88 protein-coding genes, 1 tRNA gene and 2 pseudogenes are annotated in these 89,927 nt (G+C 38.6%); 32 read left to right on the top strand and 59 right to left on the bottom strand.

Going from position 1 to position 89,927, the window contains the following annotated elements:
* Positions 1-175: 175 nt before the first annotated feature.
* The 8 genes from bioF to dnaK all read right to left on the bottom strand — a co-directional run bounded on the left by bioF (position 176) and on the right by dnaK (position 9,743).
* Positions 176-1,348 carry an 8-amino-7-oxononanoate synthase gene (bioF, locus tag ACIR310F_RS0120880; RefSeq protein WP_028085515.1) on the bottom strand — a complete coding sequence of 391 codons (1,173 nt, stop codon included), beginning with the start codon at positions 1,346-1,348 and terminating at the stop codon, positions 176-178.
* 135 nt (positions 1,349-1,483) lie between these two features.
* Positions 1,484-1,888: a GNAT family N-acetyltransferase gene (locus tag ACIR310F_RS0120875; protein WP_028085514.1), complete on the bottom strand. Its 405-nt coding sequence runs from the start codon at positions 1,886-1,888 to the stop codon at positions 1,484-1,486.
* Between the two features lie 161 nt (positions 1,889-2,049).
* On the bottom strand, positions 2,050-2,457 hold the full coding sequence (locus ACIR310F_RS0120870; RefSeq protein ID WP_028085513.1) for a hypothetical protein: 408 nt from the start codon (positions 2,455-2,457) through the stop codon (positions 2,050-2,052).
* Between the two features lie 79 nt (positions 2,458-2,536).
* A complete protein-coding gene (gene secF / locus ACIR310F_RS0120865) occupies positions 2,537-3,505 on the bottom strand; it encodes a protein translocase subunit SecF (protein WP_028085512.1) in 969 nt (322 codons plus the stop codon).
* On the bottom strand, positions 3,502-4,914 hold the full coding sequence (gene secD, locus ACIR310F_RS0120860; RefSeq protein WP_028085511.1) for a protein translocase subunit SecD: 1,413 nt from the start codon (positions 4,912-4,914) through the stop codon (positions 3,502-3,504). The genes secF and secD overlap by 4 nt, the downstream gene beginning before the upstream one ends.
* Positions 4,915-5,183: 269 nt before the next feature.
* The gene (locus ACIR310F_RS0120855; protein ID WP_028085510.1) at positions 5,184-6,167 is read right to left on the bottom strand and encodes an alpha-ketoacid dehydrogenase subunit beta; all 984 of its coding nucleotides are present in this window, start codon (positions 6,165-6,167) and stop codon (positions 5,184-5,186) included.
* A 309-nt stretch (positions 6,168-6,476) separates the two neighbouring features.
* Positions 6,477-7,469, bottom strand: a complete 993-nt coding sequence (locus ACIR310F_RS0120850) for a DnaJ C-terminal domain-containing protein (RefSeq protein WP_028085509.1) — start codon at positions 7,467-7,469, stop codon at positions 6,477-6,479.
* A 228-nt stretch (positions 7,470-7,697) separates the two neighbouring features.
* Positions 7,698-9,743 carry a molecular chaperone DnaK gene (gene dnaK, locus ACIR310F_RS0120845; protein ID WP_028085508.1) on the bottom strand — a complete coding sequence of 682 codons (2,046 nt, stop codon included), beginning with the start codon at positions 9,741-9,743 and terminating at the stop codon, positions 7,698-7,700.
* Between the two features lie 279 nt (positions 9,744-10,022).
* Between dnaK and ACIR310F_RS0120840 the strand changes: the two genes are divergently transcribed.
* Positions 10,023-10,871 carry a M28 family peptidase gene (locus ACIR310F_RS0120840; protein ID WP_028085507.1) on the top strand — a complete coding sequence of 283 codons (849 nt, stop codon included), beginning with the start codon at positions 10,023-10,025 and terminating at the stop codon, positions 10,869-10,871.
* 255 nt (positions 10,872-11,126) lie between these two features.
* On the opposite strand, the gene ACIR310F_RS0120835 is transcribed toward ACIR310F_RS0120840, so the two are convergent.
* Complete coding sequence (locus ACIR310F_RS0120835; protein ID WP_028085506.1) at positions 11,127-12,008, bottom strand: SMEK domain-containing protein; 882 nt, start codon at positions 12,006-12,008, stop codon at positions 11,127-11,129.
* 393 nt (positions 12,009-12,401) lie between these two features.
* Between ACIR310F_RS0120835 and ACIR310F_RS0120830 the strand changes: the two genes are divergently transcribed.
* Complete coding sequence (locus ACIR310F_RS0120830; protein ID WP_028085505.1) at positions 12,402-12,836, top strand: DUF29 family protein; 435 nt, start codon at positions 12,402-12,404, stop codon at positions 12,834-12,836.
* 90 nt (positions 12,837-12,926) lie between these two features.
* Here the strand turns inward: ACIR310F_RS0120830 and ACIR310F_RS0120825 are convergent, their stop codons facing one another.
* The 8 genes from ACIR310F_RS0120825 to ACIR310F_RS0120790 all read right to left on the bottom strand — a co-directional run bounded on the left by ACIR310F_RS0120825 (position 12,927) and on the right by ACIR310F_RS0120790 (position 21,002).
* Positions 12,927-13,151, bottom strand: a complete 225-nt coding sequence (locus ACIR310F_RS0120825) for a type II toxin-antitoxin system HicA family toxin (protein WP_028085504.1) — start codon at positions 13,149-13,151, stop codon at positions 12,927-12,929.
* Between the two features lie 2 nt (positions 13,152-13,153).
* On the bottom strand, positions 13,154-13,360 hold the full coding sequence (locus ACIR310F_RS0120820) for a type II toxin-antitoxin system HicB family antitoxin (RefSeq protein WP_027403752.1): 207 nt from the start codon (positions 13,358-13,360) through the stop codon (positions 13,154-13,156).
* Positions 13,361-13,919: 559 nt separating this feature from the next.
* Positions 13,920-14,237 (bottom strand): thioredoxin, encoded by a 318-nt coding sequence (gene trxA / locus ACIR310F_RS0120815; protein WP_028085503.1) that lies wholly within the window; start codon positions 14,235-14,237, stop codon positions 13,920-13,922.
* A gap of 171 nt (positions 14,238-14,408) precedes the next feature.
* Positions 14,409-15,707 (bottom strand): dihydrolipoamide acetyltransferase family protein, encoded by a 1,299-nt coding sequence (locus tag ACIR310F_RS0120810; RefSeq protein ID WP_028085502.1) that lies wholly within the window; start codon positions 15,705-15,707, stop codon positions 14,409-14,411.
* A gap of 234 nt (positions 15,708-15,941) precedes the next feature.
* Positions 15,942-17,498: a cyanoexosortase A system-associated protein gene (locus ACIR310F_RS0120805; RefSeq protein ID WP_196803267.1), complete on the bottom strand. Its 1,557-nt coding sequence runs from the start codon at positions 17,496-17,498 to the stop codon at positions 15,942-15,944.
* Positions 17,499-17,508: 10 nt separating this feature from the next.
* Positions 17,509-18,279 carry an HpsJ-like protein, cyanoexosortase A-associated gene (gene hpsJ-A, locus ACIR310F_RS0120800; protein WP_028085500.1) on the bottom strand — a complete coding sequence of 257 codons (771 nt, stop codon included), beginning with the start codon at positions 18,277-18,279 and terminating at the stop codon, positions 17,509-17,511.
* 132 nt (positions 18,280-18,411) lie between these two features.
* Positions 18,412-18,861, bottom strand: a complete 450-nt coding sequence (locus ACIR310F_RS0120795; RefSeq protein WP_028085499.1) for a YlqD family protein — start codon at positions 18,859-18,861, stop codon at positions 18,412-18,414.
* 167 nt (positions 18,862-19,028) lie between these two features.
* Positions 19,029-21,002 (bottom strand): AMP-dependent synthetase/ligase, encoded by a 1,974-nt coding sequence (locus tag ACIR310F_RS0120790; protein ID WP_028085498.1) that lies wholly within the window; start codon positions 21,000-21,002, stop codon positions 19,029-19,031.
* A 226-nt stretch (positions 21,003-21,228) separates the two neighbouring features.
* Between ACIR310F_RS0120790 and ACIR310F_RS0120785 the strand changes: the two genes are divergently transcribed.
* On the top strand, positions 21,229-21,465 hold the full coding sequence (locus tag ACIR310F_RS0120785) for a hypothetical protein (protein ID WP_231387630.1): 237 nt from the start codon (positions 21,229-21,231) through the stop codon (positions 21,463-21,465).
* Between the two features lie 385 nt (positions 21,466-21,850).
* Here the strand turns inward: ACIR310F_RS0120785 and recQ are convergent, their stop codons facing one another.
* A complete protein-coding gene (gene recQ / locus ACIR310F_RS0120780; protein WP_028085496.1) occupies positions 21,851-24,040 on the bottom strand; it encodes a DNA helicase RecQ in 2,190 nt (729 codons plus the stop codon).
* 364 nt (positions 24,041-24,404) lie between these two features.
* Between recQ and ACIR310F_RS0120775 the strand changes: the two genes are divergently transcribed.
* The 5 genes from ACIR310F_RS0120775 (at position 24,405) to ACIR310F_RS0120755 (ending at position 28,256) form a co-directional block, all read left to right on the top strand.
* Positions 24,405-24,914: a DUF29 family protein gene (locus ACIR310F_RS0120775; protein ID WP_028085495.1), complete on the top strand. Its 510-nt coding sequence runs from the start codon at positions 24,405-24,407 to the stop codon at positions 24,912-24,914.
* Entirely contained in the window at positions 24,907-25,185 is a 279-nt protein-coding gene (locus tag ACIR310F_RS0120770) for a hypothetical protein (RefSeq protein WP_028085494.1), read from the top strand. Before ACIR310F_RS0120775 ends, ACIR310F_RS0120770 begins: the two co-directional genes overlap by 8 nt.
* Before the next feature lie 40 nt (positions 25,186-25,225).
* Entirely contained in the window at positions 25,226-27,178 is a 1,953-nt protein-coding gene (locus tag ACIR310F_RS25020) for an AAA family ATPase (RefSeq protein ID WP_081677634.1), read from the top strand.
* Positions 27,175-27,792 (top strand): HNH endonuclease, encoded by a 618-nt coding sequence (locus ACIR310F_RS23390; protein WP_051289793.1) that lies wholly within the window; start codon positions 27,175-27,177, stop codon positions 27,790-27,792. The genes ACIR310F_RS25020 and ACIR310F_RS23390 overlap by 4 nt, the downstream gene beginning before the upstream one ends.
* 179 nt (positions 27,793-27,971) lie before the next feature.
* Positions 27,972-28,256 (top strand): DUF427 domain-containing protein, encoded by a 285-nt coding sequence (locus ACIR310F_RS0120755; RefSeq protein ID WP_028085493.1) that lies wholly within the window; start codon positions 27,972-27,974, stop codon positions 28,254-28,256.
* Between the two features lie 152 nt (positions 28,257-28,408).
* Here the strand turns inward: ACIR310F_RS0120755 and ACIR310F_RS0120750 are convergent, their stop codons facing one another.
* Genes ACIR310F_RS0120750 through hisA form a run of 3 tightly spaced genes read right to left on the bottom strand, consistent with a single transcriptional unit; the run spans position 28,409 to position 29,848 of the window.
* Positions 28,409-28,840, bottom strand: a complete 432-nt coding sequence (locus tag ACIR310F_RS0120750) for a TOBE domain-containing protein (protein WP_028085492.1) — start codon at positions 28,838-28,840, stop codon at positions 28,409-28,411.
* A 47-nt stretch (positions 28,841-28,887) separates the two neighbouring features.
* A complete protein-coding gene (locus ACIR310F_RS25920; RefSeq protein ID WP_155963946.1) occupies positions 28,888-29,034 on the bottom strand; it encodes a hypothetical protein in 147 nt (48 codons plus the stop codon).
* Between the two features lie 40 nt (positions 29,035-29,074).
* A complete protein-coding gene (hisA, locus tag ACIR310F_RS0120745; RefSeq protein ID WP_028085491.1) occupies positions 29,075-29,848 on the bottom strand; it encodes a 1-(5-phosphoribosyl)-5-[(5-phosphoribosylamino)methylideneamino]imidazole-4-carboxamide isomerase in 774 nt (257 codons plus the stop codon).
* A 51-nt stretch (positions 29,849-29,899) separates the two neighbouring features.
* Between hisA and ACIR310F_RS27510 the strand changes: the two are divergent.
* A pseudogene (locus ACIR310F_RS27510) lies at positions 29,900-30,100 on the top strand (hypothetical protein); the annotation flags it as partial.
* A 77-nt stretch (positions 30,101-30,177) separates the two neighbouring features.
* On the opposite strand, the gene ACIR310F_RS0120740 reads toward ACIR310F_RS27510, so the two are convergent.
* Both ACIR310F_RS0120740 and ACIR310F_RS0120735 read right to left on the bottom strand, forming a co-directional pair.
* The gene (locus ACIR310F_RS0120740; protein ID WP_028085490.1) at positions 30,178-30,492 is read right to left on the bottom strand and encodes a DUF3593 domain-containing protein; all 315 of its coding nucleotides are present in this window, start codon (positions 30,490-30,492) and stop codon (positions 30,178-30,180) included.
* Positions 30,489-30,824: a DUF2499 domain-containing protein gene (locus ACIR310F_RS0120735; protein WP_028085489.1), complete on the bottom strand. Its 336-nt coding sequence runs from the start codon at positions 30,822-30,824 to the stop codon at positions 30,489-30,491. Before ACIR310F_RS0120735 ends, ACIR310F_RS0120740 begins: the two co-directional genes overlap by 4 nt.
* A gap of 131 nt (positions 30,825-30,955) precedes the next feature.
* Here ACIR310F_RS0120735 and csaB point away from each other — a divergent pair, with 131 nt between their 5' ends.
* The 4 genes from csaB (at position 30,956) to ACIR310F_RS0120715 (ending at position 33,777) form a co-directional block, all read left to right on the top strand.
* On the top strand, positions 30,956-32,002 hold the full coding sequence (gene csaB, locus ACIR310F_RS0120730; protein WP_028085488.1) for a polysaccharide pyruvyl transferase CsaB: 1,047 nt from the start codon (positions 30,956-30,958) through the stop codon (positions 32,000-32,002).
* A 45-nt stretch (positions 32,003-32,047) separates the two neighbouring features.
* Complete coding sequence (locus ACIR310F_RS0120725) at positions 32,048-32,500, top strand: hypothetical protein (protein WP_028085487.1); 453 nt, start codon at positions 32,048-32,050, stop codon at positions 32,498-32,500.
* A 5-nt stretch (positions 32,501-32,505) separates the two neighbouring features.
* The gene (locus ACIR310F_RS0120720) at positions 32,506-33,117 is read left to right on the top strand and encodes a PIN domain-containing protein (protein WP_028085486.1); all 612 of its coding nucleotides are present in this window, start codon (positions 32,506-32,508) and stop codon (positions 33,115-33,117) included.
* A gap of 81 nt (positions 33,118-33,198) precedes the next feature.
* On the top strand, positions 33,199-33,777 hold the full coding sequence (locus ACIR310F_RS0120715; RefSeq protein WP_028085485.1) for a Uma2 family endonuclease: 579 nt from the start codon (positions 33,199-33,201) through the stop codon (positions 33,775-33,777).
* A 125-nt stretch (positions 33,778-33,902) separates the two neighbouring features.
* Here the strand turns inward: ACIR310F_RS0120715 and ACIR310F_RS0120710 are convergent, their stop codons facing one another.
* The 8 genes and pseudogenes from ACIR310F_RS0120710 to purC all read right to left on the bottom strand — a co-directional run bounded on the left by ACIR310F_RS0120710 (position 33,903) and on the right by purC (position 42,465).
* Positions 33,903-35,150 (bottom strand): DNA cytosine methyltransferase, encoded by a 1,248-nt coding sequence (locus ACIR310F_RS0120710; protein WP_028085484.1) that lies wholly within the window; start codon positions 35,148-35,150, stop codon positions 33,903-33,905.
* Positions 35,150-35,575, bottom strand: a pseudogene (locus tag ACIR310F_RS23385) (DUF4351 domain-containing protein); the annotation flags it as partial. The gene ACIR310F_RS0120710 and the pseudogene ACIR310F_RS23385, both read right to left, overlap by 1 nt.
* A 49-nt stretch (positions 35,576-35,624) precedes the next feature.
* Positions 35,625-36,782 (bottom strand): lipid-A-disaccharide synthase, encoded by a 1,158-nt coding sequence (lpxB, locus tag ACIR310F_RS0120700; RefSeq protein ID WP_028085482.1) that lies wholly within the window; start codon positions 36,780-36,782, stop codon positions 35,625-35,627.
* A gap of 166 nt (positions 36,783-36,948) precedes the next feature.
* Positions 36,949-37,764 (bottom strand): acyl-ACP--UDP-N-acetylglucosamine O-acyltransferase, encoded by an 816-nt coding sequence (gene lpxA, locus ACIR310F_RS0120695; RefSeq protein WP_028085481.1) that lies wholly within the window; start codon positions 37,762-37,764, stop codon positions 36,949-36,951.
* A 193-nt stretch (positions 37,765-37,957) separates the two neighbouring features.
* Complete coding sequence (gene fabZ / locus ACIR310F_RS0120690; protein ID WP_028085480.1) at positions 37,958-38,446, bottom strand: 3-hydroxyacyl-ACP dehydratase FabZ; 489 nt, start codon at positions 38,444-38,446, stop codon at positions 37,958-37,960.
* Between the two features lie 53 nt (positions 38,447-38,499).
* Positions 38,500-39,348, bottom strand: coding sequence for a UDP-3-O-acyl-N-acetylglucosamine deacetylase (lpxC, locus tag ACIR310F_RS0120685; protein ID WP_028085479.1), 849 nt, complete (start codon positions 39,346-39,348; stop codon positions 38,500-38,502).
* Between the two features lie 90 nt (positions 39,349-39,438).
* Positions 39,439-41,679 (bottom strand): BamA/TamA family outer membrane protein, encoded by a 2,241-nt coding sequence (locus ACIR310F_RS0120680; protein WP_028085478.1) that lies wholly within the window; start codon positions 41,677-41,679, stop codon positions 39,439-39,441.
* A gap of 60 nt (positions 41,680-41,739) precedes the next feature.
* Entirely contained in the window at positions 41,740-42,465 is a 726-nt protein-coding gene (gene purC, locus ACIR310F_RS0120675; protein ID WP_028085477.1) for a phosphoribosylaminoimidazolesuccinocarboxamide synthase, read from the bottom strand.
* 698 nt (positions 42,466-43,163) lie between these two features.
* Between purC and ACIR310F_RS0120670 the strand changes: the two genes are divergently transcribed.
* Positions 43,164-43,436, top strand: coding sequence for a DUF7219 family protein (locus ACIR310F_RS0120670; protein WP_028085476.1), 273 nt, complete (start codon positions 43,164-43,166; stop codon positions 43,434-43,436).
* Between the two features lie 65 nt (positions 43,437-43,501).
* Here the strand turns inward: ACIR310F_RS0120670 and ACIR310F_RS0120665 are convergent, their stop codons facing one another.
* The 10 genes from ACIR310F_RS0120665 to ACIR310F_RS0120620 all read right to left on the bottom strand — a co-directional run bounded on the left by ACIR310F_RS0120665 (position 43,502) and on the right by ACIR310F_RS0120620 (position 55,473).
* Complete coding sequence (locus ACIR310F_RS0120665) at positions 43,502-44,635, bottom strand: glycosyltransferase family 4 protein (protein WP_028085475.1); 1,134 nt, start codon at positions 44,633-44,635, stop codon at positions 43,502-43,504.
* 140 nt (positions 44,636-44,775) lie between these two features.
* Positions 44,776-45,930, bottom strand: coding sequence for an NAD-dependent epimerase/dehydratase family protein (locus ACIR310F_RS0120660; protein ID WP_028085474.1), 1,155 nt, complete (start codon positions 45,928-45,930; stop codon positions 44,776-44,778).
* A 182-nt stretch (positions 45,931-46,112) separates the two neighbouring features.
* Positions 46,113-46,616, bottom strand: coding sequence for a hypothetical protein (locus tag ACIR310F_RS0120655; protein ID WP_035368651.1), 504 nt, complete (start codon positions 46,614-46,616; stop codon positions 46,113-46,115).
* A 238-nt stretch (positions 46,617-46,854) separates the two neighbouring features.
* Positions 46,855-47,049, bottom strand: coding sequence for a hypothetical protein (locus tag ACIR310F_RS23905; RefSeq protein WP_028085472.1), 195 nt, complete (start codon positions 47,047-47,049; stop codon positions 46,855-46,857).
* A gap of 294 nt (positions 47,050-47,343) precedes the next feature.
* Positions 47,344-47,787: a DUF29 domain-containing protein gene (locus ACIR310F_RS0120645; RefSeq protein ID WP_028085471.1), complete on the bottom strand. Its 444-nt coding sequence runs from the start codon at positions 47,785-47,787 to the stop codon at positions 47,344-47,346.
* Positions 47,788-47,830: 43 nt separating this feature from the next.
* Complete coding sequence (locus ACIR310F_RS0120640) at positions 47,831-48,163, bottom strand: element excision factor XisI family protein (protein WP_028085470.1); 333 nt, start codon at positions 48,161-48,163, stop codon at positions 47,831-47,833.
* Positions 48,148-48,567 carry a XisH family protein gene (locus ACIR310F_RS0120635; protein ID WP_028085469.1) on the bottom strand — a complete coding sequence of 140 codons (420 nt, stop codon included), beginning with the start codon at positions 48,565-48,567 and terminating at the stop codon, positions 48,148-48,150. Before ACIR310F_RS0120635 ends, ACIR310F_RS0120640 begins: the two co-directional genes overlap by 16 nt.
* Positions 48,567-51,029: a dynamin family protein gene (locus ACIR310F_RS23900; RefSeq protein ID WP_028085468.1), complete on the bottom strand. Its 2,463-nt coding sequence runs from the start codon at positions 51,027-51,029 to the stop codon at positions 48,567-48,569. The genes ACIR310F_RS0120635 and ACIR310F_RS23900 overlap by 1 nt, the downstream gene beginning before the upstream one ends.
* A gap of 23 nt (positions 51,030-51,052) precedes the next feature.
* Positions 51,053-51,514 (bottom strand): hypothetical protein, encoded by a 462-nt coding sequence (locus tag ACIR310F_RS0120625; protein WP_028085467.1) that lies wholly within the window; start codon positions 51,512-51,514, stop codon positions 51,053-51,055.
* Positions 51,515-51,807: 293 nt separating this feature from the next.
* Positions 51,808-55,473: a Calx-beta domain-containing protein gene (locus ACIR310F_RS0120620; protein ID WP_028085466.1), complete on the bottom strand. Its 3,666-nt coding sequence runs from the start codon at positions 55,471-55,473 to the stop codon at positions 51,808-51,810.
* A 343-nt stretch (positions 55,474-55,816) separates the two neighbouring features.
* On the opposite strand from ACIR310F_RS0120620, the gene ACIR310F_RS0120615 reads away from it, so the two are divergent.
* The 5 genes from ACIR310F_RS0120615 (at position 55,817) to ACIR310F_RS0120595 (ending at position 58,869) form a co-directional block, all read left to right on the top strand.
* Positions 55,817-56,164 carry a slr0373 family blue light stress response protein gene (locus tag ACIR310F_RS0120615; RefSeq protein ID WP_028085465.1) on the top strand — a complete coding sequence of 116 codons (348 nt, stop codon included), beginning with the start codon at positions 55,817-55,819 and terminating at the stop codon, positions 56,162-56,164.
* 93 nt (positions 56,165-56,257) lie between these two features.
* Entirely contained in the window at positions 56,258-57,769 is a 1,512-nt protein-coding gene (gene ycf46, locus ACIR310F_RS0120610) for a stress-responsive protein Ycf46 (protein ID WP_028085464.1), read from the top strand.
* 146 nt (positions 57,770-57,915) lie between these two features.
* Entirely contained in the window at positions 57,916-58,266 is a 351-nt protein-coding gene (locus ACIR310F_RS0120605; RefSeq protein ID WP_015081375.1) for a DUF1257 domain-containing protein, read from the top strand.
* Positions 58,267-58,402: 136 nt separating this feature from the next.
* A complete protein-coding gene (locus ACIR310F_RS0120600; RefSeq protein ID WP_028085463.1) occupies positions 58,403-58,642 on the top strand; it encodes a type II toxin-antitoxin system HicA family toxin in 240 nt (79 codons plus the stop codon).
* Positions 58,639-58,869, top strand: a complete 231-nt coding sequence (locus tag ACIR310F_RS0120595) for a type II toxin-antitoxin system HicB family antitoxin (protein WP_028085462.1) — start codon at positions 58,639-58,641, stop codon at positions 58,867-58,869. Before ACIR310F_RS0120600 ends, ACIR310F_RS0120595 begins: the two co-directional genes overlap by 4 nt.
* Before the next feature lie 15 nt (positions 58,870-58,884).
* On the opposite strand, the gene ACIR310F_RS23370 is transcribed toward ACIR310F_RS0120595, so the two are convergent.
* Both ACIR310F_RS23370 and ACIR310F_RS25910 read right to left on the bottom strand, forming a co-directional pair.
* Positions 58,885-59,073 (bottom strand): hypothetical protein, encoded by a 189-nt coding sequence (locus tag ACIR310F_RS23370; RefSeq protein ID WP_035368660.1) that lies wholly within the window; start codon positions 59,071-59,073, stop codon positions 58,885-58,887.
* A gap of 144 nt (positions 59,074-59,217) precedes the next feature.
* A complete protein-coding gene (locus ACIR310F_RS25910; RefSeq protein WP_155963942.1) occupies positions 59,218-59,535 on the bottom strand; it encodes a hypothetical protein in 318 nt (105 codons plus the stop codon).
* A 149-nt stretch (positions 59,536-59,684) separates the two neighbouring features.
* Here ACIR310F_RS25910 and ACIR310F_RS0120585 point away from each other — a divergent pair, with 149 nt between their 5' ends.
* Positions 59,685-60,290 carry a hypothetical protein gene (locus ACIR310F_RS0120585; protein ID WP_028085461.1) on the top strand — a complete coding sequence of 202 codons (606 nt, stop codon included), beginning with the start codon at positions 59,685-59,687 and terminating at the stop codon, positions 60,288-60,290.
* 151 nt (positions 60,291-60,441) lie between these two features.
* Here the strand turns inward: ACIR310F_RS0120585 and ACIR310F_RS0120580 are convergent, their stop codons facing one another.
* Positions 60,442-61,488, bottom strand: a complete 1,047-nt coding sequence (locus ACIR310F_RS0120580; RefSeq protein ID WP_028085460.1) for an ABC transporter permease — start codon at positions 61,486-61,488, stop codon at positions 60,442-60,444.
* A 29-nt stretch (positions 61,489-61,517) separates the two neighbouring features.
* Positions 61,518-62,036: an adenine phosphoribosyltransferase gene (locus tag ACIR310F_RS0120575; RefSeq protein WP_028085459.1), complete on the bottom strand. Its 519-nt coding sequence runs from the start codon at positions 62,034-62,036 to the stop codon at positions 61,518-61,520.
* Positions 62,037-62,249: 213 nt separating this feature from the next.
* On the opposite strand from ACIR310F_RS0120575, the gene ACIR310F_RS0120570 reads away from it, so the two are divergent.
* On the top strand, positions 62,250-62,885 hold the full coding sequence (locus ACIR310F_RS0120570) for a DUF3038 domain-containing protein (RefSeq protein ID WP_028085458.1): 636 nt from the start codon (positions 62,250-62,252) through the stop codon (positions 62,883-62,885).
* Positions 62,886-62,894: 9 nt separating this feature from the next.
* On the top strand, positions 62,895-64,379 hold the full coding sequence (locus ACIR310F_RS0120565; RefSeq protein WP_028085457.1) for a DUF4335 domain-containing protein: 1,485 nt from the start codon (positions 62,895-62,897) through the stop codon (positions 64,377-64,379).
* A 52-nt stretch (positions 64,380-64,431) separates the two neighbouring features.
* Here the strand turns inward: ACIR310F_RS0120565 and ACIR310F_RS0120560 are convergent, their stop codons facing one another.
* From ACIR310F_RS0120560 to ACIR310F_RS0120550, 3 genes are all read right to left on the bottom strand, one after another.
* Entirely contained in the window at positions 64,432-66,702 is a 2,271-nt protein-coding gene (locus ACIR310F_RS0120560; protein ID WP_028085456.1) for a transglycosylase domain-containing protein, read from the bottom strand.
* Positions 66,703-66,710: 8 nt separating this feature from the next.
* Positions 66,711-67,172 (bottom strand): signal peptidase II, encoded by a 462-nt coding sequence (lspA, locus tag ACIR310F_RS0120555; RefSeq protein ID WP_028085455.1) that lies wholly within the window; start codon positions 67,170-67,172, stop codon positions 66,711-66,713.
* A 152-nt stretch (positions 67,173-67,324) separates the two neighbouring features.
* Positions 67,325-67,912, bottom strand: coding sequence for a biotin transporter BioY (locus tag ACIR310F_RS0120550; RefSeq protein ID WP_028085454.1), 588 nt, complete (start codon positions 67,910-67,912; stop codon positions 67,325-67,327).
* A gap of 107 nt (positions 67,913-68,019) precedes the next feature.
* Here ACIR310F_RS0120550 and pstS point away from each other — a divergent pair, with 107 nt between their 5' ends.
* The 4 genes from pstS (at position 68,020) to pstB (ending at position 72,076) form a co-directional block, all read left to right on the top strand.
* Positions 68,020-69,159, top strand: coding sequence for a phosphate ABC transporter substrate-binding protein PstS (gene pstS / locus ACIR310F_RS0120545; protein ID WP_035368646.1), 1,140 nt, complete (start codon positions 68,020-68,022; stop codon positions 69,157-69,159).
* Between the two features lie 145 nt (positions 69,160-69,304).
* A complete protein-coding gene (gene pstC / locus ACIR310F_RS0120540; RefSeq protein ID WP_028085452.1) occupies positions 69,305-70,255 on the top strand; it encodes a phosphate ABC transporter permease subunit PstC in 951 nt (316 codons plus the stop codon).
* Between the two features lie 99 nt (positions 70,256-70,354).
* Positions 70,355-71,236 carry a phosphate ABC transporter permease PstA gene (gene pstA, locus ACIR310F_RS0120535; protein WP_028085451.1) on the top strand — a complete coding sequence of 294 codons (882 nt, stop codon included), beginning with the start codon at positions 70,355-70,357 and terminating at the stop codon, positions 71,234-71,236.
* 33 nt (positions 71,237-71,269) lie between these two features.
* Positions 71,270-72,076 carry a phosphate ABC transporter ATP-binding protein PstB gene (gene pstB / locus ACIR310F_RS0120530; RefSeq protein WP_028085450.1) on the top strand — a complete coding sequence of 269 codons (807 nt, stop codon included), beginning with the start codon at positions 71,270-71,272 and terminating at the stop codon, positions 72,074-72,076.
* Between the two features lie 84 nt (positions 72,077-72,160).
* Here the strand turns inward: pstB and ACIR310F_RS0120525 are convergent.
* The 9 genes from ACIR310F_RS0120525 to murC form a co-directional block, all read right to left on the bottom strand.
* Positions 72,161-72,232: transfer RNA gene (locus tag ACIR310F_RS0120525), tRNA-Lys, on the bottom strand.
* 513 nt (positions 72,233-72,745) lie between these two features.
* Positions 72,746-73,762, bottom strand: a complete 1,017-nt coding sequence (gene hpnH, locus ACIR310F_RS0120520; RefSeq protein ID WP_028085449.1) for an adenosyl-hopene transferase HpnH — start codon at positions 73,760-73,762, stop codon at positions 72,746-72,748.
* 89 nt (positions 73,763-73,851) lie between these two features.
* Positions 73,852-74,838, bottom strand: a complete 987-nt coding sequence (gene hpnA, locus ACIR310F_RS0120515; protein WP_028085448.1) for a hopanoid-associated sugar epimerase — start codon at positions 74,836-74,838, stop codon at positions 73,852-73,854.
* Between the two features lie 1,009 nt (positions 74,839-75,847).
* Positions 75,848-79,297 (bottom strand): class I SAM-dependent DNA methyltransferase, encoded by a 3,450-nt coding sequence (locus tag ACIR310F_RS27175; RefSeq protein ID WP_028085447.1) that lies wholly within the window; start codon positions 79,295-79,297, stop codon positions 75,848-75,850.
* A gap of 318 nt (positions 79,298-79,615) precedes the next feature.
* Positions 79,616-79,759 carry a hypothetical protein gene (locus ACIR310F_RS25905; RefSeq protein WP_155963940.1) on the bottom strand — a complete coding sequence of 48 codons (144 nt, stop codon included), beginning with the start codon at positions 79,757-79,759 and terminating at the stop codon, positions 79,616-79,618.
* Between the two features lie 20 nt (positions 79,760-79,779).
* Positions 79,780-80,253: a low molecular weight protein-tyrosine-phosphatase gene (locus ACIR310F_RS0120505; RefSeq protein ID WP_028085446.1), complete on the bottom strand. Its 474-nt coding sequence runs from the start codon at positions 80,251-80,253 to the stop codon at positions 79,780-79,782.
* 67 nt (positions 80,254-80,320) lie between these two features.
* Entirely contained in the window at positions 80,321-80,668 is a 348-nt protein-coding gene (locus ACIR310F_RS0120500) for a YbaB/EbfC family nucleoid-associated protein (RefSeq protein ID WP_028085445.1), read from the bottom strand.
* Between the two features lie 325 nt (positions 80,669-80,993).
* A complete protein-coding gene (gene murB / locus ACIR310F_RS0120490) occupies positions 80,994-81,992 on the bottom strand; it encodes a UDP-N-acetylmuramate dehydrogenase (RefSeq protein WP_028085444.1) in 999 nt (332 codons plus the stop codon).
* An 84-nt stretch (positions 81,993-82,076) separates the two neighbouring features.
* Positions 82,077-83,519: a UDP-N-acetylmuramate--L-alanine ligase gene (murC, locus tag ACIR310F_RS0120485; RefSeq protein WP_028085443.1), complete on the bottom strand. Its 1,443-nt coding sequence runs from the start codon at positions 83,517-83,519 to the stop codon at positions 82,077-82,079.
* Between the two features lie 545 nt (positions 83,520-84,064).
* On the opposite strand from murC, the gene ACIR310F_RS0120480 reads away from it, so the two are divergent.
* Complete coding sequence (locus tag ACIR310F_RS0120480) at positions 84,065-85,078, top strand: type I glyceraldehyde-3-phosphate dehydrogenase (protein ID WP_028085442.1); 1,014 nt, start codon at positions 84,065-84,067, stop codon at positions 85,076-85,078.
* On the opposite strand, the gene ACIR310F_RS25010 is transcribed toward ACIR310F_RS0120480, so the two are convergent.
* Both ACIR310F_RS25010 and thiL read right to left on the bottom strand, forming a co-directional pair.
* Positions 84,996-85,472 (bottom strand): hypothetical protein, encoded by a 477-nt coding sequence (locus ACIR310F_RS25010; protein ID WP_081677633.1) that lies wholly within the window; start codon positions 85,470-85,472, stop codon positions 84,996-84,998. The two genes, ACIR310F_RS0120480 and ACIR310F_RS25010, sit on opposite strands and share 83 nt — an antisense overlap.
* Positions 85,405-86,472 (bottom strand): thiamine-phosphate kinase, encoded by a 1,068-nt coding sequence (gene thiL / locus ACIR310F_RS0120470; RefSeq protein ID WP_028085441.1) that lies wholly within the window; start codon positions 86,470-86,472, stop codon positions 85,405-85,407. The genes ACIR310F_RS25010 and thiL overlap by 68 nt, the downstream gene beginning before the upstream one ends.
* Before the next feature lie 183 nt (positions 86,473-86,655).
* Between thiL and ACIR310F_RS0120465 the strand changes: the two genes are divergently transcribed.
* From ACIR310F_RS0120465 to vapC, 5 genes are all read left to right on the top strand, one after another.
* Positions 86,656-87,549, top strand: coding sequence for an aspartoacylase (locus ACIR310F_RS0120465; RefSeq protein ID WP_028085440.1), 894 nt, complete (start codon positions 86,656-86,658; stop codon positions 87,547-87,549).
* Between the two features lie 97 nt (positions 87,550-87,646).
* A complete protein-coding gene (locus ACIR310F_RS0120460; RefSeq protein WP_028085439.1) occupies positions 87,647-88,219 on the top strand; it encodes a Uma2 family endonuclease in 573 nt (190 codons plus the stop codon).
* A gap of 56 nt (positions 88,220-88,275) precedes the next feature.
* The gene (locus ACIR310F_RS0120455) at positions 88,276-88,911 is read left to right on the top strand and encodes a type I restriction endonuclease subunit R (RefSeq protein WP_028085438.1); all 636 of its coding nucleotides are present in this window, start codon (positions 88,276-88,278) and stop codon (positions 88,909-88,911) included.
* A gap of 160 nt (positions 88,912-89,071) precedes the next feature.
* Positions 89,072-89,344: a DUF2281 domain-containing protein gene (locus ACIR310F_RS0120450; protein ID WP_028085437.1), complete on the top strand. Its 273-nt coding sequence runs from the start codon at positions 89,072-89,074 to the stop codon at positions 89,342-89,344.
* On the top strand, positions 89,341-89,742 hold the full coding sequence (gene vapC, locus ACIR310F_RS0120445) for a type II toxin-antitoxin system tRNA(fMet)-specific endonuclease VapC (RefSeq protein ID WP_028085436.1): 402 nt from the start codon (positions 89,341-89,343) through the stop codon (positions 89,740-89,742). Before ACIR310F_RS0120450 ends, vapC begins: the two co-directional genes overlap by 4 nt.
* Positions 89,743-89,927 lie beyond the last annotated feature (185 nt).

Genomic DNA, 89,927 nt, shown 5'->3' with positions numbered 1-89,927 from the left:
TACAGCAGTTTCCGATATTATGAAGTACAGATATTAATAATAAAACTCTTGTGGTGCGGGCATCTTGCCTGCACAAAGTGTACCTCACTCAAAGCTACTTGCTGTATGTCGGTTTTTTTCCGTTCACCTACTTAGTTCAAAAAACGTAAGTTACTAGAAAAAGTCCTTTCAGGATCTAGAAATATTCAATAATTTTGATCACTTCCACCAATTTCTGAATATGTGCTAACTCATGGGTAGCCATCATAGATATTCTAATCCGACTTGTACTCACTGTGGGAGGACGAATGGCCGGGGCAAAAATTCCTGATGCTTGCATTAGCTTTCCTGCTGTTAATGCTGCGGCTGCATTGGGTAATTGAAAACATAATATCGCTGATTCCGTCGGTAATAATTTTAAGTTAGGTAAATTATCTTGAATTAATTGTTTTAAATAGTTGACATTTTGCCACAATTGCGATCGCCTTTGCGGTTCTTGTTGGACTATTTTCATGGCCGCTAAGGCTGCGGCTGTGTCTGCGGGGGAAAGGGCAGTGGTATAAATCCAACTAGGGGCGCGATTGCGTAAAAAGTCAATTAGGTCACTGCTACCGGCTACATATCCGCCCAAACTACCCAAAGCTTTACTTAATGTGCCAATTTGAATTAATTCTCTACCTGTACACCCGAAATGTTCCACACACCCAGCACCAGTTTTACCCATGACTCCCGTAGCATGAGCTTCATCTAACAATAGCATACAACTAAATTCTGTCGCTAAATCTAGCAGTTGGGGTAATTGACATAAATCACCATCCATGCTAAAAACGCTATCAGTAACTATTAAACAGCGTCGGTAATTTTTTCGATATTGCTGTAAATTTTGCAATAGTGCTGCCATCCCACTGTGCGGATATTCAATCACCGTTGCACCGCTGAGAATTGCCCCTTTTTTGAGGCTGGAATGGTTAAATTGATCAGCTAAAATCAAGTCTCTTTTACCGACTATAGCCGCAATTGTACCTAGATTTGCCAAATAACCGGAGCTAAATACTAATGCGTCTTGGGTTTGTTTGCTAGATGCTATTTCCCGTTCTAATTCTCTGTGTAATTCTCGATGCCCACTGAGTAATCTAGAACCTGTACTACCAGTGCCAAATTCTTGAATAGCATTAATAGCGGCTGTTTGTAAACGTTGATCACCTGCTAGTCCTAAGTAATCATTACTAGCAAAATTAATCACCTCTCGCCCAGATAATAACACTGTTGCACCGGGACGGCTGTGAATAGTTTCTACGGAACGATACCAGTCAGCCTGGTGAATAGTGGACAGAGATTCGTTTATCCAGGCATAAGGATGATTATTCATTATTTGAACTGCTTAATTTATGAAGATTCTGAGGACTTACACACAAGTTAGGGAATAATAAACCACAAAGGAGCAAAGGACAGGAAGACAAGAGAGTTTGAGACGTATTTTGTGTAGGTGATAATTGTCAAGATTTTATAAAACCATTGTCGTTGTTTTATTCACCTGAAAACCAATCTTTTCATAAAATTTTTGTTGGTGAGTAGTCATTAAGTATACACGCTCTACTTTTTGCATTCGAGGATGATTTAAAACTGTTTCTATTAACTTGCTACCTAGTCCATTACCTTGATAATCTGGATGAATGACAACATCCCAAATTGTAGCGCGATAGATGCCGTCAGAGGTTGCTCTAGCAAAGCCAATTAATAATTCTTTATCCCATACGGAAATAACAGGTTCACTGTTAGCAATAGCTATAGCCAAATCTTTTATATTTCGTCCTTTTGCCCAAAAAGCAGTAATATCAAACAATTGTTGAAGTTTACAAATATCAATATCACCAAGACTTTGACTAAATTGAATTTGAGAATATTTCATCTATGATCATCCAATTATCACAATATGTTCGCTTCTGTTATGGCATATTTTCCTGAAAATTACTAAGGCTGTATATGTATATGCAATATTTCAATTAAAAGTTAAAAAACTCCCTTTTATTACTATTACCTATTACCTATTACCCATTACCTATTACCTACTCATTTACAAACCCACTTCCATAGAGGATGTGTAGATCCTTGTTGACGAATGTGATAAACTTGCTTTTGTAAATGTTCCTGCTCTTTTAATGGTAATCCCCAAAGGATATTACGACTTTGCCAGACTAACACAGAAGTTGTCATAGCAATGCACAAGCTTAAACCAAGAGCAGACAAAGGGTGAAAAATCAGCGCGTATCGTAATCCTACCCAGGTAAAATATTGTTGCAATAAATAAATTTCTGTCCGTAAATCCCACAAACAAAAAGGCGCGATAGTTACCCATAAGAAGCCAGCAAATAACCATCTACCATATACTGTTAGCAGATGTAGTTTGTGTATTTGTTGAGCAAAATCAGGGTCTAAGGCTAATTGTTCCCCCTCAAATGGTACTTCAGGTTTATCCATAGCAATGGTATAACTTGTGTCTACAAAATCTCGTTAATCTCGTTCCCAGTCTCCGACTAGGAACAAGTGATCAATGAATTTAACTTTCTGGGGAACTGATAGGGGTTTGAACTGAGTAATTTTGACTACGTTCTCGCCACCAGATCAGCAGTGTACTAGCAATGAAAATACTAGAATAAGCTCCCATAATAAAGCCCACAATTAAAGCTAAAGAAAAATTATGCAGTGTTTCTCCACCAAAGAAGAAGATAGCAGTTAATGTCAGTAGAGTTGTTAAAGTAGTATTAATTGACCTACTTAAAGTTTGGTTAACAGCATCATCAACAACATCAGCAATTGGTTGTTCAGGATGAAGTTTAATCGTTTCTCGAATCCGGTCATAAATAACAACAGTATCATTAACAGAGAAACCCGTGATAGTCAACAAGGCCACGATAAACAGACTATCCACTTCAACGCCGAAAACCAAGCCTAAAATCGAGAAAACCCCAGTTGTAATCAAAATGTCGTGAAACAAGGCTACAATGGCAAATACAGCGTAATCCCATTGAAATCTGACAGCCATGTAGATAGTAATTCCTATAAAGGAAACTATTAAAGCCAAGACTCCAGAAGCAAATAACTCTTTTCCTAAAGTTGCACCAACGGAGTCATCTTGATTTTTTTGCGGGTCGAAAGTGCCAATTTTTTCACTGAGAGCATTTTGGAGATTGATACGCTGTTCGGCTGCGAGTGTTTTCGTGCGGATAGTGATACCATTTTCCTGGCCATTTTCCGAGATTAATTGGATACTACTATCACCAAGACCTTGAGATTTAGCCACCTCTCGCACAACATTGATATCTATGGGCTGATCACAATTACCAATTTTGCCACAATCTCGCACCAATTGCAACCTTGTACCGCCAATAAAGTCCAAACTAGGACGCAAAGGGGCTTTAATATTGGGATTTAAAGAAGATATCACCATGGAAATAATCCCACTGAGGATAATAACGCAGGAAATAGTCCACCATGTACCCCGTGCTTTGTTAATATTTAATCTCATTGTGCCACTCCTGTCTTATTTATTACTGGCACATTAGGAGCATAAAGTTTGGTGTTCCGCAAAGAGGGAATGGAAATAACTAAAAACATCAATGTGCGACTACAAGTAATTGCGGTAAACATACTTACCGCTACACCTAAAGCTAATGTGAGCGCGAAGCCTTTTACTAGTCCTGAACCCAACCAAAATAAAGCAGCACAAGCAATCCAGGTAGTAACATTACTATCTAAGATGCTAGAAAAAGCGCGGTAAAAACCGGATTCTACAGAACGATACAGAGATTTACCAGCTTGTAATTCTTCCCTAGTGCGTTCAAAAATCAAGACATTAGCATCAACAGCCATACCGATACTGAGAATAAAACCAGCAATTCCGGGTAAGGTGAGGGTGACACTCAGTAAACAGAAAGCAGCCCAAGTGAGTAGGGAGTAAATTAATAGTGATATATTGGCGATCATTCCTGGTAGTCTGTAGTACAATACCATAAATATTAATACTAAAGTTAGACCGCCAATACCAGCATAGATACTTCTTTGAATACTATCTTTTCCTAGAGTAGCGCCTACCGTTCTTCTTTCTGCAATTTCCACGGGAACGGGTAATGCACCACCGCGCAACTGTACCCCTAAATCATTCGCTTCTTGGGCTTGAAAACGACCTGTAATTACCGCAGAACCGCCTGTAATCCCAGTAGCAGCAAATTCTACTCCCACAGTAGGTGAACTAATCAGTTCATTATCCAGGAAAATACCGATACTGCGACCAGTTCCCGCCAGGTCTTTTGTCAGCCCTGCAAAGAGTTCACCACCTTTTTGATCAAAACGGATGGCCACGTCCCAATTATTGCCTTGAGTGGGCTGTCCATAGGCATCCTTGAGATATTTACCAGTGAGAGGTGGGTTGGTACTTTCAAACAATTCTGCTACTGCTTGATTATTTTGATCAAACTCTTGTTTATTGGTATTAATTGCAGCTTGATCTTTGGTCTTTTTCAACTCTTCCCGCTTGGTTTTTAGGTCGTTTTTTGTTACCTGTAAAGCTATAAGTTGGGCTTCTGTATTTGGTTTTTGGATACGGAACTCTAACTGTGCTGTACCACCTAATATTCGTTCTGCTTGTTCTGGGTCATTGACACCAGGTAATTGTACTAAAATTTTATCTGTACCCACAGTTTGAATTACAGGTTCAGAAACACCTAAACCATTAATTCGTCCTTCGACCACTTTTTTCACAGCTTCCAATTCCCTTTCGGTAATTTGGGGAATTTCCGCTGTTGGTTTCACCTGAATGGTAAGCTGAGAACCGCCCCGTAAATCTAATCCCAGGGGTACAGGAATTTTGACAATTACCGTAATGGCGGCAATTACCAAGACTATAATTAATGCTAATAGCGATCGCTGTTTTTGCATACAATGACTCACAACTGACAAAGGTTATAATAACGCTCTTTTTGTCGGTTGTGAGCAGAAGTTTGGGGTAGTCAGTGGTCAGTGGTCAGTGGTCAGTGGTCAGTGGTCGGTGGTCGGTGGTCAGTGGTTCATAAGTAATCAAACAACGAATAACAAACAACTAACAACGAACAACTGACAATGAACAACTGACAATGAACAACTGACAATGAACAACGAACAATGAACAACTGACAATGAACAACTGACAACGAACAACTGACAAATACCTAAACTCGCAAAGCGACCATTTTCTGGACTGCTTCGATGATTTGCTCTGGTTGAACAATTGTGAGGCGTTCCAGATTACCATTGTAAGGAGTGGGGATATCCTGGGAAGAAAGACGCAATACAGGAGCGTCTAATTCATCAAATAAGCGGTCATTAATAGAAGCGGTTAATTCCGCACCAATACCCCCAGTTCTCATACACTCCTCCACAACGATAACGCGGTGAGTTTTGCGAATTGATGCGCCAATAGTGTTAAAATCGAGAGGTTTAAGAGAAATTAAATCAATAACTTCTGGATCATAACCTTGTTTTTCCAAAGATTTCACAGCTTGTAAAACATGGTATCGCATCCGTGAATAAGTTAAAATTGTCACATCCTTACCTTTACGGACAACTTCAGCCTGGTCAAGGGGGAGGACATATTCGGTTTCTGGTAAATCTTCTTTTAAATTATAAAGTAAAACGTGTTCAAAAAATAAGACTGGGTTATCATCGCGGATAGCTGCTTTCAGTAAGCCTTTAGCATTGTAAGGGGTGGAACAAGCGACAATTTTTAAACCGGGAACAGCTTGGAAATAAGCTTCTAGACGTTGGGAATGTTCCGCACCTAATTGTCTACCCACACCTCCAGGACCACGAATGACCATAGGGATTTTAAAGTTACCACCGGAAGTATAGCGTAACATACCCGCATTATTAGAAATTTGGTTGAAGGCCAGGAGCAGAAAGCCCATGTTCATTCCTTCAATAATAGGACGTAACCCGGTCATAGCAGCCCCTACAGCTATTCCAGTAAAGCTATTTTCCGCAATAGGGGTATCTAAAACTCGCAAATCACCATACTTTTGGTGTAGATCTTTAGTAACTTTATAAGAACCACCGTAGTGTCCTACGTCCTCACCCAAAACGAATACTTTGGAGTCGCGGGACATTTCTTCGTCAATAGCTTCCCGCAGAGCGTTGAAAAATAGTGTTTCTGCCATTTAGACCTTTATTGCAATTTATCGTTATAGAATTTTATCGTGCCATTGTCCCAAATACCGTCAAGCCTAGCACTGTTGTTGACACTTGGGTTAATTCTTGATCATCAATTGTCAGCACCTAGTGGTAGAAAAATCATGATATCTGACTTAAACAATAATTGCACGCAAAAATAGCACTAGTGAAAATTAAATCTCCGTCCTTTCAAATCCTATCTATTGAAATGTTGGGTAACTTATGTCATTTTTATATGAAGCATTGATTTGTCTGCGGTTAATGATCCTGTGTGTTTTTTTGGCTTAATTTTTGGCTTAAATTAAATCAGCACGAGGTTTAAAAGTTTCTATTTCTCTTAATTTCTCATAAAGTTCCCGTTCTTGAGGACTAATATTTTTTGGGGTTACTATCTGAATTTCCACTAGTTGATCACCACGTTGACCATTTTCAACTGGGTAGCCTTTATTACCAAGACGAAATCTTTGTCCAGACCTGACACCAGGGGGAATAGTCATTTTCACTGGACCATCAAGGGTGGGTGCTTCAACTTGTCCGCCCAATGTTGCTTCACTGGGAGTTACAGGTACTTGACAGAAAATATTAGCACCTTCTAGCTTAAACAAAGGATGAGGATCAACGGTGATTTTTAAGTATAAATCACCACCACTAATTCCTTGATTGCGGAGGCGAATAGTTTGACCTGTCACCATGGCTGGGGGCATAGTCACTTCGAGCGATCGCCCATCTTCTAAGCGTATTCTTTCATTACCACCTTGATAAGCCTTCTCCAGAGGTAAGGTTAATCTAGCTTCAATATCTCGACGGTTAGCACGAGGGGGAGTATTAACCGTATATGCAACTTTAGTTCTAGGACTGCGAAAGGGGTCGCTAGTGGTGGTATTTTCCGAACTGCTTTTCGGTTCTTTGCGGTTGCTAACACCAATTACCTGATTCACAAAACTTTCAAAATCGCTAAATTGGCTGGGGTCTACATCTTGACTGGAACGGTCATTAGTGCGGTTATTCCAACCTTTAGACTTGGGAGTTTGTTTATTACCTGTAAAACCGTTTTGTTGCCAATAGCGGCTAAATTGATCATATTGCGATCGCCTGCTAGAATCGGAAAGGATTTCATAAGCCTCACCAATAGTTTTAAATTTTTCCTCTGCTTCCTTATTGCCAGGATTGAGGTCGGGGTGATATTGTCTAGCTAAACGACGATAAACCTTTTTAATTTCTTCACTGGAAGCATCTTTAGAAACTCCTAAAATCTCGTAATAATCCCGAAAATTTTGCAAATTTTGCATAATCTCTTATTTAAATGTTAGTTTAGTGGTCAGTTGTTAGTTTAGTTGTCAGTTGTCAGTGGTCAGTGGTCAGTTGTCAGTTGTCAGTTGTTAGTAGTTAGTTGTTAGTTGTCAGTGGTCAGTTGTCAGTTGTGCTTATACTTATTAATGACGCTACAAATATTGAAAATTAGATTTTAGATCAAAGATACTGAATCCAAAATCCAAAATCTAAAATCTAAAATTACCTTATAGCCAATCATCATCATCATCCCAATTATCCTGGTAGCTGGGGCGTTTAGTGCGGGTGGGACGTTCATAATTGGGAGAACGATTTTCTCTCCCATAATCTCTGTTAACACCTCGGTTAGATGAATTTCGTTCCCGATAATTATCTCTGTAAACATCTCGTTCCGGTTCTTTTTCACCAGCAAAGATGTCACGGATAGCGCCAAATAGATCATCATCTTCATCCTCAGCATAATACTGACGGACTTCTCTATTCAGTTCATAAAGAGCATCTTGTAAATCAGCATAAGCCTGATCAATACCACGATCTTCATCAGCTTGTAAACTTTCCCGTAAATTGCGACAAATATTATCAATGCGTTGACGACGGTTACGAGCGAATTGCATTCCCATTTCTAACGCTAGTTCGCGTAATTGCCGTTCTGCTTGTAATATTAAAGCTTCAGCCCGGGTACGTTTTTCAACTCGTTCTTTCCGTTGTCTATCAATATTGGCGTATTTTTGAGCATCCTGAATCATTCTGTTAACTTCGGACTCGCTTAAAGTAGAAGCGCCTTGAATGGTGATGCTTTGTTCCCTGCCCGTGGTACGATCTAAAGCTGTTACCTGTAAAATACCATTAGCATCAATATCAAAAGATACTTGAACTTGGGGAATACCTCTTGGTGCTGGGGGGATACCATAAAGTTTAAACCGTCCCAAAGACTTGTTATCTGTGGCCATGTCCCTTTCACCCTGAACCACGTTGATTTCTACGCTGTTTTGATTATTTTCGGAAGTAGAAAAGATGTCAGAACGACGCACTGGGATCGTTGTATTCCTTAGTATAAGTTTTTTCATCACACCGCCGATGGTTTCCAAACCCAAAGACAGCGGTGTAACATCTAATAGCAAAACATCCTTAGTTTCACCAGCGAGAATACTGCCCTGAATAGCCGCACCGACGGCGACAACTTCATCAGGATTCACGTTTTCGCTGGGTTCGATGCCAATTAAGTCTTGAACTAGCTGTTTTACCATAGGCATCCTAGTAGAACCACCGACCAAAACAACTTCCTCAATATCTACCGGAGAGAGTCCGGCATCCTTTAATGCCCGCTTTACTGGTGTTCTTAATCTACCTAACAAGTCTACACATAAACCTTCAAATTGCGATCGCGTCAAGCGGCTTTCTAGGTGTTTTGGACCATCCTCCGTGGCAGTAATAAAAGGTAAATTAATATCAGTGACGCTGACTGCGGAAAGTTCTATTTTAGCCTTTTCTGCGGCTTCCATTAGTCTTTGCAACGCTTGGCGATCGCGTCTTAGGTCTACCCCTTCTGCTTCTAAAAACTGTTCCGCCAACCAATCAACCACTTTTCTATCAAAATCATTACCACCGAGTTGAGTATCTCCACTAGTAGCCTTAACCTCAAATACGCCGTCCCCCACTTCCAGAATGGATACATCAAAAGTTCCCCCACCCAAGTCAAAAACGAGGATAGTTTCCATATCACCTCGATCTAATCCGTAAGCCAAAGATGCGGCTGTGGGTTCATTGAGAATGCGTAAAACATCTAAACCTGCAATTCTACCTGCGTCACGGGTAGCTTGACGCTGAGAATCATTAAAATAAGCCGGAACAGTAATCACAGCCCCGGTAACAGGTTCACCCAAATAACGACTAGCATCATCAGCTAATTTTTTCAACACCATGGCCGAAATTTCTTCCGGGGAAAATTCCTTATTCAGCCGAGGACAAGCAACTTTAATATTGCCAATTTCGTCTTTACGGATAGTGTAAGGAACACGCTTAGAATCCGGGTTTAATTCCCCATATTTGCGCCCAATAAAGCGTTTTACCGCAAAAAAGGTATTTTGGGGATTAAGGACGGTTTGCCGCCTAGCCATTTGCCCTACAACCCTTTCACCTTCCTTACTAAAGCCAACTACGGAGGGGGTTGTTCGCATTCCTTCTGCATTGGCAATCACCACCGGCTTGCCACCCTCCATGACGGCGACTACTGAGTTGGTTGTACCCAAGTCGATGCCAACTACCTTGCCCATGCGTTACTCGTCTCCCGTTGCGTGTTTTGTAGATTTATTATGATATAATAAGGCTGATTTTGACTTAGTGCTAATTAGGTCAACAATCCAATAATATAATAGTCATCATTAAATCAGGAATTAGAGGCATTTTAGCAACAGCGGTGCTACTTGCTAAACTAGGATAGCATTTTAAGTCATTGGTCATTGGTCATTGGTCATTGGTCATTGGTCATTGGTCAGTTGGGAAAGTAAATATTTATCTTTACTCTTACCCATTACACATTAGACTTATCCACTTTGAATTTAAAACAGCGGTTAGAAAACCACCTTCAGGAAGTAGCGAGAGAACGCAATCCATACATGGACAGTGCGGGACATTTCTTTGTTCAAGAATACATTCACCAGCAATTGGGACAATGGGGAAGTGTGGAAATCCACACCTTTGAAGTTAGAGGTAAAAGCTGTAAAAATCTGATTTTAAATTTACCTGGTGCAACAGCAAACCAGAAAACCAATTTACCACCTATTTTAATTGGCACTCATTATGATGGTGTGTTAGGAACTGTTGGGGCTGATGATAATGCTACAGGTGTGGCTGTTTTATTAGAATTTGCTAGAAGTTTTGCTGAAAAACCCGCGAAATATCCTTTGCGGTTGGTGGCTTTTGATATGGAAGAATATGGATTGTTGGGTAGTGCTGATTATGCAGCTTTGTTGCGCGAACAAAAGCAACCTCTTCGTTTGATGATATCTTTGGAAATGTTGGGATATCGAGATTCTACTACTGGTTCTCAAAAATACCCTTTTCCTTTACAGTTCTTTTATCCAAATCGTGGTGATTTTATTGCTTTAATTGGCAATTTGCGGACTTTGGGTGATTTAATTAGTTTAAGTGGTAGTATCAAGCAATCCAGTATAAATAGTCAATGGCTACCAGCACCAAATCGGGGTTTATTAGTTCCCCAAACTCGTTTAAGTGATCATTCACCGTTTTGGGATGAAGGTTATCCAGCAATCATGGTGACAGATACCGCTTTTATGCGAAATCCCCATTATCATCAGCCAAGTGATACTATTGCCACTTTGGATTTAGATTTTCTTACAGGTGTCTGTGAGGGTTTGGAACAAGGGATTAGGAGATTTTAAATTAAGATTATTGTCTGATAGCGTAGCGTGGCGCAAGCCATATCAGGATGTCCAGGATTTAAGGATTAACAGGATTAAAACTTCTTTCGTTCGACAATTTGGATCTGTGCCTTTTGAGGAGGTAAAAATTCATCTAAAATCTCTGGTATCTATTTCGGGTAAAACCCTATCCTACATGGACTTTGCGTTCAGATAAACACAAAATTTGCATGAACTAAAAACAGGGAAGTTTCATCAAAATTAACATACTAGATTTCACCCAACTTTGATCTCCTTATTTATGCCTTGATCTTTTGCTAACTGATTTGCAAGGTCTGCTATTTCTCGCTTACAATCATCAATATCTTGCCGTTCTCTGGAATCCAGAAAAATAAAGGTAGGACTACTGGACTGATTCTTCGCTCTATTATATATTTGGATTATTTTCGATATTGAGAATTCAATTTCCTCTAACTTTTCCCTGACATCAGGTTGATACTCCGATAGAGATTTAGCTGTTATTGACTTCCCATAAATTCTTCCAGTATGGATGACCTCCTTAATCTTTTTCAGGCCAACTACCATATCGCCATAGTCACCCTCACTCCGGGTCAAATCTCGGACAGCACTTCTATCAATTATTCCTAGCACAATTTCGAGACACATAACGTCATCAAGGGGATTCAAGAGATGCAAAGGAATCTCTCTCTGCAATATATCATTTACTTTTTGAATTGTTTCATAGTTGGAACTCTTTATTTTGTCCAGTAGATATTCGATCCCAACAATTTTAGCGAAAGGAGAAGGAGATTTAGCATTTGTTTTCTTGATGAACCCCAAGATAATGAGTTCTTCGTAAGCCATACTATGTTTCTTGTACATTTTGAGTGTATGCTTCACCTTGGTCATACTAGCATCAGTTGTTACCTGTATTGCAATACCTTGTTCTTTATCTAATAAATCAATCGCTGGATGGTTATGCTTAATTGTATTCACATTCACGTAATCTGCATTTTCCAGAACATTGAGTAAGTCCTTTACAACTACCTCAATTTGAAATGACAGGTCACCAAAAGACTGCTTCACAAAATTTTGAATATGAAGTTGTAAAAACGTGAGTCTTGTTATGGCATTTTTTATCTCTTGTTCTGTGGACATTTGCACTTCCTTCGTTTTTTAAACCCAATCTATTATAATCCTATAATCCTATCGCAGTTGCGGTAAAATTTATAGAGGTAAATCATTGCATAACCTTACTTTTTGTCAAGCCATTTGATGAATTGATCTAAAGTTAAATCTCGATCTAATTCTTAGTAATTTTACGTCTGTTAATTATCTGCTAAATTTTGCCAAATGCGATTGCTATTCCATCCAACAATAAACATTCTCGAATGATTTGATGTGTTTTGGAGTGCGATCGCCTGATTCTTCTCTCTTCTAAAGTTTAATGTAGGAGGTTCAAAGTTCAGAGTAGCGATCGCCTCTTATCTTAATGGATATAGTAACTAATGCTATAACTACTATATATCCCATTCTCACATCACTAAAGATATGGAAGAACTTTTGACATTAAGGGAATTACTACTTAAAGGTGATATGACTGGAGCTTTGGCAATTGTTGACGAATTAGAAGAAATGAGCAGAGATGATAAAATCAACAATATTCGTAGCTATGCAGTAATTCTGCTTATGCATCTAATCAAGCAAAAAGCAGAAAATCGCACTACGAAATCGTGGGAGCTATCAATTCGCAACTCTATACGCGGTATCCAAACCAAAAACCAGCGACGTAAAGCTGGCGGAACATACCTCAATACCGATGAATTACGCCTAGCAATTTCCGAAGCTTATACAGAAGCAGTTGATCGCGCCTCCTCAGAGGTTGAGGAAGGACGCTATGAACCCCATGAGTTAGCCAAACTAGTCAACCGTCAAGAGATATGCGATCGCGCCATGATTTTAATCTCTACAAATCTAGAAATTTAAACTGGGTGTTAAGGATTCTAATGGGAGCTTAGGCGATTCAGAAGGTCAGTGTAGCGATCGCCAATACTACAAATAATACATACCATATATTTAAACATTGGCAATAAATTCTTCTACTGTTAACCCAGCAGTTCGTATCAGTCCCCGTAAAGTCCCTTTTGCCACCTCATGATGATCAGAAACAGACAAAGTTACCATTTCACCTTCTTTGACCAAAATTATATGACTTGCACTTTGGCGTGCAAATCGCCAGCCCAGCTTTTCAAAAGTACGAACTACTTCTTGTCCACTCAGAACAGGTAGTTTTGATGCCATAACTATACTAAGACTTCTACTTGTTTAGTTTCAATAGTCAATGGCAACCCCATTTCTGCCCTAACCTGTAAGCAAGCAGAAATCGCATCTTGAATATTCTCTAAAGCCTCTTCTTTTGTTGCTCCCTGACTAATGCAACCAGGAATACTAGGACATTCAATAATCCAGACACCATCTTCATCTCGATCAATCGTGACATTGAATTTCATACTACAGCGATTTCCAATCATATAAGGTACATCTTAGCCCCCTCATCGCACCCCCCTCAATCCCCCCGCAGCGGGGGGAAGAAAAGGATAAACTTTTGATATTGGAGGAGGTTGGGGGTGGGGTTCTTGTTCCGGGTTTGATGACAATTTGCTGTAACTTGTAGTTAAGTAATACCTGTATTTTAGCTTTGAAAATTTCGACCGATTATTAGTCTTAATGGAAGATTACCGCAAATTATCGTAAAAAGTCAATTGCGATCACTTTGACTAATAATTATAGGTGATACCTGCTGAGTAACAAACAGATACCACCCTCATCACCGTTCTCTTTCTCCGTCGTGGTGTATTTCACAAACTACCATAAACGGGAATTGCTGCACCACGGACATCTTTAGCTGCTTCTCCACCAAAAACGGCAGGGACATACGTATATCCTAGAACTTTTGTAGAGATGTGACCTGGTTAGGGATTCTCGGTTCTACATTCTTTTTCTTCAGAGGTCTGATGCGTGAAAACTATAGAGATGGGAAATTTCCCATCTCTAATTTGGGAAACCATACTAAAGCCGTGATTTCAGGTGTTCTACTAACTGTTGTGCTTGCATAACACCTTCAATTCTGTCCACTGGTTGCCCTTGTTTAAATAGTACCAAGGTTGGTAAGGCCGAAATTTGATATTGAGTTGCTAAATTTGTATACTTTTCTGTGTCAATCTTGACAATCCGTAATCTGTCTTTTAATTGGTTGTTGACCTGTTCTAAAATTGATACCATCATTTGACAAGGGCCACACCAATCAGCATAAAAGTCTACTAAGACGGGTAAATCTGAACCGGATAGCATTTCTTCAAAGCTATTGAATTGTTTTTTGGTTGTCATAACACACGCTAATTTTTAATGAATAGTTTGTTTTTATGTTAGTTCTTAGAATTTGGAATTTGTATATGTTTATATTTTTTATAGATCCCCGGTGTAGTCGCAAAAACCCAGCCCTAGCCCCTCCCCGCAAGGGAAGGGAACTGGACTACCAATAATACCAAATAATAAGTATTACATTGTCAAAGATTGGGGATTGGTTTCAATTAACTTCGCTAGGTCTTGCAAGAATCCAGCAGCATCAGCACCGTAAATGATGCGATGATCACAGGTAATATTCACTTGCATTTGTTGGCGCACCGCAAATAACCCGTCGGCTGTGGCTACTACTTGGGGACGTGATGCACCAATGGCTAAAATAGAACCTTGTCCAGGGGGTAAAATAGCATCAAAGGTATCTACACCAAACATTCCCAAGTTGGAAATGGTGAAAGTACCGCTGTTGTATTCTGCTGGTTGTAGCTGTTTTGTTCTCGCGCGTTCTACTAAAGACTTCCAATTGCGAGATAAAGAATAGATGTCAATTGCATCTGCATTCTGTAAAACCGGTGTAATTAATCCGCCGTCATCCATGGCCACTGCTACGGAAATATTAATGTCAGAGTGCTTAACAACGCCTTGGTCTGAATAACTGGCATTAAGAATGGGGTGTTTTTGTAATGTTACGGCTACAGCTTTGGCTAGTAGTGCCGTCATTGTCACACCTTTGGATTTAATTTGTTTGTAAAGTTTATCTAATCCATCGGTGCTGATTGTGTAACTAACACGAAATACAGGTGCAGATAGACTGGCTACCATACCCCGAATGACAGCATTTTGCAAGGTAGTGAATGGTACTACTTGACCAGGAACAGAACTAGTAACCACCTGTGTGGGTACAGGTGTGACTACTGGGGCTGGGGCAGTTACAAGGGCAGGGGTGACAACGGGGGGAGTAACAACAAGGGTGGTAGCGGGCTGCACTTTACCGACAACAACCTCTATATCTTCAGCGACAATGCGACCGTAAGGACCACTACCTTTAAGGGTATTTAAATCAACTTTCAGTTCTTTGGCTAGTTTACGGGCGCGAGGTGAAACTACTACGCGACCTGGTTGATGGTTAGAACCATTTTGAGATGTAGTGATAGGGGTAGCGATCGCAGCAGCGGCTACAGGTGTGGGGGCGGGTGCGGAAGATGCAGCAGCACCGCCTGCGTTAGCTAAGGACTTGGCTGTAGGTATTTCTGCTTCTGTTTCGGCAATATAAGCGATCGCTGCGCCTACTGGGGCGGTTTCACCAGCGGCAACGATGATATGGGCTAGATATCCTTCATAAAAGGTTTCTACGTCCATATCCGCCTTATCTGACTCGACAACCACCACCGTTTCGCCTTTTTCCACTTTATCCCCCGGCGATTTGACCCAGGAGACAATTTTTCCTTCGGTCATGGTGGAACTCAGCGCCGGCATAAATACTTCGTTAATGCTCATAATGGTGGTTTCAGAATCAATAAATAATATATGGACTTTAATTTATGGATTTTAACAGTTCTGTGGTCAAGTTGGTGATTTTTTGCCAAATATAAAAATCCGTTTTTTACATCAAACCCAACCAACTATGTCATAGTCGGCGATTCTGAAATCCTTAATTTTTATGATAGTTCTTCCTTGTCTTTCTAATTTTAACATATTTAAAATCAATTGTCAACCTCCCCATCTTTTGGTCTAGTTTTTCAACTTAGGGAAATTATCCTGCCAATAGGATAATAAAGCCTGCCAAACAGCCTCCAATTCAGCCCCACTACCCTTAGCTAAGGAGAGTTGCCCCCAGACACAGCGTCTGTCACGGATGGTCTGTTTACCGTTGAAGAGATTCAACCATTGAGAGGGATTAAGGTAAGGACGATAAAAATAGCCAGTGAATTGAGATATTGTGACTGTACTTTTTCCCATGGAATTAATGCAAGCCGTCAAATAGTGGTTTTCTTCAGAGGAGAAGTGTAAATGATGTCCTTTGGGGTTAACCTTTTCCAGAGGCTTTATTAGCTTAGGTAAATCAGGTAGATAACTAAATTGCTCATAGTAGGATGAGATATCGCCTAAACTAGAAAGGATGTAGTATAAATTGACAGTTAAACTCTGTCCAGAGCTTTGGTAATGATAAATTTGTCCTGATAATATCTCTTGCTTGTTATCAGATTCAATTTCCTTATTCTGTTTTTGAGATACAGAAACAGGTTCACTAGCGGTTAATTGCCAACCTGGGAGAGGAATTTGCTGGGGAAAATGATAGATAGTTGCTTTACTCAAGCCCGCACTGGTATGGAGAGAAAAATTAGATAAAATAATGATCAAACTAATACCTATAATTAGATTAGAATAGGATAATGGTTGGGATTTATGAAATGTAACTTTTGACAGTGATGATGGAATTTGATGATTAGGTGATAGGAAGAGAATAGTAATCCCAAACAAGAGGAACGAGAGTAAAGCAAAGATATCACCACCTTGAGAACCATGCCAATAATTAAATGCAGGTTTATCTGTGACTACAAGGGCGATAATAGCCAATCGGATAACGGAAAAAACCCCACTAATAACGACTGAGAGGATAAAGGGCAAATAAATATTTTTCAGGAAAGAGGGAAAAAGAATGATTAACAGAAAAGAAACTTTTAATAACAAGATTAGAAGTGGTATTGCTGTACATTCTGACAAAACATCAATTATCCCATTATTAACATAAACAAGAGTGCCTTGAGTAGTGGAATCAAAGCCCAAGTACCATAGAAGAAAAGAGGTGAATTTGGCAGAAATGACTGTAATCTTAATTAGCATTCCCAATAACTTTACCAAGATTTCAACCAAGGGAAATATGGTAGTAATTACTAAATATCGGCGAAATTGTTTAATTCCCTGAAATCCCGATGCTAATAAAGCGAAACCTACGGAAGTGATTAACGGTAGAAAATACCAGAAAATAGAGATTTCTTGGATTGAAAAATTTGCATTGAGGTAGGGAATGATGATCAAACAACAACCAATAAAATTAGCTGGAAATACACTAACCAAAGTGAGATCATAGCGTTGCTGATAAAGATGCCATAGGATACTTCCATATAGTGTTAGTTCCAAGAACCATTGATTAAAATTTTGTTCAACTCGCCAATAAAGTGTGAGGTTAATTGCAGAAATCAATCCAAAGATGAATAGGAGTAGGAAAGTATAATTGAGTTTAACTTTGCTGAATCTTTGTATTTTACGTTTGATTGTTAACATCATCTGTAACATTTTAAAAAACCTGTCCTATTTTGAACCAAACAATCACAAAGGTAAAACCAAGAATGAGAAGAGCGATAATTGTTCTATAACTATTTTTCCATGTACTTCTAAGTTGTTGTCTCTTGGCTTGATTTGCTGCTTCGGTAATTCTTGTTTTAGCAATGAGTAAGTTTCGTTTAATTGAATCTTTGATTTGAGGCTCTGGTAACTTTAATTCCTCTGGAGTCAGGTTGATATTTCTACCAATAAGTTGGATTTGTGCTGTAGTCAGACCAGAATTGAGACCTTTTTCGATTTGAGCTATTTGTTCAAGATTGCCCTTTTGCTGTTCAAGGATCTGATTATTGACTGATTTTAATAAACGTCCTGTATTTACAAAAACCAGGGGAATTGCCAGGAAAAATGCGACTCCAATTAATAAGATTACCCAGCGAATAATTCTTTGAAAAATAATTTCTGGATAGCGGATATCATATTGATTTTCGCTAAAATAGCGAGTAAAAATAAACCCCAAACCAATCAGAAAAATCCAACTGTGTTCAGTGAACGCGCTAATGGAATTAAGTTCACTTTCAAAGTTTTGCAGTTTAAGCTCGGCAGCAACAGAGATAAAGTCTATGAATGACATAATCACAAGAGCATAACCGATGATTGGTAATAGACCAGTTAGATCACCGCTATTTAAGGATTTCCTTCTCAAGTCAACTCGACTGAAAAATTTGATAAAATTTCTGACTAAAGAAAAAAAGAAGAAATTAATACTTTCTCTGATATTATTCATTTAGGTTAATATTCATTTTCCAGAATAGGTTAGTTACAGGTGTTGATCAGATCTGAAAAAGGGGATACCTGCTCGAATTGGTTAAAAAAATCTCCTACTTTCCTAAGAAGTAGAAGATTTTTAGTATCATGTTTAGATGTCTCCGCGAATTTCTTCGACAATGCCGTCACGAAGGACAACTTCAACCTGCATTTTACTAATTAAGTTATCACCTAGTTCAATGCGAAAAAAGCTTTCCAATTGAAATTGGTTGACTTCTTCATCTAATTCCAACAATTGTACTTGCTGGAGGTTTTGCAGCATTTGATTTTTCTGTTCTAGAAGTTCACTTTTCTTTTGATTAACTTGGAGTTGAACGTTGTCAATTTGTTGAAGGGTCTGAGGTCCTGGTGGTTGAAGACTCTGTTTTTGAATAGCAGTAATTGCTCTTTGTCCTTCAATGTCTAATTGTTGTAGTTGTTGGTCAACTTGATTAATTTGAGCTTGTAATTGTTGGTGTACTTCCTCTTTCCAGAGAGGGGTAACTATGGCTTTAACATTAACCGGGCGTTTTAAAAGCAATTGAGGGTTGGAAACATCCATAAAAATTGTCCGTTCACTCTTCAATAGTTTGTAGTATGGAGATGAGTTCAGAGAAGATACTGATACTATGTTTTCAGGTGTTAAAAAAAGATTTTTTTTCTATTTCCTGTTTCTCCAATGGTTTCTGAGATCTGAAATTTGGTAAAAACAATTTGCGATTTAGGGAATTATTTGGCAAACATTCCGTTAATAATATCGCAATATCGTTCCATCACAATGTGACGACGAATTTTCAAGGTTTGTGTCATCATGCCATTTTCAATGGAAAACTGTTCCGAAATTAGTTTAAATGGTCCAATACGATCATCGGTTCGATAACCGGGACGGTTTTGAACTTCACGATTTAACTCTTGACGAAACAGATCCTGGACTATTCTACTCTCTAAGTCAATTTTTTGACTATCATTTATCTGATGTTGAGTTTCTGCCCATTTTGCTAAGGCTTCCAGGTTAGGGACAATTATGGCACCAATACTTTTTTGATCTTGTCCTACTAACATAATTTGGTCAATATAGGGCGATCGCAAACAAGCGTCCTCTATGGGCTGAGGTTCGATATTTTCGCCGTTGCTTAAAACAATGGTGTCTTTTGCCCTCCCTGTTAATACTAGGTCATTTTGGGGCGTTACCCAGCCTAAATCACCGCTATCAAACCAACCTTGGGGGTCTATGGCTTTATTGGTGGCTTGAGGATTTTGATAATAGCCTTGCATGATTTGTGGTCCTTTGAGAAGGACTAAACCCCGTTCCCCTGCTGGTAGGGGTTGACGGGTTTCTGGGTTGACAATTTTCACTTTTGTACCGGCAATTGGTTGTCCCGAAGAACCACGTAAATTCCGCCAAGGACGACGCGCATTAGTTACTGGTGATGTTTCTGTTAACCCATAACCCTGTAATATTTCAACACCAACAATTTCAAAGAAGTTATCTATATGTTTGGGAAGCGCCCCACCCCCACTAATAACGTGCTTTATTTTACCGCCTGTCGCTTCTCTTACTTTGTGATAAACTAATTTTTCCCCTAGTATATGAATCGCTAATAATGCCAATTCTACTATTTTGGCTTGAAAACGCTCTATAATTCCAGCATTAATGTGATTTAAACTCAATCCCTGGGAAATACGCCGTGATTCTATATATTTCTGGCTGATTTCTAGTAAAAACTTCACCAATTTTTGTTTTTTGGCTGGTTGTTCTCGGAATTGCTTTTGCACGCCTTCATAAATTGATTCCCATAATCTTGGCACAGCAATCATATAATTAGGTTTGAATTTCTTTAAATCTCCTTTGACGGAACGCAAATTAGTGTAAATTTGGCTACAACCTTGAGAAAGTAAGAAGTATTCACCGCTGCGTTCATAACTATGCCATGTGGGCAAAATACTGAGGACTGTATCCCCTTTTTGGGGTTGCACAATCGTTCCCAGAGTTGCAACTTGATGCAGTAAATTTCTATGGGAGAGCATTACACCTTTGGGTTTTCCCGTAGTACCGGAAGTGTAAATTAATGTTGCTAAGGTTTCTGCACTATACTTATTTGTGACTAGTTTATGATTCCTACCAATTTCTAGTAATTGGGTAAAGTTGACTACTGGAAATTTTAGTTCTGCGGGTGGTGTTTCGTCAGAAAGTATAACTACCAGTTTAATCGCTAATTCGTTCAGGCGTTCCCCTAATTTATTTAAAGTTCTGATATCCTCAACTACTAAAGATGTACTGCCACTATGGGAAATAATGTAAAGTAACTCTTCTCGTTCCGCTTGGGAACTACGAACTGCATTTACAGCCCCAGCAGTCATGATACCTTGGTCCGCAATAAACCAACGCGGACTATTATCCGCTATCAAGGAAACTCGATCTCCGTAGGGAAGATTTTCGCTATTATTTGTATTTACGCCTAATGCCTGTAAACCGGCTGCAAATTGGTTAATTTGTTCTGTAAGTTGACTATAGGTAATTTTTACTTCTGGTTGGGAGTGGGGGTTATACAAAGCGATAATATCACCAAATCGCTTTGCAGCCAAAGGCCAAATTTCCGGTAATAACTCTACATTTGTGTAATCTACTAAACTCTGTAATGCAAGACGTTCTCGTTGAGAAATGTTATTTAAGAAAGAAGTTGTAGATTGATTATTCGTCATAAATACTACTGTTAAATTCAATTAATCATGGTAGTTCATATTCAGTTTACATATTAATTCATAAAGGTTACTGTTAGTTTCCATCTACAAAATTCTATGCTAAACTGATTTTATATAGACTAAATACTATGGTTAAGTTTTCGTGCATTACCTGATGTTGCCATATATTTTACTATTAACTAAACCGTTCTGATGTCGTTTCGCCTGGGGGTGATTCCCTATAGATATGATGGATGTATTATTACTGACAGTCATCAACGCTGGGGCTTGTTTAGCTTTGCCTAAGCTATTATCTATGGTTTCGGTTCGTAAACCTAAACAGTCTCAACTATTGTCCGTTGCTTCCACTTCTAAACCCACCAAAGAAATAACTAGTTTCCCCTATTGTACAACCTATAGTTTAACGGGTAGTCAATTCTGTAAATTCAAGCCGCGTTTTTGTTCTCAGTGTTCTCTTAGATAAAGTAAGTACTATTGAGTAGTAGCAGTCCTCAGTTGTTTGTGAATATCTTTCTTTTTTCTCTGCGCTCTTCATAATTTTAGATGAAAACGCGAACTCTCACAAATTATACAGGATTGCTATTCATCAAAAACAAGGGAATGGGGAACTTGCGGATTAAAAGTATTTAATTTACTTATGTAATCTAAAAGATATTTAAAAACTAGAAGTTGATCAAAGCTAGTGTTTGTAAGGCAAAATAAAGATGTAGTGATCAAAGATAGTTATAAGGGAAGGTTATCTATGACTTTAATTCAGGGTATATTGCTCACGCTAATAAATGCTGCTATTTGTTTGTTTTTGCCTAAACTGTTATCTCTAGCTTTATATACAAGAAAAAGCGGAAAACCTAAAAGTCAATATCATATTGAGTAGATTTATGTTTTTCTCGTCGCCACTTCGCCCTAACTAAACGAATTTCATCAAAGCTGTAGTTTGCTCCTAAATTTTCCCGAAGAGGTGTGAGAGAAATATCACCAACAACTTCTAAAATTTGCCAGATTTTTTTCTGACGTTCTAAAGGTACTAATTGACTGATATCTAAAGATTGTTTTTTCTCAATTAAATTGGAGAGATGATTGATAATTGTACCAGATTTAACATTGCGTTTTTGGGCAATTTCTTCAATACTAAAACCCTGATTATATAACTCTAATGTTGTTAATTCAGTATCAGATAGTGTGTGATAAGAGGATAAAGAATTAACTCGATGAATGGTATTTTGTTGTAAACCTTGTCCTTGATGATAAGCCTGAATTTCTGCTAGGAATTTTTCGCCATATTGAGATAGTTTATAACTAACAACGCCGGAGATTTTACCTAATTCATCTAATGTTTTGGGTTGAATTTGTGCCATTAACTTGAGGGTAGAATCTTGAAAGATCATGTAGGGTGGGATAGCTTGTTCATCTGCGAGTTGTTTACGAAGCGATCGCAATTTTTGAGTTAAAATTTCCACATCTACAGGTTTATTATTTCCATCTTCCCAGGTCATTTTTTGCGCTATGGGAACAGAAATAGAAACTGGTCGTTGTTTTCGCATGACTTCCCAACTTAAAGCATTGAGTTTTAAAATTGAATAACCGTCGCTAGTTTGTTCTAATAAACCTTGATGTAATAGTGATCTTCCTAGCATTCTCCATTCGTCTAATGTTCTATCTTTACCAATTCCATAGGTAGAAAGTTGATCATGTTTATTAACGACAATTTTCTGATTTTTCGCACCTCTTAATACATCAATGATATGTAACATTCCAAATCTTTCCTTACATCTAGCCACACAAGATAAAAATTTCATGGCTTCAATTGTCCAATCTTGTACAGGTTTAGGATAACGACAATTATCACAATTACCACAATTTCCCGGAAATCTTTCGCCAAAATAACTTAATTGAATTGTGCGTCTACAGTCTGTCCCCTCTGCATAATCTATAACTTGTCTTAATTGCTGTTTAGCTATTAATTGTTCTTGAGGATCGGTTTTTTGATTAATACTCCATTCTATAGTTTTAATATCACCATAATTAAAAAATAATGTACATTTAGAAGGTTCATTATCTCTACCAGCGCGGCCAGATTCTTGATAGTAACTTTCTAAATTTCGAGGTAAATCCGAATGAATCACAAAGCGAACATCAGGCTTATTAATACCCATCCCAAAAGCAATTGTCGCTACCATTATCCGCACATCATCTCTAATAAATCGAGTTTGATTTTTAGTTCTTTCTTCATCCGTTAAACCTGCATGATAAGGTAAAGCAGCGATTTTATCATTTTGTAATTTGAAAGTTAGTTCATCAACTTTTTTGCGAGTTAAACAATAAATAATCCCTGAACCTTGATTTTCTCTAACTATTTCTAATATTTCAGCATAGGGATTTTTACTTTTATTTCTAACTTCATAATAAAGATTTTGACGGTTAAAACTAGCAATATGAATACTTGGTTGTTTTAATCCTAATTGTTCAATAATATCGGCTTTAACCCTATCTGTAGCTGTAGCTGTTAAAGCAATAGTAGGAACATTTGGATAACGTTTTCTGAGTAGTCTTAATTGCCGATATTCTGGACGGAAATCATGCCCCCATTCTGACACACAATGGGCTTCATCTATGGCAAAGGTGGAAATTCCTACTTTTTCCTTAACTACGTCTAAAAGGGGCAAAAATCGGTCGCTAATCAAACGTTCAGGAGCGACATAAAGTAATTTTATTTTACCATTCATGATCGCTTCTTCACGAGAGCGAACTTTATAGGCATTCAGGCTACTATTGAGAAATGTGGCAGAAATGTTATTAGTTCTCAGTGCTTCCACTTGATCTTGCATTAAAGCTATTAATGGTGACACTACCACTGTTAAACCGGGTTTTAAAAGTGCCGGTAATTGAAAGCACAGAGATTTACCCCCACCAGTGGGCATAATTACCATTAAATCACGATTTTGTAAGGCATCTTCGATAATTTGCCTTTGTCCAGGACGAAATTGATCGTAACCAAAATGATGTTTTAGGGCTTGTTCTAAGTGGGGGTACTGAAGCATGGTAGATGGTTGTCGCGTGTCTGAGTTGTGATGAAGATATTAAAATTTTAACGCACTTTGGGGAATGGGGAACGCTACAATTTATAGATAGGAAAATGTCAGAATCAGGATATCCAGGATAAAAGGATTAACAGGATGAAAATAGGGATTTGATCACCAATTACTGATTACCCATTAACAGCCTGAACTAGATACAGCAGATTCATTTGTTATGAAGTACATCATAGCCCCCTCCCTGCTTACGGGGAGGGGTGATTTTGTACCTCATAACATCGGTAAGTGCTGTATGTAGCAATGTGGGTTATTATAGAACATCAAAAGTACAAAATCAACTAATAACTGCTAGTAAGTCAGGTCAATAAACATGACGCAAGAATTAATGGAATTAAAACGAAGTATTTTAGAAGGGCGTTATGATGATGCCTTGGAAATTCTTGATGATTTGGAGGATATGAGCAAACAGGGAACTTTGCGAAAAATAGAAGCTTTTTTAGTGAGGTTGGTTATTCATCTGATTAAAAATCAAATTGAACAGCGTTTAACTAATTCTTGGATTGCTTCAATTTCTGATTCTGTGATTCAAATTGCCAAACTGAATATTAAAGATCATCAAACATCCTATTATATTAAATCTGATCAATGGGGTGAATATTTAGCAGAAGCTGTAGAAATGGCAATTCGTCCTGCTAGTGCGGAGATTTTTGGTGGGACTTTAAAACCGAGTCAAGTTTCTGGAAGATTACAAGAAAAAGAATTAATTGATTTTGCGGAAAATCTTTTGTTGTTAACTTATGAATATCAACCTAAAGAGTTAGCAAAGATGATTGATAATTATTTAGCACAATTACCGGGAGGTGAAGATTGGTTTGAGTAATTTTGGTACAACTAAGTTGTTTGAAGATAGTGAAGTAATGAATAACCAACTTGGCGTAGATATATGCTTGTGTTGTCTTGATGATGATAAGATATTGAATGAACCACGAAGGAGCGAAGACAGCGAAGGAAGAAGAGTTTTAGAGATTTTTTGCGTTAGTTCTGGTAAATTGTGTTTGTTGGATATTTTTTGTTATAATCCAGGTAAGCTGGTTTTGACAATTACCCAGGGTTTTGTATTTTACTATCTTGTGAAAGAATTTGACCTATAATTTCTTCGGATTAACTTAAAAAAGCGAACGGGATAAACTCATGTTTATTAGTATTGACCAAATCAAAGAGTCTCTTAAATATTTGGAAAAGGTAGATTCTTTTTGGGGAATCACTTTTTTAAAATTTAAGCAATTACGATTACCACTAGGTAATACTATTGAAATATCTCTATATTCAGAAATTGAAGATTTTTTAGAAAATCACTATAAACCCTGTAAGGAATCAGCATATTTTTATAGATGTTTCGGGTTACCAAAAACTAGAAATAGCTGGATGACACTTCATAAATGGATAACACTTAAGCGATATATAGATTATTTTATTATAGAAAATATTGATACACAAATAGTTGGTCAAGCATTACTAAATCATCAAATCAATGATGATCACTGGGGTTGGAAACATAACTATATCGAAATCTTAAAATCTTGTTTATCTCAATATGATAATCCAGTAATTCCTATTTTCCATTTAGCCGTCTGGATATATCGTGAAAAAGAATGGTCATCTGAAACAACAGCAGAAGATATTATTCAAAATTTCCAAAATGAGTTTTTGTTAAATGAACAAGAAATCACTCAATTGTTTGATATTTCCATCCCAGATAACATCAATATAAACAATCTTTTTCAAGATAAAGTAGTTACTTGGGAAGAATTAAAAACTGTTATTGGCAAACCTCCAGATATTCTACCAGAAGAAGGTACTTTAACTTATTTAGAAATACAAGGTGTAGGTGCTGCCAAAAAACTTTGTTTTGAACCAGCAGAACGACTGAGTTTAATTACAGGTGATAATGGATTAGGTAAAACTTTTTTACTAGAATGTGTGTGGTGGGCTTTAACTGGACAGTGGGCAAATTTACCAGCATATCCAATGCCAACTGTAACTGAAGATGAACCCGTAATTACATTTAAAATTTCTGGAGATTCGGAATCTGATACAGAGAGTATTTCTTATGATTGGCAGCTTCAAAGATGGAATGAAATTAAAAATCGCTCAACTATTCCAGGTCTTTTAATTTATGCCAGAGTAGATGGTTCTTTTGCCGTATGGGACACAGCAAAACAATATTTGTCATCTTCATCTCGTGTTAAAAATATTGAGAAAAAACCACTTCCTTTTGTGTTTACAAAAGATGAGTTATGGAATGGTCAAAAAGATGAAAATGGTAATACTTTTATTAATGGATTATTACAAGATTGGATTCAATGGCAAAGTAGACCAGATAAATATCCATTTGACACCTTAGTAAAAGTATTAGAACGTTTATCTCCTCCAGAACAGGGTGATTTAGGAATTTTGAAACCGGGAGAACCTGTTAGACTTCCTTATGATGCTAGAGAAATTCCCACCATAGAACATCCTTATGGAACTGTTCCCATTATTCATGCTTCCGCAGGGGTACAGCGGATAATTACAATGGCTTATTTGATAGTTTGGGCTTATGAAGAACATAAAATACAATCAAAACTTATCCGCAGAGAACCACAGAAGAGAATGGTTATTTTAGTAGATGAATTAGAAGCACATCTTCACCCCCAATGGCAAAGGGCTATTTTACCTGCTTTGTTAGATGTGAGAGATGAGTTAGCATCTGATTTACAAGTACAAATTATGGTTGCTACTCATTCTCCTTTAGTTATGGCATCTGTAGAACCTAGATTTGATCAAAGAGTTGATAAGTTATTTAGTCTAGAACTGGTGAAAAGCGATTTATTAAGGAATGAAGTCCAAATTGAAGAACTTCCTTTTATTCGTCAAGGTGTGGTAGATTATTGGTTAATGTCTGATGTTTTTAAATTGCGTCATTCGCGTTCTTTGGAAGCAGAAAAGGCTATAGAAGCAGCGAAAGTTTTACAATTATCAGATAATCCCAATTCGGAAGATGTCGTAAGAGTATCACATGATTTGGCCAGGTATTTATCAGAAGATGATAGATTTTGGCCAAGGTGGGTTTATTTTGCACAACAACATGGAGTACATTTATGATTCCTATTAAACCCCAGCCTGAACCTGATGATTTTGACCAAAAAGTTAGAAAACCAGGTTTAGCCTTTTTAAGTCAAGTTCCTAATCCTAAAACAAAAGATTGGAGAGATTATTGGCGGAAATCATTGCGTGATTTATACGATGCTTGTAATCATATTTGTGTATATTCAGCACAATGGATTCCTTATGATACTGGTAGGCCAGAAGTTGATCATTTTATTCCTAAAAGTGTTAAACCTGAACTAGCTTATGAGTGGGATAATTTCCGCCTTATTTGCTCAAAAATGAACTCTAATAAAGGAATAAAAGAAGAGATTATAGATCCTTTTTTCTTACCAGCAGATAGTTTTATTCTTAATTTTCCTTCTATGCTTATTAAACCTAATCCTAATCTTTTAGAACCACTAAAAAGCAGAGTAGTTTATACAATTAAAGAACTAAAACTTAATGAAGAAATGTGGCAATTGGGGCGTTTATATAAGCTAATAGACTATTGCAAAAAACAGTATTCTTTTGACCATTTAAAAGAAAAATATCCCTTTATTGCTTATGAATTAGAACGTCAAGGATTAGTAGAAGTAGACAAGATAGCATACATTATGGGGGTGAGATAGTTTTATATATTTAAAAACATTGTTAGTTTTTTATATATGTAATAAATCTTATTGATTAATGTATTATTTGTGATTTGTGAATGGAAATAAATTACAGTAGAAAAAATATTTCAGAACTTATGAGTACAAATTCTCAATTTAGATGTCACAATATAAATTGTGAACTTTTTTAAACTCAAATCATGAAAGCAATTTGGAATGGTGCTATTCTAGCCGAAAGCGATAATACCGTAGTTGTGGAAGGAAACCATTATTTCCCTGCTGACTCTATCAAGAAGGAATATTTTCAAGACAGCAGCACTCACAGCACTTGTTCTTGGAAAGGGGTTGCTAATTATTATAGTATTCAAGTTGATGGTCAAGTTAATAAAGATGCTGCTTGGTACTATCCAAGCACCAAAGAGAGAGCTAAAAATATCGAAGGTTATATTGCTTTCTGGAAAGGTGTAAAAGTAGAAGTTTAAACTAAGATTAAACTCTCATGGTTGGGACAAATAAGGTGTGTTAGTAACAGTGTAACTCACTATGATCATAGCCCCCTCCTCGCTTGCGGGGAGGGGGTTGGGGGTGGGGTTATTGTATCTCACTAAAAGAACCGGTATATCTCCATCTTTTTCTAATCTTTCGCAATGACAATATCATTAGATTTAATCACAGCATAGGCTTCCGTCCCTTCAGATAATTCTAACTCCTCTGCGGAAACTCTAGTAATCATTGAAGTTAATTCGACTCGGTGAACAATTTCTAAGGTTATTTCCGTATTTATAGTTCCTGTGGTGACTCGTTTCACAACTCCCTTGAGAACATTGCGGGAACTGACTTTTAATGGTTTCTTAGCACTAACAACTTCAAATTCAGGTTTGTTAATTTCTGGTTTTTCCTGGATATTTGATAATGATAATGGTGATGAATATTTCCTAAGTCCCCGGACTAATTCCCGTAAAATTTCTGTTTTCGTACGTTGGGAATTTTGACAAAATTCTTCTAAAATCTGGCGTTCTTCTTCAGATATTTGAAATGTTACCCAACCTTGGCTTTTTCTTGGCATAAAATTACTAACTTATTGACTAATTATAACTAATTTAATTGTTAGCTTTACACCTCTGATTTCTCAGAGAATTTAGGGATACGGGGTAAAACTGTTAATACAACTAGGTAGCCGAAAAAAAATTGACATAAGTAACGAAAAGTAAAGTTACCCAAAACCTCTTCCCTGTTCCCTGTTCCCTGTTCCCTTGTCATAACGACAATTTTTCCCGCCAACCTACTTAGTAGTGTGATACTAAGCAAAGCTAGAAATACCAAAATCTGGTGGTATATCTTGTATTTTCCCCGGTCCAATGGCCTGTAATCCTTCTTTGAGGATAATATTACCAGTATACAAGGCTTTACCCACTATCACACCTGTTACACCTTGGGGTTCTAAGGCTGATAAACTTAATAAGTCAGTAACAGAACTTACACCACCAGAGGCAATTACGGGTATGGAAATGGCCGCAGCAAGTTCTCGTAATGCGTCTAAATTTGGTCCTTGTAATGTTCCGTCTCTGTTTATATCAGTATAAATTATCGCTGCTGCCCCTAATTCCTGCATTTGTACTGCTAGTTGGGTGGCTAATACTGATGAGGTTTCTAACCAACCACGAGTAGCAACTAAGCCGTTACGGGCATCTATACCAATAATAATCTTTTCAGGAAATTCTTGACAGAGTTCCTGGACTAGTTGGGGTTGTTCAACTGCGACAGTTCCCAGAATTGCCCAATTTACTCCTAGATTGAATAATTCTACCACACTGGAGCGATCGCGCAATCCGCCCCCAACTTCAATGGGTATGGAAAGATTATTTCTAATGGCTGCAATGGCTGCTAAGTTAACTATTTTACCAGCTTTTGCGCCATCTAAATCAACTAAGTGTAATCTGGTCGCGCCTTGGTCAGCCCACATTTTCGCAACTTCTACGGGATTTTCGCTAAATACTTGGGATTGTGCGTAGTCTCCCTTATATAGTCGCACACAGCGACCTGCTAGTAAATCAATTGCGGGTATTACTTCCATAATTTGTCAGTGGTCAGTTGTCAGTTGTCAGTGGTCAGTTGTCAGTAGTCAGTGGTCAGTGGTCAGTTGTCAGTTGTCAGTGGTCAGTGGTCAGTGGTCAGTGGTCAGTGGTCAGTGGTCAGTGGTCAGTTGTTCGTTGTCAGTGGTCAGTGGTCAGTGGTCAGTGGTCAGTTGTTCGTTGTCAGTGGTCAGTGGTCAGTTGTCAGTTGTCAGTTGTCAGTTGTTCGTTGTCAGTGGTCAGTTGTCAGTGGTCAGTTGTCAGTGGTCAGTTGTTCGTTGTCAGTGGTCAGTTGTTCGTTGTCAGTGGTCAGTTGTTCGTTCTCTGTTCCCTATTCCCTGTTTCCTGTCACCTGTTCCCTGTCACCTAATTGCTGTACTGCTTGGCGGAAGCCTAAGACTAGTAAGATGTTAGCTAGGGTTAAAAAGGCTTCTGCGCTGCCATGTAACCAGTCTACATTGGCTAATTGTTCTCCATACTGCACTTGGGCGTAAATGCCGGCAGGAATGGTAACGGCGACAAATACCAATGTGCCGTAAAATCCATATAGAGCTAAACGTGGCATTTGAGGAACGCGGCTGATAAACCACAAGAAACCCAAGTAGGGAAACAGAGACAGGGCAAAGAGGGTTTCTTTTGATATCATTGTTCTGATTTGATGGTTTGTGTCTTCATGGGGCTTGTAGCTTTGGTAGAACGCCAAATTATATAAGCTGCTGCCCAAAGGGTAAAGTTACCAACTAATGTCATGGTAGCTTGTAAGGTGACTAACCATTCTAGGGTTTGGGAATTGTCGAAATAATGCCAAGTACAAGCACACATTGCGCTAATTAAAGCTGGTAACATAGCAAAGGACAATCCCCACCAACTTCGATTTTTTGTCAGTTCACCATATATCCAAATTAGCCATATTGCGGTTATCCACTCAATGACGCTGGAAATATGAATTATCCAGGTGGGAATTGAAAGTACGTGCATAATTATCAGTGGTCAGTTGTCAATGGTCAGTTGTCAATGGTCAGTTGTTAGTTGTCAGTGGTAGATAACTAGGTTAAAAAAAATTGGTAGTCCAAAATCTAAAATCTAAAATCTAAAATCTAGAATCTAAAATGGCGAAAATGCGGGTTTTATTGTCTGGGTATTACGGTAAGGGTAATGGTGGTGATGAAGCTTTGTTAGCCACACTTCTGCAAATGTTACCACTAGATGTTACTCCTGTGGTGCTTTCTGGAAATCCTGAAGAAACTCATCGTCATTACGGTGTGGAATGTTACAATCGTATGGCGTTTTTCTCCGTCTTCAAGGCTTTGCGCTATTGTGATGCTTTTATTTGGGGTGGTGGTAGTTTAATTCAAGATGCTACTAGCATAATTAGCCCTTTTTATTATGGCGGATTGATGGCTTTAGCTCAAGCTATGGGTTTGAAAACTGTGGCTTGGGGACAGGGTATAGGTCCTTTGTTGCGTTCCCAAACTCGATTTTTAGCCCAGCGGAATTTTGCGGGTTGTACTCAGGTGAGTGTGCGTGACGTTGCTAGTTCTCGGTTATTATCAGATTGGAGTATACCTCATATCCTTGCCCCTGACCCGGTTTGGGCATTAGAATCAAAGCCAGTACCAGAATTAGCAGATTTACCAAAACCGAGAATTGCGGTTACTTTAAGAAATCATCCTCAACTAACAGAAAATCGGTTAACAAATTTAACTCAAGCTTTAGTTAATTTGCAAAAAGAAACTCAAGCCTTTATTTTACTATTGCCATTTCAAAAAAGTGAAGATCTAGGAATTGCGGAAAAAATTCATACTCAATTACAAGATGTGAGTAGAGTTATTTGTTCCGAAGATCCACAAGTTTTAAAAGGTGTATTTCGTGGTGTGGAAATGTCCATAGGAATGCGTTTACATAGTTTAATTATGGCAGCTAGTGAAGGTTCTCGTTGTTTTGCATTGAGTTATGATCCTAAAGTCAATCATTTAATGGAAGATCTAAAAATACCTGGTTGGGATTTAAAAAATTTACCAGAGGATGTAGAGTTAATTAGTAAAACTTGGATTGATTATTATCATCATGGTGAATCCTTGTCAGATACGAAAATTCAATCTTTAGTAAATGGAGCTTTTTTACATCGGGATTTGTTAAGTAAAGTGTTAAAATGAAATTTCCGAATAGGTGAGTCATTTCCTAGTTATGAGGTTATATAGATGTATTATGCTGATATGGCAGTACACGGAAAAGATAGACATTTACAGCTTTTAGTGGAAGTTAAAAATAAACGTAGTGCATCTAAAATTTGGGCTGCTAAAATGCGACGCAATATGTATGCTCATGGGTTACTTCCAGAAGCACCTTTTTTTCTATTAGCACTTCCAGATAAATTTTATTTGTGGAAAAATATAGGTTTATCTACTGATTTGATAGAGCCAGATTATGAAATTAACCCTGAATCTTTTCTTAAGCCTTATTACCCTAAAGCTTATGCTCCCAACTATGAAATTAGTAGTGAAGGTTTTGAGCTAATAGTTTCTGCTTGGCTTCATCAAATATTAACATTACCATCTGTTGATTTACTCCCGGAAAATATGGATTGGTTAGTAAATTCAGGTCTATTTGATGCTATTCACCACGGACACCTAAAATTAGAGGAACTGGTTTGATTGTAATGGATGTTTATGTAGAAACGAATTTTGTCTTAGAACTGGCGTTGCTTCAGGAGCAGCAGGAAAGTTGTCAAAAACTGCTAGACTTGGCAGAAGCAGGAAGAATAAATTTGATTTTACCCGCATTCAGTCTTACAGAACCTTATGAAACGCTAATTCGTAGGGAAAAAAATCGTCGAAACTTATCACAAGATTTGCATAAAGAGCTTTCTCAGCTTGGACGTTCTCTACCTTACCAACAACAGGTACATACTTATCAAGAGATTACTGAGTTTTTGGTAAATAGTGGAAGAGAAGAAAAGCAAAGATTCCAAATAGTTGTAGAGAAGTTATTAGTGGTTAGCAAAGTCATTCCTTTAACAGTGGAGATATTAACCGCAGCTATGGGATATCAGTCTGATCTTGACTTTACACCCCAGGATGCTATTGTTTACGCTTCGGTTGTTGAACATTTGAATAAGTCAGGTGAACAGCGATGTTGCTTTATTAATAGAAATTCTAAGGACTTCGATAATCCAGATATTCAAGAAGCTTTAGATAAATATAATTGCCGAATATTATTTAAATTTGATGCTGGATTTGGCTATATTAAAAATCAAATCGGGATTGTCTAACTAACTTAAATTGTGATGACAAAACCTGCAACTTACTTTATAATTTAGTTAAGGTTGATATCATCCTCAAGGAGATTGATTATGACAGCTATCACAGTCAACTTAAACCCCATTATCCAACTTACCGAAAACCAATTTTATCAACTCTGTCGAGAAAATCCTGAAGTCAAATTTGAACGCAATACCAAAGGAGAAATATTGATTATGTCACCAACCGGAGGAGAAACAGGAAAACGTAATTTTGAAATTGGTATTGATTTTGGAATTTGGAATCGTCAAACTAAATTAGGAGTTTGTTTCGATTCTTCCACTTGTTTTAAACTTCCCAATGGTGCAAATCGTTCTCCTGATGCTGCTTGGATAAAAAAAGATAGATGGGATACACTGACACCAGAAGAACAAGAAAAATTTCCACCAATTGCTCCAGATTTTGTTTTAGAATTAATGTCACCCAGTGATAGTTTGCAAGAAACACGGGCAAAAATGCAGGAATATATGAATAATGGAGTTAAATTAGGTTGGTTAATTAATCGGAAAATGGGTCAAGTTGAAATTTATCGTCTTGGTAAACCAGTAGAAATATTAGACTTTCCTCAAGAATTATCAGGTGAAAATATTTTATCAGGATTTATTTTAAATATGGAAATTGTTTGGGGATAGATATTATTTATTCATTCACAATACCAGATATAAATTTCTACAAAACTTATAAAAAACCACTCCACTTTATCTTCTCATTACCTCTGTGTCCTCTGTGTCTCTGTGGTTCGTTAAATCTGCAATATTCATTGTTTCCTAGTTCTCGGTTCTATAACATGAGGGTTTACTCCAAAATATTTCGCTGCTGCTGACATATCAAATGTTAATAAGTTAATATCCCCTAACTCTTTAATACCTTGAGGTTGAGACGATTTAATATCTAAAACTTGAATAATTTCCTCTGCGACTGCTTGCGCTAAAAGCGGGGGAACAGAATTACCAATTTGTCGAAAACCATGCCATTTTGTGGGATGAAATCTAAACCAATCAGGATAGGAATGTAAACGCGCAGCTTCCCTCACAGTAATACATCTGGGAATAAAAGGATGTATGGGACGAGGAGAAGTAAATGCACCTTTATTACTAGGTGTTCCCGCTCTTAAGGTATTACATAAACCATGAGGATCAAGTTTATGAAAACGACTGATTGATTCAATTTTACCATGGGGTGTGGATGCAAATCTTTCCATAGATTCGGGTGAGTGTTTACTTCTTAAACTTGATGTGAGTAAATTATGATCATACTGACGTTGATAGGAATAGTTATTTTTGACAATTTTCAGATTACGCAGTTTTTTAGCATAATTACTAAGGTTACTAAATTCAGTAATTATCCAATCTTGTTGATATAATTCTGGATAGTTTTCTATGACTGGTAAATCTTGTAATGCGTCCCAAACTGTCGGAGATTTTTGACCAGGGAATGTAATTTTTTCTGGATATTTGGGTAATTCTATATTTTGACGTGAACCGAGTAAAAATAACCTGTCTCGATTTTGTGGTACTCCATAATTAGCCGCATTTAAAACTTGATAATTTGCATTAACTTGATAACCACTTTTGAAAAATTGACTAATGATTTCTGCAATAAATTCTTTGTGTTTACCGACTGTCATTCCTTTGACATTTTCTAATACAAAAAACTTAGGTTGTAATTCTCTAACCAACCTAATAAAATGGAAAACTAAAGAGTTTCTTGGATCATCAAAAGAACGTTTTCCGATTAATGAGAAACCTTGACAGGGTGGACCACCAAATACTACATCAATTTCTTGATTAGCAATTTGAGAACTATTCCTAATTTCCTCCCCTGTCGTCTCTTCCACGCTTTTACATAATACAGTCCAAAAGGGAAAATTAAATTGATGAATTGCACAATGAATTGGGTCTATTTCCACAGAAGCAAGGACATCAAACCCAGCTTGTTCAAAACCTAATGTCATTCCCCCTGCACCCGCAAATAAATCAACTGCAATTGGTCGTTTTTTGGTCATTATTTAGTTATGATTAAGTTTACAGATTGCAGCCAATTTTCTAGATCTCCAATTGAAGTAAAATCTAACAAAGCTTCTCCAAGTTCTTCAAGTTGCTCAATAGATAATGTTTGGACTCTTTGAATTAATGATGATTCAATTTCACCAATTCGACGATTTAATAATCGAATAATTAGACGTTGTTCTCCTTCTTGTTTAGCTAGTTCTCGATCTTGTTGGTAAAGTGGTGCTAATCTCATAATCAACTCCCTATCTTCTGTTTGTGAACTTTGATTGATTCTTAAATTCTGCTGGAGGTTATAAAGTAGCTCTAATGTAATTTCTACATAGGGCTGATTTGATGGTAACGCAACTAATTCATCAATTGCTTGTTTTTGTACTGTTCCTCTTCCTAGAAGTCTTAACCATAGGCTTTTAGTAGTTCTTCTAGGTAATCTTTTGCGAATTGGTCATGGATAAAACGAGTCATTTGAATTAAATGTACATTGCTAATATTTCTTTGGCTGTGCGATCGCACACTCCCAATTCTCCCAAACAATGGCGCATTTCTTGATAATCTGTCAAGGTTTTTTGTCTTTTTTGACAATTCAATAATAATTCTATAGCAGCTTGGGTAATATTCTCTGTTGTGGCTTTTTCCTGTAAAAATTCTGGGACAATTTCGCGCATGACAACTAAATTTACTGGAGAAGCAAAGGGAATTGAACCTTTAAGAATATGACGTGCAATCCAAGCTGTAAGCGGGTGTAGACGATAAACTACAACTTGGGGAACATTTAATAATGCTAATTCTAAATTCACGGTTCCCGATTTAGTAATTGCAAAATCAGCCGCTGCAAAAACCTCTCTTTGTTGACCTAAAACTACTGTAGCTTTCAAGCCATAATCTTTAATTACTGCTGTAATTCTATTTCTAAATGTTTCCAAAGATAGAGGAATCCAAAAATGCACATTTGGTAGATGAGATTGAATATTTTTAGCCGCTGCAAAAATAACTGGTAATAGATATTTTAATTCTTGATCACGAGAAGCTGGTAACAAAGCAATGGTAATTTCTTCCTCTTTAATTCCTAATTTCTCCCTGGCAATTTCTCGACTGGGTGCATTTGCCATTCTATCAATTAAAGGATGTCCTACCCAACAAACATTAGCCCCATTTTGTTGATAATATCGCGCTTCTTCTGGGAAAATTGCTAATAGTTTATCTGTAAAACCAACAATGCGGTTGGTATTTTGAAAACTCATTGACCATACCCACTCTTGAGGAGCGATATAATAAGCGACAGGAATATCAGGTAAATTTTCCTTCATGTAAGTCCCAATTCCCAAATTAGGACCCATATAATCAATTAGTACAACTAAATCGGGGGGATTTTCTTTTAAATAAGCGATCGCACTCCGTTGTACTCTTAATGTAGGAATAACATAAGGCAAAGATTCAATCAAACCCATTGAACCAATACCGCTAGTATTACCCAAAATTTTCGCCCCAGCTTGCGCCATTTTCTCCCCACCCAAAGCCACAATTTCTAACGTCAACCCGACGGCCACAGCTTGACGTTGAAGTGCTGCAATTAATAGCGAACCCTGTAAATCTCCAGAAACTTCACCAGTGCTAATAAATATTCGCATTTTAGATTTTAGATTTTTACTTCCTTTTCTGTTTTCTTAATTCTTCTTTTCTTTCTTCGTGTCCTTTGCGTCTTTGTGGTTTTTTAAAACTTAATTCTTCCCACCAAAACAGAGTCACTGGTAAATTTTAAGGACGGGAAAACCCCGGCCTAGATTTCATTTCCTATTATTCATCAATGACTGTTTTTTTGACTTTTCCGGGAATTAAACCGCGTCTTCCCGGCATTTGGGAAAGTAGCAAAAAACGCCGAAGATGTTTTAATTCTTCCGTATCTTCCAAATTTTCCAACTCTTGTAAAGCATCTTTAAACAGCAAATCAGAATGATAAAGCAGACGAAAAGCTTTTTTAATTAGTTTAAAATCGCTAACAGCCATCCCTGAACGTTTTAATCCTACTACATTCATTGATCGGACTCTTGCGGGATTTCCTTCAACTAACATATAAGGGGGTACATCTCTATCAATACGTGCCATACCGCCTATCATTGACATTCTTCCAATGTGTACAAATTGATGCACACCTAGAACACCGCTCAACCTAGCTCGTGATTCAATATGTACATGGCCTGCCAATGCTACAGAGTTAGCAATAATAACAGAATCGGAAATCTCACAATTATGACCTACATGAACATAGGCCATTAATAAGTTCCCATTACCGATAATTGTCGCTTCTCCATGTCCAGTAGCGCGGTTAATCGTTACATATTCACGGATAGAATTATTGTTACCGATTTTTACCCAGGTCGGTTCTCCCACGTATTTAAGGTCTTGAGGCTGCATACCGATAACAGCGCCGGGAAAAATCTGATTTCCTGTACCAATTTCACAAAGTCCCTCTAGGACAACGTGAGAACCAATTACGGTATCTGCACCAACTCTAACATTTTCTCCTATCACAGCATAAGCACCGACTTGCACTGTTGGGTGGAGTTTTGCGTTAGCATGGATGACAGCAGTTGGATGAATAAGTGTTTTCAAGGGTGAATCTCCCAAAATAAGTGCTTTTTGTATTAAATATTTCCGCAAAGAAACTTGTCGGCTAAAGTAAGTTATGTGTGAGGGCGAAAATTGAGAATTAGTAGTATACTAGTGTTTAATTTATTCCAGGTTTCTCGAAACTGCAAGGTATCTAAACATTAGCCGTTGAGATCTCTTTAATTACAATTAATGACTAACTAATCAAAGAAAACATCAATTCTCCTTCAGCGGCTAATTGTCCATTAACCTCCGCTTTTCCTTGCATTTTTCCAAAACGACGCTGTTTTACCCACAGCAATTCCACTGTCATAATTAATTGATCTCCGGGAACAACTTGACGACGAAAACGAACTTTATCAATACCGGCAAATACGAATAGTCCTCCTTGTGAATCTGGCATTTGTGTCATTACCACACCCCCCACCTGTGCCATTGCTTCAATAATTAGCACACCGGGCATCAGCGATCGCCCTGGAAAATGCCCTTGAAATTGGGGTTCATTAAAGCTAACATTTTTAATACCCACGGCTTTTTTTCCAGGAACATAGTCAATAATCCGATCTATCAGTAAAAATGGATAACGATGGGGTAATAGTTCCTGAATTTCCTCAATACTAAAGGTAGTTTTAATGGTCTGTGAATTGCTTGCTGACGGAGAATTAGATTCAGTAATAGTGGACATTAGTGGTACTTTACGTAAGTTATTAGACACAAAAATAAGTAAATTGGCGAATTTTAGAGCAATTCTAAAATCCTGTTGGCTAGTTTAATGTGTAAATTATGACTAGCCTTGTAAGCCAAAAAATGAGCTATAGGGAAATTTCCCAGCAAACTCAAATCTCCTACTAGATCCAAGATTTTATGACGAACTGGTTCATTTGCAAATCGTAATGGTGGATTTAACCAACCTTGGGGACCACAAACTAGAGCATTATCTAAACTCCCACCTTTAATTAATCCCGATTTTTGTAAATGTTCAATTTGATGCTGTAACCCAAAAGTTCGCGCAGGTGCAATTTCTGAAACAAAGTCAGCAGAAGACTTTTCTAAATCTGTACTCATTAAAAAACTGTACCATTGATTACCAATTGCCGGCAAATTAAAATCTATACCATAGCTAAAACGAGTTTCTGGAGCGGGTAAAGCGCAAACAAAAGCATCACCCTCATAAATCCAGATAGGTTCAGTAATAATTAAAGGTGCAGTTATTTTCACTACTTTTTGGGAAACTAAACCGACTTCCGCAATTTTCTGACACCAAATTTCAGCCGAACCGTCTAGAAGGGGTATTTCCGGTCCATCAATTTCAATTTTGACATTATCAACCCCCATAGCTGCCAAAGCCGCCAATAAATGCTCTACAGTGCGAACACAGACTTCATTCTTACCCAATTGAGTAGAAAGCACAGTCTGACTCACAGCCGCAATTTGGGCGGGAATAATTGGTGAACCAGGTAAATCTACCCGGACAAAAAAGCGACTACTTCCCGCTGGTGCTGGTAATACTCGCACTTGAGTTTTGACACCACTATGCAGCCCCACACCAGTCTGAGTAATTTCCCCAGCTAAAGTATGTTGCTGCATAGTCTCACCATCTGTGATCTTGTAACAACTAATATTGCCCATATTTTTGAGTAGAAACCCTGATTAATATTGTTCTGATTATTGACCAGATTAAAATCTTTCCCCAATACCGAAATTAATCCGACTTTCATTATTATCAGTGATGCCGTAATCTATGCGAATAGGTCCTAGTGGAGATTGTATCCGCAAACCTAAACCATAACCATAACCGTCACCACTTTTATTTAACAATTGTGCGGCTTTGGTACTAGTTCCCAGATCACTACCATAATCAAAAAATACTGCGCCACTGACAACAGAGAAAACAGGAAACCGATACTCAGCCGCAGCTTGGATATAACTGCTACCAGATCCTAATCTACCTTCACCATAACCCCGCACCGAGTTACTACCACCGAGGGTAAAAGCTTCATAGGGAGGTAAATCTCCTAAAATTGTCCCTCCTTGGGCGTTAAATGCTAAAGTTTCTGGTTTTTTACTAAAGCCAATCAATTTAATCGGTAAATACTGACTATAGTTACCCCGTAACCTAGTCATAAAGATACTACCTGAACCTACAGGTACAGATTGATCAAGTCCAAAGCTGAGGTAAGAACCTTTTGTGGGTTGGGTCGGATTATTACGGAGATCCCTTTGTGCGCCCAACTTGAGTAGAAATAAATCGTCTTCTCCTGAAGGCGAAACAGTTAAAGGAATTTTAGCACTAATATTGCTACCATCAAATAGCGCCCCTTCTGTCCTCAAATTACCATCAGCATCACGACCAGAAACCCGTTGATATTGCAGTCCAGCAGAAGCCACCCAGGCTGCATTTTTGTAGAGATTGGTCGTGAGTGGACGGGTAAATGTGATACCACCACCCAGCCGAGTAATCCGGGGGCTAACCTGGGCATCTGTATTCGTAATATTATTGGGGTCGAATGTTTCTATGTTTTTATCTTTACCTTCAAAAATCAAGGAAATAGAACGACGACGGAAAATATTAGTTGTATAAGAAGTGCGATAAGGATCACCCGCAATCCAAGGATCAGTAAATCGCAGGTCAAATAGTAGTTCCCGTTCTCCTAACTGTACCTCTGTTCCCAATTTTTGATTTCTTCCCCCCAGGTTTTGCTGCTGATAGCTGATAGTTCCAAACAAACCACTAGCGGAACTAATCCCTGCCCCTGCGGCAATAGAGCCGCTACTGCGTTCTGCTACATTTATTACTACATTAACTTTACTCGGATCAGTTCCAGGATCAAGGGAAACATTGACATCTTCAAACAACGCTAACCCAAAAACCCTTTGTAAGTCTCTTTGAACAATGTTGCGGTTAAATACCTGCCCGGGTTTTAACTCTACTTCCCTAGTAATTATATAATCTTTTGTTCGCCCCCGAATTGGTTCTCCCTTCTCGTTGACCTCTTGTCCTTCTTTATCGCGGAATTTAACTTTAACGTTTTCCACTACCCCCTCTGCTATCTGTAAGGTGACAACTCCATTTTCTGAAATTTTCGGTACTCCAATTAAGTTGGCTAATACATAACCTTGGTCTTGATAACGTTTGGTTAATTGTTTGATTCCCTCTTGTAATTCCCGCAAGTTGAGAATTTTGCCATATTGACTACTAAATATTTCTTGTGCAGTTTCCGCAGGAAGTACAGAAGCTACACCCGTTCCAGGATTGGTTTCTAATTCTACCTTACTGAGAATAGGATTAGGGGTAACAATAAAACTCACCCGCACACCCACAGGAGTATCTTCTGGAAGCGCTTGCACGTTGGAGAAAAGCCCAATTCTCACAATCGCATTAATATCTTCTTGCAGTTGAGAACGAGTTGCTGTCTGTCCCGCTTGGGTACGAATAACCTTGTAAATTTCCGCTTCTAATTCGGGCGTGATTTTTCCCGTCTCCGTTTTCACAATTACTTCTGAGACTAACACTCGCGCTTCCGTTGTTTCTGGGTTAGGAGATGATGTCGGTGGTGTTGTCGGCAGATTCTGATTTTCTTGATTAGATTCAGTCCCGGAGGGTGGGGTCGGCTTTGGTTGTGGAACTTGTGCTGTGATTGGAGTTATTGTAGGGTTTGGCACAATTACAGCGGTATCTTGGTGAGATTGTTTTCCTATAATCTTTGGGACAACCACGGGGGGATTGTCCCTACCTTCGTTTGTGTCAATTTTACCAGGATTGTGCTTGTCTAGTTGGTTTGTATCTACTGTCAAAATTTCTGTTGTCCGTGCCAGACTATTAACAGCTTGGGCATTTGCCTTGACAGAAGAACCAACAATGGGAACTGTAATGGCTACCATTGCCATTAATCCCCGTTTTAAACTTGTTTTAATCATTTTTCTCTCTACTACCACACACCATTAATGGTCAAAAATTATTTACCTTATTTAAGTAGTTTACACTACTTCTAATACTCTCCGTAAAACCTGCTGGTAAGCATCCTCTATATTTCCTAAGTCACGACGAAAACGATCTTTATCCATAATTCGGTTCTCAGGATCGGTTTCAATCATGTCCCATAAACGACAGGTATCAGGACTAATTTCATCAGCTAACAGTATTTGCTGTTGGTGGTCTAAACCAAATTCAAGTTTAAAGTCTACTAGGGTAATCTGGCATTTTTCCCAAAACTCCCGGAGAAATTTGTTGATTTCTAGTGCTAGATAGATAATTTGATCAACTTGTTCCGGTGTCGCTAATTCCAAAAGCAATAAGCGATCGCGCGTTAGTAAAGGATCACCTAAATAATCATTTTTGTAATAGAACTCGACTAAGGGCTTTGATAAAACTGTACCTGGTATTAACCCAGTTTGCTTACACAAACTACCAGCCGCAATGTTCCTCACTACCACCTCCACGGGGATGATTTTTACAGCTTTTACTCGCATTAAATTCGGGCCAGGACTATCAATAAAATGAGTTTTAATACCCTGTTTAGCCAATTTTTGAAATAGTTGGCTAGAAATCCTACAGTTGATCATCCCTTTATTCTCAATGCTGCCGCGTTTTTGAGCATTAAAAGCTGTAGCATCATCTTTAAAATCAGCCAACAAAATTTCTGGATCTTCTGTAGCGTAGAGAATTTTAGCTTTGCCTTCGTAGAGTTTAGAATTAACAGACATGATAAGATTTTAAAAACTGTTTTTGGTAGTGGACGGCTTTGATGAAATCAGCTTCACCATTTTATCTTCAGATATTACTTATTGGTGAACAGGAATTTTCAGAATATTTCATCAACTGATTTAAGTTAACTAATTTAAGTTCCTTCGATCTATTCTAGACTGATAATGTAAAATTATTACTCTTATCTGTTCGCTGTCACTCGATTAATTAAGGTAAACCAACAGGAAAATATGTATAAATCATTAATCTGCGTTATATATTATATATAATATACTTACTTAATTTTTCTGATAGGTGTCCGTAGTCATGTATCTAATCTTACCTGAGTTCGATGTGTGTGATCTGCTGCCAAAATTTGATTTGCAAAATATTGTAGAATATACTAATCTATTTTCAGGAATATAGTCATAACTTACAGAAGTTTATATAATCTGTTGTTAATAAATGAGGGGATAATCAAAAATGACCAGTTACTACAATTCACCTATAATTAATAAAACCCTGCACTATCAGATGAATACCAAAAACCCCTCAACTACCCAACTTATAAATACATATCCGGGTATTGAATGTAGCAAAAAACCTCAAGACAAGTATTCTGTTACATTTTATTTTCCATCTACTTATCAGTAGATATGATGTGGAAAGGGCTGATAACGGTATATGTTTTATACATTTTTATAGAGCAGTTGAGTAAATGGAGAAAAAAATAGTGAGTAAAGACGATTTTCTCTATCCCCGTAGTCGCTACTATGGTCGTGTAAAACCAGAAAACTTGGTATTCAACGCTAATTTACAGGAATTTGCCCAAAGAGTTAGCTATGTTTGTAACTTGGAAACAGGTGGAAAAGTTACGCCAGAGGATGCTTACAAGCAAATAAAGTTGCTTTGGAAGCAGTTAAAGCAGTCGAAGAAACAACTGAAAATAGGTGAACAATCTTCGGAAAATAACAGTTCTGAAGAGGGTTAATCAACAGATACCGCAGGGGTGGTAAATTCCCTGGGGTTTCTGTCACAGGTCACGGAAACCGGTAATTAAGAATTGAATTTTTCATGGTTGAAGACTATTTTTTGATAATAATCTTGAAGTTGTTTTGTAGCAGATGACCACCCCCATTTCTCCGCTTCGGCACGGGCATTCTTACGGATAATATTTATTTCCTGTCGTTGTTTTAACAAATTTACAGTAGCATTAATCGCCTCTTGAATATCAGCTTGGGGATCAAAAAGATATCCATTTACACCATCTGTGACAATATCAGGTATACCTCCAGAACGGGCTGCTACGACTGGACAACCGGAGGCCATGGCTTCTAGCAACACTAACCCCAGTGTTTCTGTACGGGAAGGGAAAATAAAAGCATCAGCACTGGCAAAAGCAGAGCCTAATTCTTTACCCATGAGATAGCCAACAAAATAAGTATTTGTGCCAGCAAAGTGTTTTTCTAAAGCTTGGCGGTGGGGACCATCTCCAACTAATGCTAATCTGGCATCAGGAATAGCTGCTAAAATCGGTTTAATGCGTTCAATTTCCTTTTCCGCAGAAAGACGACCAACATACAATAATAGGGGGCTATCTGGATGATTTTGGGAAAGATGCGATCGCATTTTGTGACTAGCTAAATCGGGAGAAAATAACTCAGTATCTACCCCCCGTTGCCACAAATCTACCCTTTCAATTCCATGTTCGGTAAGTTCCGTCATCATGGCCGTGGAAGTACACAGGTTTAATGCTGCTTGATTATGGCCGACTTTTAGTAACTCCCATAGTAATCCTTCTAACATTCCTAAACCGTAATGTTGCAGATATTGTGGCAAGTGAGTATGATAAGAAGCCACCAAGGGAATTTTCAGAATTTTACTATAAAAAATCCCTGATAATCCTAGAACTGCGGGATTAACAACATGAATAATATCTGGTTTAAATTCTTCTAGAGCCTGACCAATAGCAGGGCGAGGGAGTGCCATTTTTAACTCTGGATATAGCGGTAAAGGAAAGCCACTAACCCCGTAAACTTTCGCACCTTTATGTTCAGTTATTCCACCTTCAGGGGCAAATACCAAAACTTGATTTCCATGACGTTGTAAATGGTCAACAGTATGACGGAGGCGTGTCACAATGCCGTCAACTTTTGGCAAAAAGGTTTCTGTAAATAGAGCAATTCGCATAAAAAACCAGACAGCAGGAGTTCAGGAGTCAGGAGTCAGGAGTTCAGGAGTCAGGAGCCAGGAGTTCAGGAGTCAGGAGAAAGAACCATAGAAACTTCTCTCTCTGTAGTCACCTGTCCCCGTGGCGTAGCACCTGTCACCTATTTTCGATGCCAAGAAACCTTGGGAAGAATTTGTTTGTGATCAACTCGGTTCTGATACTTGACGGCAAAGTTTAATAGAGAATCAAGTAGAGAATCCGAGAGGAGGTGAGGTTGTAAACCCAAATCCAAGAGTTTGGTATTTTTCGCATTAAAATAGTGTTCTTCCTTTTCCACTCTAGGATTATCTATGTGGTTAATATCCACATTTAACCCCATAGCGTTACCGGCTTTTTTCACCATCATTGCCAAATCACCGACACTAAATAGTTCAGTAAATTGGTTAAACACACGAAATTCTCCCGGTTCAGCAGGATTGGCAATAGCTAATTCAATACATCGTACCGTATCCCGAATATCCAAGAAGCCGCGAGTTTGTCCACCTTTACCGTAGACGGTGAGGGGATGTCCTACGGTAGCTTGAATACAGAAACGGTTCAGTGCCGTACCAAATACACCATCATAATCCAGGCGGTTAATTAAAAGTTCATCCATCCCCGTTTCGTCGGTGAGAACGCCGTAAACTATCCCTTGGTTTAAGTCAGTAGCTCTTAACCCCCAAACCCGGCAAGCAAAGTGGATATTATGGCTATCATGGACTTTACTCAAGTGATACATTGAACCGGGCTGCTTAGGATAGGGCAAAGTATCCTTGCGGCCGTTGTGTTCAATCGTGATGTATCCTTCTTCAATGTCAATGTTAGGAGTTCCATATTCACCCATTGTTCCCAATTTCACCAAATGGCAATCAGGGAAATCTTCCCGCATGATATACAGTAAGTTCAATGTTCCCACTACATTATTGACCTGGGTGAGAACAGCGTGTTCACGGTCAATCATGGAAAATGGTGCTGAACGCTGTTCACCAAAATGCACGATTGCTGTCGGCTGAAATTGATGTAAGGCCTTATGCAGAAACTCGTAATTAGTAATATCGCCGATAAACAGATCAATAGACTTACTAGTCAAATCTTGCCATCGCTGGAGACGCTGTTGAATTGGTGCAATTGGGGTCAGGGTTTCTACACCCAGTTCATTATCCCAGTGTCGTCGCACCAAACTATCTAAAATGCCAACCTCATAACCTCGATTAGAAAGGTAAAGCGCGGTTGCCCAACCACAATACCCATCACCACCAATAACCAGGACTTTCATCTTTACCAGTTTTTACTCGCTGATAGCTAAATCTATCAGGTTTATGTCCCCTCTTCATCATTAAATTCTCCCTAAGACAGTAATCAATTAAAAATAAAAAAATAATTAAAAATTAAAAATAGAAAATAATTCCTACTGCTTACCTAACTACGGACAACTGACAACTGACAACTGACAACTAACTACTGACTAATTTTATACTCTTGAGCAATATGGTAAAACAAGCGATAATAATTTTGAAAGTCTTGACTATCGCTTTGTCCTTGCCAGGAATATTCCAATTCTGCTTGAGTAATGGTCAACTTAATTACAGTCACCTTTTCCTTAACTTCTACCGTCAGGACGCTAAAAACCCCTTGATTAGTCCGAAAATTATATACTTGTTCTTGAGTTTTGGGTGAAAATCCTAATACGGGCTTACTGGCATAAGAGCGAATTTCTACGTTGTCCTTGTTTGGTAAAACTAATACAACTCCATCACTGTTGTCTGGGTTTCTTAATTCTTGCCAAGTATGGGGGTAGGGAAACTCAAAACCATAACGAGGATTCTTATATATCTTCCATGTCTGATTTTGAGGCTGGAGGTTATTTGCATTACACCCCCAAACAATGATTCCTATACCAATACTGCAAGTAATGGCGCACAGCGCCCTGTTTATTTGTACCGCACCCCAGGGCTGTTTCATTCTCAAATTTGATATTTTATGTGTCTAGGAAAATACATGGTTTTAGGCTTTAGGGGTTTTATCTCATAGACGGCTAATAACACCTAAATTCGGCACTGAAATCTCAGGTATTGTTTATACAAAATAATGTTATCATTCAGTTTTAACTAATAGACATCTCCAGAAATTAAATATGCGTGGGTGGAAAACTCTGTAGAGACTTTCCATGGAACGTCTCTACAATTTTTCTCGGAGATGTCTAATAAACTGGTGGCTCGTCTCTTAATCGCTTTGATGTTTCCTGAAGCTCCGCAAAACTTTTTTGGCGCGATCGCTCAATTATGAGTGTTTGTAAAATTGGTTCGAGACAGAGTTTAGCATCTTCATAACCTCGGTTTTGCAAGAGTTGAATCCGTTTGGGACTGAAATCTAGTAATTTGTTGAGACCACCCATATCTTCTCTTGGCCGAATTTCAATGATTGTTTGATTAGGGAAATCATGACGATTCCAAAGTTCACCATTTCCTAAATGAATGACGATCGCATGGGTACAACCACGATTTGCTAAGGCTTGGAGAGGGACATTATCACCTAGCCAACCGTCAACATAATGCTTGTCATCAACTTTTGATTTTGGTTTCTTTCATATAAGAACTTAAATTATTTATTCGTAGCGATCGCCTGTTGCCAACTGGTGACGATATCTTCTTTTTTAATTCCTGCCTCTATGAGTGTATCAATATTTATATTAAGCGTTTGTGTCTGGGAAATAATCGGAGTCCATGATTTGCTCTGGGGTAAAGGGACATTCTAGGGGAAAGGTGGTTAAGGGTAGTTTTGTTTCCCTTGCAGCGTTTTTTCGTGCTTTCTGATAGCACTCAGATATATTTTCTTTGAGGAATGGGTTTAAGCTAGGACTGTTTTCTAAGACTAATTCGAGTTCATTTCTTTGGGTTATTATAGTTGAAGTCCAGCTTTTTGTTTTCTTTTTTGGTTGATATTTATACTTTAATAGGTGCATAATTAAAACAATTAATCGGCTTTTAATTTCCCGTTTGTCATTGCTTCCCATTGATTGAACTTCCTCAATTAAGTTTTCTATATCTAGGTCTTGAATTTGTCCATTTTTGAGTTGCTTAACAGTTTGTTCTATCCAAAGATTAAAGTCGGTTTCATACAGATTCGTGGTCATAGGTTATTCTCCTAATAATTTGTGAGGGGATTCTTCCATCAAGTTATTTATTCGTAGTAATTGCCTGTTGCCAACTGGTAACAATATCTTCTTTTTTGATTCCTGCCTCGATGAGTGTATCAACTAATCCTTCCTCGAAGTTATCTTCTTCGATAATGATTTGAGAATTGCCGTTATCTTTTTCGATGAGTCGCGCATGAAATAGGATACTATCCATCCAACAATGTTTATCCCGACCTGTGGCAAGAACTAGAAAATGTCCAGACTCAGCATCACAAACTGGATAAAGTTTGATTGCTTGTAATCGCGGCTGTGCGATCGTGGCATCCTTTACGGTTTTTTTGAGAATGTCTATGTAATTTAATGATTTATCCATTGGATTATAACCTCCTGATCTGGTTCGTATATTATCAAGTTAATTTTATTGCGCTCGATCGCCAACTGGAAAATTGGCTTTTGAAAATGCTTAATATACATCTCTTGGCTGATGGCTAAGAATAATTGGCAATCTGGTTCTTGTTTTTCTAAAGCCCATTGGTAAAGTTGAAGTTGTCCCATTGTTTTTTGCAGATCGCTGATGACCGAAGAAGCATCAAAATCTTTGATCTCAACAGCTATTTTACGCCCTTCTTTTTCGGCTGTGAAGAACTTTTCTGCTCCTAAATCAGCTTTTAAGAGTGTTTCTCCAATCACCAAAATCAAAGGATCATCAGTAATTATCCATCCATCTTTTTCAAGAGTACGGCGTAAAGGAAAATGTAAATCATCTCTTCTAGACATTATTGTTTTCTTTTTGGTAAAAGCTCATTTACATAGCCTTTTTGCCTATCAAAATCATTTATTAGTTGGGGACTTTTATCCAAAATATAATCAAATGCAACACTCAAAGCTGCGCGATCTTCTGCTGATCGCTTACCCGCTTCAATTGATTTCTTTAGGTCATCTTGATAGCTCTTTAAAAACTGATCAAGTTCGGCAAAAAAACTGTCAATTCCAGATTGAAAATCGTCCTGAAGATAGCTAAGAATCTGGTTCGTCACCTTGTTAACCGCAGATGAGATTGATTGATTAAAGGAATTAGTAATTTCATCAATCGAAACCTTATAAAGTGTTTCTTCTTTTTCAACTGCTTTAGCGTCGTATATACGAGTAACCCCGTCCCAATCTTTTCTGGATACGGTTTGACCAGTAGATGAGGTGTCGTTATGCTCCCAAAGCCACAATGAGTACCAAATCCTTTCTTTGACTTCTTTGTTATGTTCCCAAAGACCAAGTGTGTACCAACGCCGCTCTTTAACCATTTCACCGGCTTCATAGACCGTCTTAACATCCGACTCTACGCTAACATCTAACCGAATATTGTGTTCGAGTTCAATATTACCCAAAATATCTGGTAGCTGTAGATTTACATTGAATGTTTGTGCCAACCGCCTTTGGGCCTGCTGAATAACTGGTAGGCTCTCCCTTTTAATAAGAGATTCAATCTTTTGGCGAGATTGTGTAACTTTTTTTAAAGCATCTTCTCTCGCATTGATCATCAAAGCATTGACAATATTTCTTGCCGACGCAGTTGTTTCTTCAATAAATCTATCCGCTTCTGCTTTAGAGTTAAATTCTCTAGCACCTTGTTTAACGCCAGACAATTCAGCCCAACGAGACAAAAATTCTACAAAATATTTTGTCCATCCTGCTTCATCAAACTCACGCTTGTCAAAAATCCTTTTAAACTTTGCAATACTTTCTTCTTTCATCTTACGGAGACTACTGGTTAATTCTTGCTCTAGATTTGTAGCCAGAGTATTAACTCGAGTTTTAAGTTTATTTTGGCAATCCACAAGAATAGTTAAATCACGTTCTAAGGCAGCGATTTGTCCCTGTAATGTCTGAATGTCTTTACCAAAAGCACTTTTCTGAAGCTGGATGCTTTCCTGAAGTTTCGTTAATCTAAAACGCACATCATTAAGAGCATTGAAAAGCGTAAGAGGGGCAGCTTGTATCATTAATGCCGCGATCGCTTTTTCTAAAAATTCGGCAAAACCAGACTTACTCCAAATACGATCTGAGGCTTTTGTCATTCCTTCTATAGTAGCTTCTGGGAATAGGTCTTCCCACATATCACCAAAAGCTTGTCTAGCCAAAGGCTCAGATGTTTTCATTAATGTTGGATCGGATATACTTGGATTTAGACGTAATTCAGCACGAAAATTAGAGGCATAAGCAGCACGCGAGGCAGAAATCTCAAAGACTCGATCTGTACTGGCTGCAATTCCGAACTTGCTATTAACAAATTCTAAAACCTCTTCTTTTGTCATGCCTTTTTCTTTACGTTGATCAATTTTGTTGATCAAAATGTAAATGCTCTCAAGCCCCTTGATTTTTGCTACTTTATCAACATCACTCTTTACTTTTTCTGCTGCATCAGTATTCAATTGAGTAAAATCCAATACTAGTAAAACGATTGAACTGGCATCAAGTTGGCGTTTGACAACATCATCAAGCTTGAGAGCACCTGCTTCATTTGGGCCTGGGGTATCAACAAAAACTAATTTGCCAACTCCATCCAATTTGAGACTCGATTCAGTTTCAGAAAAAGGCACTTCGAGGCGCGGGACAGACACCAAAGACATGAGCGCATTGTCGGATGGCACTAAAACGCTGCATAGCCGAACAAGGTCATTTAACTTTGTCAAAGCAGTTTGGATAGGTTCTGTTCCCGATGTTTCTGGCGCAAAAGATAGTTCTGGATTGCCAGCCACATCTTCTAGTAAATATTGTAAATGAGGATAATCTTTCGTGCTTTCCTTCGCTTGATCAAGTCCAATTTGATTTATTTTTCCCTTGAGACTTCTCCATGATCGCCTTAATACATCAAAAGTATCAGCACCCTCATACCGCAGCTTTAACTTCGGTTCAGTGACTTCTTTGGAGAAAACGATCTCAGTCGGTAGCGTTGTCATCGCCGTATTACGACTTGGCAAAATATCTTGCCCTACGATCGCATTAATAATCGTGGACTTACCCGCCTTCATGGGAGCAACGATCGCCATGCGTAACTCTAAATTTTTGACTTTAGTAATCTCATTTTCGATGCTCTTGGCTTCTTCTGACCAGCGCCGATCCTCACTGTTTGGAGTCTCTAAATTTTGACTGGCATAGTTCATCAAATCCAGAACTTGTGATAAAACACTAACTACAGATTTCTGAAGTGCATAAATATCAGATTTTAGAACATTATTAGACATTGGTTTATTCTCCTGTTATTACACTAAAATTTTATCAAATTGAGCCGATCATTTGCCGTTTCATTCACAATGCGTTCCACAAATTCTCTTTTGCTGGTTGCAGGATAAATCATTGTATTTGGATAGCGACGACATAGCTCAAATGCGGCTTTTGCTGGGTCTTGGTGCTGCTGTTGTGTGGCTAATTCTAGGGTTTTACCAAGGGTGAACAAATAAGGCGTTTTCCCTATTCTTTGTTCAGAAATAGATTCTACTTCCAGCAAATAACCCGCAAGTTCTCGATTGTCTGGTGATGTTTCGCTATATGAAAGGTTGAGGAGTTCGATTAATGAAAAATGGTTATCGGGGATTGTGTTATCCGTTGCAAGTATTCTATCGCTTATACTCTGACGCAGTTGGCTGTCTTTATCTTTGGTGATTAATCGTTCGTAATCACCCAGAGCATAATCTACAATTTCACGAATAACAAAAGGAACTTGAATCACCCAATGAAATCCTTGATATGTCCGTTTTGATTACCATGCTGCGATCGCATCTTCAATTCTATGCTGAACTTCTGTTCTATAAACTCGTTGTTCTAATTTCAGAATCCGATGTTCGTGATCTTCGCTCCTATCCCTGACGGGACGCTCCGCGAACGTGGTTCATTAGTTCGTAACTTGTGGGTAATTACTAAATGTGCCTAAAAATGTCAATTATTGCCTATTAGCATAAAAATAATGTAGAGACGTTTCATGAAACGTCTCTACAAAGTGGTTTACCTCAAGGATACCAGCAGCTACACTAAAGCAGTGGTAAAGTTACTGATTCCTAAAGTACCAGTTAAACCTATCACCTCAATAATGGCATCCGTAGTGGCACTAAATCCTGCGGTAGCGTCGTTAATAGCCACAAAGGTACGAGTACCAAAGGTAAATTGAGCAGCAGAGTTAGCTCTAAACACAGTATTAGTTAACTTAGCTGCAATCCCAGCTGTATCAAGTGTTGCCACAGATCCGACATTAGAAAATCCGCTGCGAGCAGTGGAAACAAGGAATAAATCATTACCAGTAGTAGCACTGAAGTCGGTAATGACATCAAAGATACCCAAGGCGGAATTAGCTAAAGTGCGGTAGTCAAAACGGTCTACTCCCAACCCTCCAGTTAAAGTATCTTTTCCCAGCCCCCCGGTTAGGATGTCATTACCAGCACCACCATTAAGGATGTTATTAGCACCGTTACCAGTAATGACGTTATTACCTGCGTTCCCTGTACCGTTAATTGCTGCTGCTCCTGTCAGTGTTAAGTTTTCCACGTTAGCAAGAGCCGCAATGGTGTAAGTAACACTAGATTGAATGGTGTCTGTACCTGCGTTGACACCTTCTGTAATGGTGTCAGTGGCGCTATCTACAACGTAAATATCATCCCCTAAACCACCAATTAAGGTATCTGTACCAGCGCCACCATTAAGGATGTTATTACCAGTGTTACCTGTGATGACGTTATTACCTGCGTTACCAGTACCGTTAATGGCTGCTGCTCCTGTCAGTGTTAAGTTTTCCACATTTGCGGGTAAAGTTGTGGTGACAGCGGCAGTGAGAGTATCGGTTATAGTCGTGGTAGCTGCCGTCACCGCACCAAGAATAGCATTAGTAGGAGAAGACAAAGTTAAAGTAAAGGTTTCATCTGCCTCATTAAGGGAATCATTGAGAATGGGAATATTGATGACTTGACTAGTAGCACCAGGGGCAAAGGTTAGAGTGCCATTGGTGGCGGTGTAGTCTAATCCTGCCGTTGCAGTACCGTTAGCAGTAGCATAGTTAACGCTGACGGTTTGGTTGCTTGCTTGGGAAAGAGTGACGGTGTAGGAGGCGTTTTGAGAAGTGGTTAAACCTTCAACAACAGTCTGATTGCTGGGACTAAGATTAATCTTGGGTAACTGAAAGTAGTTGCCAAAATTAATGCCAGTCAATTTTTCCCCTGCTTTCAAGTTTAGAGCATAGGGAGTGGTGGGGAAGGTTTGTATCCAACCTGTTTGATTCACTTCCAGAATGGCATATTCTCCTGGTCCTAAGTTGCTGAAGGTATATTTACCATCAGCGTTAGTGACTGTGGAAATTTCCCAAGGATCTAATTGTCCATTGGTGACGCTATCAATGTAAATTGTCCAACCTGCTAAGGCTCGTTCACCCGTGTCCCAGATGCCGTTACCATTAACGTCGTTCCATTTACTACCTTGGATGCTTCCAAGTTGGATTACTCCCTTGTCATCTTGAAGTACGAAGTCACCAAACTGTTTAGCCGACTTGATAAAGCTTGGATCTCCAGTACGAAGATAATCTATTACTGCACCAACTTGAAATTGTCCTGCCGCAACTCCTGCCGCATTAACCAAAGCAAAAGCAGCAGCTACGGCTTGGGGATCAAAGGGGTCTACAGGTTTGGGATCAATAATAATGTCTGAAGCAAAACTAGAAGCAGCAGCAGTTGGTGTTGTTGCAGGAAAGAGAGATTCTGCCTGAGTAACACGCCAACTATCAGCAAATGTAGTATGGACGGTAGGGTTCCGTTGCCACTGTCCAGGATTCAATTGTAAGTTAGTACCATCACGCAAGGCAAAGTCATTGCTAGTAATACCGTCGCCATTACCTAAAAGTCCTTGCAACAAACCAAAACGATAATCAGCAGGATTAACATCAATATTAATATAATATCGACTAGTGTTAATCGTATCCTCATAGACAAAAGCTGTTACTAGATCATCGTCATTGGTATTAATAATACCATCTAGACCAGCATACGTAAAGGTATATTGAGAGCCTTGACGTTTTATCTGACCGATACCCAAATCAAGGGTTTGACCACTCAATAAATTGTAACTTTGTCCATCAATAGATAGTCTTTGAGCCTGTGCTAAATCTATATCATAGTTAATAATGTAACCACCAAGATTTATAGCAAAAGCAGTATTGACTGAAGCACCAATCCAATAAGGTGAAGCTTCTTGGCGAGTTTGCACTTGAAAATCATCTATCAGGGATTTGACAAGAATAAACTCCCCAGTTGTTTGAAATTCATAGGGTTTTCCATCAAAAGTTGACAGATGTACATCACCCGAACCATGACCGTTACCGACAACACCCGTAACACTGAAAAAGATGGAAAAATCTTGACCTGTAATAGGGGATACAGAACCTAGCGTCCCACCAATCGTAACCTTGTAACCAGTGTCCAACGGATTTAAACTAGCTGCTGGAATAAAAATTTGTTCGATGTAATCAACCGCGTTAATAGTACCGCCAGGAACACTATCTGTTCCATTAAAACCCCAACCACCACCTAAAGTGCTAGCAGTATTAAGTGGTAAAAAACTAGGAGTGTAAATTAAACCACTAGTATTCCCCTGTAACGTCAAATTTAAGTTAGCATCCGTGCTAAGACCGCCGCCAGGAACTCCTGTCCAAACTAAAGTTGCTTTAATATGGCTCGTTGTAGAACGGGATAAATAACCTAAATTTACAGGTGATCCCTTGAATGTATCCTCAGCAAGTAGTTCTTTTGTTAGGGTGTTTGTCGCATCTCCTAGGTTGTTTGCGAATAACTTAGCAAAGAATAAATTAGCGATATCTGTGGGTTCCCATATATTGCTATAAATTGAACCAGTCCCACTTCCGATTCCACTTGTAGAGGTATGGATAAGTAGTCCCTTCTCTGTGGAATCTAGCGGATCAATAAATGTTCCTTGAAAAGGTACTGCTACGGTATTATTTCCACCTGTAAATGAACCCAGTCCTAAAACGTGGGGTATATCATTGGGGAATGTATTCCCTGATATATTTATAAACCGCGCTCTGAATTCAGGAGGACCACCAAGCGCAGAAAGTACCGTTTGGACATTTTCATAGAGGAAGTTGTTCTTGTTATCTTGATCGATTAAGTAACTCGACGCAAAGGCTAAGTCGGTTGGTATAAGCGCTTGCTCTACCTCAATACTCTGTCCATCTATGGTAATTGTTGCCCAGTCATTCTCATTTTTCAAAGTCTGTAATGTCGCAGCACTGAGAATATTACCACGCACCAAATTAGAAAAAATGTCTCCTTCGTCACCAGCGCTATCTTTCTGATTGATATGAGCATCAATAAAATGCCCGTATTCTTCTAACAAAACCGCAATAATGTCTGTATCCGTAGCTGTATCAAGAAAATCAGAAGCGAGATAAATCTTATTCGTGCTAGTCCCATAAGCGCCATTAGCATTACCAAGAATGCTACTATCAAGAATTTCAATTTGCGGAAATGAACTAAAATCACCTACAAGCCATTGAGAACGGAGATTTGTGGCTACTGTATGGTCATATTGTGTGCCAAATGCTATTTCAAACAAATTCCAGAAGTCATTTAAACCAGCAAAGTTTTTCAGTTGGTTATAGGTCTTGTTGAGAGTGGCCTGAAGAAGATTAGTCATAACATCCTTTCCATCAACTACTTGTTTGCATTTACATTTAATCGATCAAGACTTATGAGACTGGCACTAGCGATCGCCCGGATACATGAAAGTAATCGCTATGTAGTAGTGTAGATGGTTTTTGCGGAAATAAATTTTTGCGGAAATAATTTTTAACATCGGATTTAAATATCGGACTTTTATGTATTTAATATTGCTTTATTTTTCTATGTAAATCCTGGCTAATGACTATTTAGTTAAGAAATGTAACAAAATAGGCATTAAAACGGCTTACCATCTTGACAACCAAGAAAAGAACAGATAGAGTGATATACATACCCGGGTAAGACCACTAGAAAGTGATATGCAAAGTAAGCAAAAGGTTACGCTATATTTGTCGCCAGAATTGCACAGAAGACTGAAAATTCGTTCTGCTGTTGACTCAGAACCGATGTCAGATATGGCAGAACGAGCGCTCAATTTCTACCTGACGAACTCAGAAGTAGTAGAAGAATTAGAAGCGTCTTCTTATGGGCGGACCCATCGGCTTTATTCCTGTCCCACTTGTGAAACTTCACTGGTGTTACGGAATGGAGAACTAGTGGATTTGGGTAATCCAGCGGGAATAATAGGTGAGGAACGTCTACCTATTGACAACAGAGAAAAAGAGCAAACCCATCCTAAGAGTGAGGAAGAATTGGTCCCTTGCTAGATAGGAATTGTTAATGATTAATTCATAGTATGGCTTCAGGCCAGGCTACCGTTATTAGTGCTGTCTCTATAAGGTCTCAAGTAGGTCGATAGTATGAAAGAAGAGCTCAATATTTTAATTCAAGCTCAATACCCTTTAATCTACCTTGTGACCTCCGAGGAAGAACGGGCAGAGCAGGCAATTTTTAAAGTCTCTCAAGAGTTAAAGCCCCAAAGGCGAGTATATGTGTGGACAGTAACTCACGGTATCGTCGAATACGGTCAACCTCGCAGTACAACCCAACACAATACTGTTTCTCCCGAAGCAGCGATTGATTGGATAATTCGTCAAAAAGAAGCCAGTATATTTATTCTTAAAGATTTACATCCCTTTATTGATGCGCCAGCAACAACTAGATCGCTCCGGGACGCGATCGCTAGTTTCAAAGGAACGCAAAAGAACATTATCTTGATGTCTCCTGTGCAACAGGTTCCCATTGAACTAGAAAAAGAAGTTGTTGTTTTAGATTTTCAATTGCCTGACATGGCTGAGTTGAATAAAGTTTTAACTGCCCATCAAGAGCAAAATCGGGGACGAAAGGTAACAACCGAGGCGCGAGAAAGGCTTCTTCGAGCCGCTTTGGGTCTAACCAAAGATGAAGCTGAGAAAGTATACCGCAAAGCACAGGTAACAACGGGGCAATTGACGGAAAATGAAGTTAATATAGTCCTGTCCGAGAAAAAACAACTCATCCGCCGTAACGGTATCTTGGAGTACCTCGAAGAAGATGAAACCATTGATGCTGTGGGTGGTTTGGAAGAGTTGAAAACCTGGCTCACCCAACGCTCCAACGCCTTTACAGAAAGAGCGAGAGAATATGGTTTGCCTCAACCTAAAGGAATGTTAATTCTCGGTGTTCCCGGTTGTGGTAAGTCACTAATTGCTAAAACTACCTCCCGTTTATGGGGTTTACCAATTCTGAGATTAGATATGGGGCGGGTCTACGACGGCTCAATGGTGGGTCGCAGTGAAGCCAACCTGCGGAACGCCCTAAAAACGGCAGAATCAATTTCCCCCACGATTCTGTTTATTGACGAATTGGATAAATCCTTTGCGGGTAGCGGTGGTTCTGGCGATTCTGATGGGGGGACATCAAACAGAATTTTCGGCTCTTTCCTGACTTGGATGCAAGAAAAGAAATCTCCAGTTTTCGTAATGGCCACTGCTAACCGTGTAGAGCGCCTACCTGGAGAGTTTTTGAGGAAAGGTCGCTTTGATGAAATTTTCTTTGTGGATCTGCCCACACCTGAAGAACGTCAGGATATCTTCGGTATTCACCTGACCAAACGTCGGGAAGATATTGCTAGATTTGATTTAGGACAACTAGCAAAAATGTCCGATGGCTTTTCGGGGGCAGAAATTGAACAGGCGGTCGTGGCGGCTATGTATGAAGCCTTCGCCCAAGATCGGGAGTTCACCCAATTAGATATTATTGCTGCATTGAAGTCTACTTTGCCGCTGTCACGAACGATGCAAGAACAGGTCACAGCTTTAAGAGACTGGGCCAGACAGCGTGCTAGACCCGCAGCCTCCTCTGTTGCTGAATATCAGCGCATGGAGTTTTAAAAGCTTTCCTCTGCTATATCAGGGGGAAAGGTTAGTCACAAGACTAACAGTTAGAAAAAAGCCGTTCCCAAATCATGCGGCTTCGCTGAAAAAAAAAAGAACCGTTGTCGTTTTTCTCATCAATCTTCTTATTGGAGGAAACCCAAATGTCTCACTTTAGCACTCTGCGTACCAAGATCACCGATGCCGAAATTCTCAAATCTTCTTTGCGCGACTTGGGTATCAGTGTAAAAACTGAAGCTGATGTTCGCGGTTATAATGGTCAACGTCTCCGCTCCGACATCGTTGCTGTATTGGAAGGCGAGTACGATTTAGGTTGGTCTCGTAACAGTGACGGTTCTTTTGACCTCATTGCTGACCTTTGGGGTGTTGCTAAGAAGCACAACCAGACTGAGTTAATCAACTCTATTAATCAAAAATATGCCGTTAACAAGACTTTGGCTGAAGTAAAACAGCGCGGTCTGCAAAACGCTAACGTTAAGTTGGTATTGCAGTAACAATTTCTCTAGCGCGTTCCCAAAGTGAAACGGGTTAACCTTCTAATCAGCGGTTAGCCCGCTTTTTTTTGTCTGAATCAGGATTATGTTGTAAATAAATAGCATAAAATATAAACTAGGGGTATGGTAATGAGAAATGCCGAAGAAAATAAGAGAACTGAAGGCAATAGTAGCAAAAGTTGGGTATCTCCTTCAAGCAGGTAGAGGCAAAGGAAGTCATACTTATTGGAAGCATCCATTATTACCAGAAGAACCCTTGACCATACCAGGAAAAGATGGAGATGATGCTCCGTTATATTTAGAAAAAAACATTCAACGGGTGCTGAAAAAACTTGAAGAATTGAACAAGCAAGAAAATCAAGAAGGTGAAGAATGACTTATCATTACAGTATGGTGATTCAATGGTCTCAAGAGGATCAACTTTTTTTAGTTCACTTACCTGAATTTCCCTGGCAGGAGTTTCATACTCATGGTAGAACTTATGAAGAAGCTGCGAGAAATGGTAAGGAAGTGATTGAAACTTTTGTTGAGATGCTGACTGAAGAGAATAAAGCATTACCAGAACCTAGAATGCTTCCTACACAACCGTTACAGGTTGCCTAGTTTAAGTTTCGGCAATTATAGTAAATCTTTGGCTTTAGATCCGCGTAATATCGGTTCTCCATCTTTTATGGGAATACTGCTTGATTTAATAGTAGAGGCAGTTATTTTGGTTTTGAGATATTCAAGATAGTCGAGGGTTTTTTCCAGAATAGGTTCTGGTGCGTTTTCAATTGACGCAATGAGTTTTTCTTTAATGGTGGTCATGGGGTGCTAGGGAGATAACAAGTTCATAGTATTAATATTTTAGTAGTTAATAGGACTTACGTAAGATGTGGCTGAACACCTTATTCTTGGGTAGGGGTAATTCATGAATTACCCCAAATTCGGTTCTTTTTGCGTAAGTCCTGGTTAATTACAAATTAAAATAAATAATTGTCTGATAGCGAAGCGTGGCGTAGCCATATCAGGATGTCCAGGATTTGAGGATTTACAGGATTTAAGAAAAGTTGTGACTTGAGTAGGTATGAAAAATATGTTATTAAAATCATCCTGATTAATGTAAATATATTTAACAAATACTGGTTTAGATGGGTTAGGTTTAGTATAATGCTTACTCAGTTGATTTATAATGATGCTGTGTAAAAAAGATGCTGGTTTATGAAAATTGATACAGAAGCGATCGCTACGGTAGACAAAGTTGAATGTGAGATGATTGAAAATTAACATCCTGTAAACCCTAAAATCCTGGATATCCTGATTCAGACAAATGATTGATTATGAATGCACGTTTTCACGCCATGTAAAAATCTAAATTCTAATAGGCTTTAATTGCTCTTTTTACTTCTTTACCTGTAAATTCTGATTCAGATAAATTTATGACTCGTAGAAAAATATTATCAGAAAGTCAATCCTACACATTTCGATCTTACTTTGAAATGCCCTATGAACCTGATGAAATATTAGCAGAATTGGGCTATTCTTTAATAAGAAAACATCTTACTTTACCACGAAGCGATCGCCATTTACAAAGACTAGAAGAATTAAAACAACGAATTGAAGAATCTTTACCTTTAGTAAGTTTGAGTAGTGAAGCAGCAAGACGAGAAACCCTAGTAGCACCAACATTATTAGAAGTTGCTCGCTATTGTCAATGTCAAGTGAGAATTGAATACCCATTGTCTGTAAATAACTGGTTAAAGGGTAATTTAGATTATTTTCTCAAACATAATCCTAGTTTATTGGTAGTTGAAGCTAAAAATGATGATTTAACACGAGGTTTTACACAACTTGCTGTAGAATTAATTGCTATTTCTCAAGTAGAAGAAGGAGATGTTTTTTATGGATGTGTTACCATTGGTGATGCTTGGCGTTTTGGAATATTAGAAAAAATCAATCAGCAAATTTTTCAGGACATTTCCTTATATCGCATTCCTGATGATTTAGAAGATCTAATGAGAATTTTGGTAGGAATTTTGGCATAAACTAAATTTTCTAAGTTTACCCAATAAATTTGTTAAGACTTACATTAGCTGTTGTTTATGGTGGTCATTAAATGTTTAAGTTCCACTAGGGTTTGAGTATTAGTTTCATGCAGAAAAGAGAGTTTAAGAGATATTTTGTGTAAGTTGGGTTCTAATTCAAATCTTCTAATTTAATTCTCGGATCTGCGGCTTTTAAAATTAAGTCAGCGATTAAATTACCAAGAATTAATAATACTGCACTCATGACCAAACTGGCCATGACTAAATATTGATCTTTGACTAAAACTGCTTGTAGGGTTAATTTTCCTAAACCTGGCCAGTTAAAGAAATTTTCTGTAATAAATGCACCACTTAACAAACCTGCTAATTCAAAACCCAATAACGTAATTAATGGGTTAATAGCATTTCGCAAAGCATGGACATAAATAACGCGATTTTCTGGAAGTCCTTTAGCGCGAGCAGTTTGAATATAGTCTTGACGTAAAACATCTAATAATTGACCACGCATAATGCGTTGTAAACCAGCAAAACTGGTAACACTCAAAGCAATTAATGGTAAAATCGAATGCCAAGCGATATCCAAAATTTTACCTAACCATGTTAGTTCTGCATGATCAATACTAGTCATATTACCCACGGGAAAAAGCGGGGTAGTCAGTTGGGCTAAAAAGAGCAAAAATAAGACAGTGATAAAACTGGGAATACCTTGACCAGCGTAACTGACTACCTGCAAAACCTGGTCAGTAAGACGATTTTGTTTCACCGCAGCGAGAATACCCAAAGGAATAGCCATGGACCAGGTTATAATTAGGGAAGCGATCGCTAAAAATAAAGTTGCTGGTACTCGTTCCCATAACAGCGATGATACAGAACGTTGATAAACAAAACTTGTGCCAAAATCACCTTTGGTAACAATTTGCTTTAACCAAAATCCAAACTGTTCTGGCCAAGACTTATCTAAACCAAATTGTTTTATAATTTCGTCAATCCTTTCTGGTGAAATTTTGGGATTGAGCCGCAGGCTAGTTACAAAATTACCAGGAGATAACTTCATAATAAAAAACGACAAGGCCGACGCTAAAAAAATCGTTAATAGTGCCTGTAAAAGCCGTTTGATTATATAAATAAAGGTCTCACTAGTAACCAGCTTGATTAGCCAGTTTCGACTCGTTTCCAGGGAAATTTTTGTACTGGTCATCTCAGATTGCCATTGTCAATTATTTTTTGTTAATATTCAACTAGTGAGATAATGGGGACATCGGGCAAATTTTTCCGACCTTGTAAATCCCGTAGTTCGATAATAAACCCAAAACCGACAAGTTCGCAGTCAATTTTTTGTACTAATTTTGCCGTTGCACTTGCAGTTCCACCAGTAGCAATCAAATCATCTACAATTAAAACCTTGCTACCGGGACGTAAAGCATCCTGATGTACTTCCAGGGTATCTGTACCATACTCTAATTGATATTCAATAGCGTGAACTGCTGCCGGTAACTTGCCTTTTTTGCGAACGGGAATAAAACCAGCACCCAATTTATAAGCCACCGGTGCGCCGAAGATAAATCCCCGCGACTCCATACCGATAATGTAGTCTACCTGAATTTCAATTTCTGAGCATTTTTGTGCTAAAAAGTCAATAGTATAACGCAATCCTTTTGGATCGCTTAATAGAGTAGTGACATCTCGAAATAAAATTCCCGGCTTAGGAAAATCTGGTATATCACGAATCAGCGATTTTAAATCCATATTTGAGAAATACTTTTTTGTGAGAGAAAAATTTTCCTGAAGATCAAGAAGTATCTTACCCTATAATGTCATACCCTGGATACTGGTAAAGCCGTGAAGTCAAGAGTCAATAGCTCGCAACGTATATAATTGAACTGTCATATCGCCCTCCAGCCATGGGCGGTAGTGAAAAAGTCAATAACTTGATTGGAAACCCATAAGGTATTTTATAGAATGAATGTCGCTGCTCATCTTCAACCTGTAAATATAAACAACCCCCAAAATTCCCAGGGAATACATGAGATTTTGGATACTTTACCAGATCCAGCCTTCCATGGACAGGTATGTCCACGGAAAACTAGAACGGAAATAGATCTAATGTTACTAGCAATTGAAGCCTTAGAACTGGGCGGTTCGGAAGCGATTTTGTCTTTAGCTGAAGAATTAGACCTCAAGGGAATTATCAAAAATCGGGTCAACTTATGGCGAATGAGAGCTTCTAACCCCATGCGGAGGGCGCATAGTCGCCGTCCTTTGGATATTTTAGAGGCTAAAGCCTTAGTAGTGATTGCTTGCTACATTGCTAGGCGGTTAACAGTTACCATCCGTCAACTACTAACTATATACCAACAATTAGCCCAAAAGCAGATTCCCCTAGAACAAAATTTAAGATTAGCTAATTACCTAGAAAGGTTTAGAGCGCATTTTAAAAGTCGGATGAATTACCGTCGTTCTGGTGTAATAGCATTAAATTCTGATGATAAATTAGATCAACTAGCTATAAACCTACTAGGAAAATTACTATTTTGCACCGGTACAGCGGGAATGCAGCGGTACTGGATTTCTCTTTTTGATGGTGAGGTAGAGTAAGTAAAAAAAATGAATATCCAACGTAAATATAGTTTACCCAATTGTACCCTGCTCCTAGAAGGGTTAAGCGATATGACACGGACTGCGAGCAACCAAGGGGGGATTGCCCCTAACTTTCAAGATCTACGTCCAGAATTGTCTATACTGGTAAACGCAGAATGCTATTTATCTAGTCACACTCAACCCATAGTTGGGGGCAGGGAATTTTTTGAAAGTTTAGTTACAGCCGTCAGTAATTATGTCCAAGAGGTTTTAGCCCAAGAAGTTTTAAGTAAAGTACCAGAAAATCAGGGTCAAAAATTTGACACTCAAAATCAGGAATCAGAGTTAGTAGAATTACAAAAAATAGACGGTAACAGTCACAGATTAATTGTGCATTCGGAAATCATACAAGACAATCTCGAAGAGAACTCCAACGAAGGAAAACCCATTGAAATTATCCTGAACACAGTCCAATTATTTGATTTAGTTGAAGCTGTAGATCAGTTTTTCGCTGATAGCCAAACTTTACCAGAATTATGCTTAGAATTACACCCAGTTGCCCAAGGTGGTGGTTCAAGTCAAATTTTCCGCAAACAAGCAATTCCAGCGACAGTAGGTGTATCCAGTCTAGTCTTGGCCGCATTGGCCTGTTTCTTGATTCCTATCCCTCAAGTCCGTCCACCGGAAGTCAAACCAGAGGAACAATCTAGCACTACAATACCCACAACCGCACCTTCAACAGCAACCTTTACTCCTCTTAATCCTCCTTTACCAAAAGAAGCAGCAACTCCCACAGCGACAAAAACAGCCAGACCCCTTGCAACCAAAGATTTAGAAGCACTTTTAAAGACCGTACCAGAGATCACAGATTCATCCCAGTTACGGGCATTAAATCGCCAGGTTTATAATCAAATTAATCCAGCTTGGACAACGCGCTCACAATTACCAGAGGATTTAGTTTATCGTTTAGGTGTCGCTGCTGATGGTAGTATTATTGGTTACAAATCTGTTAATCGGGCGGCCAGTGATGCAATAGAAAAAACACCACTGCCTAAACTGCTGTATAATCCTGGCAATGCAGTAGCTAATGAATCCATTGCTCAATTCAAAGTCGTCTTTACTCAAACAGGTGTTTTACAAATTAGTCCTTGGGGAGGATACGCTAAAACACCAGAAGTAGTCGGTGAGAAAATTACTCAAACCAGTCAAGTCAAAGATCTAAATCAAAAGCTGTATAGTACAATTCGTCAAAATTGGAGTAGTCGTCCCACCTTTACCAGCGACTTGAAATATCGAGTAGCAGTGAATAAAGAAGGTGCTATAGCCGACTACGAACCACTTAATCAAGTTGCTTTTGACCATTTTCGAGAAACACCTCTTCCCCAGTTATTTCAATCGCTTTATGGCTCGAATGTGGCCGCACCGAACTACAAAGAACCTCTAGCTCATTTTAGAGTAGTATTTACACCTAAAGGTGAATTAGAAGTAACTCCTTTCTCAGGATACAGATAATTGTCGGTTCTGGGTTGTCTGTGGGGTTAATCATCCCCCTGTTACCTAAACTCTACTTGGTAATTTTACCCATATAATTACCCCAAAGTTGTGCGGCTTGGGCGCTGCTGCCATAAGTGGGGGAATTATTATCATTTCCTAGCCAAATACCAGTAACAAGTTGACGACTGGGAATAAAGCCAATAAACCAGAGATCAACATTATTATTTGTTGTTCCGGTTTTACCAGCTTCCCCTAAGCCAATAGCAGCGCTACGACCCGTACCATGAGTAATTACCCCCTGCATCAAATTAGTCATTTGTTTGGCAACTGCCGTTTTTAGCACTTGTTTATTAGCATCTGGATTTTGATCAAAGGAGTAAATAACACGACAGGTTTCTCTATCTTTGAGATTCTGACAGTCACTAGTGTCCAAAATTCTACTGATAGCATGGGGAGGATTCCAGACCCCACGATTACCAATTGCCCCAAAAGCACCAGTCATTTCTAAAACATTAACTACACTTTGACCTAATACCAAACCGGGTACTTCTTCAAGATTAGACCTCACACCCAAACGCTGGGCCATGTCCACCACTTTATTCAGGCCAATTTCCTTTGCTACCCGTAAGGCTATAGGATTCTCTGAAAGTGCCAAACCAGTGGCTATGTCTAAACTACCACCAGCGCCAGCCCGGCAGGGTTTATAGGTAAAGCCTTGCCAACGTAAGGGATTACAGGAATAACTTGTATAAGGAGAAATACCTTTTTCTAGGGCCGCAGCGTAGGCAAAAATTTTAAAAGTAGAACCGGGTTGTCGTTGGGCTTGTACAGCGCGATTAAACTGGCTTTTTCTGTAATCAGTCCCTCCTACCATAGCCACAATACTGCCAGTTTTCGAGTTGAGAGTTACCAACCCCCCTTGAGAAAAACCCAAATTTGAGCCAGCTTGGGAAATGGACTTTTTTAACTCACTTTCGGCCTGAGCTTGAATACCTGGGTCTAATTGGGTTTCAATGATATAGTTACCTTCTCTAGCCGCAGCCGGACCGAGTTTTGATATCAGTTCTTGAAAGACATAATCATAAAAATAGGGGGCAATGGTTTTTGCTTGTGTTTCGCAGACTTTAGGATTGATTTGCACCGTCGAACGGCGGGCCCGGTTAGCTTCTGCTTGGGTAATTTTACCCATTTCCAGCATTCGTTTCACGACTCGATTTCGATAATCACTAGCTCCGAGTTTGCGCGGACCTGTTCCACAAAAATCAAAAGCATTGGGAGCGGGTAAAATTCCTACTAAAGTTGCTGCTTCTGCTAGAGTTAATTCCTTGGCTGACTTACTGAAATAATATTTAGCAGCATCTTCAAAACCTGAAGTATCTGCACCTAAAAATACCCGGTTTAAGTAAGTTAGTAAAATATCATCTTTGCTGTAAAACGTTTCTAATTTGAGGGAGACAACAACCTCTTTTAATTTGCGTTCTAAAGAATCTTGACTACCGACATATTCACGGAATAAACTGCGAGCTACTTGTTGGGTAACTGTACTCGCTCCTTGTTGAAAATCACCGCTACGACTGTTAATGAATACGGCTCGCAACACACCCAAAGGATCTACACCAAAGTGCCAATAATAACGACTATCCTCGGAAGCGACCACAGCAGCAGGTAAATAGGGTCCAAAGTCGGATAACTTTTTTAAATCTACGTGAGCGATATTCCGAGGTTCACGGAGTGGGGTTGAGCCATCACGAGCATAGACAACCACGGGAGCCCGTGTGGCTGTAGGTAAGGGTCTAACGGAAAATTTTAGCCATTCCGCACCTATAGCTAAAGCTGTCAACGCAGTGACACCAACAACACCATAAGCCGTCCAAGTAGCGGCTTGCTGATGCCAAGGGGGTGGATCAATGTATTCCAGACGTACAGAAGCGGCTAGTGCGGGAGGACCCAAGGTAATCACATCACCATGACGCATTTCCAGGGCATTGATCCGTCTTTTGCCAAAATATATGCCATTGGTGGAGTTTTCATCCTTGATGGTGAAAATGGGGGTGTTTTGGGTAGAATCCCGCGACAGTGAGAGATGAATTTGGCTGACAACTTGGTTACGGACGACGATATCACAGGATTTAGAACTACGTCCCAGAATATAGCGATCGCCTAATAATGGATATTCTAAGGTTTGATTGACTCCGGCATCATGGACTAATAGTTTTGGTACTTTGGCATTGGGTTTGAGTGCCAACTTGGAAAAATCAACTCTAGCTTGAATGGTATTTACTGCTTGAGTCAGTTGACCAAGTAGAGTTTTTGGCTTTTGAGGAGATTGGGGTGAACTCATAAACAATTTTAATGGCTTGGTGTTTTTTGCCATGAGGCAATTAACAGACAGACAATTCCTGCACTAATAAAAGAATCGGCCATATTAAATACGGCAAAATCAATTAACCGAAAATCGAGGAAGTCAACGACGTACCCCAATCTAAATCTATCAATACCATTGCCTATTGCTCCTCCTAAAATCAAACCATAACCTAGTTGATCCCACAAACTTAACAATGGTCCAAATAGTGCAATGGTGATCAATATTAAACTTACAGCTAAAGATAGCCAACGTAACCACTCTACTTTACCGCTTAACAAACTAAAGGCTGCTCCTGTATTGGTAACATAAGTGAAATGAAATATATTCCGTAGTAATGGCAGTGTTTGTCCTAATTTAAAGGTTTGTACTACCCAGTATTTTGTTAGTTGATCTAATAAGAATGCCATAGAAGCAGCAATCCAGAAGTAGCGGTTTTTTATACCCATGATAAATTTTTTGGTTGTCAGTTGTCCGTTGTCAGTTGTCCGTTGTCAGTTGTACGTTGTCCGTTGACAGTTGTCTGGTGTCTGGTCTAATTTACTACTAACTACTGACCAATGACCAATGACAAAGGCCAACCACGGGGGGATTGCCCCTACTAATAAAACATTATATGTCGTAGGACGTAAGCTACTATGGTGACAGCACAAACAACTACTAGTTGCCCTGGTAGTGCAAAGCAAGAGTATTTTAGAATAGCTTGCATCAGAGATAGATTTTCTGCTGCTTTCCCAGGCAAAATATAACTGATAATTAAATAAGCAATACCGCATAAGTGAATAGTGAGTAAGCCACAAATACAACTAAAAGCGAGAGCTTCTAGTCGGGGTCTACCCTTAAAAGCTAAATAACCACAAATCCAAGCTCCAGGAATAAAACCCAATAAATACCCAAACTGAGATAGTTTAACATAACCGATACCGCCTCCTTCGGCAAATACAGGTAATAAAGTTAATCCCATGACTAAATAGGCAATTTGCGAGAGCGCCCCAGAATTTTGACCTCCCAAACAACCTACCAGCAGCACTGCACCAATTTGATAGCTGACACCTAATGAAAGGGTTTGAATTCCGTGCTGACTCCAATTCCAGGGAGAGGTAATACCATAAGCTTCTAGGAAAGTACCACCCATTGTCAGGAGCAAGCCTATCATAGACCATAGTAGTTGATTTGATGCAGCAAACATTTATTCGGTGATAGGGAATAAATAGATTTTTTGTTTCTTAACCGCTGGTTTACCTTTTAGTGCTATGTTGGTAACGTTTATCTAAAACTTAACGATAATTAACCCTAATGCTATTACCTTCGGGCGAAATTAAAAACCATCGCTTTGCAGTTTCAATATTTATATTAGCACTAGCGATCGGTCTATCTGCTTGCGGCCAAAACTCGGCAGAAAATAATAAAACTTCCAGTTCTCAGAAATTAGATTTAGGGGGTAATGTGGAGTTAACGGGTGCTGGTGCTTCTTTTCCTTCACCACTGTATCAAACTTGGTTTGCGGAATTAAATAAAAAATATCCTAATTTAAAAGTTAACTATCAGTCGGTTGGTAGTGGCGCTGGTGTTGAACAGTTTACTAAAGGAACAGTAGATTTTGGTGCCAGTGATGTTGCCATGAAGGATGAAGAAATTCAGAAAATACCCGCAGATAAAGGTGTAATATTATTACCTGTTACTGCTGGGAGTATTGTCCTCGCTTATAATTTACCGGATGTTCCTCAACTCAAACTACCACGGTCAGTTTATACTGATATTTTACTAGGTAAAATCAAATCTTGGGATGATCCGGCGATCGCTAAAGCCAATCCTGGTGCTAAATTACCAAAAGAGGCAATTAAGGTCATTTATCGTGCTGACGGTAGCGGTACTACAGGTGTTTTTACAAAACATCTTAGCGCCATTAGTCCAGAATGGAAAACTAAGGTAGGTGACGGGAAAAGTGTAAAATGGCCTGTAGGCATTGGCGCGAAAGGAAATGAAGGTGTTACTGCTCAAATTCTCCAAACTCCTGCTTCCATTGGTTATGTTGAATACAGCTACGCTAAACAAGGTAATCTCAAATTTGCATCTTTAGAAAATAAAGCCAAACAGTTTGTTTCCGCTTCTGAAAAGTCAGCATCGAAAACTTTAGCATCTGTGAATTTACCAGAGAATCTTCGCGCTTTTATTTCCGACCCAGAAGGTACAGATTCTTACCCAATTGTTACTTACACTTGGATTTTGGCACATAAAAAATATACTGATGCTAACAAAGCTAAAGCTGTAGAAGCAACTATTGAGTATGCTTTAACAGATGGACAAAAGTTAGCGGCCGAATTAGGATATGTTCCCTTACCAGCAAATGTAATTGCCAAAGTGGCGGCAGCGGCTGATAAAATTAGTTCTGACTATAAAATTTCTGTTGGTGCTAATTCTCAACCTGGCAAGTAAACAAAAACTAAATTTACCATAGTTGATTTTCGGCATTATTCCTCATTTAAGTCTGAAAATATTGAGTTTTTGACTAGACTGTGTTGATTCTTAGGAGACTGGTTTTTCAGTATTATTCCTGATTTAACTTTTATAATCCGTATTCATGGCTACAAAATTTCTAGAAACGGCCTTGGCAGCAAAAAAACGCTCTGAAATGGACAGAAATCTAGATCGGAGCTTTATTTGGTTAACTCGAATTTTTGCTCTGGCCATTGCTGCTACTTTATTATGGATTGCTTTACAAGTTGCTATTGCTGCTTGGCCTGCTATCCAAAAATTCGGGATTAATTTCCTAATGGGCAGTAGTTGGAATCCTGTTAATAATGAGTATGGGGTACTACCTGCTATTTACGGAACTCTGATGAGTTCTTTGATTGGACTAATTTTAGCAGTTCCTATTGGTGTGGGAACGGCGATTTTATTGAGTGAGGATTTTCTTCCTTCTCAGGTAAGATTGGTACTAGTATTTTTAGTAGAACTGCTGGCCGCTATTCCTAGTGTTGTTTATGGAGTCTGGGGAATTTTTGTTTTAATCCCAATTTTAACTAATTTGGGTAAATGGCTGCATTATTATCTCGGTTGGCTACCCATTTTTAGCTCCTCTCCTACGGGACCTGGAATGTTACCAGCAGGAATAATCTTAGCAATTATGACTTTACCAATCATTACTGCTATTTCTCGTGACGCTTTGATTTCTGTACCTTCTAGTTTACGTCAAGCGGCGCTAGGAATTGGTGCAACTCGTTGGGAAACCATTTTTCAAGTTATTATACCTGCGGCTTTTTCTGGTATTGTCGGTGCAGTAATGTTGGCCCTGGGTAGAGCAATGGGTGAAACAATGGCTGTGACAATGTTAATCGGTAATGCCAATAATATCAATATCTCTCTGTTAGCACCATCTAATACTATCTCTTCTCTACTGGCAAATCAGTTTGCTGAAGCTAGTGGTTTACAAGTCTCCGCTTTAATGTATGCAGCTTTAGTTCTATTTATATTGACGTTAATAGTCAATATTCTGGCAGAGTTTATTGTGACACGGGTACAAAGACTATAAATTTAATACTCAATATTCAATATTCAGATCCCCGACTTCTTGAAGAAGTTGGTGATATATCTGGAATCTGTCTTGTACAATACAGTAATAGGTTAGATTATGACTTCTTCTTTTCCGCAAAGAAGCCTGACTCGTTCCCCTTTGTCTTCTCGGACATTATTTAATACAGTGATGACTGTATTAGCTTTTATCTGTGGAATACTGGCGCTTATTCCTTTATTAGCAGTGCTTTATTATGTGATAATTAGAGGTTTCAGTAGTTTAAATTTAAATGTTTTCACTGAACTACCACCGGCTCCATTTGCTAAAAATGGCGGATTTGGTAATGCCATTTTGGGAACACTTTTGATGGTAGGTATTGGGGCTATAATTAGTATTCCCTTAGGTGTATTGGCAGCAATTTATTTAACTGAGTTTAGTTCTCAAAAAGTTGCTAGGTGGATACGTTTTGCTACTAATGTTCTCAGTGGTGTTCCCTCGATTATTGCCGGGGTATTTGCCTATGGAATTGTGGTTTTGTCCTTAGTTAAGCTGAATTTAGGCTCTTACTCAGCCTTGGGAGGTGGATTTGCCTTAGCAATTTTGATGCTACCTATTATTGTCAGAACTACTGATGAGGCTTTGCAGTTAGTACCCCAAGATTTACGTCAAGCGTCCGTCGGACTAGGTGCAACTAATTTCCAAACTGTGACACAAGTAGTATTACCTGCTGCTTTACCTGCCATTGTCACTGGTTCTACCTTAGCTATAGCTCGCGCTGCTGGAGAAACAGCACCATTGATATTCACGGCTCTTTTCTCTTCTTTTTGGCCAGATAGCATTCTCAAACCTACTGCTTCTCTGGCAGTTCTAGTGTATAATTTTGCTACTTCTCCTTACCAAAGTTGGCAGTCTTTAGCTTGGGCAGCTTCTTTAATACTACTATTAATGGTGTTAACTACTAGTATTATTGCCCGTTGGGTGACTAGAAAAAAGATTTAAACTCATCTCGAAAAACTTCCTAATCAAGTATTTATGATCACAAAAATCAGCACTATGAACGGGACAAAATCGGTTTTAAGCACAGAAAACCTGAATATTTATTATGGCAACTTCTTGGCTGTACAAAATGTTTGGCTAGATATTCCTAAAAATCAGGTAACGGCTTTTATTGGACCTTCTGGATGTGGTAAAAGTACATTATTGCGATGTTATAATCGTCTAAATGATTTAATTGAATCATTTCGAGCCGAAGGTAAGATTTATTTCTATGATCAAAATCTCTATGCACCCAATATAGACCCTGTAGAGGTGCGGAGACGCATTGGTATGGTGTTTCAAAGACCAAATCCATTTCCTAAGTCAATTTACGAAAATATTGCCTTTGGTGCGAGAATTAATGGCTACAGGGGTGATATGAATGAATTGGTGGAACGGAGTTTACGACAAGCGGCTTTATGGGACGAAGTTAAGGATAAATTGCGACAAAGTGGTTTATCCTTGTCTGGTGGACAACAACAACGTTTATGTATTGCTAGAGCGATCGCAGTGCAACCAGAAGTTATACTGATGGATGAACCATGTTCTGCTCTTGACCCTATTTCTACTGCACGGGTTGAAGAACTGATTCACGAACTCAAGGAACAATATACTATTGTTATTGTTACCCACAATATGCAGCAAGCAGCACGGGTTTCTGATCAAACAGCGTTTTTTAATGTCAAAACTTCTGAAAAAGGTGGTCGCACAGGTTATTTAGTGGAATATGAAGCTACGGAATTAATTTTCAATCATCCACAACAAGAAGATACAAAAGCCTATATTAGTGGTAGATTTGGTTAGTGCTAGATTTGGCTTGACTGAGTGAACGTATAAATTATGTTTCGTTCAATATCTCTAATTTAGCAATGATGTAGATCTGATGAATGGGTGAGGAGGGAATCGAACCCGCAACCAATTGATTAAGAGTCAACTGCTCTACCGTTGAGCTACTCACCCGCTGATAAAATCATCATATCAAACTTTTGACTTTCGCGCTAGTGTTGCAGCTAAAAAACTGGCAGCAAGGGAAATTGCATGATAAAAGTAGTTTTTCCCTCAGATTTCCCTCATTTCACAAGAAAATCGCCGAAAGGCAGCGCAATTGCAATACCTGTCGTACTGGTAGTTGTTTTGAGCGTGTAGGGGGATAATTGACTATTCCTTTGAAGCAAGTCTTAAAGAATCTGCGTGTCTTTAGACCGCAGAGTGTCAAAACTTCCAATGTCTGGGCATAAAAATCAGTTTCATTAAAGTTGTGAGGTCATATTTTTATATCTCCTTCGATAAACGAACCACAGAGGACACAGGGGACACGGAGATAGATAAAAATTGCATCTTATTTATTCACAAAGTAATCAGAATCAGGATTGTCTAGATGAGAAGATTAACAAGATTAAATATCACTTAACTATACTTAACTATTATTTAATCCTGTACATCCTGAAATCTTGTACATCCTGATTCAGAATGTTACTTCCCAAATACAGTAGTTAGAGAACGGGCAATATTTTTCGGCTGCATTGCGTCCATTGCTGCTGTGGGTTCATAACCACAATGTACCATACAATCAGCGCATTTGGGATTACCACTAGCGCGGCCATACTGACTCCAATCAGTTTTATCTAACAATTCTTGGAATGTTTGATAATAACCTTCATTCAACAAATAACAGGGTTTTTGCCAACCTAAAACACTGTAACTAGGACTACCCCAAGGAGTGCATTCATAGTCTTTTTCACCAATGAGAAAATCTAAGAATAAAGGATTATGATTGAAGTTCCAGTTTTTCTTTCCAGAGGTGTAGGGTATGAGAATTTCCCGGAATAAAGCGCGGGTTTGTTCTCTTTGTAGAAAATGATCTTGATCTGGAGCCCATTCATAACTATAACCAGGAGAAATCATCATCCCGTCAGTTCCCAATGTTTCCAGAAAATCGAAAAACTCCTGCATTTCTTCAACATTACAACCTTCAAAAATGGTCGTGTTGGTAGCAACGCGAAAACCCTTCGCTTTAGCGGCGCGAATTGCTTGGATAGCAGTATCAAAAACCCCTTTCCTGTCTACACATTTATCATGCCATTCTCGCATTCCATCTAAATGTACACTAAAGGTGAGATAGGGAGAAGGTTGAAATTTATCGAGACTCTTTTCTAGTAATAAACCATTTGTACACAAGTAAATATATTTCTTGCGTTTAATTAAACCTTCAACAATTTCCCTGATTTGGGGATGTAATAATGGTTCTCCTCCGGGAATGGAAACAACTGGTGCGCCACATTCTTCCACCGCTGCAAAACACTGTTCTGGGGTGAGATTTTGCTTGAGTATCTCCACTGGATGCTGGATTTTACCGCAACCTGTACAGGCTAAATTACACCGGAACAGCGGTTCTAACATTAATACCAGGGGAAACCGTTTCCGCCCTAATAAGCGTTGTGTAACTAAATACTTACCTATATCTATTGCTTGTTGTAGATTAATCGCCATGAAACTAACACTCCTCAATTTGTTTGGTAATTGGTAATTGGTGATTGGTAATTGGTAATTGGTAGTTAATTTCTGTCACCTATCACCTGTCACCTATTCACATAACCACTAGACACGAACCAATCTACAGCATCCTTGAGCGCTACACTCAGGGGGGACTGAGGTAAACCTAATTCGCGGATAGCCTTAGAAGGATCATAATACATTGGTTGCTGTGCCATGCGAACACCATCTATGGGAACTGTTGGGGTTTTCCCTAGAGGTGCGAGGATTTTTTCTTCTACCCAACTGACTGTTAGCGGTATCCAAACTGGTATAGATGTTTGCGGTGCAGGTAAATCGGTGATTTGGGTCAGTTGTTCTAGAAGTTGTTTGAAGCTCAGATTCTCATGACCTAGTATATAGCGATCGCCTTTTTTCCCTCTTTCTAATGCTAGTAAATGTCCCTTGGCTACATCCCGCACATCAATAAAATTTAACCCTGTGTCTACATAAGCTGGCATTTGTCGCCGCAGAAACCGTAGAATAATATCCCCCGTCGGTGTAGGTTTAATATCTAATGGACCAATGGGACTACTAGGATTTACTATCACAATATTCTGACCTTGATTAGCTGCTGATATTGCTATTTGTTCGGCTAAAAACTTCGATTTTTTGTAATCTCCCACCAATTTTTCTACCGGACTTTGATGGGTTTCATTCACAATTTCCCCAGCTTTTCCCACACCAATAGCCGCAACGGAACTAGTATAAACTGTACGTTCAATTCCCGCTTTTTGCGCTGCTGCTAAAATATTGCGCGTTCCTTGTACATTATTCAAATATAGCAAATCCCGGTCTTTTTGCCACAGGGAATAATGGGCAGCAACATGAAATAAGTAATTACACCCCTGCATCTGTTCCCAAATATTCACGTCGTTTACATCACCTTTAACAATATCTACAGCCAAACCCTGTAAATTGTCCAGGTGACTATGAGGACGGACTAAAGCTGTAACTTGGTATTTTGATTGTAACAGCGATCGCACCACATGAGAACCAATAAACCCTGTACCACCAGTCACAAAAGCCCGCATTTCTTTACCTCTTCATTTTCAATATGTGATTAATTATTCATGTATTTGGGTAATTTACCACGTTTACATTTTTTCTTTTTCTTGTGATCAGTTAATAATAAAATGGTGTTGTATAGCAGTTTCCGATATTATGAAGTACAGATATTAATAATAAAACTCTTGTGGTGCGGGCATCTTGCCCGCCAAAAGTGTACCTCACCCTTATCTTAATCCGCTGTAATGGTAATTTATATTCATGTTATGACTAATTCATAAGTTAAACTTATTGATTTACAATTTTAAATAAGTTTTTTTGAAAAAAATTTTTTATTTTTAGGGTTCGGGTCGCTTTCGGTGTGGTATTATAGTCATATAAATATAATGGAGTGTGAGCAAAATTTTTATCGAGGGACGCATTCCCATTATCAGGATATCATGCCGCGCGGCACAAGTCAATCGGTCAAGACCAAAAAAAAGAAATTTTTTTTTAAATTTTTTAAAATTTTTAAATTTTTGGGAAACTCGAACCACTCACCATCAAGTTTCAGATAACAGAATTATAACACAAATAAGCATCCTGTCAATCCCGATTTAGACAAATAAAATATTAGCTCCCCAACCTCTGTAACCATTAATATATGGGATATATATAAGTTAAACTTATTGATTTACAATTTTAAATAAGTTTTTTTGAAAAAAATTTTTTATTTTTAGGGTTTCGGGTCGCTTTCGGCGTGGTATTATAGTCATATAAATATAATGGAGTGTGAGCAAAATTTTTATCGAGGGACGCATTCCCATTATCAGGATATCATGCCGCGCGGCGCAAGTCAATCGGTTAAGACCAAAAAAAAGAAATTTTTTTTTAAATTTTTAGAATTTTTTAATTTTTTCAAATTTTTGGGAAACTCGAACCACTTACCATCAAGTTTCGGATAACAAAATTATAACACAAATAAACATCTTGTCAATCCTGAAATCCTGTCAATCCTGATATAGCTAAGGCCACGCTTCGCTATCAGACATTTTACTATATTTCCACATATTGCCAATGTTTACTTTCTCCTATTTCTCGACACATTAAAATCCCAAACCATTCTAATCTCTCCAGATTTTCGGTAATAGTATTTTTATATTTTCCACCATTTTTAAATTGAGCAGCAATTTGTTCCACAGTCCACTCGTTGGTATTGGTGCGAAGTAAATCGCGGATAGTTGCAAGTTGGTCTTTTGGTTGTTTGGGAAAAGTTTTTTGTTCCGTGGGAATAATCACAGTTTCTTCTGTTTCCATAACTTCCGTTAGTAGTTGTTGGGTAACTTCATTTGGTGCTTGATATTCTGGACGCAACCAGCGAATTATTCCGTTACGTTCTTCTTCTGCACGTTCAGCATTGAGCGCAACTAATCTTGATAAAATTATTTCTTCTATTTCTGCTTTTGTTTTTTGATGATCTTTTAAATCTTGCCATTCATAAGCATCAAAAACGGCGTTATCTAATTCATCATGAATTTGTTTGAGGGTAGAAACTAAGGCTTTATTATTATATGTTTTATCTGCTTCGGTAAATGTTTCACCTTTGCGGAGTTTTTCTAAGAGGTTATACATTCCCGTAATTGTGATTTCGGAATGTTGTGTTTGTACTCTTTTACGGTGGGAGTCTAATCTTTCTCCTAATTCCCGGATTTTCTGTTTTTGTTCTGGTGTAGGATTTGGAAAAGGGAAAGGATCAAAACAAATAGATTTTACATAAACAGGTGTTGGTCCAAGTTGTGCGCCACGAGCTAACGCCCAATTAACATGAATACAGCTTGAAAGAACTGCAAGATAGTAAGCATCTTCAAGAGCTATTACTATCAATTTATGATCTGGGCGAATATCAGATGAAACAAAAAAGAAGTTTCGATATTTACTCACTTCTAACGTAACAATATAGCGAGTTAAATTATTAATTGCTAAACGTAGTCCTGGTTTATCTCTACCAAAACGCCACCACTTTGTCCGACTTCCAGAATCTCGAATTTGATCACGTTGTGGTTTCACGTATTCAAGTAAATGTTGAAAAGCTAAAGGTGCTTTTTTTCTAGCATCTGATTCAGTAAGAGGATAAAAATCTATAACCCAATCTGTCAATACACCGTTTATCAAATCTCTTCCAGATAAAAACGGATGACATACTTCAGATTCTATTTGTTTAAGTTTGTCTTTATCAACAAGAAATCCTTTACCAAAAAGAACAAGTCCAACTGAACAAATAGAACTATTAGCTTTTAGAAATACTGCTTCATCAAGTCTTATACCCCCACGAAGATTTGGATGTATACAACTAACACTTTGATATTCTAAAGTTACATTTGCTCCATCATCACCTTGCCAATTTTCATTAACAACACGAACAATAGTTAGTTTTTGTCTGTCTCTTTTACCAACAACAGTCATTGCTATTCTTACAGCCGCACCTCCCTCAGTATCTACCCAAGGATGATCAGGAATAGCCCATAAAATCTCATATTCAGAATTATCTTTAATGCTTTCAGAGATAACCTGTCTATTAAGTAATTGAGTAATACTGTTAGTTGTAATAAACCCAAAGCGATTTAATTTATTATTCTGTTTGATCAAATTTATTGCACAAAACCACCAATACATAACAAAATCTGCACCATCTGGCATAGATGGATAAGCCTGAAATAGAGATTCTAAATATTCATCTCCAAGTGCAGCCCTTCGTCGTGATTTTCCAATAAAAGGAGGATTAGAAACAATATAATCTGCATTTGGCCATATAGCAGAACGAGGATGAAGATAACGATAAATAGGAACTTGATCACTCGCATCTGGAACATCTTCACCCGTCACAGGATGCTTGATCATTTTTCCACCCCAACGAGTTTTTACCTGACCCGTTTTAGGATCAATATCTAATTCCTTACCATCATAATCTAACACCGCATCCCGAAATTCAATATTATGAAAATCCTGTAAAATCGGTTCTGGTGGTGGTGTACTTCCATAGCGTTTAAAATGCCATTGTAAATAACCAATCCAAATTACTAACTCTGCAATAGCGGCCGCTCTAGGATTAATTTCAATCCCTAAAAATTGCGACGGATTTACCTGTTTTCTTCCTGCTAAACGCGGATCAAATTCCTCTAATAAATTCGTTGTCACCTTCCCCAAAACATCCAGCAAGCGCATTTGTACTTCCTGTTCCAATGTTTTCAGCAAGTCTAAAGTCACATACAAAAAGTTACCCGAACCACAAGCCGGGTCAAGAATACGAATTTGTTGTAACTTCTCTAAAAATGCCCGAATCTCATTTTCAGCTTTTTCTATTTGTGTCTTTGTCGGTTTTTGCTGTGTTTCTTTCAGGGTTAAAAAGCGATTAACTTCCGATTCAACTAATAACCATTCTGACCGCAAAGGTTCTATAACTACGGGACGCACTAACCGCTCAACATAGGATCGGGGTGTGTAATGCGCTCCTAAACTTTTACGTTCTTTACTATCTAAAGCTCTTTCTAATAATGTGCCAAAAATCGCCGGTTCTACCTCAGTCCAATCTTTGTTTGCAGCTTCATACAGCACTTCTAACTGTTCTTTGGGTAAATCAAAAGCTGTTGCATGAGCAAAAAAGCTGCCGTTAAATTGGGGAATTTCATCAAAGTTAAATTCTCCCCCAGTATTCATCACTTTCCACAGTCTTTCAATCTGGGTTTTAAATGTCTTGGGTTCAACCAACCAACGTTCTTTTAAGGCTTTAGTAAAAACTTCTCCTGGCAATAATTTCACATCTTCTGCAAACATGGTAAAAATGCAGCGCATGAGAAAATTAGCGACTTCTTTGGGTTCGTATCCTTGTTTTTCTAACCACCGCGCTAATTTAGCTAAGGTATCCGCAACTTCTCTTGTTACCCGCGCTCGATATTTTTCCGGGTTTAAACTTTGCGGATCATTAAATATAGCAACAAAGCGATTAAATATTTTCTCGTTTAAAAGCTGATCAAGATCAATTTTTTCCCGCGCTCCATAACCACCATAATTACCACTAAAACTCATCCAAAGTTCAAAATGTGAACCAATATCACAGGTAATTAAAAAGGGAGGTTTACTTGGTAGAAAAGGTGTATAGCTTTGTGCTTGATAAAAGGCCTTTTCCATGGCTATATCGTAGGTTTTTGTCCCGCGTTTGGCTGTACCCCGTTTATTTGCGTTTCCCCCTTGTTTGGCTTCAATTAAAAAATGTCCTTCTTTATAGAAGTCTGCAAAGTTTGTGGTAACTCCATCTTTGTTAAAAATTTTGATATCTTTATCAAAACAATAGCGATCGCCTGCTATACTGCCTTTAGGTGATGGACGCTCTACCCCCAAAGCATCACAAAGTTCTAAAAAGAAACCCTGATAATTTGCTCTCTCGTTCCCCTGAGAACCTTTCCACTTTTGCAGAAATATTTCTACCCGTTGACAATCTTCACTTTTCATGGCAAACTAGAACTCTGAATATTAATCATTTATTTTCAAATATTTTCCGACTCAGAATTTACAATATGTACCAAAAAACTGAACTTTTACACAACTCATAAGTTTTATTTATCTAAACACCATTTTTAATAAGTTTTTTTGAAAAAAATTTTTTATTTTTAGGGTTCGGGTTGCTTTCGGCGTGGTATTATAGTCATATAAATATAATCGAGTGTAAGCAAAATTTTTATTTAGGGACGCACTCCCATTATCACAATATCACGCCCACGGGGGAAAGTCAAGCACCCCGACAAAAAAAAGAAAATATTTTACAAAATTTTAAACTTTGAAGTAAGTAGGTGAACGGAAAAAAACCGACATAAGTAACGAAAAGTAAAGTTGCCCAAAACCTCTCCTCTGTTTCCTGTTCCCCGTTCCCTGTTCCCTGTTCCCTGTTCCCTCACTATAACGACAATTTTTCACGCCAACCTACTTACTTTGGATTACTTCTCAGTAATATACTTTAGCAAACCTTCACAGGCATCCATCAGTAAATCAATCACAAAATTAAAACCCTCAACTCCTCCATAATAGGGGTCTGGAACTTCCTTGAGGGTATATTGAGAGCAAAAATCACACATCAGCTTAACTTGAGAATGATATTGCCCAGAGGGATCAAGAGCTAGGATATCATCATAATTACTACGGTCCATAGCCAAAATCAAATCAAACTCTTGAAAATCCGAGCTTTGAAATTGACGCGCTCGGCCTTGGAGTTTAAATCCTAACTTATTCTCTGCTGCGACGCTCATGCGTCTATCCGGTGCGTTACCAATATGATAACCAGCAGTACCCGCAGAATCGCAAAGAATTGTTTTAGTTAAACCCCTTTGCGAAATCAGATGATTCATAATATTTTCAGCCGACGGTGAGCGACAAATATTACCAAGGCATACAAACAGTAACTTATAAGTCATGTATTTTGATTTTTTGCGTCAGTTGCCAGTTACTTTATACCACTGACCACTGACAACTAGCTATTGACTACAATCCAGGTAACTCCAATCCACTGGTTAGATCTTCCATCCGTTCCCGCATGGTTTCGGTAGACTTTTTATAAGCATCTTTCATGGCCGCAGCGACTAAATCAGAAAGCACTTCTGCACCTTCTTCTAAAGCAGATTGAGCAATTTCCACTCGTTTGGGTTCTTGGTTACCACTGACAATCACCCTAACCAGTCCACCACCAGATTCTCCGAGAATCTCCATTTCCTCTAATTCTTCTTGAAGACGTTTTGCACCCGCTTGAACTTCCTGCGCTTTTTTAAAAGCTTCGGCTAATTCTTTCATTTTGCCCAAGCCAAAGCCAAATCCCTGTCCTTTTCCTGTCATAACTGGTTATCCGCTGTACGATTACTGACAAATCAAATTCAATTATAGATGGGATGATTGAGATACACAACTAACGTAGTTAACCAAAGTCAAACACTGTCAATTGCTGATGATTCACTCTCTGATTGACCTGACTCGTAAAATTACTTTCAGGTTCTCGAGTCTGGGGCTTATCCTTGCCCGTTATTGCTTCGGTTTCCATTAAGGAATCCCGAAACTTCACAGGTCCCTTCTAACAAGATTTTCTTCACATTGGAATGTTTCATGTATCGAGTGATTTCAACATCACTCATTCTTGCTAGAATATTGTCAGCATTCCCTTCCTTTAGCAAACCACTGGAAACTCACCTAACATTTTCACCTCTGGTTCTAACCAAATTGACCAGCGTTCTTGCACCTGATTTTGAACATGACGAATGAGAGAAAAAATATCGCTGGCTTTAGCTCCTCCCCGATTGACAATAAAATTAGCATGGAGTTGGGCAACTTGCGCTCCCCCTAGTTGATAGCCTTTGAGTCCAGTTTGTTCAATTAACCAACCCGCAGTATAGGGTTGAGGATTTCTAAACACACTACCACAACTGGGATAGCTATAAGGTTGGGTGCTGAGTCGGTGTTTTTTATGGTCTTTGGTTCTATCTGTCACTACCACAGGATCTGCCCCTGGTTGCAGTTGCAAGGTCGCTTGAGTCACAATCCATTTCCCACCTTGTAGCCGTGAACTCCGATATGTATAACCTAATTCCTCCGGGGTAAGAGTTACCAAAGTTCCATCTGGGGAAAGAACTTGAGCGCTAACTAACATATCTGCAATACAGCTACTATGCGCCCCAGCATTCATCACCACCGCACCCCCTACCGTTCCAGGAATACCCACAGCCCATTCTAATCCTTCCCATCCCAAAGCAGCAGCGTCCCATGCTAAAGCAGGAATTGATTCTCCCGCAGATACGGTTAATTGACCTGTATTTGGGTTAAAATATTTAGAACGGAGATGACGAGTGGCAATGACTAATCCAGGTATACCGCGATCGCTCACTAACAAATTAGAACCAGCACCTAAGATTGTGATCCCTAAATAATTCTCTTTAGCAAACTCAATACTTGCTTTTAAAGCTTCTAAATTCTGAGGAGAAACATAGTATTCAGCCTCCCCCCCAACTCGATAAGAAGTAAACCCTGACAAGGAAGTATGAGTTTTCAGGGAACAATCAGTCCCTGGTAAGTAAATTGATTTACTATTGTCCCCCTGATCTTTAATTTGTCTTTGCGGGGTCAAATCAGAAAAATTACAGATTTTGCCAAGTTCCTGGGAAGTTATCATCTTTACTTTAATTGGTGAATTTTTGACTTATGTGATTTATTTACCCTAAAAATCCGGTCTTGCTGTTAGATGCAGTTATCTTTCTCAGATGTAGCTTTTTGCTGGTTCACTCATGGTGGTAATCAATTCAGGAATAGTCTGATTTAAATTACCAGCACCTAAAAACAGTGCTAAATCTCCCGAACGCAGGTTTTCCAGTAAAAATTCACTAACTAAAGGTAAATTTGGTTGATAAACTACTTGAGGGTTGTGTTTACTAATTGCAGTGGCTAAATCTTCTCCACTGACTTGACCCAAATCAGGTTCACCAGCGCTGTAAATATCAGTTAGCACAACTAGATCAGCATGAGCAAAAGACTCAGCAAACTCTTCTAAAAACGTTAATGTCCGAGTATAACGATGGGGTTGAAAAATAGCCACTACCCTTTGTCCAGGTCTAGATTGAAGATTAGCTGCGGCTAGAGTAGCACGAATTTCACTAGGATGATGGGCATAGTCATCAATAAAAGTCACCCCAGCAGCTTCACCTCGGAACTCAAACCTTCGTCTTGCACCTTCAAAAGTGGCAAGACCTTCGGCAATTTGCCCAAATTCTAAGCCTAAGAATCTACCCACCGCCACTGCTGCTAAGGAATTGCTCAGGTTATGACGACCCAATAGCTGTAAATTTAATACACCTAAAGCTTGACCTTTTTCCCACACCAAAGCTGTTGTCCCATTCGCCCGATAATTGACATTGCTAACGGTATAGTCAGCACCTTGATCTGGGTCAAGACTATAGCTAATAGTTGGTTTCAGCCGATGGCGCACTGTGTCACAATCAATGCTCCCTACCAAGGTTTTGCAACCTCGAGCAAAGGTTTGAAAGGTATTAACTACTTCTTCTAAAGTCTCGTAATGATCAGGATGATCTAATTCAATATTAGTGATAATGCCAATCTCTGGAGCGTGTTTCACCAAAGAACCATCAGACTCATCTGCCTCTGCTACTAAATAACGGCTTTCCCCTATTCTGGCATTACCTTCCCAAGCCTTGACTTCCCCACCGACCAAAATTGTCGGATCAAGTCCAGCTTGCAATAGCATATAACCAATCATGCTACTGGTGGTGGTTTTCCCGTGAGTTCCTGCTACAGCAATACTGTAATAATCAGCAATTAAAGCAGCTAGAACGTCAGAACGATGCAAAATCGGGCAACCTAATTCTAAAGCAGCTTTATATTCTAAATTATTCGCATTAATGGCTGTGGAACAAATCACTTGCGGCAAATTGGTTTTTGCTCTAGGCGATAATACCTCATCACTAGCTACTTCAGGCAGAAAAAACTCCAGATTGTTGGCTTCTTGTTTACTAAAAATGTGAACACCCAGAGATTCTAATTTGTGCGTAATATGATTAGGACGCAAATCTGAACCGGATACTGGTAATTGACGTTTGCTTAGAACATAAGCCAAAGCAGACATTCCGATACCCCCAACGCCAATGAAATGAAATGGTCTACCACTAAAATCTATACAATTGCTCATTTTATTCTCCTCTTACACCACACCAGAACCGCATTAGACACGCACATCATAACAGGATTCTGATTTTTACAGATACTAACTATCTGTATATATAAAACAAAGGTCAAATTTACTTTGAGTAATGATTAATTTATGACCTTGGTTGTCCGTTGATTAACCCCTGCACCAAATTATCCCCCCCCCTGCGAACATTTTCACCGGTTCTAATCTGCTCATAAGATTATTCTGAAAATTTCTGCTACATCGGGAAAGAAAATTGTGTAGATTTAAATACATTTTCTATATTTTTTTTGTAACTCAGTAGCCTATCTTTAGGTACAGCAACTTGCATTACCGTCGGAACTGACTACAATAGTATATTGGTAATGAAACTATTATTCAAATAGAAATCTGCCTGGCACTCCATCAACTGCAACAATTTGTAAATAAATTCTGTAATTTTTTTTGAATCTCAGACTTTATCGTTATAAATAGATTCCCCCTTTGCGATATGATTATGGTCAACGATATCAACTTATAGGCATAAATACAGAGGGGAAGACACTGTGATTAGAGTTGCAATTAACGGTTTCGGGCGCATTGGACGCAACTTTGCACGCTGCTGGGTGGGCAGAGAAAATAGCAAGATCGAATTGGTTGCTATTAATGACACATCTGATCCTAGAACTAATGCTCACCTGCTTAGATATGACTCTATGCTAGGCAAATTACAAGGTGTGGACATCGCCGCTGATGATAATTCCATCACTCTTAATGGTAAAACCATTAAATGTGTATCTGATCGCAACCCAGATAATTTACCCTGGAAAGAATGGGAAATTGACCTGATTATCGAATCAACAGGGGTTTTTACCAGCAAAGAAGGGGCAATGAGGCACGTAAATGCCGGAGCCAAAAAGGTTCTGATTACAGCCCCTGGTAAAAATGAAGATGGTACTTTTGTCGTCGGTGTCAATCATCATGATTATGACCACAACATCCATAACATCATCAGTAATGCTAGTTGTACAACCAACTGTTTAGCTCCCATTGCTAAGGTATTAGATGAAAAATTTGGGATCATCAAAGGTGTAATGACTACTACCCACAGCTATACAGGTGACCAGCGTTTATTAGACGCTTCTCACCGTGATTTGCGTCGGGCAAGAGCAGCAGCTATCAATATTGTTCCTACCTCCACTGGCGCGGCAAAAGCGGTGGCTTTGGTTCTTCCTCAGTTGAAGGGTAAGCTCAATGGTGTCGCTTTGCGCGTACCTACCCCTAACGTTTCTATGGTGGATTTTGTAGTCCAAACTGAGAAGCGCACCATTGCTGAAGAAGTTAACCAAGCTCTTAAAGCTGCCGCTGAAGGTCCTTTAAAAGGCATTTTGGGTTATAGCGATTTAGAACTTGTTTCTTCTGACTATCAAGGTACGGACGAATCTTCTATTGTTGATGCCAATTTGACTATCGTTATGGGCAATGACATTGTGAAGGTCATGGCATGGTATGACAATGAGTGGGGTTATAGTCAACGTGTTCTCGATTTGGCTGAGTTAGTGGCTGAAAAATGGGTTTAATTTTTAATTGTCCGTTGTTAATTGTCCATTGTTGATTGTCCGTTGTTAATTGTCCGTTGTTAATTGTTTCAATACCACTGACAATTGACAACTGACTACTGACTACTGACCACTGACCACTGACAACTGACCACTGACAACTGACAACTGACAACTGACTACTGACCACTGACCACTGACCACTGACAATTGACCACTGACCACTGACCACTGACAACTGACCACTGACAACTGACCACTGACCACTGACTACTGACCACTGACTACTGACAACTGACCACTGACTACTGACTACTGACCACTGACTACTGACTACTGACCACTGACTACTGACAAAAATGTTGAAATCCCTGACTGAAGTTAAGAACTCGGTCGGGGATTTCTCCTTTTTCATCGTGTAAAATTACTTTTGAGCCGGGGGTGATTTTACCAATTATCGCGGCACCAGTTCCCAGTTGTTCTACTAATTTTAATGCCGGTTCTATTGGTAAACACAGGACTAATTCAAAATCTTCCCCACCATAAAGGGCATATTCTAAGCTTTTCTCTTCTGTTAACCATCCCCCAAAAGCTGATGGTAATGGTATTTTACTGGATTCTATGACTGCACCGACCTGACTGGCTCGACAAATTTGTAATATTGCGTCTGCTAAACCGTCACTGCTATCCATACCAGCAATGGTAATTTGAGATTTGAGATTTGGGACTTCGACTTCGCTCAGTCGAACGATTTTGCATTGGGATTCTACAATTTCCCATAAAATAGGTAAGACATCTAAGCGGGGGTTGGGGCGCTGGTGAGCGGTAATTAAAGCTGTCTTGGCTTCAGCTTTGAGATTTTGACCTATTTCGGGATGTAACAGTAATTCTAAGCCCCCACGGGACGCTCCATGTACCCCTGTCAGAACAATAGCATCTTCTACCTGAGCAGTGCCACGACGAATAATCAAATTAGGGTGAACTTGACCAAAAGCTGTAATAGCTAAAGTAGTAATGGGCGATCGCACAATATCACCACCAACTATGGGAATATGATACTTTGCCAGGCATTCTGTCATGCCCGCATATAATCCCTCAACCCAACTTACAGTTACATCTCCGGGTAAACCCAATCCTACAGTTATCCCCATGGGAGTTGCCCCCATTGCTGCTAAATCGGATAAATTCGCCGCCGCAGCCCGCCAACCAGCATCCTGAGCAGAGGTGGTAACATCACTAAAATGCACACCGTCAACGAGCATATCAGTGGTAACTATTAAACATTTATCGGACTCCGTTACTAATACTGCCCCATCATCACCAATCATACCTGGTGGACAAAAGCGTTGTAATCTTTCTAAAAGACCTTGTTCACCAATATCTCGAACTCGCAGGGAAGATAAATCATTATTCATAATTTTACTATTTTGGATTTTCGATTTACGGGTGTGTGCTGTTAGTCATCATGGTTAAAAATTGTTGTTTTTTCAGCATTATGATATTTTAGTCATGCAATGTTGCATAAATAAGGTGATTGAATCATGGTTTTATCAGATATATTTATAACAACATAACCAATTGTCACTGGAGAAGCAAAAATGAAGTCTGATCATCAATTCAGTCGGGTGTTAATTGTCGGTGGAACTCACGGGAATGAGTTTACTGGCGTATACTTGATTAAAAAGTTTGAGCAATTCCCACAATTAATTAATAGATCCAGTTTTGAAACACTGACTTTGTTAGCTAATCCTCAAGCCTTTACAGCAGTAAGACGATACATCAATAAAGATTTGAATCGCTGCTTCCTACCTGAAAATTTAGAGGATTTAACACTATCTAGTTATGAGGATTTACGAGCTAAAGAGATTAACCATCTTTTTGGACAAAATGGTAAAACTCCTGTTGATTTTATCTTGGATTTACATAGTACAACTGCCAACATGGGCATAACCATAATTGTAGACAATGATCAACCCTTCAATCTGCAATTAGCCGCCTATCTCAATTATATTAATCCTGCAATCAAGGTTTGTAATTTGGGAAACTCTGGACGAGGTCATAATGCGCTGCGATCGCTTGGCAAGTTTGGAATTTGTATTGAGGTGGGATCTGTTGCTCAAGGTGTTTTGAATGCAGAGTTTTTTCTGAAAACTGAAGCCATAATATACACAATTTTAGATTATTTGGAACTGTACAATCAGGAAAAAGTTCCATATTTTTCAAATAACCTAATCTGCTATGAATATCTAGAAAAGATTGATTATCCGAGAAACGAACAGGGAGAAATTCAAGCTATGATCCATCCTGATCTTCAGTTTCAAGATTATGAAGTTTTGCATCCCGGTGATCCTATGTTTTTAACATTTGATGATCAAATAATTAGCTATCAAGGAAACTCTACTGTCTATCCCATCTTTATCAATGAAGCTGCTTATTACGAGAAAGCTACTGCTATGTGTTTTACCGAAAAACGAATGATTACTCTTGAGTAAGCCAAAATTAGCAGTTACACAAAAAAATTATCAGCACTCATCTACTTTTGCTGTCGTTACAAACTAAAATAAAAGAATCATCTAGGAGACTATTGATATGGTAAAAACATTAGTAAAAAACCTCTCCTTTGAGGAATACTTAAACTATGATGATGGACTTGGTTTGAAGTATGAACTGGTTGATGGACAGTTAAAAATTATGCACCCACCAAAAATTGAACATTTCTTGATTGTCAATTTTCTTTATACAACATTAACCGCGGAAATAAAGCGTTTGACTCTATCTTGGTTGTGTTTTCGAGAAACTGGGGTGAGAACAGGTAGAAATAAATCACGGTTGAGTGACTTGTCTGTGGTGACACTGGAAGATGCGAAAGAATTACAAAATGCTTCTGCTGTATTTCAATTACCACCATTATTGATTGTCGAAGTAGTCAGTCCAGAATCGGTAAAAAGAGATTACCGTTATAAACGTTCTGAATATGCAGCTTTAGGAGTTTCTGAATATTGGATTGTTGATCCTTTAGAATCTAAGATTTCTGTGTTATTCCTGGAAGAAGGATTATATGAAGATACAGTATTTACTGCTAATCAAAAAATTAGATCGCGGAATTTTCCAGAATTGAGTATTACAGTTGAGCAGGTTTTCAATGCAGGTAATTTAGTGTAGTCGTTGCAAATAGAGGCTTAAGAAGGCTACAGTAATGAAAAATAAGGTGATAACAAATGGTTTCTACTGTTGGTATTACAGACACTATTAAAAGCTTGAGTGATTTGCGAACTCGTTGTAACTTACACCAAGCAGAAGATGAAAACTTTTTTAATGAATGGTTGACAGATTTACCCCAACTCAACCCACAAGAACAATCAGGTGTTACTCGCATTAAACGACGTTATGATTATCATCGTGTTGATGGTCTATTATTAGAAGGGACAATTAATCTTTTAGTCGTTTCGCCACTTTTAGAACTTGCTGGTTTTCTAGATTCACCTTACCGAATTTGCTCACCCTATGGCATAAATTTAGAAATTGAAGAACCAGAAGCAACAATTCGCGGTTTTATTGATGTCCTAGTTGTCCAGGAAAAACTGTGGATTTTTGTGGTTGAATCTAAACGAAATAGCATTCCAGTGGTCACAGCAATACCGCAGTTATTAGCCTATATGTTAACTACTCCTCACCGAGATAAATCTGTATTTGGTATGGCTACGAATGGCGATGAATTTATATTTATCAAACTAGCTATCACAGACAAACCTGAATACGACGTATCACGCACATTTTCCCTATTTCCCCGCCGACATGAATTAGCTGAAGTTTTGCAAATTTTAAAACGATTAGGAGAACTCATGATAGCTTAATTTACAGTGGTGACTAATTACAAATGATATTTATTAGGTATCGCTTTACTGTCAGTTTGGTAGGGGTTGAGAATTGCTAAATCCCTACAAGATGAAACGGCTAAAAAATAAGATACAATTAAGAAAGGTCGTTTTTAACAAATGATGAGGATTTTTAATTATGACTCAAGCAGTAGAAAAGCCTAAATCTATCTTAGAACTTATCGAAAGTTTAACGTCTCAACAACAGGAGGAAGTCTTAAATTTTATTGAGTTTTTACAGTTTAAATCACAAAAACATGACATAGATACGAAAGTTCAATCTCCACAGAAATCACCAGAAGAATTAGGCTGGCCTTCTGGCTTTTTTGAAGAAACTGCTGGTTGTTTATCTGATGATCCTATACAAAGATATCCTCAAGGTGAATATGAAGAACGGGAGCAGTTAGAGTGATTTACTTATTAGATACTAATGCCTGTATTGTTTATCTAAATCGTCCTCTGTCTAATGTAAGCGAACGATTAGCAACAATATCACCTAATGATGTTGCTGTTTGTTCAATTGTGAAAGCAGAACTATTTTATGGTGCAATGCGTAGTCATAATCCATCTAAAACTTTAGCTGGCCAGGAAAGATTTCTCAAGCTTTTTGTGTCTTTACCTTTTGATGATGCTGCTGCTAGTATTTTTGGGCGCATTAGGGCGGAATTAGCTGCTAGTGGTACGCCAATTGGTCCCTATGATTTACAAATTGCGGCTATTGCGATCGCAAATAATTTGATCTTGGTGACGCATAATGTCAAGGAATTTAGCCGGGTAAATGGTTTACAGTTTGAAGATTGGGAAGTTTAATTTTAATTTGCTTATATTAAAAATATAAATGGTTCTACCGCTCCCTTGATGATATTTTCGGTAAAATATCCCTAAAAACCTGACACTGACTGGATTTAAGGTTTTAATATTTTCAAAAATAGGCGATTTCTACTAATTTAGATCAAACCCACAAATTTTAAAACGATTGGGAGAACTCATGATAG

The organism is Dolichospermum circinale AWQC310F (assembly GCF_000426925.1).
Lineage (GTDB): Bacteria > Cyanobacteriota > Cyanobacteriia > Cyanobacteriales > Nostocaceae > Dolichospermum > Dolichospermum circinale.
This window is presented reverse-complemented; position numbering and strand designations above follow the sequence as displayed.

Coding starts and splice junctions, on each gene's coding strand:
- ACIR310F_RS0120665 (WP_028085475.1), bottom strand. CDS start 44,635: ATGCGAATTGCTCTATTTACAGAAACCTTTTTGCCAAAAGTTGACGGC.
- secD (WP_028085511.1), bottom strand. CDS start 4,914: ATGCAAAAACAGCGATCGCTATTAGCATTAATTATAGTCTTGGTAATT.
- secF (WP_028085512.1), bottom strand. CDS start 3,505: ATGAGATTAAATATTAACAAAGCACGGGGTACATGGTGGACTATTTCC.
- ACIR310F_RS0120715 (WP_028085485.1), top strand. CDS start 33,199: ATGACAGCTATCACAGTCAACTTAAACCCCATTATCCAACTTACCGAA.
- murB (WP_028085444.1), bottom strand. CDS start 81,992: ATGATAACTTCCCAGGAACTTGGCAAAATCTGTAATTTTTCTGATTTG.
- ACIR310F_RS0120500 (WP_028085445.1), bottom strand. CDS start 80,668: ATGACAGGAAAAGGACAGGGATTTGGCTTTGGCTTGGGCAAAATGAAA.
- ACIR310F_RS0120750 (WP_028085492.1), bottom strand. CDS start 28,840: ATGCCAAGAAAAAGCCAAGGTTGGGTAACATTTCAAATATCTGAAGAA.
- ACIR310F_RS23390 (WP_051289793.1), top strand. CDS start 27,175: ATGATTCCTATTAAACCCCAGCCTGAACCTGATGATTTTGACCAAAAA.
- ACIR310F_RS0120575 (WP_028085459.1), bottom strand. CDS start 62,036: ATGGATTTAAAATCGCTGATTCGTGATATACCAGATTTTCCTAAGCCG.
- ACIR310F_RS0120570 (WP_028085458.1), top strand. CDS start 62,250: ATGAATGTCGCTGCTCATCTTCAACCTGTAAATATAAACAACCCCCAA.
- bioF (WP_028085515.1), bottom strand. CDS start 1,348: ATGAATAATCATCCTTATGCCTGGATAAACGAATCTCTGTCCACTATT.
- ACIR310F_RS0120740 (WP_028085490.1), bottom strand. CDS start 30,492: ATGATATCAAAAGAAACCCTCTTTGCCCTGTCTCTGTTTCCCTACTTG.
- ACIR310F_RS0120585 (WP_028085461.1), top strand. CDS start 59,685: ATGACTCGTAGAAAAATATTATCAGAAAGTCAATCCTACACATTTCGA.
- ACIR310F_RS0120565 (WP_028085457.1), top strand. CDS start 62,895: ATGAATATCCAACGTAAATATAGTTTACCCAATTGTACCCTGCTCCTA.
- ACIR310F_RS0120460 (WP_028085439.1), top strand. CDS start 87,647: ATGGTAAAAACATTAGTAAAAAACCTCTCCTTTGAGGAATACTTAAAC.
- ACIR310F_RS0120670 (WP_028085476.1), top strand. CDS start 43,164: ATGGAGAAAAAAATAGTGAGTAAAGACGATTTTCTCTATCCCCGTAGT.
- ACIR310F_RS0120560 (WP_028085456.1), bottom strand. CDS start 66,702: ATGAGTTCACCCCAATCTCCTCAAAAGCCAAAAACTCTACTTGGTCAA.
- thiL (WP_028085441.1), bottom strand. CDS start 86,472: ATGAATAATGATTTATCTTCCCTGCGAGTTCGAGATATTGGTGAACAA.
- ACIR310F_RS0120465 (WP_028085440.1), top strand. CDS start 86,656: ATGAAGTCTGATCATCAATTCAGTCGGGTGTTAATTGTCGGTGGAACT.
- ACIR310F_RS0120680 (WP_028085478.1), bottom strand. CDS start 41,679: ATGATTAAAACAAGTTTAAAACGGGGATTAATGGCAATGGTAGCCATT.
- ACIR310F_RS0120795 (WP_028085499.1), bottom strand. CDS start 18,861: ATGGATGTTTCCAACCCTCAATTGCTTTTAAAACGCCCGGTTAATGTT.
- murC (WP_028085443.1), bottom strand. CDS start 83,519: ATGAGCAATTGTATAGATTTTAGTGGTAGACCATTTCATTTCATTGGC.
- trxA (WP_028085503.1), bottom strand. CDS start 14,237: ATGACAACCAAAAAACAATTCAATAGCTTTGAAGAAATGCTATCCGGT.
- ACIR310F_RS0120660 (WP_028085474.1), bottom strand. CDS start 45,930: ATGAAAGTCCTGGTTATTGGTGGTGATGGGTATTGTGGTTGGGCAACC.
- hpnA (WP_028085448.1), bottom strand. CDS start 74,838: ATGCGGGCTTTTGTGACTGGTGGTACAGGGTTTATTGGTTCTCATGTG.
- pstA (WP_028085451.1), top strand. CDS start 70,355: ATGACTTCTTCTTTTCCGCAAAGAAGCCTGACTCGTTCCCCTTTGTCT.
- pstB (WP_028085450.1), top strand. CDS start 71,270: ATGATCACAAAAATCAGCACTATGAACGGGACAAAATCGGTTTTAAGC.
- pstC (WP_028085452.1), top strand. CDS start 69,305: ATGGCTACAAAATTTCTAGAAACGGCCTTGGCAGCAAAAAAACGCTCT.
- ACIR310F_RS0120615 (WP_028085465.1), top strand. CDS start 55,817: ATGCAAAGTAAGCAAAAGGTTACGCTATATTTGTCGCCAGAATTGCAC.
- ACIR310F_RS0120775 (WP_028085495.1), top strand. CDS start 24,405: ATGACGCAAGAATTAATGGAATTAAAACGAAGTATTTTAGAAGGGCGT.
- pstS (WP_035368646.1), top strand. CDS start 68,020: ATGCTATTACCTTCGGGCGAAATTAAAAACCATCGCTTTGCAGTTTCA.
- lspA (WP_028085455.1), bottom strand. CDS start 67,172: ATGGGTATAAAAAACCGCTACTTCTGGATTGCTGCTTCTATGGCATTC.
- ACIR310F_RS0120580 (WP_028085460.1), bottom strand. CDS start 61,488: ATGACCAGTACAAAAATTTCCCTGGAAACGAGTCGAAACTGGCTAATC.
- ACIR310F_RS23370 (WP_035368660.1), bottom strand. CDS start 59,073: ATGACCACCATTAAAGAAAAACTCATTGCGTCAATTGAAAACGCACCA.
- ACIR310F_RS0120825 (WP_028085504.1), bottom strand. CDS start 13,151: ATGGCATCAAAACTACCTGTTCTGAGTGGACAAGAAGTAGTTCGTACT.
- ACIR310F_RS0120455 (WP_028085438.1), top strand. CDS start 88,276: ATGGTTTCTACTGTTGGTATTACAGACACTATTAAAAGCTTGAGTGAT.
- hisA (WP_028085491.1), bottom strand. CDS start 29,848: ATGGAAGTAATACCCGCAATTGATTTACTAGCAGGTCGCTGTGTGCGA.
- ACIR310F_RS0120870 (WP_028085513.1), bottom strand. CDS start 2,457: ATGGATAAACCTGAAGTACCATTTGAGGGGGAACAATTAGCCTTAGAC.
- ACIR310F_RS0120635 (WP_028085469.1), bottom strand. CDS start 48,567: ATGTCTAGAAGAGATGATTTACATTTTCCTTTACGCCGTACTCTTGAA.
- ACIR310F_RS0120450 (WP_028085437.1), top strand. CDS start 89,072: ATGACTCAAGCAGTAGAAAAGCCTAAATCTATCTTAGAACTTATCGAA.
- ACIR310F_RS0120810 (WP_028085502.1), bottom strand. CDS start 15,707: ATGAGCATTAACGAAGTATTTATGCCGGCGCTGAGTTCCACCATGACC.
- hpnH (WP_028085449.1), bottom strand. CDS start 73,762: ATGGCGATTAATCTACAACAAGCAATAGATATAGGTAAGTATTTAGTT.
- ACIR310F_RS0120655 (WP_035368651.1), bottom strand. CDS start 46,616: ATGAAACAGCCCTGGGGTGCGGTACAAATAAACAGGGCGCTGTGCGCC.
- ACIR310F_RS0120790 (WP_028085498.1), bottom strand. CDS start 21,002: ATGACGAATAATCAATCTACAACTTCTTTCTTAAATAACATTTCTCAA.
- ACIR310F_RS0120725 (WP_028085487.1), top strand. CDS start 32,048: ATGTATTATGCTGATATGGCAGTACACGGAAAAGATAGACATTTACAG.
- purC (WP_028085477.1), bottom strand. CDS start 42,465: ATGTCTGTTAATTCTAAACTCTACGAAGGCAAAGCTAAAATTCTCTAC.
- ACIR310F_RS0120645 (WP_028085471.1), bottom strand. CDS start 47,787: ATGACCACGAATCTGTATGAAACCGACTTTAATCTTTGGATAGAACAA.
- ACIR310F_RS0120875 (WP_028085514.1), bottom strand. CDS start 1,888: ATGAAATATTCTCAAATTCAATTTAGTCAAAGTCTTGGTGATATTGAT.
- ACIR310F_RS25010 (WP_081677633.1), bottom strand. CDS start 85,472: ATGAAAAAGGAGAAATCCCCGACCGAGTTCTTAACTTCAGTCAGGGAT.
- ACIR310F_RS0120595 (WP_028085462.1), top strand. CDS start 58,639: ATGACTTATCATTACAGTATGGTGATTCAATGGTCTCAAGAGGATCAA.
- ACIR310F_RS0120710 (WP_028085484.1), bottom strand. CDS start 35,150: ATGACCAAAAAACGACCAATTGCAGTTGATTTATTTGCGGGTGCAGGG.
- fabZ (WP_028085480.1), bottom strand. CDS start 38,446: ATGTCCACTATTACTGAATCTAATTCTCCGTCAGCAAGCAATTCACAG.
- ACIR310F_RS27175 (WP_028085447.1), bottom strand. CDS start 79,297: ATGAAAAGTGAAGATTGTCAACGGGTAGAAATATTTCTGCAAAAGTGG.
- ACIR310F_RS23905 (WP_028085472.1), bottom strand. CDS start 47,049: ATGGGTGGTCTCAACAAATTACTAGATTTCAGTCCCAAACGGATTCAA.
- ACIR310F_RS0120735 (WP_028085489.1), bottom strand. CDS start 30,824: ATGCACGTACTTTCAATTCCCACCTGGATAATTCATATTTCCAGCGTC.
- hpsJ-A (WP_028085500.1), bottom strand. CDS start 18,279: ATGAATAATATCAGAGAAAGTATTAATTTCTTCTTTTTTTCTTTAGTC.
- ACIR310F_RS0120805 (WP_196803267.1), bottom strand. CDS start 17,498: ATGATGTTAACAATCAAACGTAAAATACAAAGATTCAGCAAAGTTAAA.
- ACIR310F_RS0120850 (WP_028085509.1), bottom strand. CDS start 7,469: ATGCAAAATTTGCAAAATTTTCGGGATTATTACGAGATTTTAGGAGTT.
- ACIR310F_RS23900 (WP_028085468.1), bottom strand. CDS start 51,029: ATGTCTAATAATGTTCTAAAATCTGATATTTATGCACTTCAGAAATCT.
- csaB (WP_028085488.1), top strand. CDS start 30,956: ATGGCGAAAATGCGGGTTTTATTGTCTGGGTATTACGGTAAGGGTAAT.
- ACIR310F_RS25920 (WP_155963946.1), bottom strand. CDS start 29,034: ATGACAAGGGAACAGGGAACAGGGAACAGGGAAGAGGTTTTGGGTAAC.
- ACIR310F_RS25910 (WP_155963942.1), bottom strand. CDS start 59,535: ATGTTAATTTTCAATCATCTCACATTCAACTTTGTCTACCGTAGCGAT.
- ACIR310F_RS0120785 (WP_231387630.1), top strand. CDS start 21,229: ATGATGGATGTATTATTACTGACAGTCATCAACGCTGGGGCTTGTTTA.
- ACIR310F_RS0120550 (WP_028085454.1), bottom strand. CDS start 67,912: ATGTTTGCTGCATCAAATCAACTACTATGGTCTATGATAGGCTTGCTC.
- ACIR310F_RS0120830 (WP_028085505.1), top strand. CDS start 12,402: ATGGAAGAACTTTTGACATTAAGGGAATTACTACTTAAAGGTGATATG.
- dnaK (WP_028085508.1), bottom strand. CDS start 9,743: ATGGGCAAGGTAGTTGGCATCGACTTGGGTACAACCAACTCAGTAGTC.
- ACIR310F_RS0120620 (WP_028085466.1), bottom strand. CDS start 55,473: ATGACTAATCTTCTTCAGGCCACTCTCAACAAGACCTATAACCAACTG.
- ycf46 (WP_028085464.1), top strand. CDS start 56,258: ATGAAAGAAGAGCTCAATATTTTAATTCAAGCTCAATACCCTTTAATC.
- ACIR310F_RS0120600 (WP_028085463.1), top strand. CDS start 58,403: ATGCCGAAGAAAATAAGAGAACTGAAGGCAATAGTAGCAAAAGTTGGG.
- ACIR310F_RS0120855 (WP_028085510.1), bottom strand. CDS start 6,167: ATGGCAGAAACACTATTTTTCAACGCTCTGCGGGAAGCTATTGACGAA.
- ACIR310F_RS0120640 (WP_028085470.1), bottom strand. CDS start 48,163: ATGGATAAATCATTAAATTACATAGACATTCTCAAAAAAACCGTAAAG.
- lpxC (WP_028085479.1), bottom strand. CDS start 39,348: ATGCAGCAACATACTTTAGCTGGGGAAATTACTCAGACTGGTGTGGGG.
- recQ (WP_028085496.1), bottom strand. CDS start 24,040: ATGCTTCAGTACCCCCACTTAGAACAAGCCCTAAAACATCATTTTGGT.
- ACIR310F_RS0120820 (WP_027403752.1), bottom strand. CDS start 13,360: ATGAAATTCAATGTCACGATTGATCGAGATGAAGATGGTGTCTGGATT.
- ACIR310F_RS0120605 (WP_015081375.1), top strand. CDS start 57,916: ATGTCTCACTTTAGCACTCTGCGTACCAAGATCACCGATGCCGAAATT.
- ACIR310F_RS0120720 (WP_028085486.1), top strand. CDS start 32,506: ATGGATGTTTATGTAGAAACGAATTTTGTCTTAGAACTGGCGTTGCTT.
- ACIR310F_RS25020 (WP_081677634.1), top strand. CDS start 25,226: ATGTTTATTAGTATTGACCAAATCAAAGAGTCTCTTAAATATTTGGAA.
- ACIR310F_RS0120835 (WP_028085506.1), bottom strand. CDS start 12,008: ATGTCCACAGAACAAGAGATAAAAAATGCCATAACAAGACTCACGTTT.
- lpxB (WP_028085482.1), bottom strand. CDS start 36,782: ATGCGAATATTTATTAGCACTGGTGAAGTTTCTGGAGATTTACAGGGT.
- ACIR310F_RS0120505 (WP_028085446.1), bottom strand. CDS start 80,253: ATGACTTATAAGTTACTGTTTGTATGCCTTGGTAATATTTGTCGCTCA.